Below are 98,473 nucleotides of genomic sequence, written 5' to 3'. Positions count from 1 at the left end.
GAGTTTTAGTAGATTATAATATAATATTAGGATGATGTTAAATAAATTAGATTTTTTCTTAAAAGATAATAATATATTTCTAAGTGGTTCTGCTGGAGTTGGTAAATCATTCTTAACTACAGAACTTGTTAAATTATATAGAAAACAAGGTAGAATTGTTGTTGTATTAGGTTCTACTGGATTAAGTGCATTTAATATAGGAGGAGTTACTTTACATAGTTTTTTTGCTTTTAAAAGATGTCAAAATTATGATGAGTTATATTATGAAGATAGAAAGCAAAGGGATAAACTAGAAAAATTAAAGAGAATTTTAAAGCAATGTGATTTGTTGGTTATTGATGAAATCTCTATGGTAAGTGCTTCATTGATGGAAATGATTTATTATAGATTAACAAGAAGTGACTTTAGTGGCAAAATTTTATTAGTCGGTGATTTTTTTCAACTTCCACCTGTAATAAACTACAAAGAGAATCAAAACACTTTATTTCAAAATACTCTATATGCTTTTTCTTCTCAAACTTGGAATGATTTAAAATTTGTCAATTTAAAGCTTAGTATTACTAAAAGAACTTTGGATAAACAATTTTATGAATATTTATTTTTTCTTAGAATTGGTAAAGTAAATCAAGAAATACTAAGTTTTTTTAAAAAAATGTTAATTTATCCAAAAGATTTGCTTGAGTATATGGATGAATATACCCTATTGTGTGCTACAAATAAAAAAGCTAATTGTATAAATGCTAAAAAATTAAATCTTTTGCAAGGTAAAGAAAAAATATTTAAATCAAGAATGGAAAAATTAGATCATATTTTAGATGATAAAACTTACGAACAGTGGATTAAAGGATTAAATTCTTTAGAGGAGTTAAAATTAAAAATAGGCGCTAAGATTATTTTTTGTGTAAATAATAAAGAGGAAAATTATTACAATGGAGAGCAAGGAATTATTTTAGATTTTATAAAAGATAAAGAGCAAGAATATATTTTAATAGAAAAAAGCAATGGTGAGAATTTGCGATTAAAGGTTTATGAGTATATTTTGGAAGAATATGATTTAGATGATGAAGAAAAATTAGAAGTAAAAGTAAAAGCAAAATTTATTCAGTTTCCGATAAAGTTAGCTTATGCTATAACAATCCATAAATCTCAAGGTATGAGTATAGATAAGCTTATATGTGATATTGATGGAATTTTTGAAAAAGGACAATTATATGTATGTTTATCAAGGGCCATTAATCCTTGTAGTTTAAAAATCATATATAATTATAAAATGCCTTTTGAGGATTATTTTTTAAGAATTTTAAAAACCGATAAAGAAGTGAAAAAATTTTATTTACAAGAAAAATTTATAGATTTAGAAGAAGATGAGGAGATAATATGAAATGGATTATAGTTTTGCTTTTAATGTTTTTTAATATCCATGCTAGTTCCTTGAGTATAGAAAATTTTAGAACTGATTTATATTCAAAGGTTGGAAATAATACTTTAAAAAAAATTGAAATGAATTTAGATTTTGAAGGAGAAAATTTAGATCAAAAGAAAATTATAGATGCTTTAAATACCATTGTATCTAGTTATTTTTATGAAGATTTATTTACAGAAGTTGGTAAAAATAATTTTAAAGAAACCTTGCTTAAATTTAGTAATAAAAAATATAAAACTCAAATTAAAAATATTTATATTTTAAAAATTAATTCGGTAGCTAAGTTTGACTTGGAAGAATTTAAGCGTTTTATAAATGATTTGGAAAAAAAAGATGACAATACAATAAAAACTATCAAACAAAAGGAAATTCAAGATAATTCCAAAGTTGCAAAAAATACGGATCAAAATAATACTCAATCAAAAGATATAAATACCGATCAAATAAACAACAATGATAAAGATGATAATAAAAGTTTTAATCAAGATACTAACACAAGTAAAGAGAATATGGATATGATTTTAAAAACCATGGAAAAAACTCAAATGCAAATGTTAGCTCCAAGTAAAGAACAGCAAGATTTGTTTAATGAAATACCATTTTGATTATTGAATAATATCAAAATGGCTTGGGATTTTTGGTATAAAAATATTTTCGTTGATATTTTGATCAAATTTCTGATTATAAAAATAAATACTAACTAAATTTCCTAACTCATCTTTATAAGAAATATTACTAAGATTATCATTTTTTAGTTTGATATTATATGTGATATTTTCGTATTTTGCTTCATAATTTTCATGAGATATTAATTTTGCATTTTTAAAAATTTCTTGAAGATTTGGTAAATTTTGCAATTGAGTATAAATGGCTTGTTCTAACTCAGGCTCTATGATAATAACTTCTTTGTGATTGATATAAATTTGTTTTTTATTTGGTTTAGTATAATTCCAAAAGGCTTTATTTTGAGTAATGATAAAATTTCCTTTATAATTTAGTGAAGAATTATTGCTTTGCACCTTTTGTTCAAAATCACTACTAAAATTTTTAAAATTTATATCAAAAGCAAAAATACTACAAACAAATAATATTAAAAATATAAAATATCTCATAATTACCCTTTAAAAATTTTGTAAATTATATAAAATTTATCCAAACAAAACTTTTTATATAGTTCTAATTAAATTCAAGGTATAATCTAGCATATATTTTTGTAATTAAAGGTAAAAAAATGTTTTCTAGTGTATTTAAAGCAATATTTGGCACAAAAAATGATCGAGAAGTAAAAAAATATTTAAAGAGGGTTGTGCAAATTAATGCTTTAGAATCAAAATACCAAAATTTAAGCGATGATGAATTAAAACAAGTATTTATAGAATTTAAAACACAAATTCAAAAAGAAGAACAAACTTTAGACCAAATACTGAATGATGTTTTTGCGATAGTTAGAGAAGTAGGAAAAAGAACTCTTAATATGCGTCATTTTGATGTGCAATTAATTGGTGGTATGGTTTTACATGATGGAAAAATTGCTGAAATGAAAACTGGAGAAGGTAAAACCTTGGTTGCAACTTTACCTGTTGTACTAAATGCTATGAGTGGTAAGGGTGTGCATGTGGTTACCGTAAATGATTATTTGGCTAAAAGAGATGCAGAGCAAATGAGTGCTATTTATAATTTTTTAGGTTTTAGTGTAGGTGTGATACTTTCAGAACAAAATAGTGATGAGGCACATAAAAAAGCTTATGAGTGTGATATAACTTATGGTACAAATAATGAATTTGGCTTTGATTATTTACGCGATAACATGAAATTTTCAAAGCTTGAAAAAGTACAAAGAGAGCATAATTTTGTTATAGTTGATGAAGTAGATAGTATTTTAATAGATGAAGCAAGAACTCCGCTTATTATAAGTGGGCCTACAAATAGAACTTTAGACGGCTATGTTAAAGCAAATGAAGTAGCAAAACAAATGCAAAAAGGCCAAGCAGCTACTACTCCTCAAGAATTGCCAAGTGGTGATTTTGTTGTCGATGAGAAAAATAGAACTATTATGATTACAGAGGCTGGAATTTCTAAGGCTGAAAAATTATTTGGAGTAGAAAATTTATATAGCTTAGATAATGCAATATTGGCCCATCAGCTTGACCAGGCTTTAAAAGCGCATAATTTATTTGAAAAAGATGTGCATTATGTATTAAGAGATAAAGAAGTTGTAATTGTTGATGAATTCACGGGAAGATTAAGCGAGGGAAGACGCTTTAGTGATGGTTTACACCAAGCATTAGAAGCTAAAGAAGGGGTAAAAATTCAGGAAGAAAGTCAAACTTTAGCAGATATTACTTTCCAAAATTATTTTAGAATGTATAAAAAGTTAGCAGGCATGACAGGTACTGCACAAACTGAGGCAACGGAATTTTCTCAAATTTATAATTTAGATGTAGTTTCTATACCTACAAATATACCAATTGCAAGAATAGATAAAGATGATTTGATTTATAAAACTCAAGAAGAAAAATTTAAAGCAGTTATTGAAGAGATAAAAAAAGCAAATGCAAAGGGTCAGCCAGTTTTAGTGGGAACTGCAAGTATTGAAAGAAGTGAAGTATTTCATAATATGCTTGTAAAAGAACGCATTCCTCATCATGTGCTTAATGCTAAAAATCACGAGCAAGAAGCTTTGATTATCCAAGATGCAGGTAAAAAAGGTGCAGTGACTATAGCTACTAATATGGCAGGTCGTGGGGTTGATATAAAAATAGATGATGAGATAAGAGCTTTAGGTGGGCTTTATATTATAGGAACTGAGCGTCATGAAAGCAGAAGAATAGACAATCAACTTCGTGGTCGTGCAGGGCGTCAAGGTGATCCTGGTGTAAGTAGATTTTACTTAAGTTTAGAGGATAATCTTTTGAGAATTTTTGGTGGTGATCGCATAAAAAATATCATGGAAAGATTAGGTATAGAAGAGGGCGAGCATATAGAAAGTCGTATTGTTACAAGAGCTGTTGAGAATGCGCAAAAAAAAGTTGAAAGCTTGCATTTTGAGAGCAGAAAACATTTGCTTGAATATGATGATGTGGCAAATGAACAAAGAAAGACTATTTATAATTATAGAAATGAATTGTTAGATGAAGAATTTGACTTGCAAGATAAAATTTTAAAAAATATTGCTGAGTATAGTAATCACTTAGTAAGTCAAATTTATCTAAATGCAGAACTTGAAGATGATGTTAAGCATTTTGAAAGTTTAAAACAAAAAGTAAGTTATGAGTGTAATCTTGAGCTTAGCGAAGCTGATTTTAAAGATTTAGGTGTAATTGAAGTAGAAAATAAATTAAGTGAAATTTTAGAAAAAGCTTACAAAGATAAAATGAGTATTATTGAAGATAAAGAAGCTAGAAGAATTGAAAGAATTTTATATCTTCAAATTTTAGATAATCTATGGAGAGAACATTTATACCAAATGGATATTTTAAAAACTGGTATAGGTTTAAGAAGTTATAATCAAAAAGATCCTTTGGTAGAATATAAAAAAGAAAGCTATAATCTTTTTATGGAGCTTGTTGAGCGTGTTAAATTTGATAGTTTGAAATTACTATTTAATGTAGTTTTTACTCAAAAAGAAGCACAAAATTTTGAAGAAAAAAGTCATGAACAAAATGAGCAGTTTTTAGCTAATACCACAGAAAGTGGTGTTGATGAAAATGGTGAAGCACAAGTTACCAAAGTACCTAGAAATTCACCTTGTCCTTGCGGTAGTGGTAAAAAATATAAAGAATGCCATGGTAAAAGTGGTCCCAAAAAAGGTATTTTAGCTTAAGGTTTGAAATGAATTTGGTTATAGTCGAAGATGATATAAATATGAGAAAATCACTCGAAATTGCTTTGAGTGAGTATGAGGAATTTACTATAAAATCTTATAAATCAGCAACTGAAGCTTTAAAAAAACTAAATGATGATGTTGATTTGATTATTACAGATATTAATATGCCGGGTATGGATGGTATTGAATTTGTGCAAGCTTGTGAGAATAAATATGATTTTATTATTATTACAGGTAATGCAACGCTAAATCGTGCCATAGAAGCAGTAAGACTTGGAGTAAAAGATTTTCTAGTAAAACCATTTGATATTAATACTTTAGTAACTGCGATAAAACGCGCAAAAATAATTCAAGAAAAGACTTCTAAAAAAACAAACAAAAAGATTATCAAAAAAGAAGAAAATCAAGATTTTTATGGCACTTCTAAAGCTTTAGAAGATTGTTTAAAATTGGCTACTAAGGCTGCTAAGACAGATGCGAGTGTGCTTTTTTTTGGAGAAAGTGGGGTAGGTAAAGAAGTTTTTGCAAATTTTGTGCATAAAAATTCAAAAAGAGCACAAAAACCTTTTGTGGCTATTAATATGGCAGCAATTCCATCAAATTTGATAGAAAGTGAGCTTTTCGGTTTTGAAAAAGGTGCATTTACCGATGCTAATACTACTAAAATAGGGTTGTTTGAGCTTGCTAATGAAGGCACTTTGTTTTTAGATGAAATAGGTGAAATGCCTTATGAAATTCAAGCAAAATTATTAAGAGCTTTACAAGAAAAAGAAATTACAAGATTGGGAAGTACTAAAAGTATAAAGATTGATGTAAGAATTATTAGTGCAACTAATGCTCATATAGAAAAAAAGATTGCAGATAATGAATTCAGACAAGATTTATATTATAGGCTTAATACTATTCCTATTAATATACCACCACTAAGAGAGCGTCAAGAAGAAATTTTGCAAATTGCACAAAAGGTATTACTTGATACATGTAAAGAATATGATTTTAATGAAAAAACTTTAAGTCAAGAAGCACAAGATGCTTTGCTAGCTTATGATTTTCCAGGTAATATTAGAGAGTTGATTTCTATTATACAAAGAGCTTGTATTTTAAGTGAAAATGATGAGATTAGCGCTCAAGATTTATTCTTAGAAAGTAGAAAAAGTAAAGATATTAAAAATCTTGAAAAAGAATTGATTTTAGAAGCTTTAAAAAATTCGCAAGATATTGCAGAAGCAGCTAAGCTTATAGGGATGAGTGAGAAAATTTTTAGTGAAAAAATGAAAAAATACAATATTACTTAAAAAGGATGGATGATGAAAAAAATAGCCATTGTAGGTGCAACTGGAGCAGTCGGAGAAGAGCTTTTAAATGTTTTAGATGAGCTTGATTTCCCGGTTGAAAGTATTTTACCATTAGCAAGTGCAAAAAGCGCAGGTAGTGAAGTAGAATTTAGGGGAAAAAGTTATAAAGTAAAAGAATTAACTCCAAATGTTTTTAAAGAAAATCCTGTAGATATTGCTTTTTTTAGTGCCGGAGGAAACATAAGTGCTGAGTATGCAAAATACGCAGTAGAGTGTGGTGCTGTAGTGATTGATAATACTAGTCATTTTAGAATGGATGAAAATATTCCTTTGGTAGTTCCTGAATGCAATAGCGAAGATATTAAAGATTGGGAAAAAACAGGAATTATTGCTAATCCAAATTGCTCTACTATACAAATGGTGCATGTTTTAAAACCACTTGATGATGTATTTAATCTAAAAAGAGTAGATGTAAGTACTTATCAAGCAGCAAGTGGTGCAGGTAAAGAAGGTATGGAAGAATTAGTTCAAGGAATGCAAAGTTTTTTTGCTTTTAAATTAGATGAATTTGAGGCAAAAACTTTTCCATATACCTTAGCTTTAAATTTAATTCCTCAAATTGATGTTTTTAGTGAAAATGGCTACACTAAAGAAGAATTAAAAATGGTAAATGAAACGCAAAAAATATTGCATAAAAAACTTGAAATTTCAGCAACTTGTGTAAGAGTTCCTGTGCTTAGAAGTCATAGTGAAGCCATTACTATGCATTTTGAAAAAGATGTTGATGTTGCTAAGGTTAGAGAGATACTTTCTAAAGCACCAAGTGTTGTTGTGATTGATGATGTAGAAAATAAAAAATATCCTATGCCGCTTTTTACAAGCGATACTAATGAAACTTATGTAGGAAGAATTAGACGCGATATTAATCATAAAAATATTTTGCATTTATGGTGCGTGGCTGATCAAATTCGTGTAGGAGCTGCTACAAATGCAGTGCGTATTGCGCAAAAATGGTTAGAATTGGTTTAAAAAGGAGAAAAATGTTAGAAAGATTTTTTGAAAATTTATTAGTTAAAAGCCGTTTAGTCACTATTTTGCCTGTAATTTTTGGCCTTATAGGAGCTTTTGTTTTATTTTTTATTGCAAGTTATGATGTGATTAAAGTTTTAAAATATGTATTTGAGTATTTTATGTTGCCTAATTCTACGGTAGATTTGCATGAGGATATTGTTGGTTTGATTATAGGGGCTGTAGATTTATATTTAATGGCTTTAGTTTTATTTATATTTTCTTTTGGAATTTATGAACTTTTTATTAGTGAAATAGAAGAATTTAAACAAACTAAACAGTCAAAAGTTTTAGAAGTGCACAGTTTAGATCAACTAAAAGATAAACTTGCAAAAGTTATTATTATGGTTTTAGTTGTAAATTTTTTCCAAAGAATTTTGCAAATGCAACTAAATACGGTTTTGGATATGACTTATCTTGCAGGTTCTATTTTAGCTCTTTGTATAGGACTTTATTTTTTACACAAAAGTGATCATTAAAATAAGGAATAAAAATGATTTTTATTGATGCATGTTTTAAAAAGTCAACCTCTTATACTCCAGTTTGGATGATGCGCCAAGCAGGAAGATATTTACCTGAATATATGCAGGTTAGAGCAAGTGCTGGAGATTTTTTATCACTTTGTAAAGATTATAAAAAAGCGAGTGAAGTTACCTTACAACCAGTAGATATTTTGGGTGTTGATGCAGCTATTATTTTTTCAGATATTTTGGTAGTACCTTTAGAAATGGGTATGGATTTAAAATTTGAAAAAGGCGAGGGCCCTATATTTTCAAATCCTATTAAAACAAAAGAAGAATTGGAAAGATTAGATGTTGAAAAAAGCATTAAAAATCTTTCTTATGTTTATGATGCACTAGCATTTACTAGAGAAAAACTTACACAAGATAAAGCTTTGATTGGTTTTTGTGGAAGTCCTTGGACTATTGCTACTTATATGATAGAGGGTGGTAGTAGTAAAAATTATGCAAAGTGTAAAAAATTAGTCTATCAAAATCCTGAATTTTTACATCAAATTTTATCTAAACTTACTTTTGTTTTAAAGTATTATATTCAAGAGCAAATTAGAGCAGGTGCTAATGCTATACAGATATTTGATAGTTGGGCAAGTGCTTTAGAAAAAGAAATGTTTTTTGAGTTTTCTTTTAAATATATGCTTGAAATTGCTGATTTTATAAAGGAAAAATATCCGCATATTCCTGTGATTTTATTTCCTAAAGGGGTAAGTGGGTTCTTAGATGATATAAATGGAAATTTTGATGTCTTTGGAGTAGATTGGAGTACCCCTTTAGAGTTGGCTAAGGAAAAACTAGGCACTAAATATACTTTGCAGGGTAATATGGAGCCTTGCAGACTCTATGATAAAAAAGCTATTGAACAAGGTGTGGATAAAATTTTAAATATTATGCAAGATAGTGCACATATTTTTAATCTCGGACATGGAATTTTACCTGATATTCCTGTTGATAATGCTAAATATTTTATCAAGCTAGTTCAAGAGAAATCTAAAAAGTGAGTAAAATAACTTTTGGGCCTATAAGTTCAAGAAGATTTGGACTTTCATTGGGAATTGATTTAAGTCCAAATCAAAAACAATGTAATTTTGACTGCGTTTATTGTGAATTACAAGCTGCAAAGCCTTTGGAAAAATCTTTAATTTATCCTAAAATAAAAAATATTATCGATGAAGTACAAAGTGTATTGAAAGGTAATGTGCAATTTGACTTTTTAACATTAACTGCAAATGGTGAGCCTACTTTATATCCTCATTTAAAAGAATTAGTTTATGAGTTAAATAAAATAAAACAAGATAAAAAACTCTTAATCCTAAGCAATGGTAGTGGAGTTTTAAATTCGGATATTTTTGATGCTTTAATGTATATTGATGTAGTTAAATTTAGTCTTGATAGTGCAATGGAAAAAACTTTTTATAGAGTTGATAGGGCTTTAAAGCAAATAAAACTTGAAACAATGATAGAACAAATGATCGCCTTTAGAGAGAAATTTTTGGGTGAGCTTGTTATGGAAGTTTTAATTGTCAAGGGATTGAATGATAACAAAGATGAGATGTTGGCTTTAAATGAGGCATTTGACAAGATAAGACCATCAAGAGTGGATTTTAGCACTATAGATAGACCGCCTGCGTATCCTGTTAAAGGTATATCTTTGGAAAAGTTGGAAGAATTAAGTATGTATATTACTAGTGTGCCTGTTGTGCTTGCTAAACATTATTACAAAGGTGAAAAAATTGATTTTAATATCCAAGAGCTCTTGAAGATGCTGCAGCTTAGAGCACAAAGTGAATTTGACATAGAAAACAAATTTAGTCAGCATAGTAAAGATATATTAGAAAAATTAATTAAAGAACGAAAAATTGTTGTAGAAAATTTAGCAGGAGTAAAATTTTACAAAAAAGCGTAATTTTTTATAAAAAATCTTGACAAAAAAGTTTTTTTCTTATATAATATCATTTCTTATTTATTGATGTTCCGGATTAGCTCAGCGGTAGAGTAGTCGGCTGTTAACCGATTGGTCGTAGGTTCGAATCCTACATCCGGAGCCACTTCATAAAGTTAATCTCATGTATATTTTATAATAATCTAATTTGTAATTTATAATTATATTTTTTGATAGTTAATTAGTATTTTCTTATTTTATGAAAATACTAATTTTTAATATCAAAAGTAAAAAATTTACTTTCAAAATTATTCCCTACTTTTTCATATTGAAACATAGCGGGTTCTAAATTTTGGACTTCATGATATAATAGTCCTAGTGCAAGTCTTGCTTCTAAGGTTTCTTCATTTTCTAATTTTGCAAGCTCTAGTAAAGCTATGGCTGAATTTGGATTATTAGAACCTATCGCTGCTACTGCGGCTAAAAATAAAGTTTGTGCATCTTTGATTTTATAATCATCTATTAAGATATTGTAAAGTGTATATGCTTCTTGGTATTCTTTAGCAAAAATATCAACATAAGCTAGAGCAAAAATCAGTCCGATGGAATTTTTATTACTCATAGCAAGTCTTTTTTTTATGTCATTTCTAACATGATTTAACAAGCCTGTAATTTGCATAAGTGTCACATAGCTGTCTTTAACTATACCAGCTCCACCAAATAAAGAATTATAATCAAGCTTGGTTGTTAAAAAATACATTTGTGCTTGTTTGGCATACTCTTTAATATCAAGATTTGTGTTTTTAGAATTAAAATATAAAATATTGCTAATAATATCCTCACCGAGTAAATCTTTTAATTCTTTTATTTTTTGATTTCTTAAAATTTCAAGATTATTGCCATTAGCAGCTACTATAGCAAACATTAATTCTAAAGGAGTATTTTTGCTATTTGAAAGGTTATCTAAATAAGGAATCATAGCAGTAAAGTCACTTTTAACTAGATGTAGTAAATATTTATAGATATTATGATTTTGATCGATATTATTATCTGCTTGTAAATTTTCCAAAAGTTCATTAGCAAGTTTGGTATAATCTTTTTTTACTAAATCCATGCAATATATGGCAAAAATACCTGCAATATAATTTTTTGGATTTAAATGATAAGCAGTTGAAAAATGTTTATATGCATTATTATAATCTTGCAGTTGTGCATAAGTTAAAGCAAGATTATAATGAATTACATCGTGAGCATGATAAATTTCACTTAAATTTTTAAATTCTTGATTTGCTTCTCTTAGATGAAAATTAAAAGCTAGATTGATAGCATGAGATAATTCCACATTAACGCCTGATAAAGCTTTGCTTTTAACAAGCAATTCATTTTCATACTCATACCCTTGTATGAAATTTCCCAAATCAGCTTTTGTGATGAGTTCCATGCTTTGTTTTATATCAAAAACGCGATAAGGTGAAAAATAAAAAAGTAAATCATAAATTTGTTGTTTTCCTGTGATTAAACTTTTGGCAAAATGTTGCTGCGCTATATCAATATTTGAAAAATTTCTTTTTAGTCTTGTTTTTATGTTATAGTATTTTGAGCCAATAGCTCTATCTTTTACATATAAAGTTTTTAAAATTTGTGCACCATTGTCAAATTGGCCTGTTTTTAATTCTACTAAAGCTAGAGCCATTTTGCTTCTTATGGCTTGATTTTCTATTTTTGATGCTTTTTCAAGATATTCTTTAGCTTTTTTATACTCTCCTAGTTTTGCATATAATAAACCTAAGGGTAAGCTTGCTTCATAATCTTGTTGCTTTTGCAGAAGATTAATGGCGTTTTGGTCAGATTTTAATAATGCGTAAATTTTTGCCCCAAGGTAATAAGACTCCCCTTGATAGCTGTTGATATTACTTGAACGCATGAACATTTGTAAAGCCTCTGGATAAAATCCTTGATAGTAATTAATTAATCCTAGATAATAATCATACAAAGAAGATTTAGAATCTTGTGGTAAATGTACCCTTGCTAAATCAAGATAATATTTAAATTTCTCTTTATCGCCTAGATTAAAATAACACACAGCTATATTAATAGCTGCTGCAACTTTGTGTTCTTCTAATTCTAAAGATTGTTTGAAATTTTCAACAGCACTAATATAATCTTTTTGTTTCATTTGGGCTACACCAAGATTATAACTAGATAAAGATTGATTGAAAATATTAATATTATTATAAAGCTCTAAAGCGCTTTCTATATCACCTTTTTCATATAATAAATTTGCCTTTTGTACTACAAGATCTAAAGCAGATTGTTTCACCTTTGTGATACTTGTACTAACATTATCTTCTAAAATTGGATTATTTGTGATTACTTTTTTATCTTCTTTAAAAACAAGAAGTAAAACTAAAATAATAAATAAAATTAGAGCAAGAGCACCAAGTGTTGAAATCAAAATAAGAAATTTTTTATCAAAAAGCTTTTTCTTTTCTTCAGGTTGTGATGCTTGAAGTTCTTCCTCTACTCTTTGAAAAGTACTTTCTTCTTCCTCTAATTCAGGAGGTATTGTGCCAGGAGGGATAGTTTGTTCTTCCACTCCTGGATTTTCATCAATCTCTGAAAAAGCTTTTTCTTGATTATCTTGTTCTTTAGGTGTTACTTCTTCGGCCATGTTTTCTCTTAAAAGTATTTTCTTAATGCATCAGGAATTCTTATATTTCCATCTTTTTCTTGATAATTTTCCATAATAGCTACTAAGGTTCTACCAACAGCTAGCGAAGAACCATTAAGTGTGTGAACTAATTCATTTTTGCCCTTATCGTTTTTAAAACGGATCTTTGCACGTCTTGCTTGAAAATCTTTACAATTTGACACAGAGCTAATTTCACGGTATTTGTTTTGCGATGGAAGCCATACTTCTAAGTCTACTGTTTTCGCAGCAGAAAAGCCCAAATCTCCCGTGCAAAGCATTAAATGCCTATGTGCTAGACCCAAAGAGCTTAGTAAATCACTAGCGCAATTTAACATTTCTTCAAACATCAATTCACTTTGATCAGGCTTACATATACTAACAAGCTCTACTTTTTCAAATTGATGTTGCCTTATAATACCTCTTGTATCTCTACCCGCGCTTCCTGCTTCTTGTCTAAAACAAGCACTATAGCAGGTCATTTTTAAGGGTAGTTCTTCTTGAGTTAAAATTTCATTAGAATAAAGATTAGTTACAGGAATTTCAGAAGTTGAGATGAGATATAAATCATCATTTTCTACCTTATACATATCATCTTTAAATTTAGGAAGCTGTCCTGTGCCATACATGGTTGCGCTATTTACTAAAAATGGTACATTAACTAGCTCAAAACCTCTACTTCTATTAAAATCAATCATATAATTTACCAAGGCTCTACTTAGTAAAGCTCCTTCATTTTTAAGTACACAAAAACGACTTTGTGAGATTTTAACCCCTCTTGTAAAATCAAGCCAGTTTAATTTTTCTCCCAAATCATGATGTTCTTTGATTTCAAAATCAAAACTAGGAGGTGTCAGAACTTTTTTTAATTCTATATTTTCATCTTCATCTTCTCCAAAAGGCACGCAATCATCAGGGATATTTGGTATTGCTAGGGCAATTTGTTCTAGTTTTTCTTCTAGCGTGCTAACGATTTTTGACTGAGTATTGATTTTTTCTTTATTTTGGCTTAGTTGTACCTTTAAGCTTTCTTTATCTTGTGCTGTTGCAAGCTCTTTACTAAACTTATTTTGAAAAGCTTGAAATTCTTCCAAAAGTGCTTTTTCTTTTTTTAAATTTATAAATAAGTCGCTAAGTTCTTTGAGTAAATTTTCATCTACTTTTTTAGCTTTTAGTTTTTGTGCAATTTCATCAAAATTATTTTGCAAAAGTTTTAAATCTAACATTCTAACTCCTTTTATAGTCCTATTTTAGCATAAATTTTTTCCATTGTTTCTCGGGCTTGTTTTTTTGCTTTGCTTGCTCCAAATTCTAAAATCTCATCGATTTTAGAAGGATTAGCTAGTAATTTTTCATATTCTTCCTTAGCCGAGGCAAAATACTCACTAATGATTTCATTTAAATACATTTTAAAATGCCCATAGCCTTCACCACCTTTTTCATAACGGCTTTTTAAAGTTTCTTGTTTTGTTTTGTCTAAAAACAATTTTGCGATTTTAAATACATTACAATTTTGCCAATCTTTTGGATCTTCTAAAGCTGTACTATCTGTAACAATAGAAGAAATTTGTTTTTTAATAGCTTTTGGTGTATTGAAAATATCGATTGTGTTTTGATAAGACTTGCTCATTTTAGCTCCATCAGTACCAGGTACTACTGCAACTTCATCATTAACTTTAGCTTGAGGTAGGGTAAAAATTTCACCCCATTCATTATTTACTTTTAAAGCTATATCTCTTGCTATTTCAACATGTTGAATTTGATCTTTACCTACAGGAACTACTTGAGCATTAAAAAGTAAAATATCTGCAGCCATTAAAACAGGGTAAGAAAAAAGCCCATGGTTGGCATTTAAACCTTTGGCAATTTTATCTTTATAGCTATGTGCTCTTTCTAAAAGTCCCATTGGGGTAAATTGAGAAAGAATCCAATAAAGCTCCATCACTTCTTTTACATCACTTTGTAACCAAAATACGCTTTTTTGTGGATCAATTCCTAAACTTAAAAAAGCTGCCGCAGCTTTGAGTGAATTTTGTTTAAGTTTTTCTCCATTAAAATTTGAAGTCATAGCATGATAGTTTGCTATAAACATATACATTTGATTTTCTTCTTGCATATTTAGCATTTGTTTTATAGAGCCAAAATAATTTCCTATATGTAAATCCCCACTTGGCTGTAATCCTGTAATAATTCTCATTTTACCTCTTTTTTGATTTCTTTAATTATTTCTTGGATATTTTTGTTTTCAATGTTTATAATGATATTTGCTTTTTTTTCATATTTTTTAATTCTTTGATCAAATAGTATTTTAGCATTGTTTGTGTTTGAAAATAAGGGTCTTGTGGCCAATTCTTCTTTATTTAGTCTTTGCAAGAGATAATCAAAACTTGCTTTTAAGTAAACGATAGTACCAATATTTTTTATTTTTTTTTGTTCTATGAAGCCACCACCGCTTGCAGTAGAACAATTTTGCACATAAGTTAAAAACGAAACAAGTTTTTTTTCTTCTTTGCGAAATTTTTTTTCTCCATATGTTTTAAAAAATTCACTAATTTCAAGATTAAATTTTTCTTTGATTAAAACATCTGTATCTAAAAAGAATTTATCATATTTTTTTGCATAAGCCCTTGCTATAGTTGTTTTACCACAGCCCATAAATCCTACAAAAAGGAGGTTAGTTTTCTTGCTCATCTTTGCTACCTTTTTTTCTTGAAGCTAAAATTAAAGGTACACCTTCAAAGTTAAATTGTTTTCTAATTTGATTTTGTAAATATCGTTTATAACTAAAATGTAAAGCTTTTGGTCTATTCATAATTAGAGCTATTTTTGGAGGTGCTAAGTCGTATTGAACCGCATAATAAATTTTCACTAATTTACCATAATCATGTGGTAGCGGGTGGGCTCTTGTGGCTTCTTCTACCAAAGCATTTAATTTTGCTGTTGGAATTTTTTGGGTGAAATTTGCAAAAACTTCTAAAATTTTATCCAAAAGTACATGTATTCTTTTTCCACTTAAAGCTGATACGCTTACAACGGGCGCATAAGCTAGGAATTTAAAACGATCTAGTTTTAATTCTTTTAAAGTTTTATCAAAATCAAGCTCGCTTTTATCCCATTTATTAAGTACAATAATCACACCTAAACAATGTTTAGCAGCAAGTCCTGCAATACGCTCATCAAGTTCGTTAAAACCTTCAGCTGCGTCAAGTACTAAAAGTGCAATTTGAGCATTGGCTAGGGCATATTCAGTTCTATTAAGTGCATAACGCTCTAAACCCTGTATTTTCCCGCGTTTTCTAATACCTGCGGTATCTACAAATTCGATGATTTTATCTTTATGCATAATGCTTTCATTAACAGGATCAATTGTAGTGCCTGCTATATCGCTTACCACGCTACGTTCTTCTTTTACTAAAGCATTTAAAAGACTTGATTTTCCTACATTAACCCTGCCGATAATTCCCACTTTAATATGATTTTCATTAATAGTTTTTAGCTTAAAATCTCCGCTATTTTCATCAAAATTTTCTAAATAACTTTCAAAGTCTTCTTCTTCATCTGCATTTAAATAACTTTCATCTAAAAACTTACTAGCCCACATACAAAGCTCATCAATGCCTATATTATGTGTTACAGAGATATTAAAAACTTCTTTTACTCCAAAATTAGAAAATTCCCAAGATCTTTCTTCGTCTTTTTTGTTATCGACTTTATTGATTACTAAAGCTATGGGTTTGTTGAGTTTTTTCATTTCATAAAAAAAAGCTTTATCTTCATCATCAGGTAAAAATTTTCCATCCACCATATAAAAGATAATATCACTATTTTTAGCAGCTTTAAGCGAATTTGCTTTGATATTTTTAAAAAGCTCATTACTCTCATCAAGCCCGCCGCTATCTATCAACAAAGCTTTTTTGCCATCAATTTCTACTTCTATTTTATTAGTATCTCTTGTAGTTCCACTTATGTCACTAGTTATTGCAATGCGCTTTCTTGCAAGTCTATTAAAAAGACTTGATTTGCCAACATTTGGTTTTCCTATTAAAATAATACTTTGCATTAATACTCATTTTTTAAATTTTTATTTGTGATTATATAAAAATTGCCTTAAAATTAAGCAAAAAAGACTAAAATAACAGGAATTTTATATGGAATTTATATGTTAAGAATAGTTAAAAAGAATTTAGGTATATATTTTATGATTATTGCTTCTATAGAATTTGCATTTGTAGGTGCTTGTGCAAAAATTCTTAGTGAAGAATTATCATCGATTGAAATTATGTTTTTTAGAAATATTATAGGCACAGCTTTTATGCTTTATGCGCTTTCAAAATTAAATTTTCATAAAAGTGGCGGACATCTTGGACTGCTTATTTTTAGAGGTATTATAGGAACGATCGCTTTATATCTTTTCTTTTATAATGTTTCTAATATTTCATTAGGTGGGGCTTTTGCTTTTCAAAAAACAGCGCCTATTTTTATAGCTTTGATTGCTTTTTTGTTTTTTAAAGAAAGTTTGGGATTAAAAGCTTGTTTTGGGATTTTGATTGCTTTTATAGGAGTATTATTAATCTGTCAGCCTTTTGCAGATAGCACTACGCATTCAGGTTTTGATTTAAAAAATAGTATTTTAGGAATTTTAAGCGGTTTTTGTGCAGCCTTGGCGCTAACTAGCGTAAGAGAGCTTAGAAAATCATACCCAGCGCCATTTATAGCTTTATCTTTTGTTTTAATTGGTACTTTGATGCCTTTAATGTCTATGATTGTAGGTTCTTTTTATGAAATAAAAGAGCTTGATTTTTTAATTGCTCCTTTTGTTATGCCTAGTCTTAAAGCTTGGATTTTTATTGTTTTGATGGGAATTTTTGGAGCAATGTATCAAATTCATGTTACTAAAGCTTATGGAGTAGCAAAAAAGGCAGGAGTTGTCGCAGGAGTTAGCTATATAGATGTAGTTTTTACTTTATTTTTGGGCATATTATTAGGAGATGAATTTCCTAGCTTAATGGTTTTTATAGGAATTTTTAGCATTATTTTAGGAGGAATTATTTTGGTTAGTAAGCAAACAAAAGGAAAGAAAAATGGAAAATAAAACAGATTTAATTTATGGTTTAGAAGATAGACCACCTTTTGCTAAGGCATTTTTTGCTGCATTAGTGCATTTAATGGCTATGTTTGTTGCTGTGATTACACCTGCTTTATTAATTTGCAAAGGACTTGGGATAGATGATACTAATACGGCTAGAATTATTTGTATGTCGCTTTTTGCTTCAGGCGTTGCTTCGCTTTTGCAGATTAAAACTTGGGGTCCTATAGGGAGTGGACTTTTATCTATTCAAGGGACTAGTTTTAATTTTGTTGCACCTATTATTTTAGGTGGGCTTGTTTTAAAAAATAATGGTTTATCGCAAGAAGCAATGCTTGGAGCCATTTTTGGCACTTTAATGCTTTGTTCTACTACTGAAATGATTATTTCTCAAATTTTACCTTTTATTAGAAGAGTGATTTCGCCTTTGGTTTCAGGTATAGTTGTGATGATTATAGGTCTTAGTTTGATTAATGTTGGCCTTGTGAGTGCAGGAGGTGGATTTGCGGCTAAGGCAAGTGGTGAGTTTGGCTCATTACAAAATTTATTATTAGCCGGAGTTGTGATTTTAAGTATTATTGTTTTAAATCGTTTTAATAATGCCTATATAAGAATTTCTTCTTTATTTATAGCTATGATAATAGGACTTTTAGTAGCTATGACTTTTGAAAATTTTAGTTTTAATTTTAATGAAAATTTACCTTTAGTGTTTTTACCCGATCCTTTACATTATGGTTTGAGTATTGATTATAATCTTATTTTACCTTTGATTTTAGTTTTTATGGTAACTTCTTTAGAAACTATCGGCGATATTAGTGCTACTAGTGAAGTTTCAAATCAGCCAGTTAAAGGCGAACTTTATACAAAAAGATTAAAAGGCGGGGTTTTGGCTAATGGTTTTAATTCCTTTGTTTCAGCCTTTTTTAATACTTTTCCAAATTCATGTTTTGGGCAAAATAATGGCGTTATAGCTTTAACAGGTGTTGCAAGTCGATATGTTGGATTTATTGTAGCTTTTATGTTGATGATTTTGGGTTTATTTCCTATTGTGGCTGATATTACTTTACAAATTCCAGAGCCTATTTTAGGTGGAGCAACTTTAGTAATGTTTGGTACTATAGCTGCAACGGGAGTTAGGATTATTTCTAAGGAAAATCTAAATCGTCGTTCTATTATCATCATAGCTATGAGTTTGGGTATAGGACTTGGAGTTTCTAATAATCCTGATATTTTAGAATTTATGCCAATGTGGTTTAAAACTTTATTTTCTTCAGGGATTGCAGCAGGTGGGATTACGGCTATTATTTTAAATTGCGTTTTTCCGCTTGAAGAAAATGAAAAAAATAAAGTAAAATAATAAAAATAAGGAAAAATAATGAAAAAAATGATACTAATAGCAGGTCCTTGTGTAATAGAAAATGAAGAACTTGTTTTTAAAGTTGCACAAGAGCTTGAATGCTTTTTAAAAGATGATAGAATTGATTTTTATTTTAAATCAAGTTTTGATAAAGCAAATAGAACTAGTATTAATAGTTTTAGAGGACCAGGCATTGAAAAAGGCTTGGAAATTTTGCAAAAAGTTAAAGACAAATTTGGCATGCAAATTCTTACTGATATTCATGAGAGTTCTCAAGCAAGTGTTGCGGCTGAGGTTGTAGATGTTTTACAAATTCCAGCCTTTTTATGCAGGCAAACTGATTTATTAGTAGCTGCTGCTAAAACAAAAGCCAAGGTAAATGTAAAAAAAGGGCAATTTTTAAATCCTGAAGATATTAAATACAGCGTAGCTAAAATTTTACAAACTAGAGGCATTAATGAAGAAGGTTTTGAAATAGCCAAAGAAAATGGAGTTTTTGTAGCTGAGAGAGGTTCGAGTTTTGGCTATGGAAATTTGGTTGTAGATATGAGAAGTTTGGTTATCATGAGAAAATATGCTCCAGTTATTTTTGATGCTACTCATAGTGTGCAAATGCCAGGAGCAAATGGTGGAAGTAGTGGAGGCAAAAGTGAATTTGTAGAGCCATTAGCAAGAGCTGCTGCTAGTGTAGGCGTAGATGGATTTTTCTTTGAAACGCACATTGATCCTTGTAAAGCTTTATGCGATGGACCAAATATGCTTGATCTTTCAAGACTTAAAAACTGTGTAAATACGCTTTTAAAAATTCAAGAAATCATTTAAAAAAGGAAAATTATGAAGATAATAGAGGGAAATTTAAGTTTAAAAGGTGATGAGAAAATTGCGATTATCAATGCAAGATTTAATCATATCATCACAGATCGTTTAGTTGAAGGTGCTAAAGATGCTTTTTTAAGACATGGAGGCAAGGAAGAAAACTTAAGTCTTATCTTAGTGCCAGGTGCTTTTGAAATTCCTTTTGCATTAAAACAAGCTTGTGAGAGTAAAAAATTTGATGGAATTTGTTGTGTTGGAGCAGTAATTCGTGGAAGTACACCACATTTTGATTATGTAGCAGCTGAAACTACCAAAGGTATAGCAAGTGTGGGGCTTGGAGCTAATGTGCCTGTGAGTTTTGGAGTTTTAACAACTGATACCTTAGAGCAAGCCATAGAAAGAGCAGGTAGTAAAGCAGGTAATAAGGGTTTTGAAGCTATGCTTACTGTAGTTGAAATGCTTAATTTAATCCAAAAAATTAAGGCTTAAAATGGCTACTAGACACCAAGTAAGACAAAGTATAGTTTCTTTGCTTTATGCAGCACAGTTAAATCAAGAAAATAAAGATTTTATCAATGAATTTTTGGATGAGAAAAAAATTCGCAATGACCAAAGAAAATTCACTCTAGATTTATATAATGGTATTAATGAGCAACTTACTTTGCTTGATGAGAAAATCAATGAGTGCTTGAAAGAGCACAAATTAGATGGAGTAGCTAGTATAGAAAAGGCCATTTTGCGTTTAGGTGCTTATGAGATTTTATTTACTTCTACACAAAAAGCGATTATCATTAACGAGGCTATAGAGCTTGCAAAAGAAATGGCAGGGGATAATGCTCCTAAATTTATCAACGGGGTGTTGGATAAAATCAACAAGGAAAAGCAATGAAACTTTGTGTGGCTTTTGATGTGTCAAGTTATGATGAGTGTATTAGTTTGGCTAAAGAATTAAAAGGTTTAGATCTTTGGGTTAAAATAGGACTTAGATCATATTTAAGAGATGGAGCAAAGCTTTTAGAGGCGATTAAAAAAGTGGATGATTTTAAAATCTTTTTAGATTTAAAGCTTTATGATATACCAAATACCATGGCAGATGCTTGTGAAGAGCTTGCTAAGCTTGATGTGGATATGTTTAATATCCACGCAAGTGCAGGTAAAAGTGCTATGTGTATGATTATGGAGCGTTTAAGTGTTTTGAGTAAAAGACCTTTGGTGCTTGCTGTATCTGCTTTAACTAGTTTTGATGAGCAAGAATTTTTTAGTATATACAAACAAGATATCAAACAAGCTGTTAAGGAATTTTCTAAAATTAGCTATGAAAGCGGTCTTGATGGTATGGTTTGTTCGGTATATGAGAGCTTATTGATTAAAGAAAATACAAATACAAATTTTATTACACTAACTCCTGGAATTCGTCCTTTTAAAGAAAATTTAGATGATCAAAAAAGAGTAGCTGATATACAGTGTGCTAAGGATAATCTGTCAGATTTTATCGTGGTTGGAAGACCTATTTATAAGGCAAAAGAACCTAGAATGGTTTGTGAGAATATATTAGAGCATTTAAAATAAGCCTCTAGGCTTATTTTAAATAAATTTTCATTTTCTTATTTTCTAAAATAATTCCATCATCATCACTAATAATTTGAAATTCTCCATTAAAATATCTTAAGAAGTCGTTTTCAAATTTCATAGATTCTTGATCGCAAAGCATTTTTGTCGAAGCAAGATTATCTTCTATTTTGATACTACTTCCTTGATCTTTATAGTTTCCAAAAAATCTATTACATCCTGATACACCAAAAACTCTTTTATCTTTATTATCAAAACTAATGCTTGCTTTAGCATTTTGAGGAAGTTCATGATTTTTTCCATTAGCTTCATAAGAACTTATAGTAAATTCTTTATTTTGTAAATCATCAACACTTAAATTTGCCACAGAACACCCACTAAAAATAGCTAAGCTCGCTATACTTAATGTGATTATTTTTTTCATTTTTATACTCCTTTGATTTATACATGAAAATGTTTTAATTCATCCTCTAAATTTTGACAAACTATATTTAACTCATGAGCAACATCTAATAAAATTTTTGAAATTTCTTCATTTTTATCACTTAATTTTACCGTTTCTTGCATTTTATCAAGCAAAGATTGTAAAGTTTCTTGTGTGCTTGAAATTTTTTGCATGCAAGCATTTGCTAAATCTCTTGCATTTTCATTGCAAACTTTTACTTCATTGGTTCCTTCTACAAGTTCTTTTGCATCTTGATTTAAAGAGTTAATTTCGTTAGCATTGTGTTTTAACTCTTTAGAAACTTCATTGATACTATCTACTAATTGTTTGGTTACGATGGCAATATTTTTTAAAAATTCTTCTGAATTTTGAGCAAGATTTCTTACATCTTCAGCAATAACTGAAAAGCCGCGACCAAATTCTCCAGCACGTGCAGCTTCAATACCTGCATTTAAAGATAATAGATTGGTTTTATCAGCAATTTCTCCCATCATGTCAGAAGCTTTTTTAATCTCTTCTGCTTGTTTTTCCATAACTTCTACTTTTTGAGATAATATATCTTCATTTTCAGCTACAACTTTTACCTTATCTACTACTTGATTTAATGAGTCAAGCATGGTGTTTAAAACTTCAAAAGATTTTGTATTGGCTTTATTTGCGTTATTTGAAAGTTCAGCAAGATCTTGTAATTCTGTATGAATTTGCTCACTTAAATGATAAGATTCATCAGTTTTTGTATGACCTTCTTTAGTTCTATTTGCTAGATCAAGTGCATTAGCATTTAAAAGTTTAGATTGTTTATCTACCATTTGAGAGTTTTTATTAGTAGAAACTACTGCATTTTGAATTTTTTCAATAAATTGGTTGATGTAGGTGCAAGCTTTACCTATTTCATCGGTGCTTTTTATATTAATTCTTGCGCGTAAATCTCCATCGCCGCTAGCTAGTTCTTTAGCATGTTTTAAAAGATCTAAAACAGGATTACCTACAACTAATTTTAAAATATAAAGTACAGCAAAAACGGTAAAAAGTAAAGCAACGCTAAAGATTATAATATAAGTTCTAGCTGAACTTGCCAAATCATCATCTACATGTTTTAAATCATTGTACATATCCATAACACCCAAAACATCGCCTTCTTTAGCATTAGCATGACAAGCAAGACAACCTTTATTAGCGATAAGTGGGCGTATAAGTCTTAGATAATGTCCTTGTTCGTTATTGATTTCAACAGCTTTAATTTCTGGCTTGTTAAATTGCTCGTTGATAATACTCTCATCACTTTTTGTAAAATGTTGTATTTCAAAGAGCTCAATTGTGCTTTTTGAAGGATAAATTTCAATATCTTTTATACCTTCTATTTCACCAGCATCTTTTATAGCTTGTTCTATAATAGCAGGATCGCCTAAATTCATTGCCATTCTTAATGTTTGAAAAACAGAAGTGCTTAAAGTATCTAAATGTGCACGGCTGATTCTATCTGTAGTTTGTTGAGAATCTTTTTGTAAGATAATCTGCATGATAATAAAACTAATTAGCAACGTAGAAATCATTGCTAAAGATATTTTTGCACCTATGCTTTTAAACATTTAAAACTCCTTTTATTAGTGTAAAAAGTGTCTTATGCCGCTAAAGTATAATGCGATACCATACTCATTAGCAGCTTGGATGATATCCTCATCTCTTATGCTTCCACCCGGTTCAATGATGGCTTTTACTCCTATTTTGCTAGCCTCATCTATACTATCTCTAAATGGAAAGAAAGCTTCGCTTGCTAAAACACAACCATTTAGATCAAGCCCCATTTCCTTGGCTTTATTAATAGCTGCTTTAGCTGCATCGATACGACTTGTCATACCCATACCAATGGCTACCATAGCTCCATTTTTTACATAAACTACATTGTTTGATTTAGTAAATGCAGCAATTTTCATAGCTATTTCAAGATCTTTTAATTCTTGTTCATTAGCTTTTCTTTCGCTTTTTAAAATCGCATTTTTTAATTCATCTTCTTTAACTTCATCACTATCTTGATATACAAAACCACCATCTATGTGCTTAAAATCATATTTATCATAAGCTCTAGTTAAAAATGGCGCTTTTTGTGTAAAGATTTTAATACGCTTTTTATCTTTAAAAACTTCCAAAGCATCATCGTCTACATTTGCTGCAATAATAACTTCTATATAAATTTCATTGATTTTTTGCGCTAATTCTTTATCTAAAGTTCCATTGATAGCAACAACCCCACCATAAGCACTTAAGGTATCGCATTTAAGAGCATGGATATAGCTTTGGAGTAAGTTTTCTTTTATGGCAAATCCGCAAGCATTTGCATGTTTGACTATGGCTACTGCTGGAGCTTTATCAAAAGCACTTGCTAAATTTAAAGCCGCGTTAATATCGGTTAGATTGTTAAAACTTGCTTCACCTTTTAAGGTTGTAAAATTGTGTGTGAAAAAGTCATCAAATTCATATAAAGCACCTTTTTGATGAGGGTTTTCTCCATATCTTGTGTCAAATACTTTTTGACCTACGATAAATTTACTTGCACCAAAGCCACCATTAAAACGCTCATTCATATAATTTGCTATGTAAGCATCATAATTTGCTGTATGCTCATAAGCTTTGATCATCAATGCTCTTCTAAAATCAAGATCTAAGGTATTATCTTTTAAGGCTTGTATGATTTTATCATAGTCTAAAATATCACAAACGACAATGACATTTTTAAAGTTTTTTGCACCACTGCGTATCATAGCAGGACCACCAATGTCGATATTTTCTACAATCTCATCAAAATCTTGGGTTAAAATTGTAGTTTTTTTGAAAGGATATAAATTCACACAAAGCAAGTCTATACTTTCGATGTTGTAATCTTTGGCTTGTTTTTGATGATCTTCATTTTCTCTTTTGTATAAAATTCCACCATGAATTTTTGGGTGCAATGTTTTAACACGCCCTTCAAACATTTCAGGGCTTTGAGTAAATTCACTAACTTCTTGTACTTGTAAATTATTTTCTTTTAAAAGCTTATAAGTACCTCCGGTGGATAAAAGCTCATAGCCTAATTTAGTAAGTTCGCTAGCAAATTCTACAACACCTTCTTTATCACTCACACTAATTAGTGCTTTCATTAATTTTTCCTTTCTATATATTGTTTTAAAAATTCATATGATTCATTAATTTCTTGAAATTTTTTAACACCTTCTTTGATTTTTTCTTCATCACTATTGTTTGCGTTTAAAATATCAGGATGGTATTTTTTGGCAAGCTCTCTATAGCGTTTTTTAAGCTCTTGCAAGTTTGCATTTTCATTTAAGCCTAAAATTTCACAAGCCTTTTGTAAATTCATACCTGTATTTTGTGTTTGCATAGAGTTTAAAAGTTTTTCAAGTATATTTACATCAAGTTCAAAAGCTCTAATGATAGCTCTTAAGACATCTTTTTTGGTATTGTTAAGTTCTCCATCAATCAAAGCCATTGCTACTAAGACATTCAAAATATTAATTCTTTCTTGTTGCGGTAAAGGCACTTCTTTGATAAACTCTTTGGCTATATCAAAAGTATCATTTAAAGTATTTTTATGTTCATTAAAACATTGTTTTAAAAAATCTCTTTCTTTTTTATCTTTAGCATTATAATCAAGAATTTGTGAGATCATATTTGCTTCGTTCTCACTAACTCTACCATCACTTTTTGCTATTTTTGCTAAAAGCGCTATAACATAATAGTTTAATCTCCTTTTAAAGCCATCAATCCTTTCTTCATGATAGCCTTGTTTAAAACCTTGGGAGAAGCTTTTAGCTCCTTTTTTGAAAGAGCCTAAAAGATCATCTTTGCCCCAAGTTTTGTAATACCAATAAAATGCAAGAATTGCTAATACCAATAAAACAAAAAGCATTTCTATCCTAAATATTCTTTAAATTTATCAAAATAAATTTTTTGTAGTTTTACTAAAGATATCTTAATATCATCTAAAACGAAATCTTTTTCATTTAAAATTCCAAGTTTTGCAAAATTAATTTTCATTTTGTTTGCAAATTCAATAAAATTTTCTTCATTTTTAACACCAATTACAACTCTAGTTGGACTTTCTTCAAAAATAAAACTTCTGTTTTCAAAATTTGTTTTTACATTTACACCTAAATTCGCCTTTACGCTCATTTTGGCTAAAGTCATAGCAAGACCACCTATGCCTATGCTATTAGCACAATCAAGTAATTTTGCTTCGTTTGCTTTTAGTAAGAAATCCCATAGTTTTAATTCTGCTTTAAAATCTATATCTTCAAGCTCTCCTGCGACTTTTTGATCTAGTACTTTAGCAACCAAAGATCCACCAAAACTACCTTTATTTTCTCCTATTAAATAAATAGCTTGCGTTTCTTTACTAAAGTATGATTTTAAAACATTTTCTGCTTTTTCGTGAATACCAACGCAAGCTATGGTTGGACTTGGAAAAATACTTACTCCATCGGTTTCATTATATAAAGAAACATTTCCGCTTACCACAGGGGTATTGAGTTCTTTACAAGCTAGTTTAATACCTTCGCAGCCTTGAGCAAATTGCCACATTACTTCAGGGTTTTGTGGGTTGCCATAGTTTAAACAATCACTAATTGCCAAAGGTCTAGCTCCCGAGCATGCTATTTTTCTTCCTGCACTTGCAACGGCTGCTGCTGCACCGATTTTTGGATTTACATAGTTTAATCTTGAGTTGCACTCAATGGCCATAGAAAGCAAGCAATTATTTTCTTTAATTCTAATACTATTTGCACCTAAAGCCCCATCGCTTTTTAAAGTGTTAGTTTGCACGCTTGAGTCAAACTGCTCATAAATATAAGCTTTATTGCTGATATTTTCATTTGCAAGAAGTTTTTCAAAGGCTTCTTGAGTGGGAATGCTAAGTTTAAATTGATAGTTTTTTATTTCATCTAAGTATTTTGGCTTAGCCACAGGTCTATCAAGTATAGGTGCTTTTTCGCTTAGTGGTTCAATAGGGATTAGACCAACTAATTCATCATGCCAAAATAATTCCATTTTGCCAGTATCTGTAACTTCGCCTATAATGGCTGCATCAAGCCCCCACTTATTAAAAATCTCAATAACTTTTTCTTCATAGCCTTTTTTAGCACAAATTAGCATTCTTTCTTGAGATTCACTTAGCATTAACTCATAAGGAGTCATACCTTCTTCTCTCATAGGAGTTTTATCAAGGTAAAGTTTCATCCCGCTACCACTGCGTCCTGCCATTTCAAAAGAGCTTGAAGTAAGTCCTGCTGCACCCATATCTTGAATTCCAACTATATAATCAGTTTTGAAAAGTTCCAAACAAGCTTCCATTAATAATTTTTCAGCAAATGGATCACCAATTTGAACAGTTGGTCTTAAGCTTTTGCTAGATTCATTAAAACTATCGCTTGCCATTACAGCTCCACCAAGTCCATCGCGACCAGTTTTTGAGCCTACATAAATTACAGGATTTCCTATACCTTCAGCCTTTGCATAAAAAATATCTTCGATTTTGCAAGTTCCAAGTGCAAAAGCATTAACTAAGATATTTCCATTAAAGCACTCATCAAAAGCACATTCTCCACCTATAGTAGGAACACCCATACAATTACCATAGTGTGAAATTCCACTTACTACACCCTTAACTAAATATTTTTGATGTTTACCTATTTTTTCATCATGGATATTACCAAATTTTAAAGAATTCATACCTGCAACAACTCTAGCACCCATGGTAAAAACATCGCGTAAAATTCCACCCACACCAGTAGCTGCACCTGCAAATGGCTCTATAAAACTTGGGTGATTATGACTTTCTACTTTAAATACAGCAGCCATTCCTTTGCCTATATCTATTACTCCAGCATTTTCACCAGGACCTTGGATTACCCAAGGAGCTTTAGTTGGAAAGCCATTAAGGTATTTTTTACTTGATTTATATGAGCAATGTTCACTCCACATTGCAGAAATCACTCCAAGTTCTAATAAATTAGGTTCTCTACCTAGTATATTTAAAATTTCTTGATATTCCTCATCGCTAATTTTGTGTTGTTTTATAACTTCTTTATCCATAATTATCTCCTTTTTATTTTCCTAAACAAAAATTACTAAACATTGCATCTAAAATTTCATCTCTTTCAAAATTTTTGGTAAATTGAGCTATTTCTCCTATGGCTAAATTTAATTCAAAAGCAAAAAGTTCTAAAGAACTTTCCTTTAATAAATCCCTTGCACGCAAAATAGCTTCACTAGCATTTTTACAAGCATTGAGTATTAAAGTATTGCTAATTAGCATTCCATCGCCATCTAAAGTATTTAAGTATTCATTTAAACTTTCTTTAATGGCTTGGGCGTTTTCTTGGGCGCAAATGCGTATACAAGAAGTGCTAATTTCATGTTTAAATTTGGTAGTCAAATCGCTTTTATTTAAAACATAAATGATTTTTTTATCACAATCTTTTAAAGCTTGTAAAATATGTTTATCTTCTTCTTCAAATTCTTTAGATCCGTCAAAAACAGCTATAATAATATCTGCTTCTTTAATGCTTTCATAACTTAAGTTGACTCCGATTTTTTCTATCTCATCATCTGCGTTTCTTATGCCTGCTGTGTCGATGATTTTAATTAAATGTGAGCCTATTTTTAAACTTTCCTCGATACGATCTCTTGTGGTGCCTGCAATATTAGATACAATAGCTCTATCAAATGCTAAAAGCGAATTTAACAATGAGCTTTTTCCGGCATTTGGCTTGCCGATAATAGCAACTTTAAAGCCATTTATAAGACCTTTTTTACTTAAGGAAATATCTACTATATCGCTTAAAAGTTTTGAATTTTTTTCACACATAGCAATGATTTGATCAAGTAGATCTTGCGGTAAATCATCATCTGCATAGTCAATGCTAGTTTCTACAAAAGCAAGAGTTTGAACAAGGTCTATTCGAATGGTGTTTAAAAATTTACTTAAATCACCTTTAATATTTTTTGCTATGATATTTGCAGCACTTGTTGATTTTGACATGATAGCATCTTGTATGCTTAAAGCTTTTAAAAGATCCATTTTGCCATTTAAGCAAGCTCTTTTGCTAAATTCTCCAGGATTAGCAAGGCGCGCACCTGCTAAAACAAGCTCATCGAGTAAAATTTCACTCAAAGAAAAACCACCATGAAGTTGAAATTCTACAATATCTTCTCCTGTAAAAGAGCAGGGTGCTTTAAAATAAATTACTAAAGCCTCGTCTAAAAAGTCATTATTGTTTTTATAAAGTTTGCACAAGTGTGCATAGCGTGGTGCGAGTTCTTTTTTGTGGGTAATTTTTAATGCAAGTTCTAAAGCTTTTTTTCCACTTACTCTAATGATGCTTATAGAGCCCACTCCGTGAGCTGTAGCAATAGCAGCTATCGTGTCATTCATTCATTTTTCTTCAAAAAATCATTCACAACGATATATCTTTGATCGTCATTTTGTTTGATAGCTACATACTTATCAGGAAAGCGTTCTCTTAATTTTTCTAAAGCAAGTTTTAGCCAAATTCCATCTAGTGGTTTTGTTTGAACTCTTCCAGTGTTCTCTACTTTTTCTATGAGAATTTTTAAATAACTATCAATAGCTTGGGTTTGGTTTTCCAAAAATTGTGCTATTTCTAGTCTTGGTTGAATTTTATATTTAGCATTAAGCCAATTATAAAGTAAATATGAAAAAGCTTTATATCTGTGAGCTTCTTTGCCTATAAGCAAGGCTGCATCTTTTCCATCAAGTTTAATTAAAACACAGGTTTCATCCCAAACGCTAACTTGCACAACTTTAATATCAAAATCAAAAGTTGCTAATAATTTTTCTAGTGAAATTTTTATCTCATCAATATAAGAAACAATGTTTTTTTCTTCTGAAGACTCCTTATGAAAAGAATCAAAAATAGCATCATTTTTTACTTTGTAATGTTCTTTAGGTTGAGCAATATTTTCAATTGGTTTTTGAAAATTTTCTTTATATTCTTTTTTATATTCATTTTTTTCAAAATTTTTTTGAGAATATTTGTTAAATTTCTCATTTTGATTTTTTTTAGGTTTTTCATTATGGACTTTTTGAGCTTTTTTATGTCCTTTAATACAGATTATCGCATTTTTTTTAAAAAGGCCAAAAAATCCTGCTTTAGCATGTTGAATAACTTCGTATTCTAAGTCAATCACAGAGCACTCAAGTTGTTTTGAGGCTTCTATGAGTGCAGTTTGTAAGTCTTTAGCTTCTATGTTCATGTTTAGCTATTTCCTCTTTTTTATGGTTTTTGAAAAGCTTATTAACAATTACTTGTTGGATAAGTGAGCATATATTATTTACACACCAATACAAAGTTAAACCTGCTGGGAATGTTAAGAAAAAGAAAGTGAAAATTAATGGTAAGAATTTCATAATCTTTTCTTGCATAGGATCTTGTATAGCCATTGGTGTAATAAGTTGTTGGATAAACATAGTTAGACCCATAAATATAGGTAAAATAAACCATGGATCCATCACAGATAAATCTGTAATCCAAAAAGCCCAAGGTGCAGCTTTAAGTTCTATGGCATTTAGTAAAACTCTATAAATTGCAAAGAAAATTGGAATTTGAATGAGTATAGGTAAACATCCGCTCATTGGGTTTGCACCATGTTTTTTATAAAGTTCCATCATATGTAAATTCATTTTTTGTGGATCACCTTTGTAGCGTTCTCTAATTTCTTTCATTTTTGGTGCTAAATCTTTGAGTTTATTCATAGAAATCATTGATTTGTAAGTAAGTGGGAAAAGAATAATACGCACAATTAAAGTCATCACTACGATAGCCCAACCCCAATTACCCAAATAACCATGTAAGAAATTTAAAAATTCAAACATAGGTTTAGCTATAAAAGTAAACCAACCATATTCTACCACATCATCTAAATCCGCATGAATGCTTCTTAAAATTTCATGCTCTTTTGAACCTATATATCCGGTTGCTTTAAAATTGTTAGTTGCACTTGCAAAAACGATAGAATTTTCGTGATTATCTTTAGTAACTACTGCATTTAAAGGTTTTTCAAAATTATAAAAGAAAGCACTATAATAGCGATCTGAAGCTGCCATAAGGGTTACATTAGAAAAACTTTCATCATTTTCTACATCACCATCTTCTAACATTGTTATTTTATCATCTTTATCTAAGATTAAAACTCCATGTACTGTATAACTATCAACTGCTATATTTGGACGATAACCTGGAGTGATAAAATAAGCTGTATCTTTGCTTAGATTTACTTCTAAATCATAATTTCCATATTTGTGAAAAGTGATTTTTTTAGTTATTATTAGATCATTTAAATTTTGAGTAAGAATTAATGTTGTATTTTCATCATTTACATTGATAGTTTTTTGACTAGCTGTATATACTGTATTGAATGCCTCTTGATTTATCTTTGCATCACTAAATCTTATTTCTAGTGGCAAAGGTGATAAAGAAGTATCTACTAGATTAATGCTTTTACCATTTTCATCTTTATATTTTTCATCGCTTAGATAAAATTTAGCTATTCTACCTAAAGAGTCAATATGTGCTTCAAAATGCTCACTTTTAACAACTGCTATTTCTTCTTTTTGATTAACACTAAGTTCTGTCTTTGGAGCTTGTGTATTTGTATTTGCGGTTGTAGTTTGTGGAGCTGAATTGTTTTGTTCTATATGAGTGATATTTTGCTCATTTTGTGGTGCTTTTGGGATAAAAAAATAATCATAAACTACAAAAAATAAAAATGATAATACAATGGCAATTAATATGCGTTTTTGCTGGGATAAATTTTCTGACACGGATTGTCCTTTGGAAATATAATCTTAATTAAAAAAAATTGATTATCATTGCAAGGGATATAAAAATAATTGAGTTGTTTTAAAGCATTAAAACTAGGTTTAAAACATACACCTGAGTTTAGAGTATTCTTGCGTATTTTAGGATAATCAATACCACCTTTAAAAAACGGATTGCATTTTAAAATTCTTAAAAAAACTGCACCAAATGCTTTAAAAATATTATTTTTTTTAAATTGCCATAAGGCATATTCAGAACAACTTGGATAATACCTGCAGCATTGTGGCTTAAAAGGGCTGATAAAGAGCTGGTAAAATCTGATAAGTTTTAAACAAGCTATTTTATACATCCTATTTTTTTCAAACCCCATTTCAAGTTTTTTTCTAATTTTAAAAAAGGAATTTCAGTAATACTTGTCTTAGCTACAAGTATGTATTTCCCGTTTTCGACTTGATTTTTAACCTGAAAAAAAGCTGATCTTAAGAGCCTTTTGGCTCTATTTCTAACGACAGCTTTTCCAACTTTTTTACTAGCAACAACAGCAAATTTTTTTTCTTTACTTAAAGTATAAAAGATGATTACACCTTCACAGTGCCACTTTTTACCTTCTTTATAAATTGTTGCAAACTCTCCTAAGTCGTTAATACTTAGAAAATCTTTTATACCGCTAATCTTTTTCTACCTTTAGCGCGTCTAGCATTGATTACCTTGCGACCATTTTTGCTTTTCATACGCACGCGGAAGCCATGAGTTCTTTTTTTAGGAGTTTTGTGTGGTTGATATGTTCTTTTCATATTCTTTCCTTAACTTAAAATAAAAAACAAAATAATAAGCGTGTATCTTATCAAAATCTTACTTAAATCTGCTTTTAATTAAGAGTTATTTTAAAAGTTTTTGCTAAATTTTTGTTTTATTTTTATGTATTTTAAGGAAAAATCATGAGTTTTGAAATTTGTGAGAGTAAAAAAGAAGATTTAGAAAAAATTTTAGAATTAATTAAAGAGCTTGCTATCCATGAAAATATGCTTGAAGATGTAAAATGCACAACTAAAGAACTTGAAGAATCTTTTTTTGAAAATAAATATGCTAAGGCTTTAAGTTTAAAAGTTGATGGTAAAATCATAGGTTATGCAATGTATTATTTTACTTTTTCGTCTTTTTGGGGTTTAGGTGGGTTATATCTAGAAGATATTTATATTCAAGCAAAATATAGAAAAAAAGGCTATGCAAAAGCTGTTTTTAAATATTTAGCACAAATTTGTAAAGAAAAAAATCTTAAAAGATTAGAATGGGTATGTTTGAACGATAATGATTTAGGGATTGAGTTTTATACTAAATTAAATGCAAAGCATATGAATGAGTGGAGAACTTATCGTTTAGAGGGTGAAAATTTAGAAGTATTGATGTAATGAATAAGCGTAATTTGTATTATTTAAAAGCTTTTGGTTATGAATATTTTAACGAGCAAAAACAAATTAGGCATTTTAATTTAAGTTTTAAAGAATTAAACGAAAGGGTAAAAACCTGCAATCTTTGTCATTTTTCTAGACTAAGAAAGCATAGTTTAATGGAAAAAGAAGCCAAAAATGCTAAAATTTTGATTTATCAGGCCTTTATTGACAAGGAAGAGAATGAAAGTGGAAAGTTTTTTGCTTCTAAAAATAAACAAGAATTTTTGAAATTATGTAAGGAGCTTTTAAATTTAAAAGACGATGAGATATATTTTTCTTATATGTTTAAATGTTTTAGTAATTTTAAAATAGACGATCAAGCATTAAAATTATGCTTGCCATATTTTTATAATGAGCTTGATTTTATAAAAGCAAAGATTATTTTATGTCTTGGCCAAGAAGCTTTTGCAAGTTTGGGTTTTGAGAATTTTCAAAAATATAAAGGACAATGTATGTATTATAATAATGTCTTACTTTTGCCAAGTTATGATTTGAATTTTTTGAGTAAAAATCCTAGCTTTTATGCTGAATTTATAGAAGATATTAAAAAAATAAAAGGTTATTTATGAGAAAAAGTTTAGTTTGTTTGATGATGAGTTTTGTTTTAACTTTAAATGTCTTTGCGAAAGAGCAAAAACCATCGCCTATAGAACCTAGTGAGTCTTTTTATCCTAATTTAGAATTTCAAAATTGTGATAATGATTGTTTATTTACTTTGTTAGAAACAGGACTTTATTTTAATTTTTTATCAAGATTTAATAATGATAATGCAAATGAGCTTTTAGTTAATATCTATACTAAACTTTTAAATTCTATTATAGATTTTGAAAAAAGAATTCAAAAAAATGCTAGCATAAAACTAGCTATTATTATACCTGAGCAAACGATTAAAAGTTATTCTAATACTATTATAAATTCAAGCATAGCGTATTTATTAAGGCAAAGAGCGCAAATAAAAGTAAAGGTGTTTTTAATAGGCACAGAAGATGAGAGTAAGATAACTAAAGCTTTTAAACAAGCTCAAGATGAGAAATTTAATTATATTATCGCAGGTTTTACAGATAAAGGTGTGAAAAATTTATTAAAAGAAAGCCTTGATTCTAATGTAAAAGTTTTTATTCCTACTGCACATAAAAGAAATTTTGATACGCAAAATGAAAATGTGTATTTTGGAAGTATAGATTATCAAAAACAAATCCAAAAACTTTTGGAATACTCAAATGGTAAAAATATTATTTTTTCAGATGGAACAGCCTTAGCTAATCGCTTAGATGAGAATGTTTTAAACGCAGGTAATGGTAGTGAGAAAATTTATACTATTAATAGTTCTAAATTTGATTTTAGAAGTATTTTAAATCAAAATAGAAGTTTTCAAGATTCTAGTATTATTTTAAATACTTCTTTGATTAAAACAGCACTCATAAGCTCACAAATAAGAACTTATGATATAGAGCCTTTTGTATTATTATCAACTCAGATTAATTATAATCCTATCTTGCTAAGTTTAACGCAAATTAATGATAGAAAAAAACTTTTGCTAGCAAATTCCATTTCTAATGAGGATCAAACTCTAAGCTATCTTAATGAACTTTTTTCGCAAAATATTAATTACAACTGGATAGCTTATGCAACTAGTGTGGGCCTTGATTATTTTTATACGCAGTTTTTAGATAAAGATTCTCAAAGAATTTTTGATGAGGGTTTAAATGATAATCAATTTGACTATAAGGTTAAAATCATTCGCTCGCAAGGCTTAGGTTTTACTCCTTTGCAAGATCAGTAAAAACCTTAGTTATAGTCTCATCTATAGGAGCTACTTTTTCATTTTTTAAAAAAGCTAGGGTAAATTCAGCTTCAAAAAGCTTGGTATTTTCTTTATAAATCTCTTGTTTTATACAAACTGAGGCTTTTTTAAGCTTTGTGATAAATGTTTTTACTTCTATAAGATCTCCAAGTTTAGCGGGTTTTAAAAAGTTACAATTTGCTTTAGTAAGTAGGAAATGTCCTGTATTTTTATCAAAAATTTTTGCATTTTTTTGAAAAAATATCTCACTTCTTGCTCTTTCGCAAAATTTTAAGTAGTTGCTATGGTATACTACTCCACCTGCATCGGTATCTTCATAATAAATTCGTATTTGCATTTTAGACCTTTTATTTTATTATATATTGATCGGAAAATATCGCTTACAATCAACTTTTTTTTATTGATAAATTTGTTGAAATTCTACTTAAAATGTCATAAGAAAAGCATAAAATATTCTTGATTTTATATCTTATGTTAAAATTGTATTTTATATCATTGAAAAAAGGAAAATCATGCAAGTGTTGCAAAAAATGTTTAAATTGCTAGCTATTATGGCTTTTGTTTTTAGTGTGAGTGCAAATGCACTTAGTGAGGGTAAAGAGTATATTACTTTAAAAACACCTATCCCAAATGCACAAAATTCTCTAATAGAGGTATTTTCTTATCGTTGTATTCATTGCTATAATCATCATCAATTTCACACTCTAGCAAAAGTTAAACAAGCTTTACCAAATTTAAAATATGATCTTTTCTCGGTAAGTTCTATGCTCGAGTACGGTGGTGCTTTAAATGAGATGTTTGCTTTAGCTTCTTTTAAAGAAAAAGCTTTAGGTTTAGATGTTGCTAGTGAAAAAAGTCTTACTTATAAGCTTGCTGATGTGTATTTTGTAAGTCATTTTGAAAAAAAATTAAATTTAAATAATCTTGATTTGTTTTATAAAATAGGTTTAAATGCTATTGGTGCTAGTAAAGAAGAATTGCAAAAATTTTTACAAACTAAAGAAGCCAAAGAGCTTTTAGTTGCTTATGATGTAGCTAATGAAATTTCAAGAAATTATGGCACGCCTGCTTTTGTAGTAAATGGCAAATATCAAATCAATCCTGAGTATATCACTTCTTTAGAAGAACTAATCCGTATAGTTAAAGAACTTTCTACCAAGTAATGCTTTTTTAAGCATTACTTTTTGTAATTTTTGTGATAAAGTATTATTATTTTTTATTTTTTTAATAATTATATTTTCATTTTGAAATTTTTTCTTATTGTTTAATTAATATTTAAGTTATATTAATATAACTTTAGCATGTTTATAATAAATTACAAATATTTATTATATATAAAATACAAATAGGAGAAATAAAATGAAATTCAACTTAAATAATTTGTCAAAAGCAATGGCGGCAGCTGCTTTTGTTCTTGGTGTGAGTGCAAATGCACTTAGTGAGGGTAAAGAGTATGTGGTTTTAAAAACACCTATCCCAAATGCACAAAATTCTTTAATAGAAGTATTTTCTTATCGTTGCACACATTGTTATGATCATCATAAGTTTAATACCATGTCAAAAGTCAAAGAAAAATTACCACAATTAACTTATAAATTTTATCCTGTTAGCTCTATGGGTGATTATGGTAAGCAAGCTAATGAAATTTTTGCTTTTGCTGCTTTTAAAGATGAGCAAAATAAAGTAAGTCAAAGCGATAAAAATAGTTTAACTCATAAAGCTTCTGAAGCATATTTTAATGCTTATTTTAAGAAAAAACAAAGATGGGGAAATGGAGCCAATCCTGAAGCGTTTTATGAAGTAGGATTAAAAGCAATTTCAGCAAGCAAAGAAGATTTAGATAACTTTTTAAAAACTCCTGAAGCTAGTGAAATTTTAAAATCTTATGAAAATGCTAATGATATCTCTAAAAACTATGGTACACCTGCATTTGTAGTAAATGGTAAATACCAAATCATACCACAAGCTATCACATCTCCACAAGCTTTGATGGAAATAACAGAAGAATTAAGCAAGATGTGATTTGAGGTATTTTATGAGTTCTTGTCCTATTAGTAAAATCACTACTTGGCAAAATACAAGAGTTCCTTGGTTGATAATGGTTATAGCTATGGTAGGCTTAACTTTTATAGCACACTTTTTGTTTCAAGAATACCTTTATATGGAGCCTTGTGAGCAGTGTGTTTATATAAGATTTGCTATGTTAACTATGGCTTTTGGTGGTATTTTAGCCTTGATAGATCCTAAAAATGATTATTTGAAAATTTTTGCATATACTTTTGTATTTTGGGGTATATGGCTTGGTATAGAGTATTGTATTACTCTTAATCATATCCACGAGGTAGTACATTCAGAAAATCCTTTTGCTGGTGTTGATGGGTGTAGAGAAATTCCTATATATCCTTTTAATTTACCATTGCATGAATGGGCACCAGGATGGTTTTTACCAACAGGTGAGTGTGGTATGGATACACCTATAGTACCTGAAGATGTTTATGGTAGTTTAAATGCTTTTCAGAAATTTTTTGTTGGAAATCCTCCAAATTTTGAAGATGGGTTGTATAGTAATGGTTGGTATTTGATTCCTAGTATGGAATTTATGAATATGGCGATTTGTTGTTTGTTGGCTTTTGTTGTTTGTTTGGTGATTTTAGGAAGCATGTTTGTTTCTTATACATTTTCACATTCTAAGGCTAAATTTTATGCTTTGATTGTTTTAATATTAGTAGTTTTGCTAAAAATTTTAGGTGAGCCAAGTGTGCAAATAGCTTAATAATATAAAAAAGGAGAAAAAATGAAGATTAGTAAAATTGTAAGTAGTATTTTGCTTGCTAGCAGTGTTGTTATGGTAGTGCCTAGTGTTTCTTTGGCTATGGGTGGACCTAGTGGTGCTAAAATTGATTGGGAAATTCAAGGCAAAATTGGCGCAGTAAAGATGAATCCTTATGGTTTATCTCCGCTTAGTGCTGTAATTATGGATGGTGGATACAAACTAAGTGATGTAAGCGTAACTATAGTTCCAAAACCAAATGGGCAAACTATATCTTATAAGGTTAGCCCTAGTAAAATTAAAACTTATGGAGGAATTCCTATTTTTGGACTTTATCCATCATATTTTAATACAGTAAAAGTAAGTTACACCAAAACTGCTTTTGGAAAGAGTGAAAAAGTAGTAGATGAGGTATATAAAATAGCAACTGGTGGAGTAAATATAGAGCCAAGTGGAAGTATTATGCAAAGAGGTGTGCCTTTTGAAAAAGTAGAAGTGATTAAAGTAGATAAAGGTTTTGAAGATAGGTTGTATTTGGTTAATAATGCTCCAGGGAAACAAAGTGGAAAAGGCTCTCAATCTGTTTGGAATAACCCAGCAGGTGGTGCAATGGAATGGGATGAGAATTCAAATGCATTTATCATTGATACAAAAGGTGAAATTCGTTGGTATTTTGACAATGATAAATTGATGGATTGGAATAATATTTACAATCGTGGTATTATGATGGGATTTAGGCAAAATACTGATGGAGCTTTAACTTGGGGTTTTGGACAAAGATATGTTAAATATGATTTAATGGGTAGAGAAATTTTTAATCGTCTTTTACCTTCTTCTTATATAGATTTTTCTCATTCTATGGACAATATGCAAAATGGAAATTATCTTTTAAGGGTGGCTTCTGCCAATGTTAAGCGTCCTGATGGTAAAAATGTGCGTTCAGTGCGCGATGTGATAGTAGAAGTTGATAAAAATGGTAATGTAGTAGATGAGTGGAGATTGTTTGAAATTTTAGATCCATATAGAGCAAATGTAATCAAAGCATTAGATCAAGGTGCGGTTTGTTTAAATATTGATGCGAGTAAAGCAGGGGTTACTTTAAGTGATGAGGATTTAGCTAAAATGGATGCAAGTGATTCTTTTGGCGATATAGCAGGCACTGGAGTAGGGCGTAACTGGGCTCATGTAAATAGCGTAGATTATGATCCAAGTGATGATAGTATTATTATTTCAAGTCGTCATCAAAGTGCTATTATAAAAATAGGACGCGATAAAAAAGTAAAATGGATATTAGGAGCACACAAAGGATGGGGAGAAAAATATAAAAAAACACTTTTGCAACCTGTTGATAAAAATGGCAAAAAGATAGTTTGTGAAGATGAGTATAGCAAATGTCCAGGATATGAAAATGAAGAAGGTGGTTTTGATTTTACATGGACACAGCATACTGCTTTTAGAATAGATGAAAAATCTGATAAAAGATATATTTATATCACAGCTTTTGATAATGGCGATGCAAGAGGTATAGAGCAACCTGCTTTTGCTTCAATGAAATACTCAAGAGCAGTTGTGTATAAAATAGATCAAAAAAATAAAACCGTAGAACAAATTTGGGAGTATGGAAAGCAAAGAGGCAATGAATGGTTTTCACCTGTCACTTCTTTAGCAGAATACCATAAAGATAAAAATTCCATCATGGTTTATAGTGCTACTGCTGGAATGTCATTTGACTTAAGTAAGGGTGCTGCTGTAGGTGAGCCAAAACCTGAAATAGATGAATTTAAATGGGGAGCTAAAGAACCTTCAGTACAAATTCGCTTTAGCGGAGCAAGTACTGGTTATCAAGCTATGCCTATTGATTTAGAAAAAGCATTTAAATAAGAAAAAAGGGCTTTTTTAAAGCCCTTTTAATTTTTATAAATATCCTGCACCTAAAGCTAAAAAATAACCTACTATACAAGAAACAATCACACCAATTAACCCTGGTAAGATAAAGCTATGATTGATAACAAATTTACCTATTTTTGTAGTACCTGATCTATCAAATTGTATAGTTGCAAGATCGCTTGGATAAGTTGGTAAAATGTAGTATCCATAGCAAGCTGCTGCAAAAGCAATGATAATACCTGGTTCAACACCAATTCCTAGTGCAAGTGGCACAAAAGCTGCAATTGCTGCTGCTTGAGAATTAACAAATTTAGAAATAAGTAAAAGCATAATAGCATAAGTCCAAGGATGTTCTATAACGATATTACCTAAAGATTCTTTCATCATAGGAGTATGCACTGCAAACATTGTATCTGCCATCCAAGAAATTCCAAAAACAGCTACTAAGGCTATCATACCGGATTTAAAAATTTCATTTTTTGCAATTTTGCTTGCATCAAGTTTGGTAAAAATGATTAGCGCTGCACCTGCTAAAAGCATAAACATTTGAATAGTTGCTACCATATTCATAGGTTTGGTAACGCCTTTTGAGGTAAATTGCGGTCTAAGCTCTGGAAAAGCTCCAAGTATAGCTACTATAGCAATAGCACCTAGGAAAATCCACATAGCTACCCATTGGATAGTTGGAAGTTTTTGTCCAAGAAGAGTTTTATTATCGCCATAGATATATTCTCTTTGTTCTGGATTTTTAATCTTAGCTTGAAAATCCTTATCTTTATCAAGATCTTTTCCCCTAAACCAAGAAAAAATTCCTATAGCCAAAACACCTACTAAGGTAGAAGGTATAGTAATAGCAAGTAAATCTACATAGCCATCAAATCCTGCTAAAGGATGTTTATTAATTTCTGGATTTAAAAGTAGGGCTGTTAAGCTTACAACTGCAACTGAAACAGGACTTGCGATAATACCAAGTTGTGAAGAAATACTAGAAGCAGCCATTGGTCTTTCTGGGCGAATACCATTTTTAATAGCAATGTCATAAATAATAGGCATCATAGTATAGACAACATGCCCAGTTCCACAAAGCATGGTAAGAATGCAAGTTACAAATGGCGCCAAAATAGTTAAGAATTTAGGATTTTTTCTTAGAACTTTTTCTGCAATTTGCAACATTACATCCAAACCGCCACTAGCTTGTAAAGTTGCACTAGCAACAACAACAGCTAAAATGGTAAGCATAACATCAATAGAAGGTTTTCCAGGTGCTACAGCAAAACCAAAACTTAAAACTAATAAACCTATACCGCCTAATAAGCCTAGAGCGATACCGCCTTTTTTTGCCCCATAAAAAAGACAAATAAGAACAACAATTAGTTGGATACTAAATTGAACACCTTCGCTAAGGCTAGTTAGTATTTCCATACTCTCTCCTTATTTTTTGAAATATGTGAGAGTATAATCCAAGTTTTATTAATAGTAAATAAAATTTTTTATTATTTAAATAAATATTTACCAATATTTTGAATTTATTTATCAAAATATTGGTTATTTTATATTTATTGATAATATTTTAAGATTGCATAAAGAATTTTACTGATTTTTTCAATAGAAGCTATTTCACATTTTTCATCTGTTGAGTGAGGGCTATGGATATTTGGTCCTATTGAGCAACATTCTAAAGGTTGTTTTTCACTTATAATACCACATTCTAAACCAGCATGTATAGTGTAAAGCTTGGCATTTGGGTTTTCTTTTTTAAAATAACTTAGAATTTCTTCTCCAAATTTAGTATCTTTATTAGCCCACGGTGGATAAAAATTTGCACTTGAAACTTCGCAGTTTTGCATCTTAAAATAAGTTAAGGTTTCAAATTCTATGTTTTTAAGTTCTTGTAAATCATTAGATCTTGCAAAAAGCTCAAAATGAAATTTGTTATCTTTTTCATAAGCTAGTGAAAGATTGATACTTGTTTGAACTAAATTTAATTGATGATTAAAAGTTCTAACTCCTTGTGCAAAAGCATTAATGAGATTTAAAATAACTTGAGAATTTTTATAATATGTTCTTTTGATTTTACCTATATAATTTACTTTAAAATGATCATTCTCTTTTGGAGGATTTTTAAAAAATGCTATAACTTTAGCATGTTTTGGTATAGAATTTATTCTTTCACCTGCTTTAAATTCGCAAAGTTCTCCTTGATTTTGAGTGATAAAATAGCTCACTTCTTTAATAGAAGATTTAATATTTTTAACAATATCAATTCCCGAGTGCCCACCTTTAAAATCAATTGCTTCTATCTCATAACAATCTTCTTCTTTTTCATCTATTTCTAAGTTTAAACTAGCAAAAATATCTACCCCGCCAGCACAACCTATAACAACTTCATCATCGCTTTCGTGGTCTAAATTTAAAAGCTTGCTTGAGATCAAAGTATGGGTGAGATTGTTTGCTCCACAAAGTCCAACTTCTTCATCATTAGTAAAAAGACATTCTATATTTTCAAAATCTTTTAAAGCTTGCATCATTAGTGATACTCCTATGCCATTATCTGCACCTAAGCTTGAATTTTTAGCCTTTAAATATCCATTTTCTTCATATATTTGTATACTTGGAGCTTCTCCCATGCAAACCATATCATAATGACTTTGTAAACAAATTTTAGGATTTCCTTTGTGTGCGTGGATATTACCTGCTTCATCAACGCTTACTTGGCAATTTTGACTTTTAGCAAAATCAATGAGAAAATTTTTTAATTCTTCGGTTTTGAAACTACAATGAGGTATTTGAGCAATTTGTTTAAAATTTTGTATAATTTCTTGCATAAATTCTCCTTTTTATTGTAATTATGGCATATTTTTATATAGATGAGGTTTAAATGAAATTTTCTAGGAAACAAATTAAATTATTTATAAACTTATTAAAAGATCCGAAGAAATTTTTAATCGCACTTTTTTTAGTTGCTTTTGCTTATGTTTTAAATTATGATAGTGGCTCGTATATTAATGCTAAAGTAAGTCGTGTAGTAGATGGAGACACTATTGAGGCTAAATTTGAAGATGAAAAGCTTAAAATCAGACTTTTTGGTATAGACGCGCCTGAGAGTGATCAAGCCTATGGAAAAATGGCTACGCAATTTCTAAAAGCTATTGTATTAAATAAAGAAGTAGTTTTAAATGTAAAAGATGAGGATAAATATGGTAGAATTTTAGCCATTGTATATTTAAATGATAAAGATATTAATCAAGTTATGGTTAAAAATGGTTTTGCTTGGGCATATGAGCATTATAGTGATTTATATATAAATGAGCAAAATTATGCCAAGATAAATAAAAAAGGATTATGGGAAAGTGAAAATCCTATAGAGCCTTATAAATGGCGTAAACAAATAAGATTAAAATAGGATATAAGATGTTTAAAAAAATATTATTGTTTGGATTTTTAGTATTATTTTTTAGTGGTTGTTTTGTCAATGAAAGAGGGATCTCAAATCGCTTTTACGATGATTGTAAGGAATATTATGATGCAAGTGGGACTTATCATAAAGAATGTTCAAAGAATTGGGTGGATTTACCTTTAACCCCCGATTCCTTTTAAGACTGCATTAAGTTCTTCTTGCATTGATTCTTGTTTAGTTGTTTCTTGCTGATTTTGATTATTATTTGTAGCGGCTTGATTTTGTTTAAGTTTAAATATATGATCATCTGTAGTAATAACTTGAAAAGATGCGTCAAAAATTTTAATCTCATTTACAAAACCAGCTACTTTAACCTCTCTTTTTCTTGAGTCATCGCTAAATAAAGCACTCGCTTCAAGATTTAAAATATCTCCCACTTTTAAAGGAGCATAAAAAAAGCTTCTTGAGCCTATTAAGACGCTAAATTCTTTATTAATTGCAGCTTGTGCTATGTAATTTGCTGCATTAAATACAAAGCCACTATGCACTAATCCTAGTTCATCTACTGCCATATCATGGGTTGTGATTAAAATACCTTTGGCGAAATTTTTTTCTATATGAGAAATACTTCCTGCTAAAGTATTGTTTATCCCTGGACAAGTGATAAGTTCTGATTTGATACGATTTAACTCTTCTGGATCTATTAATTCTTCTATAGTAACAGCACTTACTGTTCTTGCCATTTTTACACCTTTAATTTAACATAAACTCTTTTTGGTGCTTCATAGCCTTCGCAAGTTAAATTTGAATCATTTTTATCTAAAAATTGATCTAAAGAATAAGAATCAATCCATTGTGTTTTTCTTTGTTCTAAAAGATCGGTTTGTTTAGTTGTTATAACTTCAAATTCACTAAATCCAGCCCTATAACACCAATTTCTTAAACCTAATATCGACGGAATGAAAAAAATATTTGGTATTTTTGAGTAAGTTTTTTGAGGAATAAGTGCTATTTCTCTTTCATCTTCTATATACATAGTGTCTAAAAAGACTATGCCGTCTTTATTTAAAGATTGTTTGAGTTGTTTTAGCATGGCTATGGGATCACTACGATGATAAATCACTCCAAGACAAAAAATCACATCAAATTTTATGCCATAATTTGGTACATCAGCTACGCCTAAAAGCTCATATTGTATAGGAGTTTTTGCAATGGAGTTTAAAAGTAAAAATTGCAAATAATACTTAATAGAAGGATCAAAACCTATGAGCTTTGAAGGATTAAATTCAAGCATTTTAAACATATAATAACCATTATTGCAGCCAATATCTGCTACTATTTTGCCATTTATTTCTTGCATATAAGGCTTTAAAATATTAAATTTGATAAAACTTTGCCATTCTGTATCTATAAATAAATCATTAATTTTAAAAGGTCCTTTACGCCAAGGTTTTAATTCTAAAGTGATATTCTTGATCTCATCATCTAAACTTTTATCACAAAAAATATCAAAACTTTCATTTATAAGGTAATTTGAATTTTGAATTTTTTCACTAAGTTTTTGGATTTTTTCATATAAAGGATGTTTTAAAACTTGCTTAAATAAAGCATTATTTTGCATATTTTTCCTTGAAAAACTCCCTTATTTGGGAGTTTTTATTATTGAAGTAGGCTTGCTAGTTTAGTTTGTAACATTACATTTGAATGAGCATTTGCAAATAAAAATGCATTTTCTTTTAGGTAATTTGCATTAAAATCATTGATATTTTGAGCTAAGTCATTATTTTGTAATTTGCTTTCAGCTTCTTTAGTGTTAATACTAGTTTGCAAAGATGAGTTGATATTAGAATGGATAGCGTTAATTCCAGCACCAATATCTGCGCGTAAAGAACCTACCTGATCTTGAAAATCACGAATTCCGTCTTGATTTTCAAGGCTTAAATTTGCTGTGCTTGGTTGATTTAAATTAATACTTTCAACCCCAGTACCAACAACAAAATCCATACTCTGAAATACATTTTTTCCATTAAAAGTCGCATTAGAAAAAGCATCATTGATTGAAGTTACAAGTTTGCTTGCTTCAGAATTTAGCATACTTTTTTGTCTGTCATTTAAAGCAGCATTGTTTGAGCGCACTGAAAGTTCATTAAGTTTATCTGCAGTAGCTGAAATGTTATTTAAAGTTGAATCAGCAATTTGTAAAACTCCTATGGAATCATAGGCATTTAAAATACCTTGATCTATAGTGCTATATTGACTTCTTAAAGAATCAGCTATGGCTAAATTTGCTCCATCGCTCCCATCTATAGCACGGATTGCAGCTATGTTTTCTAAAACTTTTTCTTGGCTTTTTTGAGCTTGATTTAAGTAGTGATTTTGTTGAGTTGTTCCTATATCGCCTATTTTCATCTTTGACTCCTTTTAAAGACTTATTTTATTATATCATTTTTTTGTTTTAAAATTTAAGAAAAACAAAATTACTTGTGATAACATGATAATTTTCATCACAACTTCACTTGCACCATGAATTTTTATAAATTCTTGAGTTTTAGTTGCTTCTTCTCCTAAACTTTGTGCTTCTAAAACATAAGCAGTGAAGTAAAATACAAAAAGCAAACTTAGTGCCAAAATGATCAAAGAAAGCATAAATTTTGAAAAATTTATTTTAAAAGTTAAATTTTTGTCTTTAAATGAAAAAATTTCTATTAAAATAGACAAAACACTCACACCTAACAAAACATAGCCAAATTGCACAAAAATGTGTGTCATTAAAAGCCCACTTTGAAAATGAGTTAAAACCCCTTCACCTATGAATTTAGCAGGATAAAATATAGTCGGAGCTAAAAACACACCTATGCTAATTTCAATCCCAATTAAGCTTGCTAGTAAAAATAAATATATTGATTTCATATTTTCTCCTATAATAAAGATAATTATAGTCTAATTTTTTAAATTCCATGCAACAAAGGCTCTATCAAATCCATTATAATCTTGATAAAAAGTAGCCTTGAAATCATTTTCTTTTAAAATTTTATTTAAAATTGTTTTTTGATCATAGCCAAACTCACATGCTAAGACTTTTGTGTTGTGATTTTTGGCAAAAAGAATAATTTCATGTAAAATTTCCCAACCTTTATCTCCACCAAATAAAGCATTGTGTGGTTCGTTTTGCACCCATTTATCTAAAGGATAGTCATTTTTTATGTAAGGAGGATTAGAAAAAATAAAGTCAAAATTTCCTTGTATATTTTTAAAATCACAAAGTTGAAAATTGATTAAATTTGAAACATTATGAAAATCTGCATTTTTTTTAGCAAGCTCTAATGCTTTTGGATTGATATCACAAGCTTGTATAAAAATTTGTTTTAACTTTGCTAAGCAAATACTTAAAATTCCACTTCCAAAGCCAATTTCAAGTATATTTTTAAAAGAGTTATGATCTAAAATTTCTAAACATCTTTCAAGTAATATTTCACTATCAAAACGCGGTATCAAAACCCCTTTTTTAGTAAAAAAATCAAAACCATAAAATTGTGTTTTTTGAAATAAATACTCAAAAGGCTCACCATTTAAAAATCTATCTACATATTCTAAAAAAACTTTTTCATCAATTTGAAATTCAGGATTTAAAAAAATCCAAGCCTTATCTTTTTGTAAAAGCTCACAAAGAATAAAAAGTATATATTCTTTGTGAGTAGGATCTTTTGCGTAAGCTTGCTTTAAAGCTTGTTTGATTGAAATCATTGCAAAGCTTTGATTCTATCATAAATGCAAGGATGACTTAGATGAAAGAAAGTATAAATTTTACTTGTTTTAACAAAGGCTTTGTTTTCTTTTGCTAAAGCTATGAGAGCATTTTTCATATCTTCTTTAGAGCTTAGTTTTGCTCCGTGTAAGTCAGCATTAAATTCATTTTTTTGACTCATTTTATTAAGCAGTGGAGAAATAATAAAAGTAAAAATATTTCCAAAAATCAATAAAAGTGCAAAAACTCCAGCATTCACTTCATCTAAATGACTTTCAATATAAAAAAAGCTTGGTAAATGTGCAAAGATGAAAAATAAAACAAAAAGCATCAAAGCACTAGCAAATAACATTTTTAGCAAATCTTTATGCACAAAATGTCCTAGCTCATGACCCAAAACAGCAATGAGTTCTTTTTCTTTTAAAGCATTTAAAAGTGTATCAAAAAGTACTACTCTTTTGCTTTTAAATAAGCCACCAAAATAAGCATTTAATCTTTTATCTCTTTTGCTTGCATCAATAACATAAACACCATTTGCACTAAAGCCACATTTTTGCATTAAATTAGTGATTTTTTCTAATAAATTTTCATCTTCAAGTTTTTTCATTTTGTTAAACATAGGTGCAATAAGTGTAGGGTAGATGAGATTTATAATAAGTATAATTATAAAGCTTAGAGCAAAAGCCACTACCCACCAGTATGTGTTAAAAAATTCAAAGCAAAATACTAAGGCATAGATGATTAAAAAGCCAAAAACAAGCATTAGAGCTAAAGATTTAATGCTGTCTTTAACAAAAAGCGCTAAAGTCATATTTGAAAAGCCGTGCTTTTTATCTTTTATAAAGCTTTCATAATAGCTAAGTGGTAAATTTAAAATACTAATAATCAATAAAAATGCAAGCAAAAATAAAGTATTTTCTAAAGTAGAATTTTCTTTTATAAAAATTTCTTTTAAATACAAAAAGCCAAAGCTAATCCAAGAAATGTTAATCATCAGATTATAAAGATTAGAAAAGATTTTGTATTTTTCATTTTCTATGGCGATATTTGCAGCATTTTTATAATCTTGTTCATTTAAAATAATTGCTTGTTTTTCTCTTTCTTTTTTTAAAAAAGAAATTTGTATATAAGATATAAAAACCAAAAAAGCTGTATAAATACATAAAATAGTTATCAAAGTCATAGTTTTTCCATGTAATTTTTTTGTGAAAGTATGCAATAAGAAAGTAAATAAGCATAGGTAAATTACCTATGCTATATAAGAAGAATTCTTGTTTATGTCAATTAGAATGAGTATTTAACACCAATATTACCAGTTAGGTAAGTTTCATCAGTGTTATCATCTTTATTGCCTAAGATTTGTTTAGCGCCTACACTTAGATCAATAGAAAATCTATCTGTAACGCTAATATTGCTTCCGATAAGGATTTTACCGAAAGTTTTATCTTTTTCAGCACCAGCTACATTATAGCTAAAATCACTTCCTGTGAAACGACCTTTAAAATCATCCCCACTCATAGCAAAAAATTGTTCGATTTTTGGAGTTACATAGAAATAGCTACCACCGTCAAAGAATTTTCTAAATTCTGCTCCAATTTCAGCACTCGCTGCAAAACTATCCATTGAGTAAACTTTTTGAGCCCAAAGACCATTTTCTGTATAATCTGGAGTGTGGCTATAATAAAGATTTAGTCCAATTAAAGGTTTGATTGAAAAGCTATCACTAAAATCAAATACATAACCATAGTTACCACTTGCACCTAAGTAGGTTTGTGTAAAATCAGACTTTTGCACTGAGCCATTTACAAATCTTTCTTGATCTGCAAAGCTAAATTGTGCATAAGATTTAATATCAAATTCATGTTGACCATTTGTAATTCTTGAGTAAAGACCTAGTTGTAAATTATTAGAGTCTTGATTTAAAGAATTATGATTTAATTGTGAATCAGCATAAGTTAAATATGCACCAAAGAAAATAGCATCGCTAAATTGTCTATCAATACCTATAGTAGTTCCATATACACCTTCGCTTTCGCTACCAATTATATTTGCACCACCAAATGCATTAGCCCATACGCTATTTTCACCAGTGCTTCTTGATTGCGCCATTCTAGTAGCAATAGCCATCTCGTTAGCCAAGTTAATAACTTGAATAGCACCTTGGCGGTTAGAATTGTTTGTGCTTTCTCTAGCTGAATCAACTATTGCTTGAGCTTGTCTTACATCGCCTTTGATAGCGTTAACTAAAGCCGAGTTAGCTGCTAAATGTCTATCAGAATTTTTTAAAGATGCTAAAACTGAATCAATTTTGTGCCCATAAGTAATAACTTTTTTGTTATTGCTTATATTATCCATTTCTTTTTTAATATCGGATAGAATTTTATCATAATTAACTTCTTTAGGATCAATACCAGGATTGTTTTGGTTTTGTTCAAAAGCTTTTTGAGCGTAATAATCATGTAGTTGAGTTAGAACTTCTATTCTCATTTCTTTTAGAAGCTTACTAATGCTAATATTTTTAATATTATTTGTTAAGCCACCTTGAGCATAAGCATCATTTCCAATTACATTAAGTCTATAATTGAAGTATTTTTTATCTTGATCTACGATTACTTTTACAACTTCACCTTCATATTCTGCTAGTGCATGACCTTTAAGACCTAAAAGTTTTCCTTCTGGAATTAATAATACATTTCTAACGGTATTTACTTCTGCAAATTCTTTGTTGAAGTTTGTAGCACTCATTAAGTAAACGCCTTTTTCTGTTACAGGGTTACTAAAGTTTGCAAGCTCAAACACAGAATTTCTAATTACTGCATTACCATTTACTGTAAATTGATGTGGTTCATGTAGAGTAAATAATGAATCATGAGCAAAAAGGTCTCCATTGATAGTTAAAGCACCATTATAGTTAATACCATTAAAATCACCTGCTATGATTTTAAAGTTCGCATGATCCATATTAACATTACCATCAATTAAGCCATCATGGAAAACATTTAGAGAAACATTTTCTCTTGAGTCTTGAATCCAAGTTGGTCCCCATGGATTTCTATCGATTAAGGCGCCGCTATTTATACCTGTATCTGGATCAAACATAGCACCAAATCCATCATCTACATTATTGCCACCTTGAGCTCCTAAGCCAGGAACTCCTGGAAAGCCAAAACCAGGATCTGGGTTTGCTATCACTATATTATCTGGATTTTTTTTGCCTATGAAGTTTACTTCTTTAGCTTTGATAGCAAAAGAATAATGAGGTTTTATACCACCTATTGAGCCAAAAGGAACATCTTTACCTCCAACTACAATAGTGTTGTTAGCTGCATTTATTGTTAAGTGCTTAATAGGTGTTTCTAATACAGCACCTTGTCCATAATCATTATCACCTAGATGATTACTAATATAGAATGTTTGTTCTTGTGGTTTTGAAATTACAAATTGATATTCCCCCTCCCCTAGGTGTGTTAGCTGACTATCTTCAATTGCACCAGGAATAGGATTGGATGGCTCTATAGCCATAGCTGAACTAGCTACAAAAGTAGCAACGCAAGCGGAAAGAAAAATTTTTCTATTCAACTTTTTCATTGTTCTGAAACTCCTTAATAAAATTATAATTTTATTGAAAAAACATTATAACAACAATAACAAAAAAAGTCAATTAAAAACAAATAAAATTTACGACTGTTAAATAGAGTAAATAAAATAATAAAAAATTATTATAAATTATCCTCATTTTTTTCTAAAACATCAAAATAAGCTTCTTCTAAAATACTAAGTTCACTTTCTAAGGAATTTAGCTTTTCATAAAGGGTGTTTATGCCTATCTCTTGATAGATTGTAGGATTACTTAGAGCATTTTTTATTTCTTTTATTTCTTCTTCTAATTTATGAATTTTATCAGGATATGAGTTTAAAATTTCATTTTCTTTATAGCTTAGTTTTTTACTCAATTTTTCTTTTGTTTTTACGCTTGCGGTGGTGTTTGTTTCTAAGCTTTTAGAAAATTCTTCAAAGTCTTTGTATTCTTTTTCATTTTCTAAATATTCACTATAAGAAAGAACTTCTATATTAATATTTGCATTATCTTCAAAAGCATAAAGTTTAGTTGCTATTTTATCAACAAAATATCTATCATGTGAGACAAGCAAAATCGCACCTTCAAAAGAAAGTAAGTATTCTTCTAAGATATTAATCGTAGCTATGTCTAAATCATTTGTTGGTTCATCTAAGATTAATACATCATATTCTTTGGTAAAAAGCAAGGCTAGAGCAACTCTGTTTTTCTCACCCCCACTTAGCACACTCACGCTTTGCTCTAAAAATTCTTTTGGAAATAAAAATTGTTTTAAATACCCATAAACATGCATATTTTTACCACGTACTTGAATGTGATCGCCACCATTTGGGCAAAAAATTTCTAAAAGTTTTTTATCAGTGTTTAATAAACTTCTGCTTTGATCAAAATAGCCTATTTTAACTTCACCTCTTTTAATCTCTCCGCTATCAAGCGGAATTTGATCAAGTAAAATCTTTAAGAAAGTAGATTTCCCACAGCCATTTTTACCTACTATGGCTATGCGTTCACCTTGTAAAATTCGTGCATTAAAGTCTTTAAAAAGTGTCTTGTTGGCAATAGACTTTGAGATATTTTTAAGTTCAAAAAGCATTTTTTTGCGGTTTTGGCTTTGAGTTTGGTTAAAATTTTTACTTGCTCTTTTGATTTCAAGTTGTAAGCGTTTGATAGCTCCTGGGTTTTTCTTAGCTTCTTCACGCATTTTAAAAATGCGTTCTTTGCGTCCTTCGTTGCGTTTAAGCCTAGCTTTGACTCCTCTTCTTAGCCATTCTTCCTCACTTTTTAATTGCTTAAGTAAGGTTTCATGGCTTTTAGCTAAGGAAGCTAAAATAGCTGCTTTTTTTTCTAGATATTGCGTATATCCACCCTCAAAAATGCTTAATTTTCCTGCTTCTATTTCTACGCATTTTTGGGCTATAGCATCGATAAAATACCTATCATGAGAGATGAAAATAACACACATTTTAGAGGCTTTTAATCTTTCTTCTAAAAAGTTACTCATATATACATCTAGATGATTAGTTGGTTCATCAAGCAATAATATATCAGGATTTTTTAGCAAAAGTGTGCAAAGCCCTACGCGTCTTATTTCGCCCCCACTTAAAGAGCAAAGTGTTCTGTCTTTGTATTCTAATAGTTTAAATTCTTCTAATATTCTTTGTATTTTTTGGTCTAAATTCCATGCGTCTTTTGAATCTATAAATAAACTTAATTCATCTACTTTTTTTAAATATTCTTTATTTTCAGGATCAAAAGCTAGTTTTTCATTATAGCTTTCAAATTCTTTCAAGGCTTGGTAAATTTCTTCAAGTTCTTTTTTGATGGCTTCGCTTACGCTTAAGGTGCTTTCAAAGCTTACTTGTTGGCTTAACATACCTATACTAGCGTTATTTTGTTTAATTACTCTACCGCTATCTAGTTTTAAAGTTCCCATAAGGGCTTTTAAAAAGCTTGATTTTCCTTCACCATTTTTGCCTATAATGGCGATTTTTTCTCCTAAATTTGCACTAAAATTTGCATTTTCTAAAACTATTTTTGTATTAAATTTCTTATTTGCGTCGATTAAATCTATTAAAGCCAAATTTCTTTCCCAAATGTTTTTTACGATTTTACTTTAAAAAGTATTAATTTTGCTTAAATAAAATTACGCCATGAGAGCATTTGTTTTTTTTACTTTATTAGTTTTATTTTTTGCTTTGGCACATTGGTATATTTATAAAAGATTTTTAAGTAGGGTTGATTTTTTAAAACCTTATAAGAAGTTTGTATTAGCTTTTATTTTAATAGTTTTTGCATGTGAATTAATCTTTTTTATAAATATGCGCGGGGACTTTTTACATGAAAAGCTTTATTATATTTTAGCTATTTTTCCTACTATTACTTGCTTTTTCTTGCTTTTTGGAGTGATTTTTGAAATTGGTTCTTGGATTTTTTTTAATGAAAATAAAAAAGAGCAAATTTTCAGTGTCCAAAGAAGAAAGTTTTTAAAATTAATTTTTGATTCTTGGCTTATTATACTTAGCGTTAGTATGGTATTTAAAGGTTTTGTAAATGCTATTAGCACACCTAAGGTTAATGAGGTAGATATTAAAGTTAAAAATTTAAAAGAAGATTTAAATATAGTTTTACTTTCTGATGTGCATTTGGGAAAAAATTTAGGAGAAGATTTTTTAAAAACCTTAATCGGTGAAGTTAATGCTTTAAATGCTGATATGGTTATTATAGCTGGGGATTTAATCGATGCAGATATTGCTAGTATGCCTTATATTAATTTATTAGAAAATTTTAAATCAAAATATGGTACTTATTTTGTTTATGGAAATCATGAGTATTATAATGATATAAATGCAATAAGCAAAAAGCTTAAAACTCTTAAAAATTTCAAAGTTTTGGAAGATGAAAGTATTGATTTTGGGGATTTTACTTTAAGTGGGACTTTGGATTTGGCTGCCAAGCGTTTGGGTTTTAAAGAAAGCAATATAGAAAAAATCAAAACTCAAATCAATCAAGAAAAGGTTAATATTTTAATCACTCATCAACCAAAGTATGTAAAAACTTATGATGTAAGTGGGTTTGATTTGATTTTATCAGGACATACACATGCAGGACAAATTTTCCCTTTTTCTTTGCTAGTATATTTAGAACAAGGTTTTGTGTATGGGCTTTATAAATTAAGCAAAGATAGCTTGCTTTATGTAAGTAGTGGAGCTGGATTTTGGGGGCCTGCTGTGAGATTTTTAGCCCCTAGTGAGATAGCTTTGATTAGATTAAAAGGAGAATGAGTGGGATTTAGCAATAGTGCTTCAAAAATGTTTGGAATCATAGCAAAATATAAATTTCCAAAAATCATACAAAAAAATATTAATAAAGCTTATGTAAATGCTTTTAATATCAATATGAGTGAATTTAAACCTTTAGAAGAATATGAGAGTTTAAATGCTTTATTTACAAGAACTTTATTAAATGAGCGAGAATTAGAAGATGGCTTTATAAGTCCAAGTGATGGTAAAATTTTAGAACTTGGAAGTAGCTTTCAAAATGATTTAAAAGAAAATTTAGCCTTTAGCATTAAAGGTTCAAGTTATAGCATAGAAGAGCTTTTAAAAAACTCAGCTAGTAAAGAAGAATTAGAAAATGGCATAGATTATGCAAATATTTATTTATCTCCAAAAGATTATCATCATTATCATGCACCTTGTAATATGCAAATTTTAAGTGCTACTTATATGAGCGGGGCTTTATTTAGTGTGAGCGAGGTAAAGTTAGCTAAAATTATAAACCTTTATACTAAAAATGAAAGAGTAGTTTTAAAGTGCTTAGTGGAAGGAAAATTTATACTTTGGATGGTATTTGTGGGTGCGCTAAATGTCGGTAAAATGCACTTTAGCTTTGATACTAGCATACAAACTAATGCAGCAAATTTTGATTTTACTCATACCTATGAAGATCTTTTTGTAAAAAAAGGCCAAAGACTTGGAAAATTTGAGCTAGGTTCAACTATAGTTTTAATCGCTCAAAAAGGGTTTTTAAAATTTAGTAAAAATACTTATGAGCAAGTTGAATTTTCTAAGAAGATTGCGGACTTTGCTTAGTTTCATCTTCATTAGCAACTTTATATAAAAAGGCAAAAATTTCAGCCACTGCTTTATACATATTAGGTGGGATTTCATCGCCTAGATCAAGTTTGCTAAGCACTTCTACTAAGTCTTTGTCTTCTTTTATGGGTATGCCATTTTCTTTGGCTAAAGAGATGATTTTAGCAGCGTTTTCACCTTTGGCATTAGCTAGGATTTTTGGTGCATTTTGTTCTTCTTTGTTATAGCCTAGTGCAACGGCTTTTTTTGTTTTTTTAGCCATTTTTAAGCCCTTGTGTCAAAACCCATATTAAAGTCATTATATTCTTCTTGATTGTGAAATTTACTTTTAATTATATCGCTGATGAAAAAATTAGAGCTTAGAAGTCCTACTTTAACTAAGGCTTTTTTTAGTTCATGTGCTCTTTCATAAAGTTTTTTTCTAAAATTAGCATTTTCTATCATCATATTTATATCGATGTATTTATCATTACTTAGAGATAAAAATACATTGATTTTTCCTAATTTTTCAAATTCAAGATTAATTTGTGCATAAAATTTATCTTTTTTACCGCGTTTAAAAACTACATTAGATTTTTCTAAATCATCCCAAAAGAAAGGTAAAAAAGTATGAATGCTATTATTGGCTAAAGATAAAAGTTGGTTAAATTCAAGCTGAGCTATAAGACGATTTGCTTGATTTAGTATGCTTTCATTGTCTAAATTTTTGGCTAGATTGGAAACTTGTAAAAGAGTGGATTTAATATCTTTTTGTAATTCTGAAGAAATTTCTGTGCTATCTTTTTGGGTGATTTTTCCAAGATCTTTTATAGAAAGTTCTAATTTTTTTTCTATATTTTTTATATCATCTAAAGAATTTTTTGCCTCATAATTTTTAGGATCTAAAGCTTTTAAAACTTCATTGAGTTTTCTTCCTATTAAGCCTAGTTCTTTGTTTAGATTGTTTAAAAGCTCTTCTTGTAAATTTTGGCTAAAATTAAGATTTTTGCTTACATTTTGTTTGAAAATATCTTCTAGTAAAATTTTGCCTGAAGTGCTTTTAAATATATCCTCTAACTTAGTATTATTTGTTTGTAAATTTTGACTTTTATTATCATTTTTACTTAAATCTTCAGTATTTTTTTGTGGTGTTTTCGGCTCTTCTTTGGGGTTTTCTTTGATATCTTTACTTTGTGGTATTTTTTCTTCTTTTGTGTTTTGAATTTCTTTATCTTTTGCTATGCTTTCTTGTTTTTGTTGAGTTTCTTTTTTATCCTCTGTGCTTTTTTGTGGAGTTTTTATTTCTTCTTTTAACTCTTCTTTGATGTCTTTAGTGTGTGGAGTTTTATTTAAATTTTCTTGTGTTGTTTCGGTTTTGTTTTTGTGATTTTTTATATCTTTTAAAAGTATTATAAAATCTTTTATATTTTGGCTAAGCTCTTTTAGTATATGAGTGTTTTGAATTTTTATGTTTTCTGGTTTAGCTAGTTCTTTGTTGATAAGTGCTAAATTTTTATTAAGATTTTTGATAAAATTATCCGCAATATTTTGGAGTTTTTCTTGACTAATAGAACTTGGGTTTTTATTGATATAATTTTTAAAATTTTCTATTTTATCAAATAGCTTAAAAAGTGTTTTGTAGTTTGTATTTTCCAAAGAAATTTTATTATCTTTTTTGTGATTTTGTAAGATGTGAATAAGCTCTTTTAAGGTGCTTGTAGTATCAAGATTTTTAAGATCTAAATTACTTATATCGTGTTTTAAATTTTCACTTGTAGCACCTTTTATAGTACTTAAAAGATTAAAAAAACTCTGTGGTAAATTTTGTTCTTTTAAAGAATGATTGAGCTTTGCTTCTAAAAATATGCCTGAATTTTTCACTAAAGATGAAAGATTTTTATTATTAATATCTTTAGCAGGCTTGACTAAATCTTCTAAAATTTTAAGCAGTTTTTCAAATTCAGGATTTTTTGAAAGCTCTACTTGGAGTTTTTTTACTTCATTGGCAAAATTAGGTGCAAAATTTAAATCTTTATGATTTTTTAATATTGCCAAATCAGGATCTTTATTGGTTTTGATTTGATCTAAAAGTTTATTAAGTAATTCTTGTAGTTTTTGATCAATTTTGCTAACATAATCTTTGGGTAATTTAACTTCAGAATCGCTTTTGGAAAATAAAGGATTTTTTAACACATCATTGAGAGAGGTTTTTTTGTCTGATTTTTCACTTTTATTTTCTTTATTTGTTTCATTTTTTGCAAACTGATTTTGATTATTAGAGATATTAGTTATCATCTAGCATTACCATATTACCAGGTTTTCTTTTAAATTTGGTAAGTTTTTTAAATTTTGGTTTATCGATGGCAAATAGTATCAAAATACTTAATAAAACTATATAAAAATACATAAAGCCATAAGCTTGAAAATAATACATCAAAGTTCCCAAAACTGCAGGTGCAAATAAAGCACCAAAAGAATAGGTAAAAAGAACTGCTCTGCCAAGTTCAACTCTTTTGCTAGGATTATCAAGCATATCATTTGCTCGTGCTAAAGAAAGAGCGTATAAACAACACATACCCATGCCTAGTAAAAATCCAAAAAAGTATTTTAGATAAATATTATATTCTAAAAGTAGTATGCAAAGCATAGCGCTTAAAGCAATAAAAGCACACAATATAATGGCAAATTTTCTGCTAATTTTATCAGAAAGAGTTCCGATATAAAGTTGCGAAATAAAGCCACCTACCATAGTAGAGAAAATAAAAATAGAAGCTTCTTTTGCGCCAAATCCTTGTATAAGTACAAATAAAGAAGCCATGGAAAAAAAGCCATTTAAAAGCATGCCTGCTATAAAACTTGTTACTAAGGCTAAAGGCACTATATCAAAGACCTTAGGAATGGAAATTTTTGTTTTTTGTGGTAAAATAGGCTCTTTAATGCGGATTAAAAATAAAGGAATGGAAGCAAACATAATAAAACTAGCGCTTAAAATAAATACTGTATTACTTGGAAAGTCAAAAGACATAAGTAAAATTCCAAAACCTGATGATGAGTAAAATACAACCTCATAAAAGGCTATCACTCTTGAGCGAATAGTGTTTTTTGCTTTTTCATTAAGCCATGATTCTATTACCATTAAAAGTGCATAATAGCAAAAACCTAGCAAAAATCTTAAAAACATCCAAAAATAAAGATTAGAATTTAAACTATGAAGCATGGTGGCTATACCAAAAATAATAGCAAAAATTCCAAATGATCTTATATGTCCTACTTTAGAAACTATTCTATGGGCACTAATTGTACTTACCATAGCACCAAGAAAATAACAACTTCCTATTACACCTATATAAAAATTACTAATATTATTATGCTTTAAAATAATAGCTATGGAATTTACTGTTAAAGCACTTCCTATGAAAACAAAAATCATACCAAGAAATAATGCTGTTAGTGATCTAATCGTTCTTTTTGAGCTTAACATTTTCTTATTAAAAAATTATATATTAATACCGCTATGGGTGTGACAAACATTGCACAAAACAAGGCAAAAATACTCATTAAACCTTGAAACTCTAAAAATAAAAATCCTGCTATTAAAAACACATAAGCAAAAATTTTAAATAAAGAAAAAAAAGCTAATGCGTTTTTAAAAATACTTTTAAATTTTGGTTTTAAATCGTCATCTATATGGATAAATTTTATAATTTTTGGCAAAGAATATTGTTTTTTAGCAAAAATTTGTAAAGGTCTTTGCGTAAAATCATAATTTTTAGCTGCTTTAAAAATAAAATTTTTATAATTTAAAAAAGATATTAGAATGATTAAATTTTGAGCTAAAAAGCCAAATTCAAAGCTTATAAAGGTTTTAAAGCTTAATTCTTTGTAAAAAAAAACTCCTGCTAAGAAAAGTAAATTTAATCCTAGCAAGAGTTTTAATAAAATTTTAGGCTTTAGGATCATTTTTTAAATCTTTATAGCGATTTTCTTCTTTAAATTCTTCGTAACTTTTTACTTGTGCTTTATAGGCTTTGTAAACATTTAAAATCGCCGCAGCTACTCCTATAAACACTCCTACCCAAAAAAGCCAAACAATACCGGTTAAGTTTTTTAAAAAATAGCCTATACCAACTCCGATTAAAACAGCCACAACCATGGATATACCAAGGCTTAATCCATCTGCAGCTTCTATACCTTTGCGAATGATTTTTTGTCTTTTATTCATAATGCTTTAAAACTTTCTTGTGCTGCTTGTATAGTTTTATCAATGATTTTTTTATCCATACATTCACATATAAAACCTGTTTCAAATTGAGATGGTGCTAAATATACACCTTTGCTTAGCATCTGTGCATGAAATTTGGCAAATAATTTAGTATCTGATTTTAAAGCGTCTTGATAATTATTAACAGGGTTTTCACAAAAGAAAAATCCAAACATAGAACCAACGCAATTAACTTGCAAAGGAATTTTGCAATCATTTGCAGCTTCTTTAAAGCCTTGAGTAAGTCTTTTGCCTAGTTTTTCTAATTTTTCATATAAGCCTTCATAATTTCTTGCTTTTTTTAAGCTCGCATAACCTGCAGCCATAGCAAGAGGATTGCCACTTAGTGTTCCTGCTTGATATACCCCGCCCAAAGGACTTAATAAATCCATGATTTCAGCTCTTGCAGCAAAAGCAGCTGCAGGAATACCTCCGCCTATAACCTTACCAAAAGTTACTATGTCAGCTTTTATATTATTAACCCCAAAAGAGCCAAGATATGAAGCTCTAAAACCACTCATAACTTCATCAAAAATTAAAAGAATTTGATGCTCATCACATAGTTTTCTTAACTCTTGTAAAAATTCTATTTTAGCAGGTACTAAACCCATATTTCCTGCAATTGGCTCTATGATGATACAAGCTATATTATCATCATTATTGATTAAGTTTTTAACACTATCAATATCATTATAAACGGCTACTAGAGTATTTTTAGCTACATCGGTTAAAACTCCTAGTGAGCTTGGGGTGTTAAAAGTAGCTGCACCGCTTCCAGCGCTTACCAATAAAGAATCAGAATGCCCATGATAACATCCTTCAAATTTGATGATTTTATCTTTTTTACTAAATCCTCTTGCAAGACGAATAGCACTCATAGTAGCTTCAGTGCCACTACTTACAAAACGGATTTTATCCAAATGTGGCCAATCTTTTAAGATAAATTTAGCCAATTTAGTTTCAGCTAAAGTTGGCGCACCAAAGCTCGAGCCATGCTCTAATGCTTTTTTACAAGCTTTTTCAATATCCTCATCACAATGTCCAAAAAGTAAAGGTCCCCAACTTTGCACATAATCTATATAAGTATTTTCTTCTATATCGCTAATATAAGCACCTTTGCCTTGTTTGATAAATAAAGGATTGCTACCTACACTTGCGAAAGCACGCACTGGGGAATCTACCCCACCTGCTATATACTCACAAGCTTCCTCAAAGGCTTTTTTATTGTTTTTCATTTTTACTCCTTTTATTGCTAGTAATATAATCATAAAGTGATTTTATTTCATCTTCTGTTAGCGAGTAAGTTGGCATAATGCTTTTTGCCTCTTGAGGTTGATTTAGAATTTTTCTAAAACGCGTATAAGGAGTGTTTTTAATACTTGGCACAATAAAAGGAATTTTTTCTCCATTTTTAGTGTAATAACCTAGTATTTGTTGACCTCCATCGCCATGACATTTAGCACAACTTATGCCTCTTGGATTTTTGTAAAGGGACTCTTGGTATTCTTTAGGAGAGATAAAATCTTCAGCCCAAGCACCATAAATTATAAAAAATAAAAATAATACAATTTTCATTCATTGCCTTTAACAAAAAAAGAAGTTTTGTTATGATACAATTTTTTAAGTTAAAGAAAGCTATAAAATTTAAGGAAAGAAATGACACTTTTAGATGGTAAAAAGCTAAGTGATAAGTTAAAAGAAAATTTAAAACAAGAAGTATTAGAACTTAAAGCTCAAAGTATAGAGCCTTGTTTGGCTGTAATTTTAGTAGGCGAGGATCCTGCTAGTGCTACTTATGTGGGTTCTAAAGCAAAAGCTTGCGAGCAATGTGAAATTAAGTCTTTAGTTTATAAACTTGATGTAAATACAACCCAAAATGAGCTTTTGGCTTTGATTAATACTTTAAATCATGATGATAGTATAGATGGAATTTTAGTTCAACTTCCATTGCCATCGCATATTAATAAAGATATAATCTTAGAAAGTATTAACTTTAATAAAGATGTAGACGGCTTTCACCCCTTTAATGTCGGAAATTTAAATCTTAATTTAAAAGGTGGTTTTTTACCATGTACACCTTTAGGCGTTATGAAAATTTTAGAACATTATGATATAAAATTACAAGGAGCTAGTGTAGTTGTAATAGGAGCTTCAAATATAGTAGGCCGTCCTATGGCTACTCTTTTGTTAAATGCTAATGCTAGTGTGAGTATTTGTCATATTTATACAAAAGATTTAAAAGCTTATACAAAAAATGCTGATATTGTTATCGTAGCAGCAGGTTGTCCAAATCTTTTAAAAGAAGATATGGTTAAAGAAGGTGTGGTGGTAATTGATGTTGGGATTAATAGAGTTGATGGAAAAATAGTAGGCGATGTCGATTTTGAAAATGTTAGTAAAAAAGCTAGTTATATCACTCCTGTACCAGGTGGAGTAGGGCCTATGACTATTGCTATGCTTTTAGAAAATACTATAAAATCAGCTAAAAATAGGATAAAAAAATGAAATTTTTGAAGAAAATTTATAAATTTACACAATCTTGGACGGGAACTTTAGTAGTTGTTTTATTGATTATATTTTTCTTTATACAAGCTTTTACTATACCAAGCGGTTCTATGAAAAATACTTTATTAGTAGGGGATTTTTTATTTGTAAAAAAATTTTCTTATGGTATTCCAACCCCGCATATTCCTTGGGTGGAAATTCCTGTTTTACCTGATTTTAATAAAAATGGACATTTAGTAAGTGGTGAAGGTCCTAAAAGAGGGGATATTGTGGTATTTAGATATCCGCATGAACCAAAAATCCACTATGTAAAAAGATGTGTGGCTAAAGGCGGAGATGAAGTAGTTTTTGCAAATAAAACCTTATATGTGCGTATGGTTGAGGGTGATGAATATATGAAAGATTATTATCCTAATAAAACAAAAATCATAGGCGGAAGACTTTTTGTAAAAGAGCCTTTTGTGGAAAAAGGAATACATTATGATTCTAGAGTGGATATAGACAGTGTATTTTTTCGCTATTTAAATTTGGGGCAATTTGCTATGAAGCCTGCTTCTTTTGATGAATTAGGTGCTAATAATATTTATGGTTTTAATGCTTATTATTATAAAGTACCTGAAAATGAATATTTTATGATGGGCGATAACCGTGATCATTCTAGCGATAGTCGATTTTGGGGAAGTGTAGATTATAAATATATAGTTGGGCAACCTTGGTTTATTTATTTTTCATGGGATGAAAATAAAAAAGTTAGATGGGAAAGAGTAGGGCGTTTAGTTGAAACTATAGAAAAAGATGAACGCTTTATTCATCATAATGAAAGCGACATAGAAGCTTTAGAATAATTACCCAAAGAAACAAATAAAAATAGTTTGTGTAGAAAATGTATAGTTTCTACACAAAATTTTTTAAAAATATACAATCTTGATTTTACTCGTAGAATTTTTTAAGCTCCAAGTTGTAACAATTACAAAAATTAAAATTAGTATAAGATAAAAGGATAGAAAATGCTAAGCCAAAGATCTCAAAATTTAGGAGAATCCTTAACTTTAGTAATGACTGATATAGCCAAAACTTTAAAAGCAAATGGTGAGAAAGTTATTAGTTTTTCGGCAGGTGAGCCTGATTTTGATACTCCAGAAATCATTAAAAAAGCAGCAATTGAAGCTATTGAAAAAGGTTGTGGAGCTTATACGCCAGTTGTGGGTATAAAAGAAGTTATAGAGGCTATACAATATAAATTTAAAAATGATAATAGTTTAAATTATAAAACAAGTGAAATCATTACCAATGTTGGTGCTAAACATTCTTTGTTTATGGCGATTGAGTGTTTAGTTGAAGAAGGTGATGAGGTTGTCATTCCAAGTCCTTATTGGGTGAGTTATCCTGAAATGGTAAAATTTGCAGGCGCAACTCCTGTGTTTATAGAAGGTGAAGCAAAAAATGGATTTAAAATCACCCCAGAACAATTAAAACAAGCTATTACTTCAAAAACTAAGGTTTTGATGTTTAATTCTCCATCAAATCCTACAGGAGCTATATATTCTAAAGAAGAAATAAGTGCTTTAGCTAAGGTTTTAGAAGGAACTAAAATAGTAGTTTTAAGTGATGAAATTTACGAAAAATTAGTTTATGATGGAGAATTTTGTGCTTTTGCACAAGTTAGTGAGGATGCTTTAAATAGAACTGTAAGTATTAATGGTCTTAGCAAATGTGGTGCTATGCCAGGGTGGCGTTTTGGATACATGGCAAGTAAAATGAGCGAGTTTAATAATGCTGTTAAAAAACTACAAGGGCAAAGTACATCAAATATTTGTTCAATCATCCAACACGCAGCTTTACCAGCCTTGCTTGGAAAAGCAGATAATGATATTGAAATGATGAGACAAGCCTTTTTAAAGCGTAGAGAATTAGCTTGTGAAATTTTAGCCAAAAGCGATAAGTTAAAATTAGAACAAATTCCACAAGGAGCTTTTTATTTATTTATATCTTGTAAAGAAGTTGATAATGATTCTATGAGATTTTGTAAAAGACTACTAGAAGAGCAAAAAGTAGCTTTGGTGCCAGGTATTGGTTTTGGCATGGAAGGGTATTTTAGGCTCTCTTACGCAACTAATGAAAAAGATATTATTGAAGGTTGTGAAAAAATCGTTGAATTTGTAAAAAACTACTAATTTCTTAAGCCTGTTAAAAACAGGCTTTCTTTCAAAAAAACTTATAAGCAAGTCTTTGGTATGATTATGCAAAAAATACAGGAAAAATAATGGAATTTGAAGTTCAATATAAAAGTGCAAATGCTAGAGCTTGTCGTATAAAAACTACACATAGTGAAATTTTAACTCCTATTTTTATGCCCGTTGGAACTTTGGCTGCGATTAAAAGTTTAGATGCTGTTGATATGAGTGAGATTTTAAATGCAAAAATTATTTTAGCAAATACTTATCATTTGTATTTAAGGCCTGGTTCTAAAGTGATTAAGCAAATGGGTGGCCTGCACGGTTTTAGTAAATTTGAAGGCTCTTTTTTAACAGATAGTGGAGGTTTTCAAGCTTTTTCTTTAAGTAAAAATTCAAAACCTGATGAAAAAGGTATTCAATTTAAAAGTCATATCGATGGAAGTTTGCACTATTTTACCCCGCAAAGTGTTTTAGATGCACAATATGATTTTAATTCAGATATTATGATGATTTTAGATGATTTAGTGGCCTTACCTGCAAGTAAAGAAAGGATAGAACTTTCTCTAAAACGCACTATAAAATGGGCAAAAGAAGCTATTGATTATCATAAGTTAAAACAAAGTCAAGGTGTGGGAATAGGGCAAAATATCTTTGGTATTATCCAAGGTGGGACTGATTTTGAAGCTAGAAAAATTTGCTCTCAAGCACTTTGTGAGATGGATTTTGATGGGCTTGCTATAGGTGGATTAAGCGTGGGAGAAGAAAATGAGGCTATGTATGATACGGTTGAAGCTATGATGCCTTATGTGGATAACAATCGCCCTAGATATTTAATGGGAGTTGGTACGCCTGAAGATTTAGTAGAAAATGTAGCAAGAGGTGTGGATATGTTTGATTGTGTGATGCCAACAAGAAATGCAAGAAATGGTACTTTATTTACTAGCTTTGGAAAATTTAATATCAAAAAAGCAGAATTTATCACTGATCATGCCCCTATAGACAGCAAATGTTCTTGCTATACATGTAAGAATTTTTCAAGGGCCTATTTAAATCATTTATTTAAAGCCAAAGAATTAACCTTTTTTAGACTTGCAAGTATTCATAATTTACACTATTATTTAAATTTGGTCAAGCAAATGCGTGAAGCTATTGTTAAAGATGAATTTGAAAATTTTAGAAAAGAATTTTATAGGCAAAGAATGTGTTAAATGATGTTTTAAAACAAATTATTAGCAATATTAATATATCAAATGCTTATTATGAATTTGATGATTTTGATATTTTCACTCTAGATATAACTAAAAATTCTAAAAGTGTATTTGTTTTTAAAGAAAATCAAATTTTTGAGTATAAAGATGAAAATTTGATTTTATTTTCTAATACGGAATTTATAGCTATATTAAAAGAAATTTTGCAAAATGAAAAAGAAAAAAATAATACCATTAACCTTTCTATAGAAAAAAGAGAGGAGTTGATTTTAGAAAATAAAAAAGTAAAGAATTTCTTGACAAAATATTTTATATTAAAAGTCAAGCTTAGTAAAAGTTATAACATGGTTTCTTCTGTTTTAGAGGCTTGTAAAATTTGTCATAGTAAGCATCATTTTATAAAGAAAAGTTTAAAAACAATTATTTTAAATTTAGCTGTTTTGGAAAAAAATATTAAAGAAAATATATCAAGATTAGAAGGGATTTACACTTATATTAATACCGCAAGAAATGAAAAAATAAATAAAAATATTTACTTTTTAAGTATTATGTCTGCAATTTTTTTACCTTTAAATTTAATCGTTGGATTTTTTGGTATGAATACCAAAAATTTATTTTTATCTGAAAATGAATATGGAACTTACTATGTTTTGGCTGTGATTTTAACGATATTTTTTATTTTATTTTTATGGTATCAATTTAAAGATAAAAAAGAATTAGATTTGGATGAATTTTCTGTAAAAAAGAAGTAAGTGGTACGCCCAAGAGGATTCGAACCTCTGACCTTTTGAACCGCAATCAAATGCTCTATCCAGCTGAGCTATGGGCGCAAAAATAAAGAGTAATTCTATCAAAAAATTCTTAAAATTAGCAAAAATAAATATTTTTATAGAATTTTTATATTTTTATGCTAATCTTCTTTTTAATATTTTAGCTTAAGGCAAAGTCATGATACATAAGATTTTAATAGCCAATAGAGGTGAGATTGCAGTAAGGGTGATCCGTGCTTGTAGAGATTTGCATATACAAAGTGTTGCTGTTTATACTGAACCTGATTATGAGTGTTTGCATGTAAAAGTTGCTGATGAAGCATATAGAATAGGAACTGATGCCATAAGAGGGTATTTAGATGGTAAAAGAATAGTTGAGATTGCTAAAGCTTGTGGAGCTGATGCTATACATCCTGGATATGGTTTTTTAAGTGAAAATTATGAATTTGCAAAAGAATGCGAAGAAGCAGGGATTATCTTTATAGGTCCAAAATCAGATGTTATCCGCAAAATGGGTAATAAAAATATAGCAAGATATTTAATGAAAAAAAATGGAATCCCTGTAGTTCCAGGTACTGAAAAGTTAAATCATTGCACATTAGAAGAAATCAAATTTCAAGCTTTAAAAATAGGCTATCCTGTAATTTTAAAAGCTAGTGGTGGTGGCGGCGGTAGAGGCATACGCGTAGTACATAAAGAAGAGGATTTGGAAAAATCTTTTGAAGCATGCAAAAGAGAAGCACTAAGTTTTTTTAAAAATGATGAAGTTTTTATGGAAAAATATGTTATTAATCCAAGGCATATTGAATTTCAAATTTTAGCAGATAATTATGGTAATATCATTCATCTTTGTGAAAGAGATTGCTCAATACAAAGAAGACATCAAAAAATCATTGAAATAGCACCTTGCCCAAGTATTTCAGAAAAACTAAGAAAAACCATAGGAGTTACTGCAGTAGCTGCTGCAAAAGCTGTAGGTTATACGAATGTTGGGACGGTTGAGTTTTTACTTGATGATTATAATAGATTTTATTTTATGGAAATGAATACAAGAATTCAAGTAGAACACCCAATTACTGAAGAAATTACGGGGATTGACCTTATCACAAGACAAATTCGTATAGCAAATGGGGAAATTTTAGATCTTGAGCAAAGCGATATAAAACCAAGAGGTTTCGCGATAGAAGCTAGGATTACAGCAGAAAATGTATGGAAAAATTTCATTCCAAGTCCAGGCAAAATTACAGAGTATTTTCCAGCTTTAGGGCCATCTGTGAGAGTGGATAGTCATTTATATAAAGACTATACTGTACCACCTTATTATGATTCTTTACTTGCAAAATTAATTGTTAAGGGTTCAAGTTATGATAGTGCAGTTAATAGACTTGAGAGAGCTTTGAAAGAATTTGTGATTGATGATATTAGAACAACTGTTCCATTTTTGATTGCAATTACCAAAATAAGAGAATTTAGAAGAGGGTATTTTGATACTTCTTTCATAGAAACACATATGGAAGAGCTTTTGGAAAAGACAGAAGATAGACACCAAGAAAATAAAGAAGAAGTAATTGCTGCTATAGCTGCAGCCTTACAAAAGATAAAAGAAAGTAGGCAATCATGAGTTTTTTAGATGAATTAAAAGATATAAAAAAAGCACTCCAAAAAGAACAAGGTCAAATAAAAAAAGAAAAGGTTAAAGCGAGTAAAAGCGGAGTTAGTATGAAAAATACTGACTTAGATGCTATACAAAAAGACTTAGCTAAGCAAAATGAAGATAAAAAGCAAGAACAAGAATTTGAAGATATGTTTTTAAAAGAAGAGCGCTTAGCTAATGAATTTATGGAATTTGTAAAAAATAGTGATATTAAAAAGATCTAATGAATAATATTATTGGTTTTTGTACTTTAGAAGAAGAATGTCCTTATCTTGAAAATAGATATTGTAGAAATGAGTATAATTATATATCTTTTATTAACAAAGCGCAAAATCAAGAATTAGTTTCAAGAGGTTGGCGTCGCTTTGGATCATATTTTTCAAGACCAATATGTAATGATTGTAATGAATGTCAAAATTTGCGTATTTTGGTAGAAAATTTCCATTTTAGTAAAAGCTATCGTAGGGTTTTAAAAAAAAATATAGCTACTAAAATAATCTTACAAAAACCTTCTTTAAGTGATGAGCATTTACTGCTTTATGAAAAATATCACCATTATCAAAAAGATAAAAGAAATTGGAAAATTTATGATTTAAATTTTAGAAAATATTACAATCTTTATGTAGATAATGCAGGTACTTTTGGATATGAACTTGATTTTTATATAGATAATAAGTTAGTGTGTGTTGATTTGATTGATATTTTAGAAGATGGAATTTCTAGTATATATTGTTTTTATGATCCTGATTTTTCACATCTAAGTCTTGGAAAATACTCGCTTTTAACAGAAATCAAGCTTGCACAATTAAAAAAATTAAAATATATTTATTTAGGATATTTTGTAAAAGGGTGTCAATCTTTATCGTATAAAGCCGATTATAGTCCAAATGAAATTTTAAAACACACTAGTGCTTTAGATGAACAGGCATTTTTGTGGAGTTAGGTTTATAGAGAGGATTTTATGCAAGTAGTGCAAACTTTAGAATCTGTTAGTGTTAATACTGATGATTTTTTAATGTTTAAATATTTTCAAGATCTTATCCGTAAAAATTTTTCTAAAGTTATAGGTAATAAAAATAAAACCCTATCTTTTTTTGTGGAAAATGAAATTCCTCAAAGAAGATATTTTTTAAAACTTGTTAATCACAAGTATAAAAAAAATACTGGAAACCAAATCGATAATCTTGCTTTTGCGCATTATAAGACCTTTAAATTAAATCTTGCTCAAGCAAATACTTTAAAGCCCGTAATCTTTGCTAAAATAGGTTTTGCACAAAAAAATATCTTAATAACTTTAAGTTCTAATGAAAAAATGTTTGCTGTATATTTAGAGCAATATTTTAAAGGTCATAAAAGTATGTATGATGAGAAAAATTGTATTTTTTCAGTAGAATACAAAGATGATAATACTTTAAATCTTTTAGAAATTTTAGCAAGCGTAAATGAGCATTTAAAATATTGTGTGGATTTTACAATCAATGAAACTCAACTTTTAGAATTTAGAAATAAAATGAAAAATAAAGCCAATACTAATTGGAAATTTAATGCTTTGGCTAAACTTTTTGAGAATTATTTCCAAACTTTAGGATGTAATTCTAGTGATGATTTTGCTACTATTAGACAAAATTATCTTAATTTAGTTAAAATTTATCATCCTGATCGCCATCAAGGTAAAAGCAAAATCGAACAAGCTTATTGTCGTGAGGAATTTGAAAAAATTCAGCTTGCTTATGAGAGTTTAAAATCTTTATATAAAAACAATACATAATCTCCAAATAACATCATTTTAAGTTGCAATTTATTAAAATTAATTTTTATAAAATTCTAGGAAGAAATTTTGGTTGCTGATAGAAAATTATTTTTTTTAAGTTGCATTCTAATAACTATAGGGATACTTTTTTCATATTCTTTAAGTGCTTTTACTGTGCTTTATTTAGAATATAATGAATTTCATTTTTTTATCAGACAGCTTTTTTTTGGACTTAGTGGTATAGCTATTATTTATTTTGTTTCAAGATTAAATCCTGATAGTAAAATGGCACATTATTTAATGATAAGTGTTTTGTTAATCTCTTTTTTATTTATACTTATTTTGCCTTTTTTACCGACCTTTCTTGCTACTGCAGCAGGTGGTGCTAAAAGGTGGATCAGGCTTGGTCCTTTATCTATTTCTCCTGTTGAATTTTTTAAGATAGGTTTGATTTATTTCCTTGCTTGGTCTTATACAAGAAGAATTGATGATAGCAAAAAAGCAATCAAACACGAAGTTTTAATTTTAATTCCTTATTTTATTTTAGCTGCTTTTGTTATTGGCTATATTTATATGACACAAAATGATTTAGGCCAAAGTGTTATCTCTTTTTTCTTGGTTTTTGCTTTAGCATTTTTTGCAGGAGCTAGTAAAAGACTTTTTGCTTTTGGCGTGGTTATTGTTGGAATGATTGGGGTTTTGGTGATTTTAAGTAATCAAAGAAGAATTCAGCGTATTTCTGCTTGGTGGGGAAATATCCAAGATGCGTTTTTACCTTTTTTTCCTGATTGGCTAGCAAGTGCTTTAAGAGTAAGCCATAACTCAGAACCTTATCAAATTTCACATAGTTTAAATGCTATAGCTCATGGTGGATTTTTTGGAGAAGGGTTGGGTCTTGGAACTTTTAAATTGGGATTTTTAAGTGAGGTGCATACGGATTTTGTTTTATCAGGGATTACTGAGGAAATAGGATTGTTAGGATTGAGCATTATATGTTTGATTTATTTGATGGTCATACTTAGAATTTTTAGAATTGCTGGGCGTTGTGAAAATAAGGTCCATTTTTTATTTTGTTCAGGTGTAGCTTTACTTTTATTATTTTCATTTTTTATGAATGCTTTTGGAATTATTTCTTTAACTCCATTAAAAGGGGTTGCTGTGCCACTTTTAAGTTATGGTGGCAGTTCTATGTGGTCTATTTGTCTTGGAATAGGTTATGTTTTAATGATTAGCAAGAAGGTAAAAATTTAAACTCATTAATTAAAATATATAAAAATTAACTTAAATAAAAAATATTCTATAACAACTCTTTACAAAAAACTTTTTTCTGCTATAATTATGCTCACATTTATTATAAAGGAGGCGGATATGAAGAAATACAGGCGTTTAAACACATTATAATCATTTATCAATTTTATTTTAATTTTAACAAAGGAAAAAAATGAAAAAAATATTATATGTTGTTTTAGCGTTATTTGGTATATTAGCTTTAGGTGCTTGTTCAAGCGATAAAAATCAAGCTAGTGCTTCTGGTGAAAAAGTTTATAAAGTAGGTATAGCTGCAAATTATCCTCCTTTTGATTTTATTAAAGATGCAAAAATTACCGGCTTTGATGTTGATTTATTGGAAGAAATTGCTAAAAGAGAAAATTTAAAACTTGAATGGGTAAATATGAGTTTTGATGGTTTAATTCCTGCCTTAAAAGCTGGAAAGATTGATATGATAGCTTCTGCTATGAGTTCAACTCCTCAAAGATTAGCAAGTATGGATTTTAGTGATACTTATTTCAATACTAAAAATTTATATTTAAAATTAAAAACAGATTCTAGTATTAGCGATAAACAAAGTTTGGAAGGTAAAAAAATAGGTGTTCAACTTGGAACTATTCAAGAAAGTGCTGCTAAGACTATTCCAAATGCTCAAGTAGTTGCAAGCGAAGAAATGTTAGCAGCAATTTTAGCTTTAAAAGCTGGCAAAGTAGATGCAGTTTTAACGGATAAAGATATTGGTAAAGGTTATTTAAAAACTAATGAAGAGTTAGAAGCATTTTTAGAAGAAAATGATGGAAGTTCAGGGTTTTGTATAGCTTTTGATAAAGGAAAACAAAATGAGCTTGTTCAAAAAATTAATGCAGGTTTAGAAAAAGTTAAAGCTGATGGTACTTACCAAAAAATCGTAGAAAAATACGATTTACAATAATTAACTTAAAGCCTTGATGCTTATATTCAAGGCTTTAAAAAAATATTCTATATCTTCTTTTGTATGCGTATAATGAAAACCCACTCTTAGCCAACCTGGTTTAGATTTTAATTCTTGATTGTCTTTTAGATTGAGTAAATCATGCCCATAAGGTCCTGCACAAGCACAACCTGCTCTTGTTTCTATCTTATAAGTTTTACTTAGTTTGTAAGCTAAATCAAAAGGAGAAATTCCTTCTATATTAAAAGCAAAAATAGGTAATCTATTAGTGATATTTTTTGCATATAAGATCATTTTTGGAAAATTTGTACATTGTTTGAAAAAATATTCACAAAGTTCTTTTTCTTTTTTTTCTATATTTTTTAAACCTATTTCATTGCGTATTTTAAAAGCCAAACTTGCTCTAATAAGCTGAATAATTCCAGGTGTGCCACCTTCTTCTAAATTTTCAACTTCGCATAAATATTGTTGAGATGTTCTTGAAACATAGCCCACAGTTCCACCTGCTGCAAAGCTAGGGGTATTGCCACATAGATTTTTTTTGATAGCAAGTAAGCCACAAGATCCTACACCTCCAAGTAGTTTATGAGAGCTAATAAACACTGCATCGTAAAATTTAGGATCTAAATTAGCATAAGGAGCTAAAGTGGAAATATCAAAAGCAACTATACCGTTGTGTTGTTTGACTAAAGTGTAAATTTTTTTATAATCACTTAAAATTCCTGTAACATTAGAAGCTGCATTAAAGCTTGCTATGATTTGTCTGTTTTTGGATTTTTGTAATAATTTTTCTAAAAAATTAAAATCTAATTCTCCATTTTTATCTAAGGGTACTCGAACGCATTCACACAAAGCTTCTCTAAATGAAAGTTCATTAGAATGGTGTTCATAGGGTCCAACTATAACCAAAGGTAAGGTATTTTTGTCTGTATTTTTAAAATATTTTTCTTTAATAAGTGGTGGTATATATAGACCTAAAAGTTCTTGAAATTTTTTTATAGCTGCTGAAGATCCATTCCCACAAGCTATAAGAGCAAAACTATCATCTAATTCAAGGTATTTTTTTAAATTTATTCTTGCGTTTTCATAATGCTGTTGTGTGATAAAAGAATTTAAAGAGCTATCTGAATGTGTATTTGCATAGGTAGTAAGAATTTTTTTAATTTCTTTTTCTATGCTTTTTAGTGCTAAAGCGCTAGCTGTAAAATCAAAATAATATATTCCTTTTTTTAAAATAATATCTTGTTTTAGTTTTTCAATATCCAAAAAAAATCCTCTAATTTTTTGTTAAAATTATAACATACAAAATATTTATTTTAAGGATGTGATTATAAAATTTGGTGATTTTTCAAAACGCTGTGAAACTTTGGAGCTTGAAAGTATTTTTGATTTTTATAGTATTTTTGATGAGTTTGAATTTGATTTGAAATTAAGTTTATATGAAAATATCTTAAATGTTTTTATTTTGAAAGCCTTTGATGTTTTAGCTTCTTTAAATTTAGATGAGAATGCTTTAAAAGCTTTGAGTGTTTTAAGTAAAAACGATAGAAAGCGCTATTCTATTAATAAATCTATTCCGCATTTTCAGGCTCTAGGACTTATTAATAAACTTTTAGAGAAAAATATTTTGATCTTAGAAAAAAGTCAAGAAAAGCCAACCATAAAAAACAAAAGACAGAAAGTTAAAAAAGAATTACGCTCTTATAATATACAAGATAAGGTTGTTTTTAAAAATCAAGGATTAAGATTTTTCTTTTATTTTATATATCCTAAACTTAATTTAATCGCGATGAAAAAATATAATGAATTAATAGAACTTATCCAAGAAAATTTGGAAAAATACCAAAGTTTTACTTTTGAACTTTTATGTAAAGAATTTTTAGCAAAAAAACTTAAAGTGGATCAAGTGTATAGTTTTTGGAATTATTATCATGAAATAGACTTGTATTATCATGAAAACAATTTTTGTGTTTTAGGTGAAGTTAAATTTAAAGAAAGAAAAATATGTAAAAATGTTTTAAATATTTTAAAAAGTAAAGCAAAACAGTTGCAAATTCAACCTAATTTATATGTGCTTTTTTCAAAGAGTGGCTTTAGTAAAGAGCTTATTCTAAATAAGGAGCGTAATTTGCTTTTATATACTTTAGAAGATTTTCAATTTTTAATTAAGGATTAAGTGTGGATGAGAATATTTTAAAAAGTTTAGATTCTAGTGAAAAAGAAAACTTACAACAAGGATTAAAAGCCTTAATAGAGCAAACCTATGTTATAGAAAATGAATATAAGCAACTTAATGAAAACTACACTGCATTAAGACAAATGGTAAGTGAGATTATAGAGGTTTTGCCTATGGCTTTGTGGATTTTAGACGCAAATAAAAATATTATTTTGCAAAACAACCTAGCTACACAAAAGCCAAAGCTTTTAGAATGCATTGGTCTTGATAAAACACATTATGAGCTTGAGTTTGATCATAAATTTTATCTAATCAAAATCACTTCTCATACTGATAAACTTATAGTAAATGCAACAGATATTAGTGATGAAAAAAGAAATGAAAGGTTAGCTAGCATGGGAACAGTTGCAGCACATCTAGCGCATGAAATACGCAATCCTATAGGTTCTATTTCTTTATTAAGCTCTACTTTGTTTGAAAGAAGTGAGTTAAAAAATAAGCATATAGTTTTAGAAATCCAAAAAGCAATTTCAAGAGTAGAGCGTATTGTAAATTCTACTTTACTTTTTACAAAAGGAGTACATGTTAATTTAAATGAGTTTAATTTACAGGAGTTACAAGATGAGTGTGAGCAGGCTATTGGAGCTTATAATTATCTAGCTAACATCGATTTTAAATTTGAATTTTTAGATTTAAAAATCAATGCAGATAAATCTTTACTTGCTTTAGTTTTGCAAAATTTACTTTATAATGCCATAGATGCTATTGAAGAAAGCGAAAATGATGATGGTTATATAAAGGTTAAGTGCGAACAAAAAGAAGATAGGGTTTTTATTAAAGTTTATGATAATGGTGTAAGTATCAAAGATAAAAAAATGGTTTTTGAGGCTTTTAAAACAACTAAATTAAAAGGTAATGGTTTAGGTCTTTCTTTATCAAAACAAATTATTGATGCGCATAATGGAGTTTTAGGTTTTGATGAAAATCCAAAATGTTTTTTTATAGAGCTTAAAATTTAAGCTCTATAAAATAAATTTTTTCTTAAAATAATAAAAATATTTGTCCTCATAGCTCAGCTGGATAGAGCGCAGAATTCCTAATTCTGAGGCCGCAAGTTCAAACCTTGCTGGGGACACCATTTCAAGGAAAAAGATGTTTCATATAGTCTTAGTTGAACCTCGCATACCACAAAATACAGGAAGTATAGGCAGAATGTGTTTTAATGCAGGTTTTGCTTTACATATTATCAATCCACTTTTTAGTATTGATGAAAAGGCAGTTAAAAGAGCAGGACTTGATTATTGGAAAAAATTAAATCCTTTTTTATGGGATAATTTAGAAGATTTTTTAAAAGAGTATGAAAAATTTCAAGATAGATTTTTCTTTGCGACAACTAAAACTACTCAAGCTTATTTTGATGTAAATTATCAAAAAGGTGATTTTTTATTTTTTGGAAGTGAAAGTTTTGGTTTGCCTATGGATTTAATGCAAAAAAAATGGGAAAATACTATTACTATACCGATGAAAGATTGTGGTAGAAGTTTAAATTTAGCTACGAGTGTGGGTATAGTGAGCTATGAAGCTTTGAGGCAAAATTTTGCCTCTTTTGAAAAATTTTAATGATTTAAAACTTGATTTAAAAATTCTTTCAATCTTTCATTCTCTGGGTTTTCAAAAGCTATTTTAGGACATTCATCTACTGCTATAATGCCTTTATCCATAAAGAAAATTCGATTAGCTACATTTCTTGCAAATCCCATTTCATGTGTAACTACAAGCATGGTTAGACCTTCTTTAGCTACTTCTTTCATGATATTTAAAACCTCACCTATCATTTCAGGATCTAAAGCTGAAGTTGGCTCATCAAATAAAATCACATCAGGATTCATCATTAATGATCTTGCTATGGCAATACGCTGTTTTTGTCCACCTGAAAGCTTATGAGGAAAATAATTTTCTTTATCACTTAGGCCAACTTTTTTGAGTAATTCTCGTGCTTTTTTTACTGCTTCATCTTTACCCATGATTTTTGTTTGTACTGGCGCTAGGCATAAATTTTCCAAAACATTTTTATTATTAAAAAGATTAAAATGTTGAAACACCATGCTTACTTTTTGTCGAATTTTATTGATATCTGTTTTTTTATCAAGTATATTGATATTATTGATATAAATATTACCACTATCTGGTGTTTCAAGTTTATTTAAACAGCGTAAAAAAGTACTTTTTCCACCTCCACTAGGCCCTATAATAGCAATAATATCACCTTTATGTACTTCAATGCTAATATCTTTTAAAACTTCTAAATCTCCATATTTTTTAATCAAATTTTCTATTTTAATCATGTTTGTTTAATCTCATTTCTATAAATCTTGCAATTAGTGTTAAAATTTTAACGCTTACATAATATACAAGCCCTGTAAAAATAATAGGTTTAGGGTTGTAATAAATTGCTTGTAAGCTTTTGCTTTGCATGGTAATATCCATAACGCTAATATAGCCCACTATTGAAGTTTCTTTAAATAAAGAAATAAATTCATTCATTAAAGAAGGTAAGATATTTTTAATTGCTTGCGGAAAGATGATTAGTCTCATAGAAGCAGAATAATTAAGCCCCATTGCTCTTGATGCTTCCATTTGTCCTTTGTCTACACTTTGAATTCCACTTCTTACGATTTCAGCTACATAAGCAGAACTATTAAGTCCAAGTGCAATAATAGCTACATAAAAATTATCACTCCAAGTAGCAAAAATCACTACTGAGAAAATCAAAAGCTGTAAAAGCAGAGGAGTTCCGCGTATAATGTCTATGTATTCATCTATGATGAAATTTAAACTTTGAATTTCTAAAAATCTTAAAAATGCTAGGAAAAAACCAAGTGCTATTCCTATTAAAATTCCACCTACTGTTAAGCCAAGTGTTGTGAAATAACTATGAACATAAGCTTTGGCTTCTATAGTATAAGCATATTCTCCTGTAGCTAAGCCATTTTGATCTTTAACTTGTAAAATTTCAATAGGAAATGAAAAATAAGCCCAAAAAACAATAATGGCAAAAAATACAAAAATTTTCATCGTATTTTGTTTCAATTTAAACACCTTATAAAATTTTAAAAAAACTAAGTGTATAAAAATTAAGTTTTCTTTTTACTTAAAAGCATTTTTATGTGTTTTTTTGGTAAATATCGTGAGTTAAATTTTCACATAGCTGTAAAAAATAAAATAAAATTAATATAAAATTATATTTTTTTGTAGCAAATTCATTTTTTTATGATAAATTTACACTCGATTAAATTATAAAAAGGAGATAAATATGGATTTAATATCCCAATTTGTTGGCTTTGTAAATAATCAGTATTATTCCATTTTGGTTATTTTGCTTATTATTGTAGGGTTTTATTATAGTTATTTGACGGGTTTTGTGCAATTTCGAATGCTTCCTTATGTGTTTGACATTTTGACAGAAAAGCAAGAAAAACATGAAAAACACCATATTACTCCTTTTCAGGCTTTGATGATTTCAACAGCTTCAAGAGTTGGTATAGGAAATATTGCAGGTATTGCAGTAGCGGTTGTTTTGGGCGGACCTGGTGCTTTGTTTTGGATGTGGGCTATGGCATTTTTTGGCGGCGCTTCGGCTTTTGCAGAAAGCACTTTAGCACAAGTTTATAAAAGTCGTGATGGAAAAAGTTTTAAAGGTGGCCCTGCTTATTATATTAGTAAAGCTTTAAATTTAAAATGGCTTGGTGCTATATTTGCGGTGATTTTAATCATTACTTATGCTTATGGATTTAATGGACTTCAAAGTCAAACTATGACTTCAGCATTTGAGTTTTATTATAAAGGTATGGTTGATGCTAGCGAAGTAAGTTTTTCGCAAAGTTGGTGGCCTATTGTAATAGGGGCTATTTTGGCTATTTTTGCTGCTTATATGTTTTTTGGTGATCATACTAAAATAGGTAAAGTAAGCTCGGTCATCGTTCCTATTATGGCGATGATTTATGTTGGTTTATCTATTATAGCGATGTTTATGAATTTTGATAAAATTCCTGAAGTGTTTTCTATGATTTTTAAAAGTGCTTTTGATTTTGAAGCTATTTTTGGTGGATTTGCAGGTTCTGCTTTAGTTATAGGTATAAAAAGAGGATTATTTTCTAATGAAGCAGGTATGGGTTCAGCACCAAATGCAGCAGCTTCAGCTCTTACAACTCACCCTGCAAAACAAGGGGTTATTCAAGCATTTTCTGTATTAATTGATGTGATTATTTGTACAAGTTCAGGATTTTTGGTATTATTTTCACTTGCTTATGCTAATAATATTGGTGTAGACGGTAAGCCTATTTTAACAGCACTACCTTTGGTACAAGAATCCATGAAAGAATATTATGGAAATCTAGGTGTACATTTCACTACTATTAGTATAGTTTTATTTGCTATTACTTCTTTGATAGGAAATTATTATTATGCTCAAGCAAATATTAAATACCTTACTCAAAATCCTATTATTATTAATCTTTTTAAAGCAAGTGCTGTGCTTATGATTTTTATTGGTGCAAATATGGATTTAAAATTTGCGTGGGATTTAGCTGATACCACTATGGCGTTTATGGCTACGATTAATATTATTTCTATTTTATTGCTTGGTGGTATAGTGAAAAAGGTATTAAAAGATTTTAGCGAGCAAAAAAGACAAGGTAGAGATCCAGTGTTTAGTGCTTCAAAGCTTGGTATTAAAAACGCAGAGTGTTGGGACTAATGATAGATTATATTATTATTGCTTTGTTTATAGCTTTTATGGTTTTTCTTGTGTTTGGCTTTAACCGCCAAATGCAAGAAAAAGCCAAACAAAGAGAAGAAAAATTAAAAACAAAGAAAGATTTTAAAAAAAATAGGTAAAATACACTAAAAAATTTTTAAAAAAGAGTGTAAAATGAAATTGTTAATAGAAATAGGCACAGAAGAGCTTCCTGCTATTCCTTTATTGAAAGAACTTCCAAATATTACTAAAAAATGGGAAAAGATTTTACAAGAGTATCATTTAGAATCTGAATTTAAATTTTTCTATACTCCTAGAAGATTGGTTTTTATCCATGAAAATTTTAAAGAAAAACAAGATGATTCTTTTGTGGAATTTATAGGCGCACCTAAGGCGATAGCTTATAAAGATGGAAAGCTTACTCAAGCAGGACTTAGCTTTTTAGAAAAAAGTGGTTTAAAAGAAGAAGAGCTTGAATTTAAAGAAATTAAGGGTAAAGAAGTATTGTATTGTCAAAAACAAGTACAAGGCTTGCAAAGCAAGGTGGTTTTAGCTCAAATGATCGAGGCTTTTTTAAAAAGCTTGAGTTTTGGTAAAACTATGAGATGGGGTGATGGTAGCTTTGAATTTATTAGGGCTATCCGCTCACTTTGTTGTATTTTAAATGATGAATTGATTGAGTTTGAAAGCTATGGTGTTAAAAGTGCAAAAAGTACTTTTGTTCATAGAAGTGTTAGTTATGATTTAATACCTTTTTCAAATATTGATGAGTATCTTAAAACTCTAGAGCAAAATTACATTATTTTAGATCAAGAACAAAGAAAAAAACTTATTATTGAGCAGTTAAAAATACTCGAAAAAGAAAATGATATTACTATTGCAAAAGATGATGAGCTTTTAGCCGAAGTTGTAGCTATCACAGAGTATCCAAAAGCATTATTAGGGCATTTTGAGAAAGAGTATTTAGAAATCCCAAGCGAAGTGATAATTACTTCTATGAGAGAAAATCAACGCTATTTTGCAGTATTTAAAAACAACATTTTAAGCAATCATTTTATTGTAGTTTCTAATGCGGTTTGTGAGGATTATTCTAAAATCATTAATGGCAATGAAAGAGTTTTAAGAGCAAGATTAAGTGATGCGATGTTTTTTTGGAAAAATGACTTAGCGCAGGGTTTAAATAATGATAAAATAAGCCAAATGGTTTATCTTGAAGGACTTGGAACCTTAAAAGATAAAATTATTAGAGAACAAAAAATTGCTACTAAGCTTTGTGAGGTTTTTGCTAATACTCAAAAAGATGAAATTTTAAAAGCTATAGAATACTCAAAAGCTGATCTAAGTACTCAAATGGTGTATGAATTTACTGATCTTCAAGGCATTATGGGATCTTATTATGCTAAGGCTATGGGTATGAGCGATGAGCTTGCTTTGGCGATTAAAGAACAATACCTTCCAAATGGCGATAATTCAGCTATGCCAAGTAATGAATTTAGTTCTATTGTAGCTTTGGCTTATAAATTTGATACACTCATGGGGCTTTTTTCAATGGGGAAAATCCCAAGTGGTACAAAAGATCCTTATGCTTTAAGAAGAGCAGCAAATGGTGTTTTAAAAATTATTCTAGCTTTAAATAAAAATTTTGATCTTAAGATATTTTTAGAAGTAATAGCTAGTGAATATAAAAGCTTTGATTTGAAAATTTTATTAGACTTTATCTTAGAGCGTTTATATACTTTTTATGAGGTTAATGCTTCTTTTGTTAAAGCTGTGCTTAGCTCTAAAACTTATGATGTTATTTATATTGATTCTTGTATTAAAGCTTTAATACAAAGTACAAATAAGGCAGATTTTAGTCAAAATTTTGCTACTTTTAAGCGCTTGGCAAATATTGCAATATTAAGTGAAGTTCAAATTAATGAAAATTTGTTTAACATTCAAGAGGAAAAAGATTTATACCAAGCTTTTATGCAGTGTAAAACAAAAGAAAATAATACCCAAGAGCTTTTAGAAAGCCTTTTTGCACTAAAACCACAAATTGATGCTTTTTTTGATAAAGTAATGATTAATGACAAAGATGAAAATATTAAAAACAATCGTCAAGCTTTAGTATGTGCAATTTATCGTGAGTTTTTAAAAATAGCTGATATTAAAGAGCTTAGCGTATGAGAAAAATTCTTTTTTTACTTTGTTTTTTGGTATTTGCATTAGAAGCTAGAGAGATTGAGCTTGTAAAAGGTCAAGTAATTTTTTTAGAATTTGATAAAAATAATTTTTTACAAATTAGCTCAAATTCTAAAAAACTTCCTTTTTTTGAGTATAAAAATAAAGTCATTGTTAGTATAGCTATACCTTATAAAAATCCTAAAGATAGAAAATTAATAGCTGAATTTAAAGATAATTCTAAAGAAGAAATTAACATAAAATTTAGCGAAGGAAACTATAAAAAAGAATTTTTAAAAGTTAGTGCTTCTAAGGTTAATCCACCTAAAGAAACACTTGATCGCATTAGCAAAGAATATCAAGAAGCTATTAAGGTTTATAATACTTATACCAATATGGCTTTATTTGAAGGCAATTTTACATACCCTTTAGAAAGTAAAATTACAAGTGCTTTTGGAAAAGCAAGATTGTTTAATGATACTCTTAAAAGTTATCATAGTGGAACTGATTTTAGAGCAGCAAGTGGGACAAAAATTTATGCTAGCAATGATGGTATTGTAAGGATTGCTTCAAATCGTTATTATGCAGGAAATTCAGTGGTAATTGATCATGGATATGGGATTTATTCTCAGTATTATCATCTATCAAAACTTAATGTAAAAGTAGGACAAAAGGTAAAAAAGGGTGAGCTTATAGGTTTGAGTGGAGCTAGCGGTAGGGTTACAGGGCCACATTTGCATTTTGGAATTTTAGTTAATGGTGTGCAAGTTGATCCACTTGATTTTATAGTCAAATTTAATGCTTTATAATGATAGTTTTTAGCGAGTTTTTTCAAAATTGGATTGATAAATATTACTGCCAAGCTGTGAGTGTTGGTAAAAATGGAGATTTTTATACCGCAGTTAGCGTGGGAAATCTGTTTGGAACACTCTTAGCTAATCATTTTTTAAAACTTATAGATGATAAAAAGCTAATTTTACCGGTTGAAGTTGTAGAAATAGGGGCAAATGAAGGGCATTTAATGCTTGATTTTATACAAGCTCTATACACTCTTAGGGCTGATATTTTAGAGCAGATTGAGTGTTTTATCATAGAGCCACATGAAAAATTAAAATGTGTTCAAAAAAAACTTTTTGATGAGTATGATTTGGATGTAAAAATTTATAATTCTTTAGAAGAATGTCATTTTAAAAACGCCTTTTTTTACGCTAATGAATTATTTGATTGTTTTGCGTGTGAGCTTATAAAAGATAGAACAATGGCATATGTTGATGATGATTTAAACATTGTTTTTAAAGCTATGAATGAAGATCTTTTAAAAGAATGTGAAAAATATTCTATCACTAATAGCGAGCTTTGTATTTCTTATAAACCCTTTTTATCCAAATTAAAACAAACCTGTGAAAAACTAACTTTTGCATGTTTTGATTATGCAAAAAAAGAAGAAAAAATTAGTATTAGAATGTATAAAAATCACCAAGTGTATAATCTTTTTGAAGAAAACTTAAAAGATTTTTTTGCTAAAAGTGATATTACATATAATGTAAATTTTGATCATTTTTTACAAGTTTTAAAAGAAGAGGGCTTTGAGGTGTTAGAATATAAAAATCAAAATCAAGCTTTAATTGATTTTGGCTTAGAAGAAATTATCGAGCAAGTTAAAAATATTAACCTCCAAATTTATAAAAACTTTATCAACCAAAGTAAAAATTTGATGTTTAACTTTGGCGATAAGTTTAAGTTTTTAGAATTTAAGCTTTAAAATCACTGCTTGTAATATCAAGCCCAAAGCCTTTTAAGCCTATAAATTCTTTATCGGTATTTTGACTTAGAAGTTTGATTTTTGAAATTTTTAAATACCTTAAAATTTGCGCTCCTATGCCATAATTTTTAAATTGTATATTTTCTTGTTTTTCATTTTTCATGAAAATGATTACACCACCTTTTTGACTTAAAAATTCAATCTGTTTTAATAATTCATTAAATTTATTAGAAGTTAGAAGCTCAAAGTCGCTTCCACTAAGATAAAATTTAACATTCTCGCATTCTTTCAAAGTACCAAAGCTAAAAGCTATGTGTTCATTTTCATTGTGATCTTTAAAAGTCATTTTTTTAGCTTTAAAACCTGCTAAAATACTTTCTTCTTCTTTAATTAAAGAAATCAAACTTTCATTTTTTAAACGATACTCGATTAAATCTGAAATAGTAATCATATTAATATCGTGTTTTTTGCAAAACTCAAGCAAATCACTTCTTCTGGCCATATCTCCATTATCTTTAACAATTTCACATATTACGCATGCTTCTTTTAATCCTGCCAAACGACATAAATCCACTGTTCCTTCTGTATGGCCCGTTCTTTCTAAAACTCCACCTTTTTTTGCTATCAAAGGATTAATATGTCCAGGACGCACAAAATCACTCGCCTTTGCATTATCATCAGCAAAAATTTGTATAGTCATATCTCTTTCGTAAGCACTTACTCCTGTTGTTGCATTTTTTGCATCGACAGTGATGGTAAAAGCTGTTTCGTGATTTGATGTGTTTTTAGGTACCATTAAAGGTAGTTCAAATTTTTTAGCTAAGTTCTCACTTAACGCTACGCATACTACACCTCTTGCGTGAGTGATGGTAAAATTTACTTTTTCTTGTGAGCTAAATTGTGCAGGGAAAATCAAATCCCCTTCATTTTCCCTATCTTCTGCATCCACCATTACCAACATCTTACCATCTTGAAGTTCTTTTATAGCTTGTTCTATACTTATATATCCCATAAAATCATTCCTTGAAAATATTTTAAAAATATTATAGCATTTTTCTTGACATTGTATAAAAAATAATATATAATATCACTTTTAATTTAAATAAGAAATTTCTATTGGGGTATCGCCAAGCGGTAAGGCAACAGGTTTTGGTCCTGTCATTCAGGGGTTCGAATCCCTTTACCCCATCCACTTCATATGATGCCGCGAAGTAGAGCAGTGGTTAGCTCGTCGGGCTCATAACCCGAAGGTCGGGAGTTCAAATCTCCCCTTCGCAACCATTATATAAAAATAACTTATAATCTATTTCAACAGATGTTTTTTAGCAATATTGAAATCAAATTAATTTAAAATTTCTAAAATTATTGAAATTTTAAAAATGCAATACAAAGAATAAAATAGATAAAATATATTTAACAAGAATAAATGGCGAGTTTAATAGGCGTATGATTTATAATTAATGTTGCACATGCTTTGTATTTTATTGTAAAAATGTAAAAAAATGATATTTTTTGCTAAATAGGTAATGTATTAAAATTTTTAGAGTGCAAGAAAAAAAACAATATTGATTTAAAGTCTAACAAAGAAAAATATTTCTTAATTGATGAAGAGCAAATGAGAGGGGGCTTTATATTTTAAAGCCGGATGCAACAAGATAGTATTATAAGCTGCTAACTACTTAATCATTTCTTGATTAAATTCTTTAAGATCTATAAATAATAAATCTTTATAATGATTAGCAAATGCTTCTTTTAAGGTTTTATTAAATATTTCATTATGAATATTCATTCTAAGATTCTTTAGATAAGTACAATAATGAGTAGTGTTAAGTTCTTTGAATAAAACATTCATAGTTTTTTAAATTCACAGCCATTATCTGTGAGTATACTAAATTCTTTTATGAGGATTATTAGTTTTTAAGATAATAACAAAACTTTTAAGATATGCTAGTATATCTTGTCTTTTTAGGAGATAAAGCTACAGTATAATCAATTCTTGTAACTAAATCTATCATAGTAAGTATATATTTTATTTTATTATTGACATATTTTATAGTATCTATTGCCCAAGTATTCATAGGAGTTGTTTTAAGATTTTTTTAGTTATCTATTTTTAACTTTCTCTTGTAGCTTTTATTTTGGCCTAGATAATTAATTCTTGTAAGTGTTATTCTCATTTTATCTTTAGAGATGATTCTTCCTATGGTGGAAACACTAGGAGGTAGGCTTTAAAAAATAATACAATCTTTCTTTATCTAAATTTATATAAATATGCCTAAGTCTTTTAATATTTAAAGTAATTTCCAAATCAAAAGAACTTCTTATATTTTTTACTTTAGTGTATTTTGTATTTAGGGTATTTAAATTATCATTATTTTTGTGATAAATTTCTTGTTTTCTAAAAAGTATCTTTTTATCTATATTAAAAGCTTCTAAAGTAGCTTTTAAACCATGATGCTTATGAAAGATATAATTTTTATTCTTTGTTCTATTATTTTATGTTTTATTTCAAAAATATAACTATATTCTCTTAATTTAGCAAATCCTTTTATACATCTAAATAAATAATCTGTTTGGATAAATATTCCTTAGTTAGTTTTATTAATCAAATATTTCTTGATTGGTAAATAAAAGATAGTAGTTTTATTAACTAAGAAAGTGCCAAATGTGTTCGAACTTGTGTGATAATATTTTATCTTGATGTTTTTAATCTTCACATTGAAGCAATATAAAATAAGTATAAGAAATTAATTTTAAAATATTTTGTATAATTATTCTAAGGTATATTGTAGCAATTATTATGTTATTGTAATAATAATCAAGATTTATTTAATGATTACTCTCTCTTTTTTTATGAGTCATTAAATGATATAAGAATAAATTATACTCTTGTTTTCTAAGTTGATAACATGAAATAATATTTATTTTATACTCTTCTTGAATATTAAAGATAATAAATATCTAACCACTGCAATAATCTTTAAAAAATATTGATTAAGTTTGATGTTGAAATAATGTATGCCGTACTGCCTTCTATATAGTATGAACTACAAGTAAAATTCTTTCTTTTTTTAAAAAATATAATCTTCTTCATCACTTGATTAATATAACTAAGCCATATTTATATGTAAATCACTGATTTGATCTTGTTAAAACCAATTGCAATGAAACTTAAAATAAATATGGTAGTTTTGATTTTTAAACATTTGAAGAAATGGAATAAAAATCCTGAAAAAATTATCAATTATTTTAAAATAATTATAGACAAACATGACAATGAGATAAATATATAGTATTAATTTTAAAATCCAATTTTATACAAATCCAACATAATAAAGATTTTCATCACTTAGTTATTTTAAACAAACAATTGCGTTAAAAAATGAAATCATAAATAATGCTATAAAAAATATATCAAACTTATAGGATAAAATTTTTAAGTAAAAAACTATAAATGGAGTGCGGTTGTAAATATCAAAGAAACCATACCAATGAATGATTTAGAAAATCTTTTTAAACACTTTTAAAAATACGGCTTTTAATGCCATTAAATAGCAATCACCGTGATGAAGAAGAGAAGAAGCAAGATAAGGTTTTCAAAAGAAGCACCTTTTCTTTTCTTCTCTAAATAAAATACACCTTATAGGTGCTATATGTTTTGTACTAAAATGGGGGGGGGGTGCTAGGGTTGTCTAAGTGTGTAGCACGGAAAGCGGACAAAGTCTGCCGCTTAATATTAAGATTAAACAGATATATCTAAAAGCTGATCTTTTTTATTGTCTGCTTTATCTGTATTTGTAGAATTGCTTTGTTCTTCTTTTTTAGCTTCAGCTTCTACTTTTTTTGTATTATCATTCTCAACTTTTTTTTCTTGTTCAAATTTAGCTTCTTCAAGTTTTAATAGTGGTTTTGCTGTATAACGCAAGCTTGTATCAATAACTTGATTACAACATTGAGAATATACTAATCCCATCATTATCCTTTAGTGATTTATACAAATACCTAATTTAGCACAAGCTTGATGCTGATAAATAGGCTGATGTATTGTCTGGCAATTATGAAAATTTTCACAAGTTAAAATTCCATCTTGTTGTTGTGAATTATTAAAATTTTTCTTGCTATGATAACTATGATTTAAAGCTAAAGCAACGCTAGATAATGAAGCAATAACTGCTAAACCTAAGATAATTTTTTTCATTATTTTTGAGCCTTTTTATGATTATTTTTGATATATGAATAATTATAAAAGTCAAAAAATTAATTTAATATTAAATAAGAGAAAAAACAAAATTTGCTTAAATATTGAAAAAAATTACTCAACTTTTTTTGTTTTTTCTCGCGCGTATGCGTTTTTATATATTAAAAAAAGCAGGGGATGGATTTTCACAAAAGTCTATGTGATAGGAGATAGTGAAATATTAAGTGGATAAAGTCAAAGATGATAGAGATACTTTAAGAACTTTGTTTGAAACACACAAGACAAATAATGAAAGATTAGAAACTCGACTAAAAGAAATAGGCAGATGGTGCGAAAAAAAATTTAAGCGTGGAGCAGTTAAAAGAAATATTTCCATTAAAAGCCGAAAGAATAGAAAAAGAGCTTAAATATCAAAGAGCTTTTGAAAATTCTTTTGAACAAGCAAAAACTAAAAGAAACGATAGAGGGTTTGGGTTTAATAGATAGTTTTCCTTTTTGGTGCTTTAGCAAATCGCACCTGTTAAGGTGCTATGATTTGCGATAATTGGGGTGCGGGGGCTGTCTGAGTGCGTAGCACGGAAGATGGACAAAACCCACTACCCTAATATTAAGATTAAGCAGATATATCTAAAAGCCGATCTTTTTTGCTAGTATTTGCTTGATTATCAGCATTTGTAGAATTACTTTGTTCTTCTTTTTTAGCTTCAGCTTCTACTTTTTTTGTATCTTCTTGCTGTTTAGCAATCGCCTCTTCTAATGCAGGTTTATCTCGATATTCTACTTTGGTATCTACCAAGCCGTGACAAGTATTAACAAACATTAACAATATCCTTTCCATTTGCAAAAAGCATCTTGATAAATAGGTTGATGTATTGTCTGGCAATTATGAAAAGTTGCACAAGTTATACTTCTACCTTCTATATATTCTTGTTGTGAATTATTAAAATTTTTCTTGCTATGATAACTATGATTTGAAGCTGAAACAAGACTAGATAATGAAGCAATAACTGCTAAACCTAAGATAATTTTTTTCATTTTTGAGTCTTTCTATGATTATTTTTGATATATGAATAATTATAAAAGTCAAAAAATTAATTTAATATTAAATAACAGAAAAAACAAAAATTTGTTTAAATATTGAAAAAAATTACTCAACTTTTTTTGTTTTTTCTCTCGCGTATGCGTATGTATTTTTTTATATATTTTTAAAAAAAGAAAGGCTGTCTGAGTGCGTAGCACGGAAGATGGACAAAACCCACTACCCTAATATTAAGATTAAGCAGATATATCTAAAAGCCGATCTTTTTTGCTAGTATTTGCTTGATTATCAGCATTTGTAGAATTACTTTGTTCTTCTTTTTTAGCTTCAGCTTCTACTTTTTTTGTATCTTCTTGCTGTTTAGCAATCGCCTCTTCTAATGCAGGTTTATCTCGATATTCTACTTTGGTATCTACCAAGCCGTGACAAGTATTAACAAACATTAACAATATCCTTTCCATTTGCAAAAAGCATCTTGATAAATAGGTTGATGTATTGTCTGGCAATTATGAAAAGTTGCACAAGTTATACTTCTACCTTCTATATATTCTTGTTGTGAATTATTAAAATTTTTCTTGCTATGATAACTATGATTTGAAGCTGAAACAAGACTAGATAATGAAGCAATAACTGCTAAACCTAAGATAATTTTTTTCATTTTTGAGTCTTTCTATGATTATTTTTGATATATGAATAATTATAAAAGTCAAAAAATTAATTTAATATTAAATAACAGAAAAAACAAAAATTTGTTTAAATATTGAAAAAAATTACTCAACTTTTTTTGTTTTTTCTCTCGCGTATGCGTATGTATTTTTTTATATATTTTTAAAAAAAAAGAAAGGCTGTCTGAGTGCGTAGCTGTAAGGGGTATTTTAAAAAGAATATGTAACTATCTATAGCTTTAAGGTTTGGAGGATAGTTACATAGAAAACTTAAATAATTTTATATAATTACATAAATATTTTATAGGAGTGTATAATGAATAAGATTGACACTATCGCAAATTTTTTAAATAAAAAATCTAAAAAATGTTTAGCTATAAATGGGTCTTGGGGTATAGGTAAAACTTATTTATGGAAAGAAGTTGAAAAGAAACTTTCTAAAGATAAAAAAGTTGTTTATATAGATCTTTTTGGCAAAGAAAGTTATAAGCAAATATTAGAAGAAATAGTTTTTAAAATCCATGGAAACTACAATAAAATAGCAAATACTTTTTCACAAATTATAGCCAAAATTACAGAAATTAAATCCGCTGGAACAATTAACATTAACCCTGATGCTATTTTTTCCTTTTTAAAAAAAGAAGATTTTAAAAAAGTTATTGTGTGTTTTGATAACATAGAAAGAAGATCTAATAATCTTTCTTTGAAAGAAATTTTAGGACTTGTAAATTTACTTAAAGAAGAAAAAGAATGTAATGTTGTTGTGATTTTTCATGAGGAAGAATTAAAAGAACAAGATAACAATTTGACTGAAAATAATAAAGAAGAGCAAGCCAAACAATACAATAGTAAAAACTGGTATCAAACATACAAAGAGAAGGTTATTGATTGTGAAATAACCATAAAAAACAATGATGAAGTAGCAAAAGCAATTATAAAAGATAAAGTAAATAAATATACTAAAATTACAGATGAAACAAAAATATTATTGAAATTGTTATTTTTGAAGTATATCAAGAACATTATAGTGGTAATCTAAGATTATTATATCACGCATTAGAACACATATATTATTTTAACAAGCATTGTTTTTTAAAGTTTAGAAAATACAACGATAAACAAGCATTTGCAATTGCTCTAAAATTAAATTATATCTCATTAATATTTCAAACTAAAAAATATCTTTCTATTAAAATAGAAGAAAACGACTTATCTTCAGATTATCATCTTTATGAACAATACCTAAAAAATATGTTTTATTTAAGTAAAGAAGAAAAATACCAACTAAGACGCGATTTTTATCAAACTTTAAAAATTGATCTTTATTATAAACTTCAAAACTGCAAGATAGAATATTTGGTAGGTAATTTAAGTGATAAACAATTTGTAAAAGATATTGAAAATTCACTCCTAAAAATAGACTTTTATTCAAAAAATGGAATGACACACTTTCCTTATAGTTTTTATCAAATTTTACTTTCAACCTACACACAAATTACAAAGAAAAAATTAAGCAACATAGAAGAAAAAATCAATCAGCACTATATAGAAGCTCTTGTTATGGAAGAATTTAAGTTTGATCTTAATCATGATTATAGATCTGACATAGCACTTTTAAAATTATTAGAAAATGAAAAATGGAAAGATTATTATGAAGATACCAAAGAAAAATACAAAACAAGCAAATATGAAAATATTAATGCTCTTATTAATAGCTATGAAAATATAGAAAATAGTTTTTATCTCGAAGCAATCAAGCAATATAATTTTTTTAAAAAAGAAGAGTTAGTACAGCTATTTAAAAATAATAACGATTTTTGTAAGAAATTTTTTAATCATTTTTCTATGAATATGGTTGTAAGTCATAAATTTGATGATGATTTAAATAATAATTTATTTCAAGCTTATTTAGATTTCTTAGGTTTAGATGAAAATAAAATAAAAAAAAGTGTTGTTTTAAAATATATAAATTCACAAAATAGTGTATTAAGAAAGCTACTAATAGAATAATTGCGTTAAAGATATTCAATAAAATACTATTAAATTTACAAAAATTAAAAAGTTCTTATGTGTTTATAATTTACAAACATTATAAAATTAAACTACTTATCTCTTTTTAATTTATCAATAAAATCACTCCACCATCGCATTAACTCTCTTCTCTATCATCAAGTCTTATATACCGCTTTTACTTTATTTCTTTCTCTATGATCTAAACATAGTTCTATAACTTCACTATCTTGTTTATGAATATTTTTATACTCATAAAGAAAAGTTGAAGCAGTAGCTCTAAAACCATGATATAGTATTTCATCACCAAAACCTAATCTTTTAATGGCTTGATTTAATGTGTTTTTACTCATTTTTTAGATTTACTTATATCATTTGAAAAAACATATTTTGAATCTGAGTAAGAAAAATTTTTAACATATAAAAGCAAGCCTAAAACACTCTGACTTAGCGGAATAATAAAATCCTCTCTTGCTTTAACTTTATTAATTTTTTTCTCAAAATCTACTTCTTTTTATTCTAAATTTCTAATATTAGCACTTCTTAAAAAATAAATATGGACTAATTTACAAAGAAATTTTTGTAAAAATACTTATCAATCGCAAGCAGTAATTCTTTAAATCTTGCTTCATCTGTGAAGTTTTATAACTTTGAACTTTATTAGTACCATAAAGTGCTTTATATTGCTTTTAGTAAGCTCAATAATACTTTTTTATATTTTGATTTTTAGTATTTTCTTTTTGAATATGTTCTTTTGGATTAATGCCTTATGATAGCATGTCGTTATAATCATTTACAATCTCTCTTGTCCGTGTTAATGTGGTTATAGGATATTTTCCTATTTTAAAAAAATACCCTTTTTATTAAGTTTATATCTAAAATAAAAATTCTTATCAATATTTCCATGAAAAACCCTAGCTTCAATATATAAATTTTTAGTACAAGCACTTTGATATAAGTTTTTTATCAACAGTTAAATTTTTAAGTTGCTTATCATTTACAATAATCACTGATTTTCCTTTAAAGTGTGTATAAAAAAATATTTTTTTTAATTTGTCAAAAGATTTTAATTGTAGTAATAATTCGTGATAGAGAAGTAATGGTGGATTTAGAAAGCGTCTAAGTATCCATACTTTAGAAATTAAATATCTAAATAACATATACTTTTGAAAATTCAATAATTTGTATAGTTAAATCTCATTTTAAAGATTTAACCCCTGATATAACTTCAGCCATTTCTTCAATGGAAAATAATACATAGCAAGATACTTCCATAGATTGTATTTTTTCTTCTTAGATTATCAATAGTTCCTGAAGAAACGCCTAATACTTTAGCAAATTCTTTTTTACTTAAAGACATTTTTTTATATTTCTCAAAAAATTTTTGTTTCTAAATAATTCTTGGTTGGGCTAATCTTGCTTAATTGTGAAATATGTTTGTTTTAATTTATAAAAATAACATATAAAACTATAAATATCTTTATATATCTAACTTTATTTAATCACTTTTTATTTTCTGTTAAATATTATATATATTCTTTTACCTATTATCCAAATTATAAAAACATACAAATTATAATTAAATATATTTTTTTAATAAGTAATTTTAAGATTATAACAACTATTATCAAATTTATACAAAAACTTTATATTGTAGTTATCTAAAGAGTATAATAAGGTATTTATACTCTTTATTTATTACTATATATAAGCTTAGTATTTATACTTTATATACCAAATATGATAAATACACCTTACACTGTTATCTAAAATACTAAATGCTAATACTTTTAAAAATGTTAAATAGTATAATAAAATATAAATATAAAAATTCAAAAAGCTTATTTTTCATTGTTTTTAAAAAGTAAATGATAAGTTTTTTTCATATATATTTAAATAATAATAAATCTATTTGCATTTTTTTAATAAAAAATAAAAGTAATTTTGATTATAATTTATAAATAATTATTATATTTATTAATTTTTTGGCTATTTTTCAATATTTTTATAACTTTTTTATCACTTTTGTATTTTTTGTGTTATCATATTCTCATCACAAATAAAAAATTTTATGCAAAGGATTCGGGGGGGGGGATTATGAAAAAAACGCTTTTATTTGTTTTACTCATTCACACTTTTCTTTTTTCTCAAATAATGATTTTAAAAAATCAAGATAAAATCATTATAGATAACAATCAAACTCTTGCACTTAATCATGTAAACCATGATCAAAAGCAAATACTTAAAGAACATAATAACATTGACTCAAGAGTCAAAAAGCTATTAGAAGAAAAACCAAAGAAAGATTCTAATCTTAGTAAAGAAGATGAAGAATTATCTAATAAGGTTGTTAATGTTATTCAAACTATAGGTAATGTATATAATGCCAAAGATAGTAAAGAAAGAGATGAGCTTATAAGAGATTTAGCAAGCAATTATTTAAGCTTACAAGCTAATACTTTAATCCAAGAATATTTACATGCTCTTAATCACTCCATTAATAGTGAGTTTAATTTAAACTATAATGATAGGGGTGGTTTAAGTGGTAATGCTAAAGTTCTTTTACCTATTATGAGTGAAGATAATCCAAAAATATCTTATTTTCTACAAAGCGGTATAGGTGGATATGATAATAATAGAATCATAGGTCATTTTGGTGGTGGTATAAGATATTATCCTAATGCATTAGCATTAGATAATTCAGGAAATATCATGCTAGGATTAAATTTAGTTTATGATCATGATTTTAGTAGAGAGCATAAAAGAATATCTTTGGGCTTTGAAAGTATGTTAGATACACTAGCTTTCCATGCTAATATTTATCAAAGATTAAGTGATTGGGTTAGTAGTTATGATTTTAAAAATGCAAATAATGATCTAACTTTCTTAGAACGCCCTGCTAATGGCTGGGATATGGGTATTAAATATGCTTTTCCTTCTATGAGTAATGTAGCTGTTTTTGCTAATATGAGTAAATGGTATGGAGAAAAAGTAGCTCCATTTGGCAATGTAAACTGCTATGAAGATTTAGAAAAAAATCCTTTAGTGTATGAAGGAGGTATTACTTACTCACCTTGTCCCGCATTAACTTTTTCGCTAAGCCATAAAAGAAGTAATGAAAGTGATAAACAAGGCACAAATATAGCTATGAATTTTAACATACCTTTAGATAAAGATGCCTTCAAACACGCTTTTGATACAAAATTAGCAGGTATAAATAATACCATTGAAGGCTCTAGAACTCATTTTATAGATAGAGATTATTCTATGGTGCTTGAATATAAAGCTATTAACAATACTTATCATATTTCTTATTGCGGAAATTTGGGAGGTAATACTCATTGTATTATGCTTAAAGATGGCTTTAATCAAGCAGTTAAAAATGTTGCTATGAGTGTAACTCCTGAACAAAAAAGTGTAATCTTAAAAGATGGAAATCATTATATTACTGATAGTAATGGAAAAGTTTTTGTAAAAATAATCCATTCTTATGGAGTCCATCAAACCAATTTAATTGCTAAAGCAGGGAATGCTCAAGAAAGTTTCCCTATTGCTATCATAGCTCCAAAAGAAGACTTTAGGATATTTGCTAAACCTTCTAATATACAAAGATATGAAAAATCTCTAATCACATTTACAGGAAATGATTTAGCAGGTGATTTGGCAATTCATTGGAAATTAAATGGTAAAGGAAGTTTAGAAAAAACGCCAAATTCAGATAAAACTGATAAAGATGGAAATTCAAATATCATCTATAAACCTGATGTAAACATGAAAGATAAAGAAAAAGCTGAAATCATTGTTAATGTATTGGGAGTTACTTTAAAAACATTTGTTCAAATAGCAATTTATGGAGATAATGATATTATCTTAGATAAAGCTATTATAGGTAATAAAGAAAAAACTCATGCAAGTTATAAAAACTTAAAAGCTAATTCTACAAAAGTTAAATGGAGTATACAAGGAGATAATGCTTTATTTGTTGATAAAGATAAAACTACTAAGGAGCTTAATTTAATAGCTGATGATAAAGGTGAGAGTAATGTAGAAATCATAGGACTTAGTGGAAATGAAAAAGTAAAAATCATTGCTAAGAATATGAGTGATGAATTAGTAAAAGAAAGAAGTAAAGATTTAGAGATTAAAAATTATACAGCCACTATGGAGCTTCCTGCTGGAAAAGATCCTGTGACTTATCAAGACTTTGAAAAAGGAATGATTGATTATAAAAGCGACTTTGAAGTAAAACTTAAAGGTTTAATGCCAAAAACAAAAGTTTTATGGAAAGCTAAAGATATACAAAGCAATAAAACTTTAAGAATTAGTAACGATAAAGAAAGTACAGCTGATGATAAAGGTGAGAGTAAGGTAGTATTTGAAGGAGTAAAAGATTTCAATATTAAAAGATTACAAATCATTGCTACTTATAATCAAAGCGCAGCTAGCACTCAAGAAGTAAGTGGAGAAATCAAACTCCACCAATACACCCCAAGCATTAGTTTTAGTAAAGATAAAATTCATGCTTATGAAAGTGATAATAACAAAGCTTTAAAAGATCCAAAACTTGATCATGTTGAAGTAACTTTAAAAGGTGGTAAACCTAATGAAAAAATAGAATGGAGTTTAAGTGGAGACGCTACTTTAAGCAATCAAGAAGCAACATTTAATGCTAGTGGTGAAGCTAAGGCAGTTATCACTTCTAAAGCTCCATTTAAAGTTAATCCAAATTTAGAAGTTAAAACTATGACTAAAGATCTTAAAAAAGAATTGCCTTATGAGATTAAAGAATATACTCCTAAAGTAGAAGGTTTCTCTCCTAAATTTGAAAAAGAAGATACTCTAGATTATAAAACTGATTTTAGTGTACAAGTAAGCAATCTTTTACCTAATTCTAAAATAAGTATTACTAAAACACAAATCATTAAACCTAAAAAAGAAGAAGTGGAAGTTAATAATAAAGGTGAAGCTACTTTAGAATTTGAAGGCATTAATGATTTTAGTCAAAAAGAAATAACTATAACTTTTAACTATATTAAAAAAGGAGATGAAAAAGCTGAGCAAACTTATGCTATCAAACTCCACCAATACACCCCAAGCATTAGTTTTAGTAAAGATAAAATTCATGCTTATGAAAGTGATAATAACAAAGCTTTAAAAGATCCAAAACTTGATCATGTTGAAGTAACTTTAAAAGGTGGTAAACCTAATGAAAAAATAGAATGGAGTTTAAGTGGAGACGCTACTTTAAGCAATCAAGAAGCAACATTTAATGCTAGTGGTGAAGCTAAGGCAGTTATCACTTCTAAAGCTCCATTTAAAGTTAATCCAAATTTAGAAGTTAAAACTATGACTAAAGATCTTAAAAAAGAATTGCCTTATGAGATTAAAGAATATACTCCTAAAGTAGAAGGTTTCTCTCCTAAATTTGAAAAAGAAGATACTCTAGATTATAAAACTGATTTTAGTGTACAAGTAAGCAATCTTTTACCTAATTCTAAAATAAGTATTACTAAAACACAAATCATTAAACCTAAAAAAGAAGAAGTGGAAGTTAATAATAAAGGTGAAGCTACTTTAGAATTTGAAGGCATTAATGATTTTAGTCAAAAAGAAATAACTATAACTTTTAACTATATTAAAAAAGGAGATGAAAAAGCTGAGCAAACTTATGCTATCAAACTCCACCAATACACCCCAAGCATTAGTTTTAGTAAAGATAAAATTCATGCTTATGAAAGTGATAATAACAAAGCTTTAAAAGATCCAAAACTTGATCATGTTGAAGTAACTTTAAAAGGTGGTAAACCTAATGAAAAAATAGAATGGAGTTTAAGTGGAGACGCTACTTTAAGCAATCAAGAAGCAACATTTAATGCTAGTGGTGAAGCTAAGGCAGTTATCACTTCTAAAGCTCCATTTAAAGTTAATCCAAATTTAGAAGTTAAAACTATGACTAAAGATCTTAAAAAAGAATTGCCTTATGAGATTAAAGAATATACTCCTAAAGTAGAAGGTTTCTCTCCTAAATTTGAAAAAGAAGATACTCTAGATTATAAAACTGATTTTAGTGTACAAGTAAGCAATCTTTTACCTAATTCTAAAATAAGTATTACTAAAACACAAATCATTAAACCTAAAAAAGAAGAAGTGGAAGTTAATAATAAAGGTGAAGCTACTTTAGAATTTGAAGGCATTAATGATTTTAGTCAAAAAGAAATAACTATAACTTTTAACTATATTAAAAAAGGAGATGAAAAAGCTGAGCAAACTTATGCTATCAAACTCCACCAATACACCCCAAGCATTAGTTTTAGTAAAGATAAAATTCATGCTTATGAAAGTGATAATAACAAAGCTTTAAAAGATCCAAAACTTGATCATGTTGAAGTAACTTTAAAAGGTGGTAAACCTAATGAAAAAATAGAATGGAGTTTAAGTGGAGACGCTACTTTAAGCAATCAAGAAGCAACATTTAATGCTAGTGGTGAAGCTAAGGCAGTTATCACTTCTAAAGCTCCATTTAAAGTTAATCCAAATTTAGAAGTTAAAACTATGACTAAAGATCTTAAAAAAGAATTGCCTTATGAGATTAAAGAATATACTCCTAAAGTAGAATATCCAAGCTTTAAAACCCAAGAAAAAACTATAGATTATATAGATGATTTTAATATTAAAATAAGCGGTTTATTACCAAATTCCACTATTGATAAAATCAGTGGAAGTAAAGGAGTAAAAGCTAAAAAAGAAAGCTTTAATGTTAGTGATAAAGGTGAAGCTACTTTAGAATTTAGTGGTATTAGTGATTATAGTGTTAAAGATATTGCTATTAAGTTTAATTATATCAAACAAGGTAGTATTAAAAAGGAGCTTAATTTAGATAAAATCAAACTTTATCAATACGCTATTTCCTTTAATGCTGATCCAAGTACTATCATTGCAGAACCTAATAAAAATGCCGAAGTAACTTTAAAAGGTGGTAAGCCTAATGAAAAAATAGAATGGAGTTTAAGTGGGGATGCTACTTTAACTAAGACTGATAAAGTATTTAATGTTAGCGGTGAAGCTAAGGCAGTTATTACTTCTAAAGCTCCATTTAAAACTAATCCTATAATTAATGTAAATACCTTAGGCCAAAACCTCACTAAAACATTAACTTATATAGATGGAACTATATATACTCCAAAAATAGAATATCCTTCTTATAAAGTCAGTTTTTGGAAAACATTAGATAAAACTATAGATTATGACTCAGATTATGTATTAAAAATAAGCGGTTTATTACCAAATTCCACTATTGATAAAATCAGTGGAAGTAAAGGAGTAAAAGCTAAAAAAGAAAGCTTTAATGTTAATGATAAAGGTGAAGCTACTTTAGAATTTAGTGGTATTAGTGATCCTAGTGTTAAAGATATTGCTATTAAGTTCAGTTATATGAAATCAGCTATTGCTAAAACTGAAATAACTGCAGATAAAATTAATCTTTATCAAAGAGAATTGAATTTAGAACTTGATAAAGAAACACTTTATACTCAAGAAGGAGAAGTAGTACATGCTGTATTAAAAGGTGGAAAAACAGGTTCTAAAGTAGAATGGAGTTTAAGTGGAGACGCTACTTTAAATGATCATGATACAACATTTAATGCTAGTGGTGAAGCTAAGGCAGTTATCACTTCTAAAGCTCCGTTTGAGAATGATATTTTGTTAAAAGTTAATGCTTTAGGTGGTTCTTTTGTGAAAAGCATTAAGTATAAAACAAAAATTTATACTCCTGAAGTAGAGTATCCTTCTTATAAGGATCCTAGTTGGTGGTTTCATGTAGAGAAAAAAACTATAGATTATGACTCAGATTATGTATTAAAAATAAGCGGTTTATTACCAAATTCCACTATTGATAAAATCAGTGGAAGTAAAGGAGTAAAAGCTAAAAAAGAAAGCTTTAATGTTAGTGATAAAGGTGAAGCTACTTTAGAATTTAGTGGGATTAGTGATTATAATGTTAAAGATATTGCTATTAAGTTTAATTATATGAAGACAAGAACAAGTAAAATAGAGTTTGCTGCAGATAAAATTAAGCTTTATCAAAGAGAATTAAAATTTGAAGGGGATAAAACAATATACACCGAAGAAAAAGCACAAGCCAATATCACGCTAAAAGATGGTAAAAAAGGTGCTAAAGTAGAATGGAATATAAGTGGAGACGCTACTTTAAATGATCATGATATAACATTTAATTCTAGTGGTGAAGCTAAAGCAACTATTACTTCTAAAACCCCATTTAAAAATAACCCTGTAATTAGTGTAAATACTATTGGACAAAGTGTTAGCACTACTATTGCATATGTAGATAAAGAATATATCCCTAGTATTATTTATCCTAGCTATAAGGGTTATAAGCAAACCATAGAATTAAATCAAGATTTTCATCTTGAGGTAAGTAATTTAATCCCGAATACAGAAATTGAAATATATCATGATTTTTTATCAGCGGCTAAACCAAAGCAAGATCATGTTAGAGTAAATTCTAGTGGTAAGGCTACTTTGGAATTTTATGGAGTATCGAATCCATTGTGTAGTAATTTCAATATTCAATTTAAATATATGAAAACAAAAAATAAGTCAGCGGATTTTTTTACAGATGAAATTTATATATATAAACAGCTTACCTTGATTG

At 28.8% G+C, this 98,473-nt stretch carries 95 protein-coding genes and 5 tRNA genes; 52 read left to right on the top strand and 48 right to left on the bottom strand.

Annotated features, from left to right (window positions below):
* Nucleotides 1-34: 34 nt before the first annotated feature.
* Nucleotides 35-1,381: an ATP-dependent DNA helicase gene (locus L8V85_RS06335; RefSeq protein WP_263737690.1), complete on the top strand. Its 1,347-nt coding sequence runs from the start codon at nucleotides 35-37 to the stop codon at nucleotides 1,379-1,381.
* Entirely contained in the window at nucleotides 1,378-2,028 is a 651-nt protein-coding gene (locus L8V85_RS06330; RefSeq protein WP_263737689.1) for a flagellar basal body-associated FliL family protein, read from the top strand. The genes L8V85_RS06335 and L8V85_RS06330 overlap by 4 nt, the downstream gene beginning before the upstream one ends.
* Here L8V85_RS06330 and lolA read toward each other — a convergent pair whose 3' ends face one another.
* On the bottom strand, nucleotides 2,029-2,535 hold the full coding sequence (gene lolA, locus L8V85_RS06325) for a LolA-like outer membrane lipoprotein chaperone (protein WP_220566718.1): 507 nt from the start codon (nucleotides 2,533-2,535) through the stop codon (nucleotides 2,029-2,031).
* Between the two features lie 119 nt (nucleotides 2,536-2,654).
* On the opposite strand from lolA, the gene secA reads away from it, so the two are divergent.
* From secA to L8V85_RS06290, 7 genes are all read left to right on the top strand, one after another.
* The gene (gene secA / locus L8V85_RS06320) at nucleotides 2,655-5,246 is read left to right on the top strand and encodes a preprotein translocase subunit SecA (RefSeq protein WP_263728759.1); all 2,592 of its coding nucleotides are present in this window, start codon (nucleotides 2,655-2,657) and stop codon (nucleotides 5,244-5,246) included.
* Nucleotides 5,247-5,254: 8 nt separating this feature from the next.
* Nucleotides 5,255-6,544, top strand: a complete 1,290-nt coding sequence (locus L8V85_RS06315) for a sigma-54-dependent transcriptional regulator (RefSeq protein WP_263737688.1) — start codon at nucleotides 5,255-5,257, stop codon at nucleotides 6,542-6,544.
* A gap of 12 nt (nucleotides 6,545-6,556) precedes the next feature.
* On the top strand, nucleotides 6,557-7,573 hold the full coding sequence (locus L8V85_RS06310; RefSeq protein WP_263737687.1) for an aspartate-semialdehyde dehydrogenase: 1,017 nt from the start codon (nucleotides 6,557-6,559) through the stop codon (nucleotides 7,571-7,573).
* 11 nt (nucleotides 7,574-7,584) lie between these two features.
* Nucleotides 7,585-8,091, top strand: a complete 507-nt coding sequence (locus L8V85_RS06305; protein WP_087699510.1) for a YqhA family protein — start codon at nucleotides 7,585-7,587, stop codon at nucleotides 8,089-8,091.
* 14 nt (nucleotides 8,092-8,105) lie between these two features.
* The gene (gene hemE, locus L8V85_RS06300; protein WP_263737686.1) at nucleotides 8,106-9,128 is read left to right on the top strand and encodes a uroporphyrinogen decarboxylase; all 1,023 of its coding nucleotides are present in this window, start codon (nucleotides 8,106-8,108) and stop codon (nucleotides 9,126-9,128) included.
* Nucleotides 9,125-10,033 carry a radical SAM protein gene (locus L8V85_RS06295; RefSeq protein ID WP_133319331.1) on the top strand — a complete coding sequence of 303 codons (909 nt, stop codon included), beginning with the start codon at nucleotides 9,125-9,127 and terminating at the stop codon, nucleotides 10,031-10,033. The genes hemE and L8V85_RS06295 overlap by 4 nt, the downstream gene beginning before the upstream one ends.
* Before the next feature lie 67 nt (nucleotides 10,034-10,100).
* A tRNA-Asn gene (locus tag L8V85_RS06290) sits at nucleotides 10,101-10,175 on the top strand.
* Nucleotides 10,176-10,277: 102 nt separating this feature from the next.
* Here the strand turns inward: L8V85_RS06290 and L8V85_RS06285 are convergent.
* Genes L8V85_RS06285 through der form a run of 5 tightly spaced genes read right to left on the bottom strand, consistent with a single transcriptional unit; the run spans nucleotide 10,278 to nucleotide 16,758 of the window.
* A complete protein-coding gene (locus tag L8V85_RS06285; RefSeq protein ID WP_263737685.1) occupies nucleotides 10,278-12,680 on the bottom strand; it encodes a tetratricopeptide repeat protein in 2,403 nt (800 codons plus the stop codon).
* Between the two features lie 8 nt (nucleotides 12,681-12,688).
* The gene (gene serS, locus L8V85_RS06280) at nucleotides 12,689-13,924 is read right to left on the bottom strand and encodes a serine--tRNA ligase (protein ID WP_263737684.1); all 1,236 of its coding nucleotides are present in this window, start codon (nucleotides 13,922-13,924) and stop codon (nucleotides 12,689-12,691) included.
* 11 nt (nucleotides 13,925-13,935) lie between these two features.
* The gene (gene trpS / locus L8V85_RS06275) at nucleotides 13,936-14,895 is read right to left on the bottom strand and encodes a tryptophan--tRNA ligase (RefSeq protein ID WP_263664759.1); all 960 of its coding nucleotides are present in this window, start codon (nucleotides 14,893-14,895) and stop codon (nucleotides 13,936-13,938) included.
* The gene (locus L8V85_RS06270) at nucleotides 14,892-15,389 is read right to left on the bottom strand and encodes a shikimate kinase (protein ID WP_263737683.1); all 498 of its coding nucleotides are present in this window, start codon (nucleotides 15,387-15,389) and stop codon (nucleotides 14,892-14,894) included. The genes trpS and L8V85_RS06270 overlap by 4 nt, the downstream gene beginning before the upstream one ends.
* Entirely contained in the window at nucleotides 15,373-16,758 is a 1,386-nt protein-coding gene (der, locus tag L8V85_RS06265; protein ID WP_133319326.1) for a ribosome biogenesis GTPase Der, read from the bottom strand. The genes L8V85_RS06270 and der overlap by 17 nt, the downstream gene beginning before the upstream one ends.
* 99 nt (nucleotides 16,759-16,857) lie before the next feature.
* Between der and L8V85_RS06260 the strand changes: the two genes are divergently transcribed.
* Genes L8V85_RS06260 through pyrF form a run of 6 tightly spaced genes read left to right on the top strand, consistent with a single transcriptional unit; the run spans nucleotide 16,858 to nucleotide 21,526 of the window.
* Nucleotides 16,858-17,790 (top strand): DMT family transporter, encoded by a 933-nt coding sequence (locus L8V85_RS06260; RefSeq protein WP_133319325.1) that lies wholly within the window; start codon nucleotides 16,858-16,860, stop codon nucleotides 17,788-17,790.
* Nucleotides 17,780-19,141 carry a uracil-xanthine permease family protein gene (locus tag L8V85_RS06255; protein WP_263737682.1) on the top strand — a complete coding sequence of 454 codons (1,362 nt, stop codon included), beginning with the start codon at nucleotides 17,780-17,782 and terminating at the stop codon, nucleotides 19,139-19,141. The genes L8V85_RS06260 and L8V85_RS06255 overlap by 11 nt, the downstream gene beginning before the upstream one ends.
* 18 nt (nucleotides 19,142-19,159) lie before the next feature.
* On the top strand, nucleotides 19,160-19,963 hold the full coding sequence (kdsA, locus tag L8V85_RS06250; protein WP_263670124.1) for a 3-deoxy-8-phosphooctulonate synthase: 804 nt from the start codon (nucleotides 19,160-19,162) through the stop codon (nucleotides 19,961-19,963).
* Between the two features lie 12 nt (nucleotides 19,964-19,975).
* On the top strand, nucleotides 19,976-20,446 hold the full coding sequence (ribE, locus tag L8V85_RS06245) for a 6,7-dimethyl-8-ribityllumazine synthase (RefSeq protein WP_012661257.1): 471 nt from the start codon (nucleotides 19,976-19,978) through the stop codon (nucleotides 20,444-20,446).
* A gap of 1 nt (nucleotide 20,447) precedes the next feature.
* Complete coding sequence (gene nusB / locus L8V85_RS06240) at nucleotides 20,448-20,846, top strand: transcription antitermination factor NusB (RefSeq protein WP_263659333.1); 399 nt, start codon at nucleotides 20,448-20,450, stop codon at nucleotides 20,844-20,846.
* Nucleotides 20,843-21,526, top strand: a complete 684-nt coding sequence (gene pyrF, locus L8V85_RS06235) for an orotidine-5'-phosphate decarboxylase (protein ID WP_263737681.1) — start codon at nucleotides 20,843-20,845, stop codon at nucleotides 21,524-21,526. Before nusB ends, pyrF begins: the two co-directional genes overlap by 4 nt.
* A 10-nt stretch (nucleotides 21,527-21,536) precedes the next feature.
* Here the strand turns inward: pyrF and L8V85_RS06230 are convergent, their stop codons facing one another.
* Genes L8V85_RS06230 through rpmH form a run of 11 tightly spaced genes read right to left on the bottom strand, consistent with a single transcriptional unit; the run spans nucleotide 21,537 to nucleotide 32,598 of the window.
* Entirely contained in the window at nucleotides 21,537-21,950 is a 414-nt protein-coding gene (locus L8V85_RS06230; protein WP_263666751.1) for an META domain-containing protein, read from the bottom strand.
* 17 nt (nucleotides 21,951-21,967) lie between these two features.
* Nucleotides 21,968-23,560 carry a methyl-accepting chemotaxis protein gene (locus L8V85_RS06225; protein WP_263737680.1) on the bottom strand — a complete coding sequence of 531 codons (1,593 nt, stop codon included), beginning with the start codon at nucleotides 23,558-23,560 and terminating at the stop codon, nucleotides 21,968-21,970.
* Between the two features lie 15 nt (nucleotides 23,561-23,575).
* A complete protein-coding gene (gene purH, locus L8V85_RS06220) occupies nucleotides 23,576-25,108 on the bottom strand; it encodes a bifunctional phosphoribosylaminoimidazolecarboxamide formyltransferase/IMP cyclohydrolase (protein WP_133319318.1) in 1,533 nt (510 codons plus the stop codon).
* The gene (locus L8V85_RS06215) at nucleotides 25,108-25,875 is read right to left on the bottom strand and encodes a DnaJ domain-containing protein (RefSeq protein ID WP_133319317.1); all 768 of its coding nucleotides are present in this window, start codon (nucleotides 25,873-25,875) and stop codon (nucleotides 25,108-25,110) included. Before L8V85_RS06215 ends, purH begins: the two co-directional genes overlap by 1 nt.
* A 2-nt stretch (nucleotides 25,876-25,877) precedes the next feature.
* Entirely contained in the window at nucleotides 25,878-28,055 is a 2,178-nt protein-coding gene (purL, locus tag L8V85_RS06210; RefSeq protein ID WP_263737679.1) for a phosphoribosylformylglycinamidine synthase subunit PurL, read from the bottom strand.
* 13 nt (nucleotides 28,056-28,068) lie between these two features.
* On the bottom strand, nucleotides 28,069-29,397 hold the full coding sequence (mnmE, locus tag L8V85_RS06205; RefSeq protein ID WP_263737678.1) for a tRNA uridine-5-carboxymethylaminomethyl(34) synthesis GTPase MnmE: 1,329 nt from the start codon (nucleotides 29,395-29,397) through the stop codon (nucleotides 28,069-28,071).
* Nucleotides 29,394-30,239, bottom strand: coding sequence for a Jag N-terminal domain-containing protein (locus L8V85_RS06200; protein ID WP_263737677.1), 846 nt, complete (start codon nucleotides 30,237-30,239; stop codon nucleotides 29,394-29,396). The genes mnmE and L8V85_RS06200 overlap by 4 nt, the downstream gene beginning before the upstream one ends.
* The gene (gene yidC / locus L8V85_RS06195) at nucleotides 30,223-31,806 is read right to left on the bottom strand and encodes a membrane protein insertase YidC (protein WP_263737676.1); all 1,584 of its coding nucleotides are present in this window, start codon (nucleotides 31,804-31,806) and stop codon (nucleotides 30,223-30,225) included. The genes L8V85_RS06200 and yidC overlap by 17 nt, the downstream gene beginning before the upstream one ends.
* Nucleotides 31,770-32,153, bottom strand: coding sequence for a membrane protein insertion efficiency factor YidD (yidD, locus tag L8V85_RS06190; RefSeq protein WP_039664776.1), 384 nt, complete (start codon nucleotides 32,151-32,153; stop codon nucleotides 31,770-31,772). Before yidD ends, yidC begins: the two co-directional genes overlap by 37 nt.
* Entirely contained in the window at nucleotides 32,141-32,467 is a 327-nt protein-coding gene (gene rnpA, locus L8V85_RS06185; protein WP_082018444.1) for a ribonuclease P protein component, read from the bottom strand. The genes yidD and rnpA overlap by 13 nt, the downstream gene beginning before the upstream one ends.
* A complete protein-coding gene (rpmH, locus tag L8V85_RS06180; RefSeq protein WP_012661270.1) occupies nucleotides 32,464-32,598 on the bottom strand; it encodes a 50S ribosomal protein L34 in 135 nt (44 codons plus the stop codon). Before rpmH ends, rnpA begins: the two co-directional genes overlap by 4 nt.
* A 141-nt stretch (nucleotides 32,599-32,739) precedes the next feature.
* Here rpmH and L8V85_RS06175 point away from each other — a divergent pair, with 141 nt between their 5' ends.
* Genes L8V85_RS06175 through L8V85_RS06165 form a run of 3 tightly spaced genes read left to right on the top strand, consistent with a single transcriptional unit; the run spans nucleotide 32,740 to nucleotide 35,038 of the window.
* The gene (locus L8V85_RS06175) at nucleotides 32,740-33,213 is read left to right on the top strand and encodes a GNAT family N-acetyltransferase (protein ID WP_243705642.1); all 474 of its coding nucleotides are present in this window, start codon (nucleotides 32,740-32,742) and stop codon (nucleotides 33,211-33,213) included.
* Nucleotides 33,213-33,824 carry a uracil-DNA glycosylase family protein gene (locus L8V85_RS06170; protein ID WP_263737675.1) on the top strand — a complete coding sequence of 204 codons (612 nt, stop codon included), beginning with the start codon at nucleotides 33,213-33,215 and terminating at the stop codon, nucleotides 33,822-33,824. The genes L8V85_RS06175 and L8V85_RS06170 overlap by 1 nt, the downstream gene beginning before the upstream one ends.
* Nucleotides 33,821-35,038, top strand: coding sequence for a hypothetical protein (locus L8V85_RS06165; protein WP_220566741.1), 1,218 nt, complete (start codon nucleotides 33,821-33,823; stop codon nucleotides 35,036-35,038). The genes L8V85_RS06170 and L8V85_RS06165 overlap by 4 nt, the downstream gene beginning before the upstream one ends.
* Here the strand turns inward: L8V85_RS06165 and L8V85_RS06160 are convergent.
* On the bottom strand, nucleotides 35,016-35,396 hold the full coding sequence (locus tag L8V85_RS06160) for a YbgC/FadM family acyl-CoA thioesterase (RefSeq protein ID WP_087699453.1): 381 nt from the start codon (nucleotides 35,394-35,396) through the stop codon (nucleotides 35,016-35,018). The two genes, L8V85_RS06165 and L8V85_RS06160, sit on opposite strands and share 23 nt — an antisense overlap.
* Before the next feature lie 181 nt (nucleotides 35,397-35,577).
* Between L8V85_RS06160 and L8V85_RS06155 the strand changes: the two genes are divergently transcribed.
* From L8V85_RS06155 to L8V85_RS06140, 4 genes are all read left to right on the top strand, one after another.
* Nucleotides 35,578-36,222: a thiol:disulfide interchange protein DsbA/DsbL gene (locus tag L8V85_RS06155; RefSeq protein WP_412175249.1), complete on the top strand. Its 645-nt coding sequence runs from the start codon at nucleotides 35,578-35,580 to the stop codon at nucleotides 36,220-36,222.
* Between the two features lie 196 nt (nucleotides 36,223-36,418).
* The gene (locus L8V85_RS06150; RefSeq protein WP_263737673.1) at nucleotides 36,419-37,081 is read left to right on the top strand and encodes a thiol:disulfide interchange protein DsbA/DsbL; all 663 of its coding nucleotides are present in this window, start codon (nucleotides 36,419-36,421) and stop codon (nucleotides 37,079-37,081) included.
* Between the two features lie 13 nt (nucleotides 37,082-37,094).
* A complete protein-coding gene (gene dsbI, locus L8V85_RS06145; RefSeq protein ID WP_263659343.1) occupies nucleotides 37,095-37,832 on the top strand; it encodes a protein-disulfide oxidoreductase DsbI in 738 nt (245 codons plus the stop codon).
* A 21-nt stretch (nucleotides 37,833-37,853) separates the two neighbouring features.
* A complete protein-coding gene (locus tag L8V85_RS06140) occupies nucleotides 37,854-39,710 on the top strand; it encodes an aryl-sulfate sulfotransferase (RefSeq protein ID WP_263737672.1) in 1,857 nt (618 codons plus the stop codon).
* A gap of 33 nt (nucleotides 39,711-39,743) precedes the next feature.
* Here L8V85_RS06140 and L8V85_RS06135 read toward each other — a convergent pair whose 3' ends face one another.
* Nucleotides 39,744-41,138 carry an anaerobic C4-dicarboxylate transporter gene (locus L8V85_RS06135; RefSeq protein WP_263737671.1) on the bottom strand — a complete coding sequence of 465 codons (1,395 nt, stop codon included), beginning with the start codon at nucleotides 41,136-41,138 and terminating at the stop codon, nucleotides 39,744-39,746.
* Nucleotides 41,139-41,272: 134 nt separating this feature from the next.
* Complete coding sequence (locus L8V85_RS06130; RefSeq protein WP_263665632.1) at nucleotides 41,273-42,541, bottom strand: M20/M25/M40 family metallo-hydrolase; 1,269 nt, start codon at nucleotides 42,539-42,541, stop codon at nucleotides 41,273-41,275.
* 53 nt (nucleotides 42,542-42,594) lie between these two features.
* On the opposite strand from L8V85_RS06130, the gene L8V85_RS06125 reads away from it, so the two are divergent.
* Together L8V85_RS06125 and L8V85_RS06120 are read left to right on the top strand one after the other, a co-directional pair.
* A complete protein-coding gene (locus tag L8V85_RS06125) occupies nucleotides 42,595-43,119 on the top strand; it encodes a thermonuclease family protein (protein WP_220566747.1) in 525 nt (174 codons plus the stop codon).
* Nucleotides 43,120-43,127: 8 nt separating this feature from the next.
* Complete coding sequence (locus L8V85_RS06120) at nucleotides 43,128-43,313, top strand: hypothetical protein (protein ID WP_263737670.1); 186 nt, start codon at nucleotides 43,128-43,130, stop codon at nucleotides 43,311-43,313.
* Here L8V85_RS06120 and L8V85_RS06115 read toward each other — a convergent pair.
* The 8 genes from L8V85_RS06115 to abc-f form a co-directional block, all read right to left on the bottom strand.
* Nucleotides 43,293-43,856 (bottom strand): hypothetical protein, encoded by a 564-nt coding sequence (locus tag L8V85_RS06115; protein WP_133319302.1) that lies wholly within the window; start codon nucleotides 43,854-43,856, stop codon nucleotides 43,293-43,295. The two genes, L8V85_RS06120 and L8V85_RS06115, sit on opposite strands and share 21 nt — an antisense overlap.
* 2 nt (nucleotides 43,857-43,858) lie before the next feature.
* On the bottom strand, nucleotides 43,859-44,734 hold the full coding sequence (gene cmoB / locus L8V85_RS06110) for a tRNA 5-methoxyuridine(34)/uridine 5-oxyacetic acid(34) synthase CmoB (protein WP_220566748.1): 876 nt from the start codon (nucleotides 44,732-44,734) through the stop codon (nucleotides 43,859-43,861).
* Between the two features lie 38 nt (nucleotides 44,735-44,772).
* Complete coding sequence (locus L8V85_RS06105; RefSeq protein WP_263737669.1) at nucleotides 44,773-45,522, bottom strand: flagellin; 750 nt, start codon at nucleotides 45,520-45,522, stop codon at nucleotides 44,773-44,775.
* A gap of 33 nt (nucleotides 45,523-45,555) precedes the next feature.
* A complete protein-coding gene (locus L8V85_RS06100) occupies nucleotides 45,556-46,023 on the bottom strand; it encodes a DUF4149 domain-containing protein (RefSeq protein ID WP_133319299.1) in 468 nt (155 codons plus the stop codon).
* Nucleotides 46,024-46,053: 30 nt separating this feature from the next.
* Complete coding sequence (locus L8V85_RS06095) at nucleotides 46,054-46,854, bottom strand: HemK/PrmC family methyltransferase (protein WP_263664770.1); 801 nt, start codon at nucleotides 46,852-46,854, stop codon at nucleotides 46,054-46,056.
* Complete coding sequence (locus tag L8V85_RS06090) at nucleotides 46,854-48,041, bottom strand: M48 family metallopeptidase (RefSeq protein ID WP_263737668.1); 1,188 nt, start codon at nucleotides 48,039-48,041, stop codon at nucleotides 46,854-46,856. Before L8V85_RS06090 ends, L8V85_RS06095 begins: the two co-directional genes overlap by 1 nt.
* A gap of 101 nt (nucleotides 48,042-48,142) precedes the next feature.
* On the bottom strand, nucleotides 48,143-50,446 hold the full coding sequence (locus tag L8V85_RS06085) for an autotransporter outer membrane beta-barrel domain-containing protein (protein ID WP_263737667.1): 2,304 nt from the start codon (nucleotides 50,444-50,446) through the stop codon (nucleotides 48,143-48,145).
* A gap of 131 nt (nucleotides 50,447-50,577) precedes the next feature.
* On the bottom strand, nucleotides 50,578-52,515 hold the full coding sequence (abc-f, locus tag L8V85_RS06080; protein WP_263737666.1) for a ribosomal protection-like ABC-F family protein: 1,938 nt from the start codon (nucleotides 52,513-52,515) through the stop codon (nucleotides 50,578-50,580).
* A gap of 70 nt (nucleotides 52,516-52,585) precedes the next feature.
* On the opposite strand from abc-f, the gene L8V85_RS06075 reads away from it, so the two are divergent.
* Together L8V85_RS06075 and L8V85_RS06070 are read left to right on the top strand one after the other, a co-directional pair.
* A complete protein-coding gene (locus L8V85_RS06075; protein ID WP_263737665.1) occupies nucleotides 52,586-53,716 on the top strand; it encodes a metallophosphoesterase in 1,131 nt (376 codons plus the stop codon).
* Nucleotides 53,717-54,526: a phosphatidylserine decarboxylase gene (locus tag L8V85_RS06070; RefSeq protein ID WP_263737664.1), complete on the top strand. Its 810-nt coding sequence runs from the start codon at nucleotides 53,717-53,719 to the stop codon at nucleotides 54,524-54,526.
* On the opposite strand, the gene L8V85_RS06065 is transcribed toward L8V85_RS06070, so the two are convergent.
* From L8V85_RS06065 to L8V85_RS06035, 7 genes are read right to left on the bottom strand one after another with little or no spacing between them, the layout of a single operon-like run.
* Entirely contained in the window at nucleotides 54,501-54,791 is a 291-nt protein-coding gene (locus L8V85_RS06065) for a FlhB-like flagellar biosynthesis protein (protein WP_133319292.1), read from the bottom strand. The two genes, L8V85_RS06070 and L8V85_RS06065, sit on opposite strands and share 26 nt — an antisense overlap.
* A gap of 2 nt (nucleotides 54,792-54,793) precedes the next feature.
* Complete coding sequence (locus tag L8V85_RS06060; protein WP_263737663.1) at nucleotides 54,794-56,803, bottom strand: flagellar hook-length control protein FliK; 2,010 nt, start codon at nucleotides 56,801-56,803, stop codon at nucleotides 54,794-54,796.
* The gene (locus L8V85_RS06055) at nucleotides 56,793-57,989 is read right to left on the bottom strand and encodes an MFS transporter (RefSeq protein WP_263660593.1); all 1,197 of its coding nucleotides are present in this window, start codon (nucleotides 57,987-57,989) and stop codon (nucleotides 56,793-56,795) included. The genes L8V85_RS06060 and L8V85_RS06055 overlap by 11 nt, the downstream gene beginning before the upstream one ends.
* On the bottom strand, nucleotides 57,983-58,468 hold the full coding sequence (locus L8V85_RS06050; protein ID WP_012661294.1) for a hypothetical protein: 486 nt from the start codon (nucleotides 58,466-58,468) through the stop codon (nucleotides 57,983-57,985). The genes L8V85_RS06055 and L8V85_RS06050 overlap by 7 nt, the downstream gene beginning before the upstream one ends.
* Nucleotides 58,452-58,730 (bottom strand): AtpZ/AtpI family protein, encoded by a 279-nt coding sequence (locus L8V85_RS06045; protein WP_039641170.1) that lies wholly within the window; start codon nucleotides 58,728-58,730, stop codon nucleotides 58,452-58,454. The genes L8V85_RS06050 and L8V85_RS06045 overlap by 17 nt, the downstream gene beginning before the upstream one ends.
* A complete protein-coding gene (hemL, locus tag L8V85_RS06040) occupies nucleotides 58,727-60,004 on the bottom strand; it encodes a glutamate-1-semialdehyde 2,1-aminomutase (RefSeq protein WP_263737662.1) in 1,278 nt (425 codons plus the stop codon). The genes L8V85_RS06045 and hemL overlap by 4 nt, the downstream gene beginning before the upstream one ends.
* A complete protein-coding gene (locus L8V85_RS06035; protein ID WP_263659360.1) occupies nucleotides 59,991-60,344 on the bottom strand; it encodes a c-type cytochrome in 354 nt (117 codons plus the stop codon). Before L8V85_RS06035 ends, hemL begins: the two co-directional genes overlap by 14 nt.
* An 81-nt stretch (nucleotides 60,345-60,425) precedes the next feature.
* On the opposite strand from L8V85_RS06035, the gene folD reads away from it, so the two are divergent.
* The 5 genes from folD to L8V85_RS06010 all read left to right on the top strand — a co-directional run bounded on the left by folD (nucleotide 60,426) and on the right by L8V85_RS06010 (nucleotide 65,411).
* On the top strand, nucleotides 60,426-61,274 hold the full coding sequence (gene folD / locus L8V85_RS06030; protein ID WP_133319286.1) for a bifunctional methylenetetrahydrofolate dehydrogenase/methenyltetrahydrofolate cyclohydrolase FolD: 849 nt from the start codon (nucleotides 60,426-60,428) through the stop codon (nucleotides 61,272-61,274).
* Nucleotides 61,271-62,119, top strand: coding sequence for a signal peptidase I (gene lepB, locus L8V85_RS06025; protein WP_220566758.1), 849 nt, complete (start codon nucleotides 61,271-61,273; stop codon nucleotides 62,117-62,119). The genes folD and lepB overlap by 4 nt, the downstream gene beginning before the upstream one ends.
* 162 nt (nucleotides 62,120-62,281) lie before the next feature.
* Nucleotides 62,282-63,448 carry a pyridoxal phosphate-dependent aminotransferase gene (locus L8V85_RS06020; RefSeq protein WP_263737661.1) on the top strand — a complete coding sequence of 389 codons (1,167 nt, stop codon included), beginning with the start codon at nucleotides 62,282-62,284 and terminating at the stop codon, nucleotides 63,446-63,448.
* Nucleotides 63,449-63,537: 89 nt separating this feature from the next.
* On the top strand, nucleotides 63,538-64,659 hold the full coding sequence (gene tgt / locus L8V85_RS06015) for a tRNA guanosine(34) transglycosylase Tgt (protein WP_263737660.1): 1,122 nt from the start codon (nucleotides 63,538-63,540) through the stop codon (nucleotides 64,657-64,659).
* On the top strand, nucleotides 64,653-65,411 hold the full coding sequence (locus L8V85_RS06010) for a CorA family divalent cation transporter (RefSeq protein WP_263659363.1): 759 nt from the start codon (nucleotides 64,653-64,655) through the stop codon (nucleotides 65,409-65,411). Before tgt ends, L8V85_RS06010 begins: the two co-directional genes overlap by 7 nt.
* A 1-nt stretch (nucleotide 65,412) precedes the next feature.
* On the opposite strand, the gene L8V85_RS06005 is transcribed toward L8V85_RS06010, so the two are convergent.
* Nucleotides 65,413-65,489 (bottom strand) — tRNA-Arg (locus tag L8V85_RS06005).
* Nucleotides 65,490-65,607: 118 nt separating this feature from the next.
* Between L8V85_RS06005 and L8V85_RS06000 the strand changes: the two genes are divergently transcribed.
* From L8V85_RS06000 to L8V85_RS05975, 6 genes are all read left to right on the top strand, one after another.
* Nucleotides 65,608-67,050 (top strand): acetyl-CoA carboxylase subunit A, encoded by a 1,443-nt coding sequence (locus L8V85_RS06000; RefSeq protein WP_263728781.1) that lies wholly within the window; start codon nucleotides 65,608-65,610, stop codon nucleotides 67,048-67,050.
* Nucleotides 67,047-67,307, top strand: coding sequence for a hypothetical protein (locus tag L8V85_RS05995; protein ID WP_263661557.1), 261 nt, complete (start codon nucleotides 67,047-67,049; stop codon nucleotides 67,305-67,307). The genes L8V85_RS06000 and L8V85_RS05995 overlap by 4 nt, the downstream gene beginning before the upstream one ends.
* On the top strand, nucleotides 67,307-68,026 hold the full coding sequence (locus L8V85_RS05990; RefSeq protein ID WP_133319279.1) for an arginyltransferase: 720 nt from the start codon (nucleotides 67,307-67,309) through the stop codon (nucleotides 68,024-68,026). The genes L8V85_RS05995 and L8V85_RS05990 overlap by 1 nt, the downstream gene beginning before the upstream one ends.
* Before the next feature lie 18 nt (nucleotides 68,027-68,044).
* The gene (locus L8V85_RS05985; RefSeq protein ID WP_263737659.1) at nucleotides 68,045-68,851 is read left to right on the top strand and encodes an adenylosuccinate lyase; all 807 of its coding nucleotides are present in this window, start codon (nucleotides 68,045-68,047) and stop codon (nucleotides 68,849-68,851) included.
* Between the two features lie 69 nt (nucleotides 68,852-68,920).
* Nucleotides 68,921-70,084, top strand: coding sequence for a putative lipid II flippase FtsW (ftsW, locus tag L8V85_RS05980; protein ID WP_220566762.1), 1,164 nt, complete (start codon nucleotides 68,921-68,923; stop codon nucleotides 70,082-70,084).
* A gap of 190 nt (nucleotides 70,085-70,274) precedes the next feature.
* The gene (locus L8V85_RS05975) at nucleotides 70,275-71,033 is read left to right on the top strand and encodes a basic amino acid ABC transporter substrate-binding protein (RefSeq protein ID WP_263671483.1); all 759 of its coding nucleotides are present in this window, start codon (nucleotides 70,275-70,277) and stop codon (nucleotides 71,031-71,033) included.
* On the opposite strand, the gene L8V85_RS05970 is transcribed toward L8V85_RS05975, so the two are convergent.
* Nucleotides 71,034-72,299, bottom strand: a complete 1,266-nt coding sequence (locus L8V85_RS05970; protein ID WP_263737658.1) for an aminotransferase class V-fold PLP-dependent enzyme — start codon at nucleotides 72,297-72,299, stop codon at nucleotides 71,034-71,036. It abuts the gene before it with no gap.
* Between the two features lie 58 nt (nucleotides 72,300-72,357).
* On the opposite strand from L8V85_RS05970, the gene L8V85_RS05965 reads away from it, so the two are divergent.
* From L8V85_RS05965 to L8V85_RS05950, 4 genes are all read left to right on the top strand, one after another.
* On the top strand, nucleotides 72,358-73,209 hold the full coding sequence (locus L8V85_RS05965; protein ID WP_263737657.1) for a DUF234 domain-containing protein: 852 nt from the start codon (nucleotides 72,358-72,360) through the stop codon (nucleotides 73,207-73,209).
* 2 nt (nucleotides 73,210-73,211) lie between these two features.
* Nucleotides 73,212-74,228 (top strand): sensor histidine kinase, encoded by a 1,017-nt coding sequence (locus L8V85_RS05960; RefSeq protein ID WP_263737656.1) that lies wholly within the window; start codon nucleotides 73,212-73,214, stop codon nucleotides 74,226-74,228.
* A 42-nt stretch (nucleotides 74,229-74,270) separates the two neighbouring features.
* A tRNA-Arg gene (locus L8V85_RS05955) sits at nucleotides 74,271-74,347 on the top strand.
* Nucleotides 74,348-74,361: 14 nt separating this feature from the next.
* Nucleotides 74,362-74,829 (top strand): tRNA (cytidine(34)-2'-O)-methyltransferase, encoded by a 468-nt coding sequence (locus L8V85_RS05950; protein ID WP_133319272.1) that lies wholly within the window; start codon nucleotides 74,362-74,364, stop codon nucleotides 74,827-74,829.
* Here the strand turns inward: L8V85_RS05950 and L8V85_RS05945 are convergent.
* Both L8V85_RS05945 and L8V85_RS05940 read right to left on the bottom strand, forming a co-directional pair.
* Nucleotides 74,826-75,554, bottom strand: coding sequence for an amino acid ABC transporter ATP-binding protein (locus L8V85_RS05945; RefSeq protein ID WP_263737655.1), 729 nt, complete (start codon nucleotides 75,552-75,554; stop codon nucleotides 74,826-74,828). The two genes, L8V85_RS05950 and L8V85_RS05945, sit on opposite strands and share 4 nt — an antisense overlap.
* Nucleotides 75,547-76,299, bottom strand: coding sequence for an amino acid ABC transporter permease (locus tag L8V85_RS05940; protein WP_133319270.1), 753 nt, complete (start codon nucleotides 76,297-76,299; stop codon nucleotides 75,547-75,549). Before L8V85_RS05940 ends, L8V85_RS05945 begins: the two co-directional genes overlap by 8 nt.
* Nucleotides 76,300-76,522: 223 nt before the next feature.
* Between L8V85_RS05940 and L8V85_RS05935 the strand changes: the two genes are divergently transcribed.
* From L8V85_RS05935 to L8V85_RS05915, 5 genes are read left to right on the top strand one after another with little or no spacing between them, the layout of a single operon-like run.
* Nucleotides 76,523-77,965 (top strand): alanine/glycine:cation symporter family protein, encoded by a 1,443-nt coding sequence (locus L8V85_RS05935; RefSeq protein ID WP_263737654.1) that lies wholly within the window; start codon nucleotides 76,523-76,525, stop codon nucleotides 77,963-77,965.
* Nucleotides 77,956-78,105 carry a hypothetical protein gene (locus L8V85_RS05930; protein WP_214100099.1) on the top strand — a complete coding sequence of 50 codons (150 nt, stop codon included), beginning with the start codon at nucleotides 77,956-77,958 and terminating at the stop codon, nucleotides 78,103-78,105. The genes L8V85_RS05935 and L8V85_RS05930 overlap by 10 nt, the downstream gene beginning before the upstream one ends.
* A gap of 34 nt (nucleotides 78,106-78,139) precedes the next feature.
* On the top strand, nucleotides 78,140-80,134 hold the full coding sequence (glyS, locus tag L8V85_RS05925; protein WP_263737653.1) for a glycine--tRNA ligase subunit beta: 1,995 nt from the start codon (nucleotides 78,140-78,142) through the stop codon (nucleotides 80,132-80,134).
* On the top strand, nucleotides 80,131-80,937 hold the full coding sequence (locus tag L8V85_RS05920; protein ID WP_263659975.1) for a M23 family metallopeptidase: 807 nt from the start codon (nucleotides 80,131-80,133) through the stop codon (nucleotides 80,935-80,937). Before glyS ends, L8V85_RS05920 begins: the two co-directional genes overlap by 4 nt.
* A gap of 2 nt (nucleotides 80,938-80,939) precedes the next feature.
* Nucleotides 80,940-81,890 (top strand): SAM-dependent methyltransferase, encoded by a 951-nt coding sequence (locus tag L8V85_RS05915; RefSeq protein WP_318529420.1) that lies wholly within the window; start codon nucleotides 80,940-80,942, stop codon nucleotides 81,888-81,890.
* Here the strand turns inward: L8V85_RS05915 and L8V85_RS05910 are convergent.
* Nucleotides 81,880-82,902: a bifunctional 3,4-dihydroxy-2-butanone 4-phosphate synthase/GTP cyclohydrolase II gene (locus L8V85_RS05910; protein WP_133319265.1), complete on the bottom strand. Its 1,023-nt coding sequence runs from the start codon at nucleotides 82,900-82,902 to the stop codon at nucleotides 81,880-81,882. The genes L8V85_RS05915 and L8V85_RS05910 overlap by 11 nt on opposite strands.
* Before the next feature lie 105 nt (nucleotides 82,903-83,007).
* Between L8V85_RS05910 and L8V85_RS05905 the strand changes: the two genes are divergently transcribed.
* Together L8V85_RS05905 and L8V85_RS05900 are read left to right on the top strand one after the other, a co-directional pair.
* Nucleotides 83,008-83,082, top strand: a tRNA-Gln gene (locus L8V85_RS05905).
* A 13-nt stretch (nucleotides 83,083-83,095) separates the two neighbouring features.
* Nucleotides 83,096-83,171, top strand: a tRNA-Met gene (locus L8V85_RS05900).
* A gap of 656 nt (nucleotides 83,172-83,827) precedes the next feature.
* On the opposite strand, the gene L8V85_RS05895 is transcribed toward L8V85_RS05900, so the two are convergent.
* From L8V85_RS05895 to L8V85_RS05885, 3 genes are all read right to left on the bottom strand, one after another.
* Nucleotides 83,828-83,968, bottom strand: coding sequence for a hypothetical protein (locus tag L8V85_RS05895; protein WP_263659977.1), 141 nt, complete (start codon nucleotides 83,966-83,968; stop codon nucleotides 83,828-83,830).
* A gap of 1,664 nt (nucleotides 83,969-85,632) precedes the next feature.
* Nucleotides 85,633-85,863: a hypothetical protein gene (locus L8V85_RS05890; RefSeq protein ID WP_263659978.1), complete on the bottom strand. Its 231-nt coding sequence runs from the start codon at nucleotides 85,861-85,863 to the stop codon at nucleotides 85,633-85,635.
* Between the two features lie 9 nt (nucleotides 85,864-85,872).
* Entirely contained in the window at nucleotides 85,873-86,088 is a 216-nt protein-coding gene (locus L8V85_RS05885; RefSeq protein ID WP_263709460.1) for a hypothetical protein, read from the bottom strand.
* A gap of 348 nt (nucleotides 86,089-86,436) precedes the next feature.
* On the opposite strand from L8V85_RS05885, the gene L8V85_RS05880 reads away from it, so the two are divergent.
* A complete protein-coding gene (locus tag L8V85_RS05880) occupies nucleotides 86,437-86,574 on the top strand; it encodes a hypothetical protein (protein WP_263664719.1) in 138 nt (45 codons plus the stop codon).
* A gap of 127 nt (nucleotides 86,575-86,701) precedes the next feature.
* On the opposite strand, the gene L8V85_RS05875 is transcribed toward L8V85_RS05880, so the two are convergent.
* From L8V85_RS05875 to L8V85_RS05860, 4 genes are all read right to left on the bottom strand, one after another.
* Nucleotides 86,702-86,908, bottom strand: a complete 207-nt coding sequence (locus L8V85_RS05875; RefSeq protein ID WP_263709467.1) for a hypothetical protein — start codon at nucleotides 86,906-86,908, stop codon at nucleotides 86,702-86,704.
* Nucleotides 86,908-87,123, bottom strand: coding sequence for a hypothetical protein (locus L8V85_RS05870; protein ID WP_263737652.1), 216 nt, complete (start codon nucleotides 87,121-87,123; stop codon nucleotides 86,908-86,910). The genes L8V85_RS05875 and L8V85_RS05870 overlap by 1 nt, the downstream gene beginning before the upstream one ends.
* A 240-nt stretch (nucleotides 87,124-87,363) precedes the next feature.
* Complete coding sequence (locus L8V85_RS05865) at nucleotides 87,364-87,570, bottom strand: hypothetical protein (RefSeq protein ID WP_263709467.1); 207 nt, start codon at nucleotides 87,568-87,570, stop codon at nucleotides 87,364-87,366.
* Nucleotides 87,570-87,785, bottom strand: coding sequence for a hypothetical protein (locus tag L8V85_RS05860; RefSeq protein ID WP_263737652.1), 216 nt, complete (start codon nucleotides 87,783-87,785; stop codon nucleotides 87,570-87,572). The genes L8V85_RS05865 and L8V85_RS05860 overlap by 1 nt, the downstream gene beginning before the upstream one ends.
* A 323-nt stretch (nucleotides 87,786-88,108) precedes the next feature.
* Between L8V85_RS05860 and L8V85_RS05855 the strand changes: the two genes are divergently transcribed.
* Nucleotides 88,109-88,831 (top strand): KAP family NTPase, encoded by a 723-nt coding sequence (locus tag L8V85_RS05855; protein ID WP_263737651.1) that lies wholly within the window; start codon nucleotides 88,109-88,111, stop codon nucleotides 88,829-88,831.
* A gap of 212 nt (nucleotides 88,832-89,043) precedes the next feature.
* Entirely contained in the window at nucleotides 89,044-89,802 is a 759-nt protein-coding gene (locus L8V85_RS05850; RefSeq protein ID WP_263737650.1) for a hypothetical protein, read from the top strand.
* A gap of 158 nt (nucleotides 89,803-89,960) precedes the next feature.
* On the opposite strand, the gene L8V85_RS05845 is transcribed toward L8V85_RS05850, so the two are convergent.
* Nucleotides 89,961-90,155 carry a hypothetical protein gene (locus tag L8V85_RS05845; protein ID WP_263662179.1) on the bottom strand — a complete coding sequence of 65 codons (195 nt, stop codon included), beginning with the start codon at nucleotides 90,153-90,155 and terminating at the stop codon, nucleotides 89,961-89,963.
* Nucleotides 90,156-91,899: 1,744 nt separating this feature from the next.
* On the opposite strand from L8V85_RS05845, the gene L8V85_RS05840 reads away from it, so the two are divergent.
* A partial coding sequence (locus tag L8V85_RS05840) for an inverse autotransporter beta domain-containing protein (protein ID WP_263737649.1) occupies nucleotides 91,900-98,473 on the top strand: 6,574 nt, incomplete at its 3' end.

This window comes from Campylobacter sp. IFREMER_LSEM_CL2090 (assembly GCF_025771865.1).
Lineage (GTDB): Bacteria > Campylobacterota > Campylobacteria > Campylobacterales > Campylobacteraceae > Campylobacter_D > Campylobacter_D lari_D.
Note: the sequence above shows the minus strand (reverse complement) of the source record. Positions and strands in the feature narration are given on the sequence as shown.

Excerpts from the sequence above, each read along its gene's own strand:
- L8V85_RS05875 (WP_263709467.1), bottom strand. The coding sequence starts at position 86,908 with ATGTTTGTTAATACTTGTCACGGCTTGGTAGATACCAAAGTAGAATAT.
- L8V85_RS06140 (WP_263737672.1), top strand. The coding sequence starts at position 37,854 with ATGAAGATTAGTAAAATTGTAAGTAGTATTTTGCTTGCTAGCAGTGTT.
- L8V85_RS06060 (WP_263737663.1), bottom strand. The coding sequence starts at position 56,803 with ATGATAACTAATATCTCTAATAATCAAAATCAGTTTGCAAAAAATGAA.
- rpmH (WP_012661270.1), bottom strand. The coding sequence starts at position 32,598 with ATGAAAAGAACATATCAACCACACAAAACTCCTAAAAAAAGAACTCAT.
- serS (WP_263737684.1), bottom strand. The coding sequence starts at position 13,924 with ATGTTAGATTTAAAACTTTTGCAAAATAATTTTGATGAAATTGCACAA.
- kdsA (WP_263670124.1), top strand. The coding sequence starts at position 19,160 with ATGAAAAAAATGATACTAATAGCAGGTCCTTGTGTAATAGAAAATGAA.
- L8V85_RS06255 (WP_263737682.1), top strand. The coding sequence starts at position 17,780 with ATGGAAAATAAAACAGATTTAATTTATGGTTTAGAAGATAGACCACCT.
- L8V85_RS06170 (WP_263737675.1), top strand. The coding sequence starts at position 33,213 with ATGAATAAGCGTAATTTGTATTATTTAAAAGCTTTTGGTTATGAATAT.
- L8V85_RS06085 (WP_263737667.1), bottom strand. The coding sequence starts at position 50,446 with ATGAAAAAGTTGAATAGAAAAATTTTTCTTTCCGCTTGCGTTGCTACT.
- glyS (WP_263737653.1), top strand. The coding sequence starts at position 78,140 with ATGAAATTGTTAATAGAAATAGGCACAGAAGAGCTTCCTGCTATTCCT.
- L8V85_RS06260 (WP_133319325.1), top strand. The coding sequence starts at position 16,858 with ATGTTAAGAATAGTTAAAAAGAATTTAGGTATATATTTTATGATTATT.
- L8V85_RS05990 (WP_133319279.1), top strand. The coding sequence starts at position 67,307 with ATGAATAATATTATTGGTTTTTGTACTTTAGAAGAAGAATGTCCTTAT.
- dsbI (WP_263659343.1), top strand. The coding sequence starts at position 37,095 with ATGAGTTCTTGTCCTATTAGTAAAATCACTACTTGGCAAAATACAAGA.
- trpS (WP_263664759.1), bottom strand. The coding sequence starts at position 14,895 with ATGAGAATTATTACAGGATTACAGCCAAGTGGGGATTTACATATAGGA.
- L8V85_RS05895 (WP_263659977.1), bottom strand. The coding sequence starts at position 83,968 with ATGAATACTTGGGCAATAGATACTATAAAATATGTCAATAATAAAATA.
- L8V85_RS06130 (WP_263665632.1), bottom strand. The coding sequence starts at position 42,541 with ATGCAAGAAATTATACAAAATTTTAAACAAATTGCTCAAATACCTCAT.
- L8V85_RS05855 (WP_263737651.1), top strand. The coding sequence starts at position 88,109 with ATGAATAAGATTGACACTATCGCAAATTTTTTAAATAAAAAATCTAAA.
- L8V85_RS06305 (WP_087699510.1), top strand. The coding sequence starts at position 7,585 with ATGTTAGAAAGATTTTTTGAAAATTTATTAGTTAAAAGCCGTTTAGTC.
- L8V85_RS06125 (WP_220566747.1), top strand. The coding sequence starts at position 42,595 with ATGAAATTTTCTAGGAAACAAATTAAATTATTTATAAACTTATTAAAA.
- L8V85_RS06335 (WP_263737690.1), top strand. The coding sequence starts at position 35 with ATGTTAAATAAATTAGATTTTTTCTTAAAAGATAATAATATATTTCTA.
- ribE (WP_012661257.1), top strand. The coding sequence starts at position 19,976 with ATGAAGATAATAGAGGGAAATTTAAGTTTAAAAGGTGATGAGAAAATT.
- L8V85_RS06045 (WP_039641170.1), bottom strand. The coding sequence starts at position 58,730 with ATGAATAAAAGACAAAAAATCATTCGCAAAGGTATAGAAGCTGCAGAT.
- L8V85_RS06215 (WP_133319317.1), bottom strand. The coding sequence starts at position 25,875 with ATGCTTTTTGTTTTATTGGTATTAGCAATTCTTGCATTTTATTGGTAT.
- L8V85_RS05850 (WP_263737650.1), top strand. The coding sequence starts at position 89,044 with ATGTTTTATTTAAGTAAAGAAGAAAAATACCAACTAAGACGCGATTTT.
- L8V85_RS06020 (WP_263737661.1), top strand. The coding sequence starts at position 62,282 with ATGCTAAGCCAAAGATCTCAAAATTTAGGAGAATCCTTAACTTTAGTA.
- L8V85_RS06330 (WP_263737689.1), top strand. The coding sequence starts at position 1,378 with ATGAAATGGATTATAGTTTTGCTTTTAATGTTTTTTAATATCCATGCT.
- L8V85_RS06150 (WP_263737673.1), top strand. The coding sequence starts at position 36,419 with ATGAAATTCAACTTAAATAATTTGTCAAAAGCAATGGCGGCAGCTGCT.
- L8V85_RS05945 (WP_263737655.1), bottom strand. The coding sequence starts at position 75,554 with ATGATTAAAATAGAAAATTTGATTAAAAAATATGGAGATTTAGAAGTT.
- L8V85_RS05920 (WP_263659975.1), top strand. The coding sequence starts at position 80,131 with ATGAGAAAAATTCTTTTTTTACTTTGTTTTTTGGTATTTGCATTAGAA.
- L8V85_RS06035 (WP_263659360.1), bottom strand. The coding sequence starts at position 60,344 with ATGAAAATTGTATTATTTTTATTTTTTATAATTTATGGTGCTTGGGCT.
- hemL (WP_263737662.1), bottom strand. The coding sequence starts at position 60,004 with ATGAAAAACAATAAAAAAGCCTTTGAGGAAGCTTGTGAGTATATAGCA.
- L8V85_RS05935 (WP_263737654.1), top strand. The coding sequence starts at position 76,523 with ATGGATTTAATATCCCAATTTGTTGGCTTTGTAAATAATCAGTATTAT.
- lepB (WP_220566758.1), top strand. The coding sequence starts at position 61,271 with ATGAAATTTTTGAAGAAAATTTATAAATTTACACAATCTTGGACGGGA.
- lolA (WP_220566718.1), bottom strand. The coding sequence starts at position 2,535 with ATGAGATATTTTATATTTTTAATATTATTTGTTTGTAGTATTTTTGCT.
- L8V85_RS06000 (WP_263728781.1), top strand. The coding sequence starts at position 65,608 with ATGATACATAAGATTTTAATAGCCAATAGAGGTGAGATTGCAGTAAGG.
- L8V85_RS05870 (WP_263737652.1), bottom strand. The coding sequence starts at position 87,123 with ATGAAAAAAATTATCTTAGGTTTAGCAGTTATTGCTTCATTATCTAGT.
- L8V85_RS06225 (WP_263737680.1), bottom strand. The coding sequence starts at position 23,560 with ATGTTTAAAAGCATAGGTGCAAAAATATCTTTAGCAATGATTTCTACG.
- L8V85_RS05860 (WP_263737652.1), bottom strand. The coding sequence starts at position 87,785 with ATGAAAAAAATTATCTTAGGTTTAGCAGTTATTGCTTCATTATCTAGT.
- pyrF (WP_263737681.1), top strand. The coding sequence starts at position 20,843 with ATGAAACTTTGTGTGGCTTTTGATGTGTCAAGTTATGATGAGTGTATT.
- L8V85_RS06315 (WP_263737688.1), top strand. The coding sequence starts at position 5,255 with ATGAATTTGGTTATAGTCGAAGATGATATAAATATGAGAAAATCACTC.
- nusB (WP_263659333.1), top strand. The coding sequence starts at position 20,448 with ATGGCTACTAGACACCAAGTAAGACAAAGTATAGTTTCTTTGCTTTAT.
- L8V85_RS06050 (WP_012661294.1), bottom strand. The coding sequence starts at position 58,468 with ATGATCCTAAAGCCTAAAATTTTATTAAAACTCTTGCTAGGATTAAAT.
- L8V85_RS05985 (WP_263737659.1), top strand. The coding sequence starts at position 68,045 with ATGCAAGTAGTGCAAACTTTAGAATCTGTTAGTGTTAATACTGATGAT.
- cmoB (WP_220566748.1), bottom strand. The coding sequence starts at position 44,734 with ATGCAAAATAATGCTTTATTTAAGCAAGTTTTAAAACATCCTTTATAT.
- L8V85_RS05995 (WP_263661557.1), top strand. The coding sequence starts at position 67,047 with ATGAGTTTTTTAGATGAATTAAAAGATATAAAAAAAGCACTCCAAAAA.
- L8V85_RS06285 (WP_263737685.1), bottom strand. The coding sequence starts at position 12,680 with ATGGCCGAAGAAGTAACACCTAAAGAACAAGATAATCAAGAAAAAGCT.
- L8V85_RS05975 (WP_263671483.1), top strand. The coding sequence starts at position 70,275 with ATGAAAAAAATATTATATGTTGTTTTAGCGTTATTTGGTATATTAGCT.
- L8V85_RS06310 (WP_263737687.1), top strand. The coding sequence starts at position 6,557 with ATGAAAAAAATAGCCATTGTAGGTGCAACTGGAGCAGTCGGAGAAGAG.
- tgt (WP_263737660.1), top strand. The coding sequence starts at position 63,538 with ATGGAATTTGAAGTTCAATATAAAAGTGCAAATGCTAGAGCTTGTCGT.
- secA (WP_263728759.1), top strand. The coding sequence starts at position 2,655 with ATGTTTTCTAGTGTATTTAAAGCAATATTTGGCACAAAAAATGATCGA.
- L8V85_RS06075 (WP_263737665.1), top strand. The coding sequence starts at position 52,586 with ATGAGAGCATTTGTTTTTTTTACTTTATTAGTTTTATTTTTTGCTTTG.
- L8V85_RS06120 (WP_263737670.1), top strand. The coding sequence starts at position 43,128 with ATGTTTAAAAAAATATTATTGTTTGGATTTTTAGTATTATTTTTTAGT.
- L8V85_RS05865 (WP_263709467.1), bottom strand. The coding sequence starts at position 87,570 with ATGTTTGTTAATACTTGTCACGGCTTGGTAGATACCAAAGTAGAATAT.
- purL (WP_263737679.1), bottom strand. The coding sequence starts at position 28,055 with ATGGATAAAGAAGTTATAAAACAACACAAAATTAGCGATGAGGAATAT.
- L8V85_RS06100 (WP_133319299.1), bottom strand. The coding sequence starts at position 46,023 with ATGAAATCAATATATTTATTTTTACTAGCAAGCTTAATTGGGATTGAA.
- L8V85_RS05885 (WP_263709460.1), bottom strand. The coding sequence starts at position 86,088 with ATGAAAAAAATTATCTTAGGTTTAGCAGTTATTGCTTCATTATCTAGC.
- L8V85_RS06200 (WP_263737677.1), bottom strand. The coding sequence starts at position 30,239 with ATGAACATAGAAGCTAAAGACTTACAAACTGCACTCATAGAAGCCTCA.
- purH (WP_133319318.1), bottom strand. The coding sequence starts at position 25,108 with ATGAAAGCACTAATTAGTGTGAGTGATAAAGAAGGTGTTGTAGAATTT.
- L8V85_RS06065 (WP_133319292.1), bottom strand. The coding sequence starts at position 54,791 with ATGGCTAAAAAAACAAAAAAAGCCGTTGCACTAGGCTATAACAAAGAA.
- L8V85_RS05845 (WP_263662179.1), bottom strand. The coding sequence starts at position 90,155 with ATGAGTAAAAACACATTAAATCAAGCCATTAAAAGATTAGGTTTTGGT.
- der (WP_133319326.1), bottom strand. The coding sequence starts at position 16,758 with ATGCAAAGTATTATTTTAATAGGAAAACCAAATGTTGGCAAATCAAGT.
- L8V85_RS06090 (WP_263737668.1), bottom strand. The coding sequence starts at position 48,041 with ATGACTTTGATAACTATTTTATGTATTTATACAGCTTTTTTGGTTTTT.
- L8V85_RS06160 (WP_087699453.1), bottom strand. The coding sequence starts at position 35,396 with ATGCAAATACGAATTTATTATGAAGATACCGATGCAGGTGGAGTAGTA.
- L8V85_RS06270 (WP_263737683.1), bottom strand. The coding sequence starts at position 15,389 with ATGAGCAAGAAAACTAACCTCCTTTTTGTAGGATTTATGGGCTGTGGT.
- L8V85_RS05890 (WP_263659978.1), bottom strand. The coding sequence starts at position 85,863 with ATGGGATTAGTATATTCTCAATGTTGTAATCAAGTTATTGATACAAGC.
- mnmE (WP_263737678.1), bottom strand. The coding sequence starts at position 29,397 with ATGAATGACACGATAGCTGCTATTGCTACAGCTCACGGAGTGGGCTCT.
- L8V85_RS05950 (WP_133319272.1), top strand. The coding sequence starts at position 74,362 with ATGTTTCATATAGTCTTAGTTGAACCTCGCATACCACAAAATACAGGA.
- L8V85_RS06105 (WP_263737669.1), bottom strand. The coding sequence starts at position 45,522 with ATGAAAATAGGCGATATAGGAACAACTCAACAAAATCACTACTTAAAT.
- L8V85_RS06115 (WP_133319302.1), bottom strand. The coding sequence starts at position 43,856 with ATGGCAAGAACAGTAAGTGCTGTTACTATAGAAGAATTAATAGATCCA.
- yidD (WP_039664776.1), bottom strand. The coding sequence starts at position 32,153 with ATGTATAAAATAGCTTGTTTAAAACTTATCAGATTTTACCAGCTCTTT.
- L8V85_RS06135 (WP_263737671.1), bottom strand. The coding sequence starts at position 41,138 with ATGGAAATACTAACTAGCCTTAGCGAAGGTGTTCAATTTAGTATCCAA.
- folD (WP_133319286.1), top strand. The coding sequence starts at position 60,426 with ATGACACTTTTAGATGGTAAAAAGCTAAGTGATAAGTTAAAAGAAAAT.
- L8V85_RS06230 (WP_263666751.1), bottom strand. The coding sequence starts at position 21,950 with ATGAAAAAAATAATCACATTAAGTATAGCGAGCTTAGCTATTTTTAGT.
- L8V85_RS06055 (WP_263660593.1), bottom strand. The coding sequence starts at position 57,989 with ATGTTAAGCTCAAAAAGAACGATTAGATCACTAACAGCATTATTTCTT.
- L8V85_RS06165 (WP_220566741.1), top strand. The coding sequence starts at position 33,821 with ATGAGAAAAAGTTTAGTTTGTTTGATGATGAGTTTTGTTTTAACTTTA.
- L8V85_RS05910 (WP_133319265.1), bottom strand. The coding sequence starts at position 82,902 with ATGGGATATATAAGTATAGAACAAGCTATAAAAGAACTTCAAGATGGT.
- hemE (WP_263737686.1), top strand. The coding sequence starts at position 8,106 with ATGATTTTTATTGATGCATGTTTTAAAAAGTCAACCTCTTATACTCCA.